Here is a 115,343-nt window from a genome sequence, read left to right as displayed (position 1 = left end):
CGCGTGCGGGAAGTCGGCGAGCCCGCCGGCGTGGTCGAAGTCGAGGTGCGTCAGGACGATGTGGCGGACGTCGCGGGGCGACAGGCCCAGGCGCTCGACCTGGCGCACTGCGGTCTCGTCCACGTCGAAGCGCGGGCGCATCATGCCGACGAAGAAGCGGCTGAGGCGGGTGGTCGGGCTCTGGATGTCCTCGAGGCCGAGGCCGGTGTCGACCAGCACCAGGCCGCGATCCGTCTCGAGCAGCAGACAATGACAGGTCATCCGCGCCGGGCCGGGATCGTCCGCCGGCTTGCCCATCAGGCGCCCGCCGTACGGACACATGGTTCCACAGTTGAGGTGATGAATGCGCACGACGACCTCCGCGGCTCAGGCTTGAGCGCCAGGGGCGGGTGCGTCAAATGCCCGCGCGCCGGCCGAGGCGGCGCGCCCCTGCTGGCGCGCCGACGCGGATGCTCGATGGCCGGCGCAGCCGCCGATCTGCGTCGATCGGCGGTCGAGGCCGGTGTGGGCCTCTCGACCGCGTCGGAACCGCCAATCATGCGAACGGCGGCTCGCCGTCGAGGCGATGGCTCGGCCCGGCGGGCGCGGGAATCGCCAATGATCACGATTGCTCGCGGGCAAACGCGGAAATACCCGGGGCGGCGCGCCGGCTCCGCAATGGCCATTCCGGGAGGAAATGACGAATCCGCAGACGCTGCCCCCTCGCCCCCGACGGGACGTCGCCGAGCGGGACGACGTACCAGTCGGCCTCGACGCGCGCGAGCTGCGGGTGAAACGACGGTCGCCACAATCGGTCGAGCAGCCCCGCGGCGAACTCGGCCCGCGCGTCCACCAGCGGCGCCGCCGCGCGATTGACGACCGTGACGTGCATGCGGCCCCAGTCCTCGAGGTGGTCGCGCGGGGCGAACTCCACCGCCAGACGGACCCCGCCCAGATCGATCTCCTGGCGCACCCGCGGCCCGCCCAGCAGCCCCAGCAGGGCCAGGATCGGCACCGCGAACATCAGCGGCAGGAGCAGCCATTGCTCGCGGTGGAACTGCAGGCGCCGGACGATCTCCGGCGGCGACGGCGGATGGTCGGGCTCTCGCATGCACGCCCTGACTTGCACGCAACGGAAGTCGCGGCCAATCGAGCGCATGGTTTTTTATCCCCGCCCCACAGCGACGAATCCGCGCTCTGGGGGCCGACCCTCGCACGGACAACGACAGCCCGAACTCGGCCGGCGGCGGCTAGCCGCGGTCGTAGCGACGTCGCGCCCGCGCGGGTGCGCGTCGGGCGCTGCGGCGCGAGTCAGGGCTACACCTCGACGCGATCGTCGGCGGTCACGCTGCCCGCGCGCTCGAGGTCTTCCTCGTCGCGGATGCACTGCCCGTCCCGGTCTGGGTCGTAGTGCTAGACTCCGCAGAAGGTTGGCCGTCGAGCCGCAACGTTCCCAGCTTCGCGTCGGAGTGACGAGCATGAGCCATGAGGCGCTGCGAATTCTCTTGGTGGATGATCACCCGGTGGTTCGAGACGGATTGGCGTCGATCATCAAGACGGACGGCAGCCTGGAGGTCGTCGGTCAGGCGGCGGACGGCGCCTCCGCGGTGGCGGCTTACATCTCCCTGCGACCCGACGTTCTGATGCTGGATCTGCGGATGCCAGGCATGGATGGGTTCGAGGCCGCCACGCGCACCCTCGACGCAGATCCGGCCGCGCGGGTGCTGGTCATGACCACCTATGACGGTGATGAGGACATCTTTCGTTGCCTGCGGCTGGGGGCGAAGGGATATCTCCTGAAGGACGCGCCCCCTTCCGAGATCCTGACCGCGATCCGGGTGGTCGGCGGCGGCGGCCAATACACTTCGCACTTGGTGGCGGCCAAGGCCATGCGGCGCCTGTCCCATGCCGCCTTGACCCGACGCGAGCAGGATGTGCTCGTCCAAAACGCTGAGGGTCGCAGCAACAAGGACATTGCCAGCCGCCTCGACATGACGGAAGGCACGGTCAAGACGCATGTCAAAGCGATCCTGGCGAAGCTCGACGCCATGAGCCGAACCGAGGCCGTCGCAATCGCTGCACGGCGTGGGCTGCTCCACCTGTGACCAGCTCGGCAACCGATGACGAGCTGCTGGGTCTCCTGGCCGACTGCGGCGAGCTGCTGGCACGGCCGAGCGATCCGCTCACGGCAATGGTCGATGTCGTGCGCAAGATAGGCCAAGCACTCGACGCCGATCGGATGCAGTACTTCGTGCGCGACACTTCGGCCCGAGTCTCGCATTGCATCTCGGCCTGGGTGCGCGAGGGCATCGAGCCGATGCGACCCGGACCCTACCGCGACGAGGACTTCGACGAGGTCATCAGGCCGTTGTCGCGCGGAGAAATCTACAGCACGACCCTCGCGGGTAAGTCCGGCCGCAATCTGGAGGTCAACGCGGGCAGCGGAACCACGGCAGATCTGCTGGTGCCCGTGCTCGTGGACGGGGAAGTGCGCGGCATCCTCAGCATCGATCAGTGCCGAGGCCAGGCCGTGTTTCCTGCCCGGGAGGTCAGCATCTTGCGCTCGATGGCGGTGCTGATCGCCAGCACTCTCGGCCGTTCTGACGCCGAGGGCACGCGCTCTCGCGCCGTGCGGCGTCGCCATCTGGCGCGCGAGGCCGCCATGGAATCGGCGCTCGACGTCGTGGGCGACCTGCTGTTGCTCGGCGATCTCGAGTCCGCCCTGGATCAGGTGTTGCCGCACATCGGTGCGATGGCAGCTTGCCATCGGGTGGTCCTCCTGATGCGGGACGAGCTCGACGGGCGGCCTTGCCACCGACTGACCCAAGAGTGGCTTGCGCCCGGACAGCCGTCTCAGGCTACCGAATCCCTCTCGGTTCTCTTCGATGACGTGGCCCCGCCCGGAGCCGTCGCAGGGCTCGCGTCAGGCTCCCCCTTCTGGTGGCGCACGGCGGGACGCAGCGACCCGTTCAGCCTTCGACATCAAGCGCTGGGTGTGGCGGTGAGCGGCGCGCTACCGTTGCTGGTCGAGGGCGGCTACGCGGGGATGCTGGCCTTCGGCTGGTGCTTCGAGCCCAACTTGGGCGCGGACGGTGTCGAGTTTCGTGTGCTGCAGCTCGCTGCCAACTCCATCGCTGCGGCACTGCAGCGTCAGCGCGCGATCGAGCGCACGATCGAGCGGGAGCGGGAGCGGTTGGAGGCGGTCCAGTTCGAGCAGGCGCGCCATGCACGTCATCGCGCCGACCAGCTCGAGGCGGCGAATGCCGTGCTCCGTGCGATCAACCAGCGCATGGCCGATGGCGGTGATCCTGTCGCCGCACTGCAGGCCATCCTCGAGCAAGCGGTTCTTGCCGTGGGAGCGCGAGCCGGCGGCCTGACGCGGTTGCTGGGCGGCCAGCTCCACCTCGTGGCCTTCATGGCTCACGCGATGCAGCCGCCGGGTCCTCCGGCGCCCGATTCGCGAAGCGCCTCCAGAGGAACTCCGTCCAACTTGGCTTGGCGCCACGTGGAAGAGGACGATACCGACGGAGGCTTGCCGTGGCGCGACCGGAGCATCGAGCACGTGCTGGATGCCGAGATCTTCGACGGTGACCAGGTTGTCGGCGTGCTGCGTTTGGGGTTCTCCCCCGCTCCGGAGCACAAAGACGCCATCGAATGGCTGGTGGAGGCGATCTGCCAGCAAACCGCGCTGGCGATCCGCCTGTCTGCAATGTCGACCGAGCTGGAGCGCCGCACCCGCCGCGAGACGTTGCTCGCCGAGCGCTCGCGCATGGCGCGCGAGATTCACGACGGCGTGGCGCAGGGCTTTACCGGCATTCTCCTGCAGCTCGGCGCGCTTGCCGAAACCCAGAGTGACCTCGCCCACGCCAAGGAACTGGCGCGCCGCGCAGCCGGCCTGGCGCGCGAAGGGCTCGCCGATGCCCGCCGCGCCGTCATGGCGCTGCAGCCGGAGAGCGCCTCGCGCGAGGACCTGGCGTCGGCGCTGGCGTACCTGGTCGAGGGCGCCAGCGTGCCGGGCAAGGTCGCTTGCGACTTTCGTTCGCAGAGCTGGGATTTCGGCGCCGAGCTCGGGCCCGTTCGCTCACACGACCTCTACCGCGTGGTCCAGGAGGCGCTCAACAACGCCCTGCGACACGCGCAGGCAACTGCCATCGAGGTCACTCGCACGAACGTCGACGGGAATCCGGCTGCAAGTCGAGGACGACGGGGTCGGCTTCGTCGAGGGTGACAGCGACGGCTTCGGCATCCGCAACATGCGGGCCCGAGTCCAGGACATGGGCGGCTCGCTTCGGATCGACTCGATGCTCGGCGCGGGTACCCGGCTGGTCGTCGACATGCCGCTTACGACCTGAGTCCGCCGGCCGGGCGAGACGTTCGCTCTCTCCATGGAGCGCTGCCGTCTCTCTCCATCGAGAGAGGCATCCGCCGCGCCACTGTGCAACAGTGGGGGCACCGGCGCACCCGGCCTCAGCTCGATTGGGAGTCTCCTCATGACGAAAGCCGCTCAGACCCTCCGCCCGCGCTCTTCATGACGCAGGCGAAAGCCGTCGCCGATGTGATCGACGAGGCCGCCCGCGTCGCCGCGAGCGAGCCGCCCGGACCACCCGCGACGATGCGAGCCGATGCCAGGGACCCCTCGATCTCCCCATCCAGAAGTGAGAAGCACCATGAGCACCAGCACCAGTGAATCGAACAAGCAGATCGTGTTGAAGGGCTATGCCGCCCTGAAAGCAGGAGATGTCGCGAGCTACTTCGACAGCATGACCGAGGACGTGACCATCACTTACTTCGGCGATCATCTGTTCACCGGCACCTACCGCGGCAAAGCGGACATCATGTCGAACTACGTGCCTCTCCTGCTCGCGCGGCTCGACGGCCCGATCAAGATCACCGTGACGAACGCCATTGCCGAAGGTGATCAGGTCTTCGTCGAGGCCCAGGGTGAATCACGCACCAAGGACGGACTCAGCTACAACAACCTGTACGGCATCGTCCTCAGGCTCAGGGACGGCAAGATCGCGGAGATCCGCGAGTACATGGACACGGAGCTCGTCAAGCGCATCTTCGGCGGACCCACTGACAAGTCCCCGAGATGACGATACGCGCGCGATTGTGTCGGCAGCGCGGCGTTCCGCCGAAGACCGGGCTCGCACACCTGTGGCCATAGCCGTCCGCACTCGAGCGAGCTGCAGTACCCAGGCACCGACGCGCGTGCGCGGGCCAGTAGCTCTGGACGGCATCCGTCCTGGACTCGTCCGGTGGCTGCGAACGGCCCCCGCATCCGTCGCGCGACGGTGCGAACGCGAAAGAATGTCCGGGCTCGCCGCGCACGAAACACTGGATTCGCAAGTGTTCGCATGCTCGGGCCGGTGCGAGCGGAGAGAGCTCGTTTCGCCAAGAGCGCCGCCACCGGGTTCGTGAAAGGCTCCCCATGCGGAGCCGCCCAGAACGGCCGCGAAGAACGCTCTTCGAGGCCGTCTCTGCCCGCGACCCCACGCGGCTCAGGCCTGCACTGGGCCACCCGGGAGCCGCCGGCGAGCGACGCGTGCGAGCGGCAGTGCGCGGGGCCGTGACCGGCGCGCTTCGACGTGATCGGGAGCGCGGGGCTCGTGCTAGGTCGGCGCGCATGAGCTCCGCCGACTCGCCGCCGATCATCGACGCCTGGATGCAGCACCCGACGCCGCGGTTCATGGCCCAGCCGTGGCTCGACTCGCTCAAGCGCTGGACGGGCAACGACTTCGCCGGGCCGTGGCCGCTCGAGGCGACGCTCGCGGGCATGGACGAGGGCGGCGTCACGCGCGGGATCATCAGCGCGTGGGTGGGGCCGATGGGCGCGCTGGTGAGCAACGACGAGGTCGCCGCATGGGTCGCGCAGGCGCCCGATCGGCTGGTCGGCGTCGGCTCGGTCGACATCAGCCGGCCGATGGACGCGGTGCGCGAGCTCCGGCGCTGCGTGAAGCAGCTCGGGTTCCGCGGCGTGCGCGTGCTGCCGTGGCTGTGGGAGCTGCCGCCGACGCACCCGCGGTTTTATCCGCTGTTCGCCGAGTGCTGCGAGCTACAGGTCCCGTTCTGCACGCAGGTCGGCCACACCGGCCCGCTCAAGCCCTCCGAGGTCGGGCGACCGATCCCCTACGTCGACCAGATCGCCATCGACTTCCCCGAGCTCGTGATCGTCGGCGGCCACATCGGTTACCCGTGGACCGAGGAGATGGTCGCGGTCTGCACCAAGCACCCGAACGTGTATATCGACACCTCCGCGTACACGGTGAAGCGCTACCCGCCGACGTTGGTGCAGTACCTGGCGGCGCACGGGCGCAAGAAGGTGCTGTTCGGCAGCAACTGGCCGATGATCCCGCCGGCGCGGGCGCTCGCGGGGCTCGATGCGCTCGGCCTCGACGACGAGGCGCGCGCTGTTCCTCGCCGGCAACGCGCGGCGCGTGTTTGATCGGGGTGACGCTCGACGCCCGCGCGGCGGAGGACGATCCCTCGCTGGCGACGCGCGGTGCTTGTTCAATTCGAGGGGACGATCGGCGCATGCGCGGCGGAGGACGATCACCCGCGGTGCAGGCGTTCTCCATGGGCCAGGCTGATCCGGGAGCCCGGGCGACGCGACCGGACGGCGCGGTCCGGCCCGGGCGCGTCTCGCCGCGGACGTCCGATCGCCGTCCGACACACCGGGGCGTGTTGCGGCAGAGTGCCGCCTCCGGCGCGCCGCAGCGTCGCCGGACCGCGGATGCTTGCGGGCGGCGCGGCGCGAGTGTCACAATGAGGCATGAAGTCTCGCTTACTTTATTTCGCTTTGTATGCCCTCGTCGCCTGCGGTCCTGCGCCCGGCAGCGACACCGACACCGATACCGGCAGCGACAGCGGCTCGACCGGTGGGCCCGGCTCCGGTTCCTCCAGCACGGGCCCGACCGCCCCCGACGTCCCGGAGTCGGAGCTGTGCAGCTGCAACGGCAGTCCGGGCTGCGGGGTGGTGACGAGCTGCGAGACTTCGTCGTCGCTTGCGAGTGGGAGCCGTGCGATCCCGAGATGTGGTGGGCCGTGGACGACGAGCCCGCGCTCGAGTGCGCGATCCAGGCGCTGCGGGACCGCAGGCCGGGGAGAATCGCGTGGACGGTCATCTTCGGCTTCGACGCCGGGACCGCCGAAGAAGTGATCCTGGACCTCCGCGACGACGGCACGGCGGTGTATCGACCGACCTACCCGCGAAGGTGCCGGCGCGGGCCCGGCACCCACTTGACCCTCGCGGACGCCAGCTACTTCGAGGGCTGCCTCGCCGAACCCGACGCGCTAGCCCGCTTCACCTGCCTGAACGAAGGCTTCGTCGAGACGCTGGCCGTGTGCGGCGAGGAGGAGGCGATCGAGTGCGAGCCGGACCCGGAGGTGTTCCCCGAGTGAGGCGCCCGCGGCGTCCGCGGGCCCCGAAATACATGTCTCATGGGACATGTGGTTCGCCGCGTCGGATCACGCGCTCGCGCGCGGGCCCGTGCGGGCGACCTCGCCGAGGAACGCCAGCAGGTCGTCGGCGTGGCGGTCGAACGTGAACTCGTCGCGGACGCGCCACACCTGCTCGCGGATCGCCTGGGTGCGGGCGGTGTCTCGCAGCTGGGCGGCGAGGTCGGCCATGTCGCGGGCGAACACGCCGACGCCGAGCCGGCGGCTCAGGCTCCGGGTGGCCACGCGGGCGCCGTCGTCGGCGCGCCTGATCATCGGCAGACCGGCGGCGGCCAGGGTCGCCGCGCGGGCGGGGATGTTGAGGTCGTCCCAGTCGGCGCGGGCGATGTCGCCGTCGTTGCCGCTGGCGAAGAAGTGCAGCCAGCCGGCGTCGTAGCGCGAGAACTCCCGGGTCCAGCGCCGCTGGTCGACGTGGGCGTGCAGGTGCAGGTGCCGCGGCGTTCGGGTGGCGGCGCGCGAGGATGATTCATCGCACCACGCCGGGCCGCCGTCGTTCGCCCTCCGCGCATTGTCCGGGAAATAACCGCGCGGCGCGGAGATGCTGCGCGGTGCGTCGGCCGGTGATTGCGAGGCGTCGCGCCGCGCTTGCTCGACCTCGGCGCTTGCGCATGCTTGCGGGCCGACGCGCCCGTGACCTCGCGCGCGGTGTATCCCAGGGGAGTTCCTTGCGCATGCAACCTCATCCGCCGCAGCTCGTATGCCGACCCTCGACGTCCTGATCCCGACCTGCGATCGCCCGGCCGCGCTGGCCGTCACCCTGACCAGCCTGTGCGCGCAGACGCTGGCGGCACCCGGCGGGGCGCCGTTCCGCGTGGTGGTGTCCGACCAGGGCGACGCGCCGGCGGTCGACGCCGGCGAGCTGCGCGCCGTGGTGCGGGTGCTGCGGGCCCACGGGCACGAGGTCGAGCTGCACCGCCATCTGCCGCGCCGCGGCCTGGCCGAGCAGCGCCACTATCTGCTGGCGCAGGCGCGCGCCGAGCAGTTGTTGTGTCTCGACGACGACCTGCTGCTGGAGCCGTGGGTGGTCGCGCAGATGACCGAGGCGCTGGCGCGCGAGGGCTGCGGGTTCGTCGGCAGCGCGGTGATCGGCCTCAGCCGGCAGGACTCGGTGCGCCCGCACCAGCAGCGCGTCGAGCTGTGGCCGGGCCGCGTCGAGCCCGAGCGGGTCGAGCCCGGCGGTGCGGCCTGGCAGCGCCACGAGCTGCACAACGCCGCCAACCTGTGGCACGTCCAGCGCTCGCTCGGGCTCGGCCCGGGCGCCACGCGCTGCTACAAGATCGCGTGGGTCGGCGGCTGCGTGCTCTACGACGCGGCCAAGCTGCGCGCCGTCGGCGGCTTCGACTTCTGGACCGAGCTGCCGCGCGAGCACTGCGGCGAGGACGTGCTGGCCCAGCTGCGCGTGATGGCCCGCTTCGGCGGCTGCGGCCTGATGCCGAGCGGCGTCTACCACCTCGAGCTGCCGACGACCGTCCCCGACCGCGAGGTCGACGCCCCGCGGGTGCTGCCGGTCGAGCCCGCAGCGCCGTAGATTCCCGTCTTCGAGTGCGCCGCTCGCAGCGCCGGGCGGCGACTCGCGGGTGCGCCACCGCTCGCCCGCCCCGCTTGCGACGTCGGCGACCTCGGCCTAGCCTTGCTGCCTCATGGCCTCTCCGCCGCGAACTGCAGCCTCCGAGCGCCGTGACGCCCCGGGGACGCGCGCCGCCCCCTGCGCCGGAGCGGTCCGCGCGAGTCGATGATGCTGCGCGACGACGACGAGCTCGCAAGGGAGCGCGAGCGGCTGCAGATCACCCTCGCCAGCATCGGCGACGCCGTCATCAGCACCGACGTCGACGGCCGCGTCAACTACCTCAACCCGGTCGCCGAGACGCTGACCGGCTGGCCGATGAGCGAGGCCGTGGGCCTCCCGCTGACCGAGGTGTTCCGGATCGTCCACGAGCACACGCGCGCCGGCCGAGAACCCGGCGCTCCGGGCCCTGCGCGAGGGCGTGGTCGTCGGTCTGGCGAATCACACGTGCCTGCTCGCCCGCGACGGCGTCGAGCGCCCGATCGACGACAGTGCCGCGCCGATCCGCGACGGCGCGGGGAGGCCGGTCGGGGCCGTCCTCGTGTTCCGCGACGTCAGCGAGCGCCGCCGGGCCGAGGAGGCCCAGGCCCGCCTGGCGGCGATCGTCGCGTCCTCGGAGGACGCGATCGTCAGCAAGACCCTCGACAGCGTCATCCGCACGTGGAACGCCGGCGCCGAGCGGCTGTTCGGCTGGACCGCCGCCGAGGTCGTCGGCAAGTCGATCACGATCCTCATCCCGCCCGAGCGAATCGACGAGGAGGCGCTGATCCTCGGCCGCCTGGTCCGCGGCGAGCGCATCCAAGCGTTCGAGACCGTGCGCATGGCCAAGGACGGGCGGCGGCTCCACATCTCGCTCACGGTCTCGCCGCTGCGCGACAGCGACGGCCGCATCGTCGGGGCGTCGAAGATCGCCCGCGACATCACGCCGCAAAAAGAGGCCGAGGCGGCGCTGCGGGCCAGCGAGGGCCGCCACCGCTTCCTCGCCGACCTCGCGGCCGCGACCCAGCCGCTGAGCGAGCCCGAGGAGGTCCTGGCCGTCACGACGCGCATGCTCGCCGAGCACGTCGGCGCCGACCGCTGCGCCTACGCGGAGGTCGAGGACGAGGCGACGTTCGTCGTCAACGGCGACTACTCGCGCGGGATGCCGAGCATGGTCGGCCGCTGGCCGGTGGCCGCGTTCGGCCCGACGCTGCTGGGCACGATGCGGGCCCACGAGCCGTGGGTGATCGACGACGTCGAGCAGGACCCGCGCGTCGGCGCCGACCTGTCGGCCTATCGCGCGGCGCACATCGGCGCCGGGGTCTGCGTGCCCTTGCACAAGCAAGGAAAATTCACCGCCACGATGGCGGTCCACACCCGAGGCCCGCGGCGCTGGAGCGCCGACGAGGTGACGCTGCTGCGCACGGTGGCCGACCGCTGCTGGGAGGCGCTCGAGCGGACCCGGACGACGCGGCGCCTGCGGGACAGCGAGGCGCGCTACCGGGCGATCGTCGAGGCCACGCCGGAGTGCGTCAAGCTGATCGCGCCCGACGGCACGCTGCTGCAGATGAACTCGGCCGGGCTGGGCATGATCGAGGCCGGCGAGGCGGCGCTCGGCGGGAACATCCACGACGTGATCGCGCCCGAGGACCGGGCGGCCTTCCGCGCCTTCCACGAACGCGTGTGCCGCGGCGAGCCCGGCAACCTCGCGTTCGACATCGTCGGCCTGGGCGGCACCCGGCGGCACATGGAGAGCACCGCGGTCCCGCTTCCGGCGGCCGGCGGCGGCTATAACCACCTGGCGGTCAGCCGCGACGTCACCGCGCGGTCGCTGGCCGAGCGAGCGCTGGCCGACAGCCGCGCGCGCCTCGACTTCGCGGTGCGCCTGTCGGGCGTCGGCTTCTGGTACTGCGACCTGCCGTTCGACGAGCTGCAGTGGGACGCGCGGGTCAAGGAGCACTTCTGGCTGCCGCCGACGGCGCGCGTCACCATCGGCACGTTCTACGAGCGCATGCACCCGGAGGACCGCGAGCGCACGCGCACGACGATCGACGCGTCGATCCGCGACCTGGCGCCCTACGACATCGTCTACCGCACGGTCGAGCCCGAGTCCGGGGCGGTCAAGTGGATCCGCGCGCTCGGCGGGGCGATGTGCAACGCCGACGGCGTGCCCATCCGCTTCGACGGGGTGACCGTCGACATCACCGAGGACAAGCGCGACGAGCTGCGGCTGTCGCAGGCGCTCGAGCGCGAGCGCGAGCAGGCCCACATGCTGCGGCAGGTGGCCGACGCGTCGCTCGCCATCCACTCGGCGCAGTCGCTCGAGACCGTGCTGGCGACCGTCGCCGAGGAGGCGCGCCGGATCGTCGGGGCCGGCCACGCCTGCTCGAGCCTGAGCAGCGCCGACGACGCGAGCGGCCCGCTGGCGATGACGACCACGGGCGCAGGTCTGCGCCGCGAGTACGGGGCGCCCGGCGGCGTCGAGGCGCTGGCCGACCTGGTGCGCCGCAGCCAGCGCCCGCTGCGGCTGGCCGGCGAGGGCCCGGCGAACCGCAGCGACGGCCGCGGCGGCCCGCGACGCTGGCTGGCGGCGCCGTTCGTCGACCGCCAGGGCGAAAACCTCGGGCTGGTCCAGCTGTGGGACGACGAGGGCGGCGGGTTCAGCGATAGCGACGAGGTGGCGCTGGTCCAGCTGGCGCACATCACCTCGGTGGCGATCGAGAACGCCCGCCTGAACGCGGCGCTGCGCGAGCAGGACCGGCGCAAGGACGAGTTCCTGGCGCTGCTGGCCCACGAGCTGCGCAACCCGCTGGCGCCGATCCGCAACGGCCTGGAGGCGCTGCGCCTGTCCGACGACCCGGCGATCCAGGCGCACTCGCAGGCGGTGATGGACCGCCAGCTCGAGCACATGGTCCGGCTGATCGACGACCTGCTCGACGTGTCGCGGATCAGCCGCAACAAGATGGAGCTGCGCCGCGCACGGGTGAGCCTCGCCGACGTGGTGAACAACGCGGTCGAGACGGCGCGGCCGTTCATCGACGCGGCCCGGCACTCGCTCGAGATCTCGCTGCCGCCGCGGCCGGTGATCCTCGACGCCGACCTGACCCGCCTGGCGCAGGTGTTCAGCAACCTGCTGACCAACAGCGCCAAGTACACGCCGCCCGGCGGGCACATCCGCCTCAGCGCGGAGCGCTCGAGCGGGGAGGTGCGCGTGGAGGTCCGCGACGACGGGATCGGCATCCCGCGAGCGGCGCTGACCAGCATCTTCGACATGTTCTCGCAGATCGATCGCTCGATCGAGCGCTCGAACGGCGGCCTCGGGATCGGGCTGGCGCTGGTGAAGGGGCTGGTCGAGATGCACGGCGGGACGGTGACCTGCGAGAGCGCAGGGCCGGGCACGGGCAGCACGTTCACCGTGACGCTGCCGGTGCAGGAGCCGCAGGCGCCGTCGGCGAGCCCGGGCCGACCGGGCGGCGAGCGCGACAGCAGCGGCGGCCGCCGGGTCCTGGTGGTCGACGACAACGAGGACTCGGCGCTGACGATGGCGATGATGCTGCGGCTGCTCGGACACCAGGTCGAGGTGGCCCACGACGGACTGGCAGCGGTGGCGGGGGCAGAGTCGTTCCGCCCCGACCTGATCCTCATGGACATGGGCATGCCGCGGCTCAACGGCTACGACGCGACGCGACAGATCCGCCTGCAGCCGTGGGGCGCCGCGATTCGCATCATCGCCCTGACCGGCTGGGGGCAAGAGAGCGACCGGGCCCGCTCGAAGGAGGCGGGCTGCGACCTCCACATGGTCAAGCCGGTGCCGCTGGCCGAGCTCAAGAAGCTGCTGGCGACGGTGTGATCGAGCGTCCTGCGCGAGCTCCGCCGTGGTCCGCGGAGGTCGCTTCGGCGGGCTCCGCCGGGTGACGGACAGGCGAGGGCTGGCGCCCGGGCAGGTCTCGGCCACGAGAACTGAGGATGGCGCGGCGGGCCAGGAGCACCGACGATCCGGCGACGGCCGGGCTCGACGAGCTGTACGCGGCGCCGCTGGACGAGTTCACCGCGGTGCGCGACGCGCTGGCCAAGCAGCTGCGAGCGAAGGGCGACAGCGCGGCGGCGACGCGGGTGAAGGCGCTGCGCAAGCCGAGCACGGCGGTGTGGACGGTGAATCAGCTGGCGCGCCGCGAGCCGGCCCGCATGGAGGCGCTGCTGCGCGCGGGAGACCGCCTGCGCTCGGCTCACGGCGGCGCGGCGGTCCGCGAGGCGATGCGCGCCCAACACGACGTGGTGTGGGAGCTGCTGCAGCGCGCCACGAACGTGCTCGCGGAGGCCGGCATCCGCACGCCCGGCGACCACCTCGACAGCATCCGCGTGACGCTGCAGTCGGTGCCGACGGCGAGCGAGCACGAACGCGAGCTGCTGCGCAGCGGGACGCTGGCGACCGAGCTCGAGCCGGCCGACTTCGGCGACGTGATGGAGATGCTGGCAGCCCGCCCGGGCGGCGCGGCTGCAGAGGACGAAGAAGAGACGCGCGCGGCGAAGAAGAAGGCGAGCCGACGAGAGCGCGAGGAAGAAGAAGAGGTCGAGGAGGAGACGCGCGGAGCGAAGAAGAAGGCGAGCCGACGCGAAAGGAGCGTGAAGAAGAAGAAGAGGTCGAGGAAGAGGAAGAGACGCGCGGAGCGAAGAAGAAGGCGAGCCGACGCGAAGAGGAGCGCGAAGAGGAAGAAGAACCCGAGGAAGAAGAGGCCGAAGAAGAGGTCGAGGAAGAAGAGGCACGCGGGGCCAAGAAGAAGACGAGCCGACGTGAGCGCGGGTCCAAGAAGAAGCCGGGCCGGCGCGAGCGCGAGGAGCCCGAGCGCGAGAAGAAGACCAAGAAAGCGAAGCCCGTGCGCGAGAAGAAGGCGCCCCGCGACCGGGCGGCCGAGAAGGCGGCGCGGGCGGCCGAGAAGGCGGCGCGGGCGGCCGAGAAGGCCGAGCAGCGCCGCCAGCAGACGCACGAGCGAGCGGAGCAGCGACGCGCCGAGCAAGCCGAGCGCCGGCGACGGACCGACCTCCAGCGGGCCCACGAGAAGGCGCTTCGCGAGGCGCGACGAGTCGCGGAGCTGGTCAAGCGCGCGGAGGCGACGGCGCGAACGACCGAGCGCGAGGCGCAAGAGCCGAACGCGCGGCCGAGGCAGCCAGGCAGCGCGCCGACAAGGCGGCGAGCGCAGCCGAGGCGGCGCGCGAGCGGGCGGCGGAGGCCGAGGACGCTCGTGCTGTCGCGGAACGCGAGCTCGAAGAGGCGAAGCCGAAGAAGTCAGCACGCGCGCGGACGAAGCGTTGAGGTGCCCACATTCGCCGGGCCGAGCGCGCCGGCGCCTGCCCGACCGCGCCGCGGACGCGCCCGCTTGTCGGCCGAGCGGACGTCGCCCACGCTCTTATGAATCCAGAACAGGCGGATCGGAGCGATTCTCATGTCGACAGCGCAAGACCCTCCGCGACGAGAAGAGCAGGCACCGGCGTGGCCGTGTGACGAGCGCGCGCTGCGGTGGCTCCGCGACCGCCGCAACCAGGACGAATACGACGACCGCGAAGACCGTGAGCGCGAGGAGCAGCCGGGCGACAACCCGCCCGCGTGTCCGCGGATCCGCTGACGGACGAATCGATCGCACAATCTCTCGGGTCGCAGCAGCGGCGTCGCCGATCGAGGAGGCGCCCGAGGATAGCGAGCGTGAGGAGCAGCCGGGCGACAGCCCGCCCGCGTGTCCGCGGATGATCGGGTATTTAATAAAAGGCGCGGCGATGGTGGCATTGCCATCGGTCATCGCTGTGTCCGATCGGGGCCCGACCACGGGCGCGCCTTCGGGGCGCCCGTGGTCGTCTATGTGCGCAGCGCGAGGAATCAGCGCACCAGCAGGTCGGGCCGCGGCCGGCCGGCGACCGTGACGGTCGGCCAGGCCGGATCGACCGTGACCAGCTCGAGCGCGCCGCCGCGGAGCAGCGCGGTGTCTTCGATCTTCATCCCGGGCAGCGAAGGGTTCCAGGCGACCGCGCCGCCCTCGGCGAGGGACTCGGAGTTGCCCGGGCGGGCGATCGACTCGCGCGCCGCATAACCGCACGGGCCGCCCTGGTGGTGGCTCGCCTCGGCGCCGGGCTGGCCCGCGCGCGCGTAGGCGGCGACCATCGCCGAGAGCACCGCCGACAGCGCGGCGCCGGGCGTCGACGCGGCGAACGCCGCGGCCTCGACCTCGGCCACGATCGCGGCCGCCCGCCGCTCCTCCGGCGTGGGTGTCCGAAAGTACAGGTGACGGGTGAGGCAGGCGTAGAGCCCGTGGCGACGGGCGCAGAACACCATCATCGCCCGCGCGCCGAGCCGCTCGTCGCGCGGGGTCGGGTGGCGGTACAGCGGCAGGCGGCGCTCGCCCGCCACCAGGATCAGCGCCGGTTCGATGCCGCGCGACCCCAGCGCCTCGCTGCCGGCCCCGGCCAGCTGCAGCTCCGTCCATTCGGGTCGGGCCGCCTGCAGCGCCGCGGTCATCGCCTCGGCGGCTTCGCGCCCGAGCCGGCGGTAGCGCTCGTGCTCGGGCCCGGACAGCGACCAGCGGGCGCGCGCGAGCGGACGCGGCAGCGGCAGCTCGCCGTCCTGCGGGCGATCGGACGCGACGCGGCCCCCGGCCGTGCAGCGGGCCACGAACTGCTCGCGCGAGTCCGGCGTCGTCCACGGGTGCGACCAGATCGGCAGCCCCGCGATCTGCTCGGCCTGCAGGCGCTCGTGCTCGATCGCGTCGGTCAGCACCCACGCCTCGTCCGCGGTCACCAGGACCTCGGCGACCCCGGCCTCGCTCGTCATCAGCACGACGCTCGAGCCGCCGGCGGTCGCCCACGCGAACCAGTCGGAGCCACGCAGGCGCACGGCCGCTAGCTGCGACGCGTCCATGCAGCAGCGGACCTTCGCCAGCTTGTCGGCGATCTCCGTCATTGGCGGCACCTCCACGAGCGGAGCGTCCGCCGGGGAATGATTGGCGATCTCCGACGATCGGCAAGCGGGCTGCGGGGACAATGATTACGACCTCCACAGGCGGGGCGCTGCGCAGCTTGCGACGACCCCGCCGGCGGCGGGCGGCCGAGGCAGTGAAAGCGCCCTGGCGTCCGCTATGGCGCGACGTGGCCCTTGCCACGAGCGTCCGCGGCATTGCCGACTACATCGAGGCCATGCCGCATCCGCAGCCGCAGCCCGTCCACCACGAGATTCAGCCGCCCGGGGAGTATGTGACCGCCGTATTGCCGCGCGAGGATCTGGGGCGGCTGACCGTCCCGCTCGTCGGCGACGTCGACGTCGCTCTCGGGCTGGGTCAGCCGCTGCGCCTCGAGGTCGACGCCGACGCGATCGAACTGCAGTTCGGCAGCGGGCTCGAGGTGCGGCCGGTGGAGCTGCCGTCGGCGCGGCTGCGGCGGCTCTACGTCGACCTGGTCGACGGCGTGGTCGACACCGACAGCGACGGCGTCGGCGCCTTCTTGCCGCGCGCGCTCGCGGTCGCGCTGTGTAGCGTCCTGCGGCACACCCTCGGCTGGACCCCGGGCGGGAGCATGCTGCACGCGGCGGCGACCCGGCTGTTCCCCGACCAGGCGGAGGCGCATCAGCTCAAGTTCCGGCGCCGCTTCCCCGGCGTGGTCGCCTCGCTCGACCCGCTCGCCATCCTTTCTGTGGAGGTGCGGGGCGACGCGCTCGAGGTCGCCGTGTCGCGGCCGCTGGTGATCCGCGCCGTCGGGCTCAGCTTCTCGGTGCTGCGCGTCCGCTACGACTTCGCCACCGCCACGGTCGAGGTCGTCAGCGCACCGCTGGGCCCGGTGCGGCGGGCCCTCGTGCGCGCCGCCTCCAGGCAGGCCACCCGCTGGCTGCGCAAGCGCCTGCCCGACGCCATGCGCGAGCCCGGCTACGACTTGTTCGCCGATCCCGAGCGGCGCGAGCACCTCGTCGAGCTCATCCATCGCCTGCGCGCCGACGACCACGCGCTGAAGGAGGGCGAGTCGCAGCCCGCGGGCGCCGCGGGCGCCGAGGGCACCCCGGGGCACCCGCACGCGCGCGAGCGCGAGCGGCGCTGCGAGCCTGTTCTCGGGCTCCAAGGCCGCGATCGCGGCCGCCCTCGCGACGCTGCGGATCTCCGCCGACGAGCCCCCGCCGGCCACCCGTACGCTGAGCAAGATCCCCTCGGACCGTTCAGCTCGCTCGCCATCGCCACCGATCGCGGCGGCGACGTCGCTCTGATCAAGGCCGAGGACGGCGTGCGGCTCGACGCCCCGCGCGGGATCTACCTCTACTCCGATCAGTTCCCCGAGCTGGCCGAGCTCCGCCTGGTGCGCACGCGCGTCCACCTCGATCGTGAGGACATCCCGGTCATCGACGTGCAGACCGATCCGCCGCTCGGGCCGCTGCTCGAGGCGATCGTGCAGCGCGCGTCCGACCAGTACCTGGCGCCGCTGCTGCCGGCTCGCTGGCTGCGCGAGCACGGGGTGCTGCCGCCGCCGCACGGCAGCGAGCACCATGTGCTGTGGCGTCAGCCGGCCGGCGGCGAGCAGTTCGAGGTGCACACGCAGAGCGGCTTCGACATCGAGCTGCGCCACACCGAGGAGGCGCTGGTGCTGACCGCCCCGGGCGGGCTGTCGCTCGGGTTCCCCGCGGCCTGGCACGTGCCGCCGGCGCAGCTGCGGCGGATCGCCTATCGCTGGGAGGACGGCGCGCTCGAGGTCGACGGCGACCCGGGGCTCGGCGAGTTCGGGCAGGCGGTGCTGACCGCGGTCGCTCGCACCGAGGGCGCTCCGCGGGCGCCGAGCTGGATCGGCGTGCGCAAGCACGAGGCGCCGGTGCTCGACGAGGAGCGCCTGGCGCGGTTCTCGGGCGAGGTGTTCGGATTCTCCTTGCCGGTGCTCGGTCGGCTCGAGCTGCGCATGGACCCGCAGGACACGCTGGGCGGCTCGCTCGGGCCCGCCGAGCTGACGTTCCGCAGCGAGCGCGGGCTGTACCTGGTCGCCCGCGACCTCGGCCTGATGCTCGAGCTCCGCAGCGCCCGCTACGACCTGCCGCGCCACGAGCTGGTGCTCGACACCTCGCCGCCGGCGGGCGACTACCTGGTCGCGCTGGCGACCGCCAGCCTCGAGGCGATCGTCCTGCCGGCGCTGCGCAAGGTCATGCCGCTGTGGCCGGACGCCGACCCGAACAACACCTGGCTCTTGCGACAGGTCATGGCGGGCTTCCTCGGCGAGAAGCTCGGGCTCGCGTTCGACCTGACGCTGCCGCCCGGCGCGTCGCTGACCGTGGCCAAGGTCGCCGGCGCGCTGGCGATCGGCGCGACCGCGCCGCTGCAGGTGCGCCCGGTCGGCGAGTCGCTGATCGGCGAGTTCGCGGTCGAGGCGATCCGCTGGCGCCCCGACGGCGAGCAGATCGAGCTGGTCACGCAGCCGCCGGCGGGCCCGCTGCTGCACGCGCTGGTGCGCCGCCTGCACGCGCACTTCACCCCCAAGGTGGTGCTGCACGCGCTGGCCGAGCGGCTCGGCCTGCCGCAGCCGTGGCCGCCGCCGCCGCTGCCGCCCGCGCCCGCGTCGTCCCCGGTCTTCCTGCTCGAGCTGCCGGTCGTCGGCCCGCTGACGGTCCACGTCGACCGCCAGCGCCCGGCCACCGTCGCGCTGCGCCGCGACGGCGCGCACCTCGACTTCGGCGAGGGCTGCGTGGTCCGCATGCCCGATCTCGGCATCCACGTCGACGCGCTCGGCGCCAAGATCTCGCTGATGCCGTTCACCGTCGAGCTGACCTGTCGACCGGCCGCCGGCGAGCTCGACAACTGGCTCTTGGGACATGTCGTGAGGGGCCTGCTGGCGCGCGTCCTGCCGTGGTTCTGGCCGGCGCACGTCACCGCGGCGCCCGGCGAGGAGGTCCTGGTGGTGTTCGGCGCCAACTCCGAGTGGGGCCCGATCGAGGTCTGCACGTCCACCGGCGGCGCGCTCGAGCTGAGCGTCGACGCCGAGGGCGTGGCGGTCCGCTCGGTCGCGGGGGTGCGCCTGAGCGGCCCGGCGCTGGCCGACATGCCGTCCTTCACCTTCCACGAGGCGTCCTATCGGTTCGCCGACGGGGCGGTGCGCCTCGGGGTGGCGGGGATCGAGGAGCGGTTCTACCACGAGCCGTCGCCGGTCAGCCCGCGCACCGAGCAGGTGCTGTCCGACCTGCTGCGGGTGCTGGTGATCCCGCGTATGCCGGCGTTCATGCAGCGGCTGGGCCTGCGGATCTTACCGCAGCCGCCGATGCCCGAGCCCGACCCGGGCCGGATCACCGTGCTGCACGCGCAGCTGCCGCTCGGCCTGGCCAACGCGCTGGTCCACGTGCAGCCCGGCGACGTGCTGACGGTGAGCGCGAACCGCCGCGAGGTGGCGGTCGCCAGCCAGCACGGGCTGCAGTTCGACGTGCCGGGCCTGCGCATGCGCGTCGACTTCCACGGCGCGCGCTACCACCTCGAGTCGGGCGAGGTCCAGTTCGGCGAGTTCGGCCAGCTGGAGAACGCGCTGCTCGAGGCGGCCGTGCGCAAGGCCCTGAGCGGCTACGAGCCGGCCGCGGCGGAGTCCGACTTCTCGGCGGTGGCGGCGGTGCTCGACCGCTTCCCGCTCGACGACGAGGGCCGCCGGATCCTCTACGACTCGAAGCTCGCGCGCGTCCTGCTGCCCCCGGACACGATGCTGGTGGTCCGGATCGGCGAGCACGGTCTCATCGTCACCGCCGACCCGCCGATCGAGATCGACGGGGCCACGGTGCTCGACTACAAGTTCGCCGGGGTGTCCTACAGCTTCGACGACGCGAAGTTCCACCTCGACATCGAGCGCGACGGGGTGCTCGCCGGGCTGCTCCGCGGCAAGATCGTCGAGGAGGGCGAACAGCAGCTCGACAGCCTGCTGCGCCCGCTGCTGCCGGCCGCCATGCGCACCCCCGGCTACCGCCTGTCCCGCGACCCCGACCCGAAGGGCACGATCGCCGCGCTCGTCCGCACGGTCGTCGGCTCCAGCTGGTTCCTCGCCAAGGATTGAGTCCAATCCCGTGAAGCATCCCCGGCCGGCGCCGCAGCGCCGCGCCGGGGTTCTTGTTTCAAGCAACAAGTGTCCCACGGGACATGTCGCCGGCGAGCGACCCGTCGCAGGCGAGCGACCCGTCGCAGGCGCAATCATGATGGCCCGAGAGACAGGTCGAGACGCGCCGCGTGACGCGTCTCGGACATGACCGTTCGGGCAGGTCGATCAGAAGGTGCAGACGCCGATGAAGGCGCCGACCTGCGGGACCGGGGCGCCCTCGCGGTGGGCGAAGTCGTAGCCGAGGCGGACCTGGCCGCCGACGATGCCGCGGCGGGACGAGCCGAAGCGGAAGCCGACCCGGCCCTCGACCTCGACCATCGGCGAGAGGAGGCGGACCGCGAAGCCGCCGCCGACGCTGGCGAAGCCGCGGCCCCTGGCGCCGAAGCTGGTCAGGGCGGTGATGTGATAGCGGTGGGTGGCGAGCCCCGAGACGTAGCGCTCGGCGAGCCCGAACGACCCCGTGAACTGAAAGCCCAGCGCCCACGGGCTGTGCCTGAGCCGGGCGCCGAAGAAGAACGGCAGGTTGAGGGACGGGAGGTAGCTGAGGCCGAAGGTCGGGCCCGGCAGGAAGGCGAACACGAACCGTGACTTGCTCGCGGGCGCGGGCGAGGGGGCTGGCGGAGGGGACATGTCCTGATGGACATAGACAGGCCCCGGCTGCGGCGCGGCGTACGGGTCGGCGGGGGCAGCGTTCGGGTCCGCGGCCGCGGGGGCCGGGGCGGGCGGCACGTCGGTCGCGGCAGGAGCGGCGGGCGCGGGCGCCGGGGCGGCGGGCGCGGGCGCAGCGGGGGCGCTCGTGGCGGCCGCGGGGGCGCTCGCGGCGGGCGCGGGCGGGACGGCCACGCCGGCGTCGGTGGCGGGCGCCTGCAGCTGTCCGAACAGACCTGTCACGAAGAACATGCCCTTGAAGACCGCGATATGGGAGATCACGACGCACCTCCGACGGCGGCGCGGCGACGGCGGCCGTACGTGCCGATCCACAGCAGCGGGGCGAGCAGCCACAGCGCCAGCGGCGAGGCGTTGCCGCTCACTGCGCAGGGCATGTAGACGAGCTCGCGGTCGTACTCGCCGCGGTCGAGGCGGAGCGTCTCGCCGCGCTTGCCGTTGGCGGCGACCGGCGTGAACTCGAGGCCGCCGCGGGTCGGCGGCATCTCGATCGTGCCCCACGAGTTGTTGGGCCCGGTGACCGTGAACACCTGACCGTCGTCGTAGAGCACCTCGACGTAGCCGCCCTCGCTCAGCCACGTCTGCTCGTGGTCGAGCTGCAGCTCGAGGTAATCGCCGGTGGAGCAGCAGCCGTCGTCGCCGCGCTTGTACGCGAGCTCGAGGTCGTCCAGCGAGCCCGGGGCGGCGGCCGGCGCAGGGTCGAGGCGCGAGCGCACGACCGTGTTCTGGCCCTGCCCGTCGTTGGCCTCGGGGCCGCCGACGTCGCACGCGAGGACGTAGGTCCGGTTGGGCATGAGCGAACGCGCGGGCACGTAGCGGACGATCGCGTCGGGGTAGTTGTCGCGGGTGACGTACGAGTCGTCGACGTTGCAGTGCTCGGCGCCGTCGACCTCGACCGCGACCGGGATGACGTCGTCGCCGCGCTCCAGCCGACAGCCCGAGGGCGCCACGAAGTCGTACGCGCAGCTGCGCAGCTCCCAGAACTGCGCGTCGATCGGGTGCTCGGCGGTCGCGTCGCCGAGCGAGCCCAGCATCGACCCGTCGGACTCCCACGCGGCCCCGCCGCACGAGAGCGCCGCCGCGGGCCGCTCGGGGAGGACAAGCAGCGCGGCGCAGGTCAGTCCGGCCAGGAGCCTGGCGCGCGCGGTCGAAGAGAGGTTCGCAGGGCTGTACATGAGGGGCGTCACCGTCCGGAGGTGGAGTCGCCGCCGTCGCGGGAAAAATTGCGGCGGGCGAATTTCGCGGCAAAAAGGGGTCGTAGCGGCTGTCGCCGCCGGTCCGCCGGGCGGGCGAATCGGCGCGGCCGGACCCAGCATAGCGTGAGTCGAGGCGCAGCGGCGGGCTCACGCGCGACGAACGGCGAAAAACGGTCCGGAAGAGCCGTTGACCGCGAGACCCGGCGCGGCTCCGCCACCACGACGCCATGAAGCCGCGACCGACTCGCGGCGGCCCGCCGCGAGGCCGGGCCCGGGCGGGCCGCGATGGGTCTGCGCTTCATGGCATGTCGCCCACCCGGCATCGCTCGCGCCGGCGCGAGCGCGGCCGGTCGAGACTGGCAGCGATGGGTCGGCCGACCGACCGCATTCAAAAAGTTGTCGCAGGGGACAATGGATGCATTGCCCCCTGCGACGACTCGCGGCAGCGCCGGGCCGGCGGCGCCAATTGCCTGGATTTGTTGAAGCACGATCGCGGCACGCCGGGTGCTTCGTCGAGAGCGTCGCGGTTGGGCCGGGCGCGGTGTCCGGCGACGAGGGCCGCGGTGTTTTTGTGATCCACCGAGAGAACCAGCGCTCCCGAGAGGCGCGAGAGGACGAACCATGAAAAAGATGACCCTGATGGCGTTCATGATCGGCGTGTGCTTCGCGGCTTTCGGCGCCCCGCGAGCCTCGGCAGTGACCTGCGAGCAGAAGTGCGCCAACGCGTATGCGGCCTGCCTGGCCGCCGGGCAGTCGCACGCGATCTGCCAGAACGACCGGGGCGAGTGCCTGCACGACTGCCTCTAGTCGCGACAATGGGGACACCGCGCGCCCGCGTCGAGCGGCCCGCGGGAGTTCTGCCTGGCCGGCGATCCGGGTAGGATCGCCGGCCCGTGACGTCGTCGTACCAGCCCACGCTTCACCGTTTGCCCGCCGACACCTCCGGTCGCTTCGCGGTGCTCCGCGAATTTCTCCTGCGCTGGCACGGGCTCGACACCGGCGCGGTGGGGCGGACCGTCGCGGCCGTCGACGAGGCCGAGGCGCGGGTCGAAGCAGCTCCCGCTGGCGGTGCGCGAGTGGATCGTGCTGCTCGACGACATCCGGCGGCTCGGCGCCTGGACCGATGTGCTGCGCGACGCCTGGGCCCTCAGGCAGGTGCCGGGGCGCCAGGCGTTCTCGCTGCTGGTGTCCGGCGAGAGCGATCGCCACTGGGGGCCGCAGTTCCGCGACCTCGGCCGCGAGGATCCGCCCACTTATGATTTCGTCGCCGACTGGAGCGGTGACGGCCGCGAGTTCCGTCGCGGTCGTGTGGTCGCGCCGCGGGTGTCGACGTGGGCGATCGAGTTCCTCGTCCGCTACCTCTTCCTCAGCCGTTCGCTGCAGCTCGAGCTCCCGGCCTCGGAGCCCGAGCTGGCGCGGCTGCGGTCGCTGGGCCCGGAGGTCGTGGCCTCGCGGATCGGCGACAGCGAGCTGTTCGAGTTCGACGGCGGACTCGTCCACGTCGAGCTCGGCTCCGCCCCGGGCCCCACGCTCCGCTGCTACGCGCCGTTCCGGGAAGCCGACCGTTCGGGGTACTACCCGGCGGCCGGGGCGTTCCGACAGCGCATCCTCGCGATGCTCGGGCGAGTGTGACGGGGTTCGACGCGAGGACCGGAGCGTCGACGCGCCGGCGCTGATGGCCCGTGCGCGGGGCGAGGAATGGAAACCCGAACCGCGGATCGCCGCGCCGCTGCTTTTCAACCGGCGCACCAGCGACACGTGACGAGCCCACGCGTCCCTCGGCGCCGCGCCGTTCGAGGCGAACGAGCCGCGTAGGCCGAGCCTGTCCAGGCCGCGAGCGATCGGGCGACCGCTCGCGGCGCTCGTCTCACGGGATGTCGCAGAGGGTCTCGCCGTTGCTCAGGCCCTCGCAGCTGAAGCAGGGCGAGCCGAGGAAGTCGTAGCAACCGTCGACGGGAGCCAGGGCGGTGCAGTCCGCCTTGCTGGTGATCGGGACGCCGAGGGTGTCGAACCAGATCTCCTCGATCGTGTACGTCGGCGCGGCGACGCCGATGTAGCCGCGGCCGACGTCGCTGTCGATGCCTTGCAGCCAGACGACCAGCTGGAACTGCTGCTCGGCGGCGATGGCCGCCGAGGCGCAGTCGTGGGCGGTCTGCCACTCCTGGGCGGTGCTGTTCCACGGATCGACGATGCCGCAGTCGAGCACGTCGCCGCCGTGCGCGTGGGCCCGCTCGGTGGTGATCTCGACGAGGTCGCAGACGAGGCCGCCGGTGGTCGTGTCGCCGGTGGTGGCGTCGGTCGTCGTGGCGTCGGTCGTCGTGGTGGTGGCGTCGGTGGTGGTGGCGTCGGTGGTGGTGGCGTCGGTGGTGGTCGGGGCGGTCGTGCCGGTGGTCGGGTCGGTCGCCGTGCTCGCGGCGTCGGTGGTCGTCGACGCGTCCGTGGCGGCGGCGGTGGTGTCGCCGCCGGTCTCGGTGCCGGGGGTCGTGTCGGTGGTGGTGGCGTCGCCCGATCCGCTGCTGCAGGCAGCCAGGAGGAGGACGAGCGCGAGAGGACGAGAAGGACAAGCGAGGAACATGGGCGCAGCCTAGCAAGGCGGCGGCGCGGCCCAGAAACTTTGTTCTGCTGCGGCTTCTGGCTCCAACTGCCACGGGACGCGGTCGCACCGGGCTTTCAGGGCGGGCCGGAGACGGGTCGTCGGTGTCGCGCTGAAGGAAGACTGAGCTGACCGAAAAAACATGCTCTTAAAGACATGTCCGTCGGGTCATTGAGCGCGCGCTGCGCTGCGGGGCCTGGACATGCGGTCAGCGTGGCGGGAATTTTCGGCGAGCGCCGTTCGAGGGGTTGTTAACCTCGGGGGCGGGGCCGGCGTCTTGGGGGGCAACACGAAAGGCGCCCATGGACGTCGAGCTCGAAGCCATCCTGATCCCGCTCACTTTCTTCTTCCTCGTCGGGTTCATCGTCCGCCAGACCCGCCTGCGCGCCGAGCACGAGACGCAGCGGCGGTTCGAGCTCGGGGTGCGGACCCTCGAGCGCTTCAACGACCCCGAGGCGCTGGAAAAATTCCTCGGCGGCGCGGCCGGCCAGGAGTTCTTGCGCCTGCTCGACCAGGGCGAGCCGCCGCTGCAGCGCCGATTGCTGCGCAGCGTGCAGGGCGGCCTCGGGCTGTCGGGGCTCGGGATCGCGTTCCTGGTGCTGGCGGCGGCGCTCGACGGCTACGGCGACATGGTCATCCCCGGCACGCTGCTGCTGTGCCTCGGCGGGGCGCTTCTCCTCGGCGCCGCGGTGGCGTACAAGCTGGCGCAGCGGTGGGAGATCCTCGGCGGCCCCGGCCGCGTCCGCGGCAGCTCACCGTACCGCGACCTGGCGAGCTCCTGAGCTTCAAGGCTTCATGGACGAGGACCGTTTCCAGGCTCTCTACGCCGCCACGCACGCCAGGCTGTGGGCCTACGTCTACCGCCTGACGGGCGAGCGCGCCGCGGCCGACGATCTGGTCCAGGACAGCTATTGTCGGCTGTTCCAGCGCCGCCCGGCCGCGTCCGCGCCGGCGCCGAGCGGGCCTATCTCTACCGGATCGCCACCAACCTGGTCACCGATCACCACCGCCGTCGCACCCGCCTCGGGGCCCGTCTGCGCGAGCTGCTGCTGGCCCACGAGGCCGCGCCGCCGCGGGCGCCCGAGCCCGGCGAGGGCAGCGAGCTGCAGGCGATCTTCGACCGCCTGCCGCGACGCGACGCGGCGCTGTTGTGGCTCGCGTACGTCGACGGCCACGATCACGCCGAGATGGCGGAGATCCTCGACGTCCGGCCGGCGAGCGTCCGCGTGCTGCTGAGCCGCGCGCGCGCGGCTGGCCGACCTCCTGCAAACCGAAAGCAAGGACCACCATGCGTTCCCACCCGCCCTCGCGCCCTTCCGCGGCCCCGGCTCCCGCGACTGAGCCGGCCCTCTCGCCCGCCGACCCGCGCGAGCGCGCGGTGGCTGTCTTCATGGACAGCCTGGCCCGCAGCCCGTCGCCGCGGCCGCGCGTGGTCGACCCCGTGGCGCTGATGCGCCGGGCGCCCCTGGTCGACGCGCTGGCCCGCCTGCGAGCGCGCGAGCGCCGGGTGCTGGCGCCGGCGATCGCGCTCGAGGTGCTGGCGTTCTCGGCAGCGGCGGTGGTGGGCCTGCAGGTGGTCGGTCAAGCCGCGCCGGGCGGCCTGCTGCGCACTCTGGTCGAGGCCGCGACCCGCTTCGCCTGGGCGCCCACGGGGCTGGCGCTGCTGGTGGCCGCGCTGCCGCTGCTGTGGTGGATCGCCGAGGCCGGGCGACCGGGCGGGGGGCCTGTCTCGAAGAACATGGCCTGAAGTTTTCGCCGGCCTTGGTATGACCCATGGGACATGTCCTCCGGGACTGTCCCGCGCCGGGCGGCCTCCTGGCCCTTCGTGACGGCTCCGTCTCGGAATGACCCCGGCATTGGCATGACCCATGGGACATGTCCTTCGGGACTCTCCCGCGCTCGCTGGCCCCTTCGTACGGATCGGTCCCTCCGCGGCGAGCGCGGCCCTCTCCGCCCTCTCGATTCGCGCAACCGGGTTCGCCCGCTGCTCCTGTCCTCGTGCAGCGAGTTCAAGTACATTCGAGCGCGTGCAGGTCCGGTCGGAGCCCCACGTTCTCGAGCGCCACGGTTGTCCGCTGCACTACTGGCTCGGCGGCGCTCCTGACGGCCCGCTCCTCTTCCTGACCCACGGCGCCGGCCTCGACCACGAGCTCTGGCGTGACAACCTCACCGCGATCGGCGAGCGTCACCGCCTCCTCACCTGGGACGTGCGCGGGCACGGCCTCTCGCGGCCGATGGGCGCCCCCTTCACCATCGACACCGTCGTCGACGACATGGAGGCCCTGCTCGACGCCGTCGGGGCGGTCGACGCGGTGCTCGTCGGCCAGAGCATGGGCGGCAACCTCGCCCAGGAGTTCGTGCGTCGGCGACCCGACCGCGTGCGTGCCCTCGTCCTCGCCGAGTGCGCCTGCAACACCGCCCGCCTCGGCTGGACCGAGCGCCTCGGCGTGCGCCTCACCCCCGCCATCCTCAGGCTGTACCCCTACCGCGCCCTCCTCAGGACCAGCGCGCGGACCATCTCCGCCCACGACCACGTGCGCGCCTACTGTCACGCCGCCATGTCGCGCCTCGACAAGCCCGAGCTGGAGGCCGTCATGCTCGCCACGCTCGCCTGCATGCGCGACGACCCCGACTACCGGCTCTCCCGCCCCTTCATCCTCGTCCGCGGCGCCCTCGGCCGCGCCGGCTCGATCGCCGAGCAGGGCCCCGAGTGGGCCCGCCGCGAGCCCCAGTGCCGCGCCGATGTCGTCATCCCCGCGGCTGGCCACTGCGTCAACATCGACGCTCCCGCCGAATTCGACGCTGCAGTCCTGCGATTCCTCGCCACCCTCGCCTGACCGTCCCGCCGTGAGCGGGGCGTGCTCCACGAGATGCTCGCGCGGGCTATAGTCGCCTGGTGCGCACCCTAGCGATGCACTCGCTCCTGCCCTCGGGGCGCGACGATTCGAGACCCGCCGGTGCGGCGCGGCAGACGGAGGCGTCCTTGCCGTCGCCGAACGGCCGCGCGCTGATCGTGCTCGCGGACGGCCGATGTCTCGACGCGCAGGGGGACGATCGCCAGGGCGTCCTGTACGTCCGGGCCGCCGACACGCTCGAGACCCTGCGCGCCTACCCCGACGTCGCGCCGCCGATCGCGGTACACCCTTCGCGGCCGCTCGTGCTCACGGGCCGCGATTCGGCGTGGAGCCTGCCCGGGGATGGATCGCCGCAGACCTGGCGCGGCTCCGAGGTGCGGATGATCGATCACGAGAGCGGGCAGCAGCTCGATCGCTTCCCGTTGCAGCCGCCCTTCGTGTGGCTCGACGACCGGCGCTTTCTGTCGCGCTCCATGGGCTTCTACCATGGCCGGCGAGCGCTCGATCCGGGCTTCGCCGGGCGCCACCTCCCGATCTCGGGCCTGTTCACCGACAGCGAGGCCGACGGCGTCGCGGAGGTCGACGCTTTCACGGGCGGCGCCGAGCTCCGCGTGCGGTGCGGCGTCTACGAGCGCTGGAGTCGCTTGAAGCACCTGGCGGTGCGCGGCGACGTGGCGCTGTACGGCGGGTTCCTCGAGGTCGGTGCCGCGCGGTTGCCCACCTGGGAATTGCTCTGGTCGCACCCGATGGGCACGGGCGGCCTCGGCTACCAGATGCGTGCGCTCGCGGTGAGCCCCGACGGCGGTCACGTCGCGGTGGGCGCGGGCGGCAGGGACGGTCTGCGCGATCTGTCCGTGTTCGAGGTGGACGGCGGCCGCGAGGTGCTCTGCCTCCCGCTCGGGCGCATGCTCGCGGGCGCCGGGGCGCTGACGACCAAGACCACCGAGGTCACCTGCCTGGCCTGGCACCCGCGAGGCTGGCTCGCGGTGGGGACGCGCGCGGGCCTGGTGGCGCACGTGCACCTGTCCGGCGCGATCCAGTTCTATCGCGGCGCGACCCGGGCGATCGAGGCCCTCGCGTTCGCCCGCGACGGCGCCAGCCTGCTCGTCGCCAGCAAGGCTGCGATCGCCCGCTTTCCGCTGCTCGACGCCGAGCGCTGACGGCTCGTCGTCATGAGCGACTGCGACGGCGGAGGGCGACGTCGAGACTTTTCATGAGGTCGTTGCCGTGGAGCTCGCGCAGCGGACGCGAGCAGCTCGCTGCGCGTCATGCCGAGGTGGCCGAAGCCCGAGCGCAGCTCACCGTGGAGCTCGCGCAGCGGGACGGCGAGCGACGGCTCCATCGCGCACGCGAGCAGCTCGCTGCGCGTCATGCCGAGGTGGCCGAAGCGCGAGCGCAGCTCACGGAGCGCGCGATCCTCCGCAGCTGTCTCCGAGGACATGTCATTACGGATCGGGCACCGGGGCGGGCGTCTGGGTCGGGGCAGTCTCGGGCGCCTTGGCGTCGCCTGCGGGCGGATCGACGGCGGGCGGGGCGTCGGCGAGGCAGGTGCGCATGCCGTTGGCGTGGGCCTTGTCGCGGTACGTCTGCATCGAGATCGGGTCGTGGAACGGGCCGTCCTCGGCGTACAGCTCGGCCAGGCGGCAGCAGGCGTCGGCGATGTTGCGCCGGTCGCACGGGTTCATCAGATAGTGAATGGCGGTGGCGGGGGCGGACTCGAGGTAGAGCATGCCGATGCCGTAGCAGGACCAGGCGTTGCCGCGCTCGCACTGGGCCAGGGCGCTCGGGCTCGGCGCCTCCGGGCGCGAGCGACGGACCCGCTTCGGCGCGGGTCGCTCGGGCGCCGGGGCGGCCACCTCGGCAGCCGGCGGCGGAGCGGCCGGTGTCGCGACGACCGTCGTCGGGGCGACCTCGGCCTGCTGCGCGAACATCCAGCCCGGAAATACCGAGGCCTCGCACTTGTCGGAGGTGAAGACTTCCTGGGCGACCGGAAGCGGATACGACGAGCGGATGATCAGCGGGATCGCCCCGAGCGTGGCGACCCATAGCGAGAAGAACACGAGGTACGGGGCCCAGCGGTCGCGCAGGCGCCGGCGCTCGGGCGGGCGCAGCAGGCCGGCCAGCTCCCGCGTGGCCCGCGGGTGGCCGGGGTCGAGCTGCAGCACCTGGCACAGCCGCTCGATCGCCGTCTCGCGGTCGTGGTTGTGCAGCGCCACCACGGCGGTCTCGAGCGTGTCCTCGGCGGCCTGGCGGCGAGTCAGACGCTCGCGCATGGCCACGCACTCGGGGCGCTCGGCGAGCTGGGGGAAGCGCCCATGAGCCGCGCGAGCGCCTCGGCGGGCCGTCCAGCGTGCTCGAGCTCCTGCACGTCGCCGAGCAGCTGCTCGAGCTGGCGCCGCTCGAGCTCGGCGTCGAGCTGCAGCACCTGCTCGGTGTCGCCGGCGCGGACGAAGCAGTCGCGGGCCTCGCGGAGCTGGCCGGCCCCGAGGTGCCGCTGGCCGCGCTCGCGCAGGATCGCCGCGCGCCCGACCACCGCCTCGTGGGTGCGCGGGGCGGCCTCGAGGATCTTTTCAAAGATCGCCAGGCGCTCGTCCTCGGTCTGCGGGGCCGTCGGCTTCTCGACGCTCTGCAGCAGCAATTGCACGTAGCGCGGGCCGATCGCGATCGGCTGGATCGGGTACAGGCTGGCGAGCAGGTGGATCGCGTCGTCGCGCCGGCCCTGGTGGACGTAGACGTCGGCCAGCAGCAGGGCGGCGCCGACGTGGTTGGGGTTCATGCGCGGGTCGTTGAAGATCGACTCGAGCAGGGCGGCGATCGCCGCGACCCGCTTGGGGTCGAGGTCGCCGGCGCCCTGCCACATCTCGCTGGCGCGGCGGAAGAAGTCGTTGGCGCGCGGCACCAGCTCGTCGAGGCACTCGCGCACGGCCGAGAACGGCTGGCACTTGCGCACCCACAGGCGCAGCAGCTCGACCTTGAAGCTGTACTTGCCGTCTGTCTCTTCGAGCAGGTCCCACTCGCGCAGCAGCTGCGGCGCGGCCGACAGCTGGCTGATGATGATGCGCACCCCGCTGTCGCGCAGGACCGTGGCCATCTCGTCGACGGTGACCGCGCGGCTCTTGTGCTCGGCGATGGCGGCGGCGACGACCCGGCAGGCCGGGGTGATGCCGTCCACAGCCAGCTGAGCATGCCGTGCGACTCCTTGAGCGCGCCGGGCACCAGCTCGTGGACCATCGCCGCCGAGACGACCGGGTTGTGGGAGCGCTGGACCGCCTGCCAGGCGCGGGAGCCGAGCAGCTGGGTCAGCAGCGGGTGGCCGCAGGTGAGGTCCCACAGGACGTCGCGGGCCCCGTCGCCCCACACCAGCGAGCCGTCGCGCTCGCCGAGGTCGAGCAGCTGATCGAACTCGAGCCGGCCCAGGGTGGACACGTGAATGACCGGGACGCCGCGCAGCAGCGGGCGCGCCGCGCTGTCGAGGTCGTTCATGGTCCTGCCAGCCGCGTAGACCGCCGCGAGCTGGCCCCCGGCCTCGCCCTGGAGGATGTCGGTGAGCACCGAGTAGAGCTCGTGCGAGCGCCGCTCGCCGTCGGGGGCCGACAGCACGTCGAACTCGTCGAACAGGAACACCAGGCGGTGGCCCTCGGGCAGCGAGCGCAGGCCCTCGCGCAGCCACCCGCGGAACTCGCCGATCGACGCCTCGCGGCCGGTGAAGGCCGGGAACTTGGCGGTGCGGGCGATGACCTCGGCGAGGTCGCCGAGCAGCTGCGCGGCGGTCATCGTCGCCCGGCCGTGGAGGTCGAAGTAGATCGGCCGCCACGGCCCCATCGCCGGCAGGCGCGAGTGCAGCTGGTGGAGCAGCGAGCTCTTGCCGATCCGCCGCTGGCCGAACAGGAGGATCCCGACCTCCGTCGGGCTGCCCAACAACAAATCGACGCGGGCGAACATGTCCTCGCGGCCGACGAAGGCCGGGGTGTTGCCGACCGAATTACCGACGATAAATGGATTAGCTCGGCGAGACATCACAATAGAGGTCCTTGAAATATTCGCCCGCGCCGCCCGCGAACCGCTCGCGGTGGGCGTGGACGAAGGTGTAGAGCGGCGCGAGCGAATAACCGTCGGCGCCGTGGATCATGAGTCGGGACAGGAGGTCGGGGGCGCGCAGGTGGTCGCGCAACCAGCCGGTCAGCGCGCACGGGCGGATCTCCCAGCCCGGCGGCGACACGCTCGGGAGAAGGAGCCCGCTGTCGGCCAGCCGCTCGAGCGCGCTCTCCATCGCCGCTGTCGACGGCGGCGCGAGCGAGTCGCCAGGGCCCTGCAGCGCGCGCAGCTCGTCGTCGCCGACTGCTCCCTGCCGGCGCAGGCTGGCGAGCACGGCGGCGACGCACAGCCGCCGCCGCAAAAGCTCTCGGTCTCGACCGCGAACACGGCGTCGGTCTGCATGTCGCTCGGCAATTGCGGGACCGCGTCCTCGCCGAGCACCTCGGCGACCGCCCGCTTGAGGACGATCCGCGGCAGGCTCTGAAAGCAGCGGCTGACGGCGGCGGCGCGCTGGTGGTCGAAGGCGAGGGCGGGGTCGCCTGGCCGATCGAGCAGCTCGCTGCCGGGGACGGTGGAGCGGCAGGCGTGGCCGGCGCAGACCTGCAGGAGGCACCAGCGCTCGTCGCTGGCGAGCCGGGCCCAGAAGCCGCGGAACAGGTGGCCGAGCTCGTTGCGCAGGAGGTGCAAGGTCTGCTGGTGGCGGACGGTGGCAGGGGTGCCGGGCAGGGCGGCGCGGTTGACCCGCAGGTGGCCGGAGGCGAGCAGGTTGAGCAGCTTGGGCTGGCCGCCGGCGCAGCGGGCGATGAAGGCCCGGTCGCAGTCCGACAGCTGGTCGCCGGCCAGCGCGAGCACGTACTCGACGTCGCGGCTGCCCAGGGGCCCGAGCCGCTGCTCGCGATACGTATTGAGGAAGGGCGAGCCCCAGGCCTCGCCGAGCTGCCGGCCGAGCGTGACCAGGTCGGCGGCGCTGGTGCTGACGAACTTCAGCACGCGCATGCTGGCCAGCGAGCGCAACATGCCGAGGAACTCGGGGGTGCGCATCTGCTGGCGGCTGAGCAGCTCGTGAAAGTCGTCGAGCAGGAACACCGGCGCGGGGCGGGCCAGGCCGTCGCTGTAGCTGCGCGACAGGTCGAGGTCGAGCCGGCCCTCGAGCTTGTGCCACAGCGCCGCGGGGGTGATGTCCTGCGGCAGCCGCAGCGCGTCCATGAACGCGACCCGCCGGCCCCGCTCGCGCAGCATCGCCTCGATCCGCCGCAGCAGCGAGGTGCGACCATTCGGCAATTCGCTGACGATGACCAGACTGTCGCCCACGTTCTCGATGCACGACCAGGCGTCGGCGAGCTCGGCGTCACGACCGACGAACTCGCCCGACAGACGCGGTCCGATGCTGAACGGATCGTTCACGCCGCGACTTCACCACGGCTCTTTGCGCCTGACAAGGTTGCCAATGCAAGGAACACCGCGGACTGTGACGCGCTGCTCGGACATTCGTACGCCTGTGCGGCGCGTCAAAGCGTGGCGGGAATAATGGTGGCGATACAACGTTCCACTGGCGAGCGCGTGGCGGCGAGGACCGGGGCGCGAGGCGGCGGCGGCGGACAGGTGGTTCGCGGCGAGGGCCGGCGAAAGACGAGGGCCGCCCGGGGATCCGCGCGGCCTGCCGTGTCGTCATTCGCCGCGGCCGGCGACGCGACGCCGGCGAGCAGGGCATCGCCGCGCCCGTCACCGACCGACGCCCGGCGCCGCCGCGCGGCGAGCGGCGACGGATCGGGCGCTCGTGGAGGTCGGCGATCGTGACACCAGACGGTGCGCGCATTCTCCCGTCGAAAGGCGAGGGCCGTGTGTTAGGCTGCAACGTGGCGCGCCTTCTGCGGTGCGCGCCCGAAAACACGAACTGTAGCGAAAGGGCTCGGGGATGTCTCAGAGCGAAGCCGACACGATCCTGACTTTGGTCCACCTCTACGCGCTGGCGATCGACACCCAGCAGTGGGACCTGTTCGACGAGGTGTTCACGCCCGACGTGATCGCCGACTACGGCGAGGGCGCGGTGTGGACCGGCCTCGACACTTTCAAGCAGATCTTCGCGGTCATCCACGCGGTCTACAGCGGCACCCAGCACACGATGTCGAACACGCTGTGGGACTTCCAGGGCAACGAGGGCTGGGCGATGACCTACGGGCACTTCCGCCTGATCAAGCCCGGGACGCCCGGCGGCGACTTCTGGGAGGGCCAGGGCTACTACGACGACCGCCTGGTCAAGGTGAAGGGGAAGTGGCGGATCCAGCACCGCATCAACCGCATCACCTGGTCGGGCGGGAACCCGAAGGTGCTGGAGACGACGCCCGGAGTGCCGGTGGTGGTGCCGATCACGTCGCTTCACGACATCGGCGGCGACCTGCGCTTTCTGAAGGAGCGCAAGCCGAACAAGTGAGCGGTGCCCACATTGCCGGCGCCGGTCGCCCCGAGCGACCGGCGCCGGCCGACGCCGCTCAATAGAGCGACGAATAATTGGTCGGGTGGTGGAACACGGTGATCTCGCCGTCGCCGTCCAGCGCGAGGGCGGCCAGCCGCTGCGCGCCGGAGCGACCGTCGACCGCCAGCGCCGAGACCGCGCCGGCGTCGACCGTGCCGGCGCGACCGAGGCCGCCGTCCGAGTCGACCTGGAACGAGATCAGCGACATCACGCCGGCGCCGGTGCGCAGGCCGAGAGCGGCGTCCTGCGCCCCGGCCCGGGCCGAGGACAGCTCGCTGGCGGCGCCGGCGTCCCACTGGTCGACGCGGCCGAGCAGGCCGGCGCTCGAGATCTGCCAGGTCTGGACGCGCAGGCCGGACGGGGTGGCGACGGAGACGACGGCGAACTCGCGGCTGCCGAGGTTGCCGGTGACGGTGACGTCGACGTCGGCGGCGGTGAACGCGGTGTTGGTGGCGAGGTCCTTGACCTGCTGGGTGTCGACGAGGGTGACGCTGGTGCCCGCAGTGTCGATCTGCCAGGTGCGCAGCCACACCGTGTCGCCCGAGCTGCGCTGCTCGACGGTGACCACGCCCTTCCACGCGCCCGAGGACTCGCTGACGCCGCGGCCCATGACCACGGTGGCGACGTCGACGTCGCCTACCGCGGCGCTGTGCGAGGCGCTGGACCGGCGGTCGACGGTGAGCTCCTCGGTGGCGGTGAGGGTGACGCCGTAGTTGATCACCGAGAGCGCGCCGGTGCTGTTCTGGAAGGCGACGACGGCGCCGTCGTGGGTCGGCGAATAGGTGGCTTCGATCTGCCCGACCCCGGCGGTCGACTCGGTGCGACCGACGCCGCGGATCGCGTCGGCGAGGGAGTTCACGTAGTAGGGGATCAGCTGCAGCTTGTCGGCGCCGTTGCGCACGGCGACGAGGGCGTGGCCGGTGGTGCCGCTGATCCGCGACACCGCGACCTCGCCGACGGCGCCCTCCTCCTCGCCGACGCCGAGCAGGACGTCGGTCGAGGTGAACTGCATGGCGTTGACCGCGAGGTTGCCGGCGCTGTTGCGATAGGCCGCCACGCCGCCGAGCTCCGTCAGCGCCAGCGCCGGCACCGTGCCCGGCTCGATCTGCAGCTTGTCGACCCGCTCGCCGACCGGGTCCGGCCACAGCAGGAAATCGGTGGTGCCGTCGATCGGCAGCTCCGTGCCCTGCAGCCGATCCCAGTCGCCCGGGTCGGGCGCGACCCCGGGGTGCGGACCTGCGACCAGCCCTCGCGGAACTCGGAGGCCGACTTGCGCGAGCAGTAGTTGCCGGACGGGTCGGTGGTGAACTCGGACGTGCCCATGTGCAGATGGACCCCGTTGGTATTGCCCGACAGGCCGACGCGGCCGACGAACTCGCCCTTGCGCACGGGGATCGGGGCGATGCTGCGATTGTCGAGCCGCGCGCCCTCCCGCAGGGCGGCGTTCCAGCCCGACAGGGTGCAAACCTTGGGGTCGTCGTCGAACAGCATGGTGTCGGTGATCGGGCACAGCGCGGAGGGGATCGAGTCCTGCCGCAGGTGATTGAGGGAGATCAGGTGGCCGTCGGTGGTGCGAATGACGACGTGGTTGCCGCCGGCGACGCAGCGGTTGGACGCGCCCGAGGTGCCCGGGCACGCGGCCGGCTCGCTGCCGTCCTCGTCGTCGTCGGGCAGGCGGCGGAAGCAGGCGACGATGTCGCCGTCGACCGGCGAATAAAGCGGGAGGTCCCAGCCGACGGCGTCGCTGCGGCCGTACGGGAGGGTGGCGTCGGCGCGGTACCACGAATAGTTGCTGGTGGCGGCGTCCCACCGCATCGCCGAGATGTCGAGGTCGCACACCCCCGTGCCGGCGCAGTCGTAGTCGGCGTGGCCGGCCGTGCGCATGTACGAGTGGGCCGGCAAGGAGTCGCCGCGCCACGGCACCTTGAGCTCGTAGGCTTGGCCGGCCAATGGCGCCAGCGCGCCGATTGTCAACAGGATGGAGGGAAGAATCAGACGGGATGCGAAGGTCATGCGATCGGTCGCTCGCAGATCTCGTTCCATCGCAATTGTTCAAGGATCTTCAGAGCGCGGGGAGACACGAGGCCGACTTCCGGCGGAGGTCCCATGCGACGAGTTCGAAGATGTCCCCGGGGACATTCGTGCGGGGCGAGTCGGACGCGCTCCCGTCGATCGGGCCGAGCGCGCGACCGGGGCATGATCGAGGGCGGGCCCCGTCATGCCCCGATCGCGGCCGCTAGTTGCGGATGACGCTCATCGCCATCTCGCCGCCGGCGCGGATGCCGGACTTGATCGCGACCGGCTTCGATTTTTGCTTGGGTGCTCTCATCGGGTTCCTCCTCCGCGGATCACGGTAGCGCGAGGACGCCGGGCCGGCTGCAGGCGCCGGCGGAGGCGCGAAACACCGCCGGGCGGGGGCGCGCGGCGTTTCTGTATCGTGGGACATGTCGATGAGGACATGTCCTTTCAGGCTAGAGCTCGCCGAGCTGGCGGGCGCGGGCCTGCAGCCAGGTGGTCAGGGCGGCGGCGTCGCGGGGGACGGACTCGGCCGGCTGGACGGTGAGGGTGAAGTTCGGCTCCTGGAAGGCCAGGAGCGTGCCGCCAGCGTCGGCCGCGAGGGCGGCGCGGGTCTGGGCGTCGAAGCCGTCGAGCGGCGGGGTCCAGGCGCGGCAGACGACCGCGGCCTCGCCGATGCGGGTGTCGACGCGGAGCAGCGCGCCGGTGGCCCCGAGCACCGCGAGCTCGTCTTCGCCGACGAACGCGAGGCCGCGGGCCTCGTCGGGCAGGGCGAGCTCGCGCCCGGGCTCGCCGTCCCGGAGGAGCGCGACGCGGCGACCGGCGACCGCGACGGCCAGGGTCGCGCCGCTCGGGCTGTAGGCCGCCGACGGCACGGCCGGGAGGGTCAGCGCGTGGCGGGCGGTGGCGCCGGTGGCGAAGTCGTGGACCGCGATCGCGTCCTGGCCGGGCAGCGGGATCGCTGCGACGGCGGCCTTCGGGTGCATGAAGGTCTGCGACGGGCGGTAGAAGTGGGCTCGCGGGCCGGGATCGACGACGGCGATCTCGAGCGGTGCGTCGGCAGTGTCGGTCAAGGCGAAGACCTTGCCGGTGCGCGAGTGCGCGACCACGCCGGCGCCGGCGCGGGTGACCGCGAGCGCGACGACCTCGGCCCCGAGCTCCCACTTGCGCGGGACGGCGTCGACGTCGCGCCAGGTGAGGACGGTGCCGTCGCCGAAGCCGGCAGTCAGCGCGGTGCCGGCGTCGGCCAGAGCGGCGCTGGTGATCGCCGGGGCGACTGCGAACTCGTGGCGGCCGGCGCCGTCGCTCAGGCACGCCTTGCCGGCCTTGTCGACGAACAGGACCCGGCCGCTGCCGCCCACGGCCACCTGGGTCTCGCGGTCGAGGAGTTGGTCGCTGTCGAGGCCGTCGACGCAGGAATCGGCATATGTCCCCGAGAACATGTCCCGAAGGCGGGGTGGGCTGTGCTCGGAGTAGGCGACGCCGCGGCGGCCGTCGGCGGAGAGCTTGCCGACCTTCAGCGGGGCGAGGCCCTGCGCGCTCGGGCTGGCCGGGGCCGCGTCCCACACGTGGATGGCCTCGTGGTGGGCGAGCGCGAAGCGGCCGTCGGAGGCGTAGGCGCCGAGTCGGCGGTCGCCTGTGTCGAGGCGGCGCGCGAAGCCGCCATCGAGCTGCGAGCCGAGCAGCCAGGCGTCGGGGGTGCGCAGCGCGAGGCCGTCGCCGCGCGGGTCGACGACGACGTCGTACTCCTGGGTCGGGCTCCACTCGACGAGGTTGCCCGACTCGACCGGCGTCTCGGTCCACAGCGTCTCGCCGGTGGCGAGCGAGCGCATCGCCAGCGAGATCATGCCGGTGAAGTCGTCGACGTCGAGCACCAGCGCGCGGTCGTTCGGCGCGATCGCCAGGGTCCAGCGCCCGAGCGGGCGGACCTCCCCGGTGGCCGGCGTGTAGCTGACGTGCCGCGGCGGCTTGTTCGTCGCCCAGGCGACGAGGTGCGCGCCGCTGCTCGAGAACTCGAGCGGGCCGGAGATCGCGGGCGCCGGGGTCGACTCGCCGCCGGCGCGAAGGAACGCGGCGTAGTTCGGGTCGTCCCAGGCGACGGTGCGCCCGTCGGGGCTGAGGGCGGCGGTGCGGCCGCGCGTGCCCGGGACGACGTCGAGCGTGGCTGGCTTTTGGGTCAGGTCCCAGAGGTAGGCCGGCGGGCCCAGGGTGGCGTCGTAGCTCGATACCGGCTCGCCGAGGGCGGCCAGGGTCTCGCCGCCGGCCGACATCTGCCAGCGGTAGTGCAGCGCGCGGTAAATGCCGCGGTCGACCATGGCGATGTCGATGTCCTGCGACTCGCCGCCGCGCACGACGCGGGCGCTGCGGGCCCCGACGGCGGCGAAGGCCGGGACGTCGCGGGCGGCGACGAGGAGCACCTCATGCTCGTGAAGGTCGAACAGGCGCGCGCCGGTGCCCTGCTGCGGGTCCCACCGCCACACCTCGCCGGCGAGGTCGACGCTGACGAGGCTGCCGTCGGCCAGGCCGACGACCTGGGCGACCGGGCGCGTGTGGCCGTGCAAGATCCGCGTCGGCGCTCCCCGCGTCTCGGCGGCGAGGGCGAGCAGGCGGGCCCGGCGAGCGACTGTCTCTTCGGACAGGTCGAGCCGCGCCAGCGCGCCCAGGCTGCCGGCGAGGTCGCTGTCCAGAGCGGCGCGCGCCTGGGCCAGCAGCGCCGCGTCGGTCTGCTTGCGGGCGGTGGCCAGGGCGGCCTCGGCCTCGCCGCGGGCGGACTCGGCGTGGAGTTGGGCGGTCTCGGCGGTGTCGCGCTGGTGGCGGATGTTCTGCACCGCATAGGCGCCGAAGCCGGCCAGGGCGGCCAGGGAGGCCGCGGCGACGCCGACGACGGCCCGGTGCCGGCGCAGCCACAGGCGCGCGACCTCGCCGGCGGAGTAGCGGTGGGCGTCGACGAGGCGGCCGGTGAGGAAGCGGCGCAGATCTTCGGCCAGCGCCTCGGCGCTGGCATAGCGGTCCTCGGGGCGCAGGGCCATGGCCCGCTGGGCGATCGCCACCAGCTCGCGCGGGGCCTCGGGGGCGCGCTTGCGCAGGTCGCCGACCTCGCCCGCGACCACGCGCGAGGCGAGGACGTGGCTGTCGACGTCGGCGTAGGGCGGGACGCCGGCGAGCACGTGGTAGAGCACCGCGCCGAGCGAGAACACGTCGCCGCGGGCGTCGACGGCCTCGCCGCGGGCCTGCTCCGGCGGCATGTAGCGCAGGGTGCCGAGGATCGTGCCCTGCTCGGTCATGGTCGAGATGACGCCGCTGGTGTGGACGGGCGAGCCCGGGCCGGCGGGCGGCTCGGGGCCGGGGTTCGTGGTGTCCTTGGCCAGGCCCCAGTCGATCACGACCGCCTCGCCGAGCTCGCCGACGAGGATGTTGGCCGGCTTGAGGTCGCGGTGGAGGACGCCGTGGCGGTGCGCGTAGGCGACGGCGTCGGCGGCGGCGATGACGTGCTCGATCAGGGCCAGGCGATCGATGAGGCGCGGGCGCTGGCGGATCTGGTGCTCGAGCGTCTGGCCCTCGACCAGCTTCATGCAGTAGTACGGCTCGCCCGTCGAGTGGCGGCCGATGTCGTAGAGCGGGACGATGCCGGGGTGCTGCAGGCGGGCCGTGATCGCGGCCTCGATGGCGAAGCGGTGCTCGGCGGCGGGGTCGGTGCGCAGCAGCTCCTTGACGGCGACCTCGCGGCCGAGGCGGCGGTCGCGGGCCCGGCGGACCACGCCGAGGCCGCCGATCGCGAAGGCCTCGCCGAACTCGTAGCGCTCGTCGCTCTCGGGCCGGCCGGGCGCGCGAGGGGCCGGGCCAGGAGGTCGGGTCGGCCAGCACCGAAGGAGGGTTGGCTCCGGACAGGGTCGGCGCGATCGAGTCGCCCGGGTCGGACTCGCCGATGTGGGCGAGGAGGCGGGCCTGGGCGGCGCGGACGACGTGGGAGGCGGGGACTTCGGGGCGAGTAGTGATAGACGGCATGACGAGCTCCGGGGTACGGCCGCCAAGTGCGGCGACCGTGGGGGCTGATCCCCGGGGCTCGCGAATTTTTCGTCGTCGGTCACGCCGAGTCGTCCTGGCCGCGCGGCGCCGGGCCGAAGCGGCGGTCGACCTCGAGGCGGATGCTCTCCATGCAGCTCTCGAGGCCGCGCAGGGTGCGGTCGCGCAGGGCCGGGTCGTCGACGAGCCGCTCGACCGCGGCGCGCAGGCGCGCGCGCGCGCTGGAGGCGACGGGCGACGGTCGCCTGCGGGACCTCGAACAGCGCCGCGAGCTCGGCCTGGGTGAGGTGCTCCCAGTCCTTGAGCTCGATGAGCAGCTGGTCGTCGAGCGCCAGGCCGCGCAGCGCGGTGGCGACGATCTTGACCAGCTCGCGGTCGGCGAGCAGCCCGGGCAGCGGGTCGGCGTCGGCGGGCAGGCTGTCCTCGGTCGGCTCGAACCGCCGCTGCCGCCGCGCCCAGCCGATCAGGACGAAGCGGGCGACCCCGAACAGGTAGGCGCGGAAGCTGCCGTCGCCGCGGAAGGCGTCGCGCCGGCGGCACACGACCTCGAATGTCTGTTGGGACAGGTCCTCGCACACCGAGTCGCGGACCTTGCCGAAGAAGAAGCGGTAGACCGCCGAGTAGTGCTGCTCGACCAGCTCCTGCCCGGCCTTGCGGTCGCCGGCGCGCCAGGCCTCGAGGAGGCGTCGATCGTGCTCGTCCACGTCGCCGAGGATAGCGCGAGGCGGCGCGGATCGGCCAGACGGCTCACGCGCGGGCGTCGGCGTCGCCCTCGCGGATCATCCGCAGGAAGGCCTTGATGCCGGAGATGAGCTCGCGGTTGTCGGTCAGGCGGTCGAGGCTGTCCTCGAACTTGCGCGCGAGGGCGCCGATCTTCTGCTCGAGCTCGACCCGCTGACGATCGGCGCGGACCGCCAGCGCGTCGTGCTCCTCGCGCAGCTTCTTGAGCGCCTCCTCGAGCTGCTCGACGACGGTCTCGTGGCGCCCGACCTGGCCGCGCAGCTTCATCACGTCGTCGCGCGGGAAGCGAGTGTCCTCGGCGAGCGCCTCGAGGCGGCGGCGGACCTGCTGCATCGAGGCGATGGCGGGGCGCACCAGGCACGACAGCAGATAGAAGCCGGCGAACGGATAGCCGAGGTCGGAGCCGGTGAGCAGGGCGACGGCGAGGGCGACGCCGGCGGAGACGAAGTGGATCGTCAAGCTGGTGATCAGGGTCCAGCGCTTGACCCGCTCGGCGAAGGCGATCTGATCGTCGCTGACCTTGATGCCGGCCTCCCGCGAGCGCCGCATCTCCGCCAGCACCTCGCGCGCCCGGAAGTGCAGGTTCCACGGCAAGGTGACCAGGACGACCAGCCAGATCAGCGCGGCCCCGCCGGCCCCCCAGGTCAGCAGCGTGCCGGCGGAGACGTCGCTCCACACCGCGACGCCGAGCGCGGCGAGGTAAGCGAGGATGAGCAGCGCGATCGCGGAGCCTTGCATGCCCCGCAGCATAGCCCGCGCGGCCGGCCGCCGCCGCGTGGGCACGATTGCTCGCAGGACCCCGCATCAGCGGAGGTGGCAGGGGCACGCGGAGGCGCGGCCCGGCGCGCTCGCGCGCGTCGGTCGCGTGAATGCGAGGGCCGCCGCGCGCGGCCGGAGCGGTAATTGTCACGACGTGCTCCAAAGAGCATGCTCTGAAGAACATGTCCGTGATCGAATAACTTAAAGGACATGTGTCAGAGGACATGTCCATCAGGGCATGCTCTCCGCTCTCACAACAAGCCGAGCGCGTGGAGCAGGAGCACGACCGCGAGGATGCCGGCCGCGATGGCCAGGCCGAGCACCACCGCGAGGCCGATCGGGTCGCGCGAGGGGGAGCGCTGCGACCCGGCGGGGCGTTCGGTGGGCAGGCCGAGCTCGGCCAGGAAGGCGCGGGCCTCGCTCAGGCGCACGCTCTGCGGCCAGCGCTCGACGTAGGCGCTGATGCCCTGGCCGTCGGGGTCGCGGACGTCGCGGTCGGCGCCGAGGGCGATCAGCCGGCGCATGTGCTGGATGTGATGGCGGTCGGCGGCCATCAGCAGGGCGGTCATGCCTCTGGCGTCGCGGGCCTCGAGGTCGCCGCGGCACTCGCGGGCGAGGGACAGCAGGGCCTCGGAGCGGTCGGAGACGTCGAGGCCGCAGGTGACTGCGAACGCGAACAGCTGGCTGGCGGCGGCGGGTCCGGCCTCGCGGGTGATCCGGCGCAGCAGGTCGTACTGCGCGGGGGTGCCGTTGCGCAGGAAGGCGAGCACGGCCGATTGCAGGGCGCGCGGGAGGTCGGGCTCGCCGAGCTGGCGCAGCCGGCCCCACATGCCCGACTGGCCGCTGTCGGCCGCAGCCTCGAAGGCCCACTGCAGCGAGCTCGCGGACATCTCGTCGCTGCGGGCGCGCACGCGCTCGAACAGGGCCGCGTCGCCGCGGCGGACGGCGGCCGCCAGCAAGGCGCCCTCGAGCGCCTCGAGGTCGTGGCTCGAGGCCGACTCGGCGGACAGCGCCGCGAGCAGACAATCGACGGCCCACAGATCGCCGGCCTGCGCCGCGGCCCACAGCGCGGCGTCGCTCGGGCGCGCGCCGTGGTCCAGGAGCAGCTCGATCAGCGGGTGCGACGCCTCGCCGAACTCCTCGATCGCCACGGTCAACGCGTCGGTGTCGTTGGCCGAGGCCGCGTTCGGGTCGGCGCCGGCGTCGAGCAGCAGCCGGGCCACGTCGACCCGGCCCAGCGCGAGCGCCAGCTCGAGCGCGGTGTATTCGTAGGCGTGGCTGCGCGTGTCGAGGTCGGTGGTCGCGGCGAGCCGCCGGCGGACGTCTTCGAGGCTGCCGACGCGCACGGCCTCGAGCAGCGGAGCGTCGACCATCGGTTCGAAATCGTCCGGCGCCGCCATGACCGGGTCGCAGTGTACGCCAGCGGCGACGCCGTCGACAGGCGCCGCGGCCCGTCGCCAGTGCGACCTCGTGTCGCCTGACGCGTGAGGTGTGTCGCCGGAAACCCTCAGACCGGGGGCGCGCAGGTCAGTGCATGTCTCACAGGACATGCCTCGAAGAGAATGTCCCGATGGACATGTCTCTTGGGTCAATCACCTGCGCGGCCGAAGGCCCGGCGGATCCGCTGCCACAATGACGGGGCCGGGCGCGGCTCGGCGGCCGCGAGCGGCGGCTCGGCAGCGGGCTCAGGCGACGGCGCGGGCGGCGGCGCGGGCGCGGCCGCGGACAGAACGTCATTCAGCGGCACGGTCTCGCCGAGCTGCAGCTTCAGGGTGCCGCGGACCAGGTGCTCGAGGGTGAGCTCGAGCAGCGGGCGGACGGCCTCGGGTGGATCGCCGCGGCGGTGCTCGTGGATGGTGATCGCGTGGCGGTGGAAGAACTCGGCCAGGCGGCCGACCTCGCGGGGACCGCCGGCCGTCAGGCGGGCCCGGGTGTCGGCCAGAGAGTCGGCGACGCAGTCGCCGCAGCGGAAAGTGGTGACGAAGTCGGCGAGGTCGTCGTTGAACCACGGGATCACGCGGACCTGCGAGGCGGGGACGGGGCGATAACAGCCCGAACACAGCGCCGAGGGCTCGACGATCGGCAGGCGCGTGTGCCTCAGCAGGTCGAGCAGCGCGAGGGCCTCGTTGCGCACCCGCTCCATGCCGACGCCGGGCGCGGGCGGGTCGAGCGTCTCGCTCATCAGGCCGCGCGCGCGCACCAGCGCGTGGAAGCTGACGAGCGGCATCATGTCGTCGCGCGTGTCGTCCTCGAAGTCGAGCGCGGCGAGGTGGGCCCGCGCGGCGTCGAGGGCGGCGCCGGCGTGGGCGCTGCAGTAGTAGCCGTCGACGTATGGCTCGCCGGCGAGGGTGGGGATGTTGCGCGACTCGCCCTCGGGGCGCAAAACCCCGCAGGTGCTGCATTGCACGTGACGCTCGGTCATGCGGCGCGGAGGATAGCGCGTCCGCGCGGCGGTGGCCTCAGCCGCGCCAGGCGAAGCCGGTGGCGCCCGAGAGGCAGGAATCGGCTGCCTGGACGATGACGCACCGTTGCGCGCCGATGCCCGCGGCGGCGGGTGGCAGGACTGGCGGAGCCCTGGCGCTCGTGGGAGATCCACGTGACCCGAGCCTCCGACCGCCGCGGCGCACGCGGACGGCGCGGACTGTCGTGGATGTCGGAAAGGCAATGCTCAAAGAACATGACCGATCGAGCATGTCGATCGGGGCATGACTCAAAGGCAGGCTCACTCGAGCTCGAGCGCGCGGCGGCTGGCCAGGATGTCGGCGATCGTGGCTTCGAGCTGCTCGCGGCCGGGGCCGGCGCCGACGCTGTCGAAGTTGTGGCGGGCGATGTCCTGGCTGAGCTCGGGGTCGGCCTTGATCGCGCGCTCGGCGAGGATCAGGAACTCGGGGCCGAGGCGGGCCATCTCCTCGCGGAAGCGGGCCTCCGCGGCGGCCTGGGCCTGGCGGCGGATCTGGTCGAGCAGATCGGCGCGGATGCACTGGATCACCGGGTCCGGGGTGCGCCGCAGCAGCGGGACCAGCGAGTCGGGGGTCAGCGGGCGGCGGGTGTCGACGCGCGTGTAGGCCGGGTGGAAGGCGACCATGTAGAAGCGCGCGGGGACGCGCGGCAGGCCGGCGTAGACGTCGCGGACCTCGCGGACGAATTCTTCGAAGAGCTCGGTGTCGGCGAAGGCGCGCTCCTCCGGGCTCGGGGCCGGCGGGGTGCCGGGCAGGGCGCCGCGCGTGACGAAGGTGAGCAGGACGACCTCGGCGTCGGGGTGCGCGGTCACGAGGTCGGCGAGCCGGCGCGCGGCCTGGTGCGGGCTCGGCGGGTCGTCGAAGGTCGGTCGGTGCAGGCGCCCGAGCTCGCGGCACTTGCGAGCGAACGGGCACAGGCTGAGCGCCTCGACGACCTCGACCACGTAGCGCGCGTGGAGGGCGTCGAGCTGGGGCCGGGGCGGCCACTGGCCGGGTTTCTCCATCGCCGGCGAGAGTGTATCCTGACCTCGCGCATGCCAGGCCCACGCTCTGCGATCGCCGCGACTCTCGGGTGCCTCACGCTGGTGGCCACGCTCGGCTGTGCGCGCCCGGTGCTCCGCGTCGAGACCGTGCCGGCCGGCGCCGAGGTCACGGTCGACGGCGAGACCAGCCGCGAGCAGCGCTGGTCGGTGTCCGACGACGACCCGATCGCGGTGCTGGCCAAGTGGCCCGACGGCAAGCAGGTCAGCGCGCAGGTCTACATCGAGCACGACGCGAAGATCACGCTGCGCCGCGACGGGGAGCCGGGCCAGGTGGTCGGGGCCCGCGTGGTCGGCATGGCTCCGAGCCCGCCGGGGACGCCGGGCGACCCGGCCGCGGCGCCGCCCGACGCCCAGCTCGGCGGGCCGCTGCCGCCGCCGCCGTCGACGGTCACGCCCGGCCCGGGCGACCCGATGGCCAAGGCGCGCAAGCTCTACGACGAGGGCCAGAAGGCCTACGAGCTGACCGACTTCGACGTGGCGATCGAGAAGTTCCGCGCGGCCTACGAGCTGATCCGCAGCAGCAACGACCCGGCCGCGCCGGAGGTGCTCGGGGCGGTGATCTTCAACCTCGCGGTGGTCTACGAGCGCAGCTACGAGGTCACGCCCGACCCGGAGCGGCTGCGGCGCGCGCGGGTGATGTACCGCCAGTACGACGAGCAGATGGCCTCGATCCAGGCCAATTGGGCCAAGTCGTCGGAGCACGCCGACGTGCTGGCCCGGATCCGTGCCCTCGAGGCCCGCCTCGGGCCGCAGAAGTGATTCGGCTCGCGGCGCGAGCGCGGCCCCGGCGTGGCGCTCGGCCCGGTTCGATCGCCGATTCGCGCCGGTGACTCGTCCACGGCAAGGATCGTTCGCGGCAGCGGTCCGGAGGTCGGTCCGGGGCGAAAGTCGCCGCGCGTGAGGTCGACGGTGCATGCACGTTCGCAGTGGCCGGCCGCGGCGCGGCGCATACGTCTGCGCGGCCGTTCGTCGGGCACGAACCGCGGGTCGCACGTCGTTCGCGGAGCCTGCGGGCGTGAGTCGGCGTGGGCGCTGCGGGCGGCGGGCGTGCTCTCGCGGCGAGGCCGCTGCGGGCGCGCCGCGACCGGCCGGCGGGCAACGGATTCGCACTTGTCGCGCGGGCTTGTGGGGCCCTATCGTTGGCCCCGATGTTCAAGAACCACCCGCGCGGTCTGCCGGTCCTGTTCTTCACCGAGATGTGGGAGCGCTTCGGCTTTTACCTCATGCTGGGGATCTTCACCCTGTACATGAAGGCGGGTGCGGACGCGGCGATGCCGGCGAAGTCGGGCCTGGGCCTGGCGCCGCAGCACGCCAGCGACATCTACGGGACCTACATCGCGCTGGTGTACCTGACGCCGTTCATCGGCGGGCTCCTGGCCGACCGGATCCTCGGCTATCGCCGCGCCATCGTGATCGGCGGCGTGCTGATGGGCCTCGGCTATTCGGGCCTGGCGATCCCGGGCTACGGCCCGTGGTTCTTCCTGTCGCTGCTGCTGATCATCGTCGGCAACGGCTTCTTCAAGCCCAACATCTCGACGCTGGTCGGCAACCTTTACAACAACGAGCAGTACAAAGAGCACAAGGACGCCGGCTTCAACATCTTTTACATGGGCATCAACATCGGTGCCTTCGTCTGCAACTTCGTCGCCGCGTACCTGCGCAACACCTACGGCTGGGGCTACGCCTTCCTGGCGGCCGGCATCGGCATGTTCTTCGGCGTCGGCTGGTTCCTCACCGGCATGAAGCACACGGCCGAGGCCGACGTGCTGAAGCCGACCAAGCCGGGCGACCAGCCGGTCGGGCAGATCCTCGCGGCCGTGTTCGGGCCGGCGGCGCTGTTCGCCGCGGTCGGGTGGTTCATCCCGTCGCTGGTCGGCGGCGAGGGCTGGACCGTGTTCGGCTCGAAGTCCAACGACGCGTTCCTGTTCGCCTGCTTGCCGGTGACCTGGTTCTACTACCGCCTGTGGAAGGGCTCCGACGGCGAGGACAAGGAGCGCATCGGCGCCCTGCTGCCGCTGTTCGCCGCGGTCATCGCGTTCTGGGCCATCTTCCACCAGAACGGCGACGCCCTCACCACCTGGGCCGACCGCTACACGCGGCGCGAGATCCCCGAGGCCGCCGCGCCGCTGCTCGAGGGCGTCGGCGGGGTCCAGCGCGTCGACACCAGCCTGCGCGAGATCACCGTCACCGACGACCACGGCAACCCCGTCCTGGGGCCCGACGGCAAGCCGGCCAAGGAGCTCGGCCCCGACCCGTACTTCAACAACGTGCCGAAGAGCGAGTGGCCGCCGCCGCCGGCCCCGGCCTGCAAGGCCGAGGTGCTCACGCCCGAGACCGAGGCCAGCGCAAGGCGGCCCAGACCAAGCTGGTGTCGACCGAGCTGTTCCAGTCGGTCAACGCGTTCTTCGTCGTGTTCCTGACCCCGTTCGTGGTCGGCTTCTTCGCGTGGATGCGGCGCAAGAACAAGGAGCCGTCGACGCCGGCGAAGATCTCGATCGGCCTCGGCATCACGGCGCTGTCGACCCTGGTGATGGTCGCCGCCACGTTCGTCACCCACAACGGCGCCGACAAGGGCTCGGCCATGTGGCTCATCGGCACGTACGGGGTGATCACCGTCGGCGAGCTGTGCCTGTCGCCGATGGGCCTGTCGCTGGTGTCGAAGCTCAGCCCGGCCCGCCTCACCGCGCTGATGATGGGCGGCTGGTTCCTGTCGACGTCGATCGGCAACAAGCTGTCCGGCATCCTCTCCGGCCTGTTCACCCTGTTCGAGCACAAGTCGGCGGTGTTCCTGATCAACTTCGGCGGGGCCCTGGTCGCGGCGCTGCTGATCGTGCTGATGCTCCCGCGCCTGCGCCGGGTCATGAACAAGTACCTCAAATGACGCGGCCGCCCCCCGACGCGGCCGCGATCGCCGGCGCGCTCGCGCAGTTCCCCGAGCTCGCCGGCGGCGCGACCAGCCCGCTGACCGGCGGGCTCATCAACGCGACCTTCGCCGTCAGCGCCCCCGCCGGCGAGTTCGTGCTGCAGCGCCTGAACCCGATCTTCGCCCCGCAGATCCACGACAACATCGCCGCGGTGACGGAGCACCTGCGCCGCCGCGGCGAGACGAGCCCGCGCCTGTTGTCGACGGCGAGGGGCGAGCGCTGGGCCGAGCTCGGCGATGCGGGGGTCTGGCGCGCGATGACGCGGGTGCCGGGGGTCAGCTTCGAGGCGGTGCAGAGCCCCGAGCAGGCCCGCTCGGCCGGGGCGCTGGTCGGCCGCTTCCACGCGACGCTGGCCGACCTCGAGCACCCGTTCACGATCCGCCGCACGCTCCACGACACGCCGGCCCACCTGCGCACGCTGGCCGAGGCGGTGGCGCAGCACCGCGAGCACCGGCTGTTCGCGGAGGTGGAGCCGCTGGCGGCGGCGGTGTTCGCCGCGATCGAGACGCTGCCGCCGCTCGCGCCGGCGCCGCTGCGCGTCGGCCACGGCGACCTGAAGTTCAACAATCTGCTGTTCGATGGGACAGGTCCCGAGGGACAGGCTCACTGTCTGATCGACCTCGACTCGGTGGCCCCGATGCCGCTCCACCACGAGCTCGGCGACGCGTGGCGCTCGTGGTGCAACCCGGCCGGCGAGGAGCGCGGCGCGCCGAGCTTCGACGCGGCGATCTTCGCGGCCGCGCTCGAGGGCTGGCTGGGGGCGCTGACGTTCCCGCTCGAGCCGGTCGAGCGCCGCAACCTGGTCCACGGGGTCGAGTGGATCGCCCTCGAGCTGACGGCCCGCTTCGCCGCCGACGCGCTCAACGAGCGCTACTTCGGCTGGGACCCGCAGCGCTTCCCGGCCGCAGGGGAACACCACCTGCACCGGGCGAAGGGGCAGTGGGCGCTGCACAAGGCGACGCTGGAAGCTCGCGAGCTGCGCGCCGAGTTGCTGGTGCGCTGAAATGGCGTGAGGCGGGGGTCGGCTGTGCCGTCGACGGCCCTTTCACGCGTCGTCGAGTACCTCGTCACTTGCGACCGGCCGCTTCGCCGCCAGCGAGCCCGTCGCACCGCACCCCGCCCGTTCCGCGAAGCATAGGAGCGGGTCAGGCGACAGAAAAGTACAATCCCATTTAACAATTTTGTCGGCGCCAAGCCCGCGATCCGGTTTTCTTGCAGAAAAGTTCAATGGCATTTAACTTTTCTGCGTGCGCAGGCGCGAAAACGGGCCCGACTGGGACCGGCTGTTCGAGATCGCGGCCGCGCAGGACGGCTATTTTTCGGTCGACCAGGCGCAGTCGGTCGGGATTTCGCGGCCGAACCTGCAGGCGCATCTCCACCGCGGTCATGTGTTGCGGCCGCGCCGGGGCGTGTATCGCCTCGTCCGCTATCCCGTGGGCGAACACGAGGAGCTGGCGGAGATCTGGTTGCAGTCGGATCGCGACGGCGTGTTCTCCCACGAGACCGCGCTGGCGCTCTACGACCTGTCCGACGTCCTGCCCGCGAAGATCCACATCACCCTGCCGACGAGCTGGCGTCGACGACGGCGACCGGAAGGAGCAGTCGTTCATTACGCCGAGGTGCCGCCCGAGGACCGCGATTGGTTCGGGGCCGTGCCCGTGACGTCGGTGCGCCGTACGCTGCGAGATTGTGCGGCGAGCTTCCTGTCGCCGGAGCTGCTAAAGCAGGCTGCGATGCAGGCACTCCAGCGAGGACGCGTCGGCCGCAGCGAGCTCCGCGAGGTCGAACAGGCATTGCTCCCCTACGGCGGGCTAGAGCCGTGATCGTCAAGCAGTACGACTCCCCCCTGGCGTTCAAGCAGGCGCTGGACATGCGGCTGCGGGCAGCGGCGACAACCAGGAATCCGCTGACGAGACGGCGACAGCGGCTGGTGTTCGAGCGCTTCCTCGCGCGAGTCTTCGCCGCGTTTCCGACCGCCGTGACGTTGAAGGGCGGCGTGTCGCTGGAGCTGCGAATCGCGCGAGCGCGGGCGACGAGGGACGTCGATCTGCGGTGGATGGGGAGCCCCGAAGACTTGCTGGCGAAGCTCCGTGCGGCGATGACCTCCGACTGCGGCGATTTCTTGCGGTTCGAGGTCGACGACGATCCCGAGCATCCGGAGATCGACAACGACGGCGCGATCCACGGCGGCCGACGGTTCAGGGTGGAGTGCAGCCTGGCGGGCAAACGGTTCGGAGATCCATTCGGACTCGATGTCGGCTTCGGCGAGCCGATCTTCGGCGAGCCCGAGATGATCGTCGGTTCCGACGCGCTCGACTTCATCGGCGTGCCGCCGGCGAGCGTCCGGGTCTATCCGCTCGAGACGCACATCGCCGAGAAGCTCCACGCTTATTCGTTGCCGCGAGCCCGCATGAACTCGCGGGTCAAGGACCTCCCCGATCTGGCGCTGCTGGCGAGCGTCCGAGCGCTCGACAGCGTTCGCGTGCGGGCGGCGCTGGCGCTGACGTTCTCGTTTCGGCGCACGCACCCGCTGCCGCCTGTGTTCCCGGATCCGCCGGCGGCGTGGAGGGGCCGTTCACCCGGATGGCACGAGAGCACGACCTGCCGTGGGCGTCGCTCGCCGAGGTGACCGTCGCCGCACGAGCGTTCCTCGAGCCCGTACTGAGGAGTGACGCATCAGCGGCCGAGTGGGACCCGGCCGCGTGGGCGTGGCGCGCCGCGGTTCGCTAGAACGCGAAGATGTGCACGCGCGAGCCGCCTTGCTGCGACTCGTTGAAGCGGCTGGTCTCGACGAAGTTCTCGGCGCAGTTGCCGAGCGGGGTGCCCTTGAACTTGTCCTGGGCGGCGGCCTTGACGTTGCCGTGGACGTCGACGGTGATCTTGACGGACACGCGGGCGCCGGCCGAGCCGGGGCTGCTCGCGCAGGCCTTGACCAGGCGCGGCTCCATCGCCGTGAAGTAGGACTTCAGGCGGATCGGTTCGATGCGCAGGGGCAGGTCGCTGTCGGGCGCCTTCGGCTTGGGTTTGGCCTTGGGCTCGGCCTTGACGGGCTCGGTCTTGGTCGGGGGCGGCGGCTCGACCTTGGCGGGCGGCGGCGGCTCGACCTTGGCGGGCGGGGGCTCGGGCACCGGCTCGACCTTGGCGGGCGGGGGCTCGGGCTCGGGCTGGGGAGCGACCACGCTCGGCTGAGGCGGCTGCGGGATGGCCTCGGGGACAGGTTGCGGCGGGATGGCCTCGGGGACAGGTTGAGGCGCCACGTCGTTGGCGCCGACGACGATCGGCTCGGGCTCGTCGGCGGTCTGCTTGCGGGTCTCTCGCGTCGGCTTCTTCGGGCGCGGGGCGTCCTTCTCCTTGGCGCGCCGCGGGCTCTCGGCCACCGGGTCGTCCTTGCGCGCGGGCGCGGGGCCCTGACGCCGCGAGACGAGGATGACGAGGAACAACAGGGCGGCGCCGAGGATGACGGCGATGCTGACGTTGCGGACGAAGTTGGTGGCCGGCACGGCGGCCGTCGGCGGGGCGACGACGATGACCGGCAGGGGGGCCGTCTTGGGCCGCGGCAGCACCGGCTCGGGCGCGCGGATCGGCGGCGCCAGGTGCGAGAGGATCATGCTCGGCTCGGGTCGCGAGGACGAGCCGATGCTCCCGGTCGGGACGGCGTTGCGCACCTGCGGGGCGATCGGGATGGCGCGCGGCTCGGAGGGCGCGGAGACCCGCGGCTGCGGCACGGGGGTGCTGCGGACCGGCCGCGCTGGCGGCGGCGGCGGCGGCGTGTCGAGCACGGCGTGGGCGAGCGCCGGGTTGCGCTGGCGCAGGTCGGCGGTGAAGGTCGCCAGCGGCTGCGGCTCGACCTGGGCCTGCGGCTCGGCGTTGCGCGCGGCCTCCTCGTCCCAGAAGGTCGGGTCGAGCGCGAGGATCGCGGTGGCGCGCCGCAGCTCGCCCTCGCGGGCGCGCGCGGCCAGCACGGCCTCGTGCAGCTCGCGGACGGTGCCGTAGCGCTTCGACGGGTCCTTGGCCAGGGCCTGCAGGACCACCTCCTCGAACGGCTCGGCGATCTCCTGCTGCGGGACGAGCAGCCGCGGCGCGTTCGGCTCGTCGTACATCTGCTTCTTGATGATCGAGAGGAAGCTGTCGCCGCGGAACGGGGTCCGGCCGGTCAGCAGCTCGTACATCATCACGCCGAGGGCGTAGACCGAGGTGCTCTCGCCCGGGAAGCCGCCGCTGGCCAGCTCGGGGGCCATGTACTCGGCCTGGCCCGGCGGGGTGCCCTTGGACTCGACGAGGTTGCCGTCGAGCGAGCGGTAGATGCTGGCGACCGGGGCGATGCCGACGCCGAGCAGCTTGATCGGCTGGCGCCGGCGAGCCTCGTCGTCGCCGGCGTGCAGGCGGATCACGCTGCCGAGGTTGAGATCGGTGGCGACGATGCCGCGGTCGGCGGCGACGATCAGGGCCTCGCAGATCTGGGTGACCAGGATCGCCACCTGCTGCCACGGCAACGGGCCCTCGGCCCGCAGCACGGCGCCCAGCGAGTCGCCCTCGACCTGCTCCATCACGTAGTAGGTGAGGTGGTCGGTGGTGATGCCGGCGTCGATGACCTCGACCAATGATTCGTGGCGCAGCTTGATCAGCTGCTGCGCCTCGTAGAGGAACTGACGGCCGCGGCGACCGGCCGGCGAGTGGTCCGGGCCGAGCACGCGGATCGCCACGTGGCGGCCGCTCTGCTCGTCGACGGCCGCGTAGACGCGGGTGGTGATGCCGCGCGTCAGCGGCTTGATCAGGCGCCAGCGCTCGATGTCGCGGCCGATCAGCTCGTCGGGGTCGCTCCACAGGTCGAGCGGGAACGGCTCGCCGAGCGGCTCGCTGGGCGGCGGCGCCAGCTTGACCGGGGCGGCCAGCATGCTGTCGCCGGCGTCGCCCAGGTCGTCGTCGTCGTCGTCGAGGTCGCTGACGCGGATCGGCGTGGGGCGCGGCCTGTCCTGAGAGACAGCCAGGGCGGACAGCGGCTGGTCGACCTCGGTCTCCTCCGGCGGCGGGGCCGGCTCGTCGGAGAGGGCGGCGGCGACCTCGGAGCGGGCGAAGCCGACGCCGCTCTGCGCCGACCCGGTGGCGATCAGCGGCGGCAGGTCCCTGTCGCCCAGCGCGGCCATCGGCGGCGGCGGCAACGGCTCGTCGTCGACGTGGTGGAGGGTGACCTCGAGCACCGGCGCGAGCCCGGAGCGGTCGATCGCGGCGCCCACGGCCGCGGAGTCGACCCGGCGCTTGAGCGTCGGGGCGTCGGGCTCGACCGGCGGCGTGGGCTGCCTGTGCCGGGCCGGGAAGGCCCGCGAGGGCTCGTTGAGTTCGCCGAAGTCGTCCTCTTCTTCTTCGGCCGCGGACCGGCGCTGGGCCGCGACCATGCTGTCGACGACCCGCCGCGACGGGCCGTCGAAGTCGTCGTCGTCGTCGTCGTCATGCACGGGGCTGGCCTTCGGGCCAGGTGCTTGGGGCCAGCTGGTGCTCGCCGTGCCGCGCACCGGCATGGCGGTGGTCGGCGCGTCGTCGTCGTCGTCGTCGGCCCACGGCGGCGCGGGCTCGTCGTCGGCAGGGGTCAAGGCGGCCCCCAGCTCGGCGTCGTCGTCGTCGACGACGTCGCGGAACGGGAAGCGGCTGGCCTGGCTGCGCACGACCTGCGAGAGGCCCGGCGGGAGCGCGATCTCGCCGTCGTCGAGGAACGCGCCGCGGCGCTCGCGCATCGGCGAGGGCGGCGGCGGAGCGCGCCGCTCGTCCTCGATCAGGCCGGAATCGAGGCCCTCGTCGTCCTCGGGCGCGCCCTCGTCGACGAGGTCGGCCGCGAGCTCGGGGAGGCTCTCCCCCGGCTCTTGCGGAGGGGGCGGCGGCTCGTCGTCGTCGTCGGTGAACTGAAACGTCGCCGGTCGGCCCGGAGGCGGAGGCTGATGACCTCCGTTCCGCGGCGGCGGAGGAGGACCGGAACCGTTGCGCTTATTGTCCACGGGGGCGCTCAAGGGTCGCACATCGCGCGGTGACTGGTCAAACTAGGCGCCTTCCCGCGGGGCCGCTGCCGCGATTGGCGGCGATTACTTCGGGGCGCCTGGCTTCGCACTCTTGCCCTGCGCAGGCGCCGTACTCGCGGCGGGCTGGCCGGTCTCGGCGCGCACCTGCGCGATCCGCCGGTCCAGCGCCGGCAAGGCCTCGGGCTCGGTGGTGCGGATCGAGTCGCGGTAGCGCTGAAGGATGACGAGCGCTTCCGCACCTCGCCCGGGGACCTGCGACAGCAGCTCGCCGGCGTCGTGCAGGTACTTGAGCTGGCTCGGGTCGCGCTCGAAGGCCCGCTGCAGCGCCTCGGCGGCCTCGGCCTCGCGCCGCGGCACGCCCTGCAGCGCCTCCGCCAGCGCGACCCAGTCGGCGGCGGTCGGCTCGGGCAGGCGAGCGATCCGCCGCTGCAGCGCGACGGCCGCCTCGGGCAGCATCGGCGCGACCCGCAGGGCCTCGGCCAGCCGGCCGTAGAAGTCGGCGTCGGCGCCCGGGTCGTCGTCGGCGATCGCGTGCTTGAGGTAGTACTCGGACTCGGCCTTGTGCCCGGGCGACTTGGCGAGCACCAGCGCCAGCTCGCCCTCGCAGCGGGTGCTCTTGGGGATCTTGTTGGCGCAGGGGAGCAGGGCCTGGGTGACCTCGACGTCGTTGCCGGCGGCGCGGGCGGCGGCGGCGGCGGCGAGCGCCTGGTCGAGCTCGGCCTGCGGGAGCTGCGGCTCGGAGCGCGGCGGCGGCGGGTCGCGATCGGCGCGGCGGAACGGGTTGTGGGCGTCGCGGGCGGGCGGCTGGGGCTCCGCCGGGTGCGAGGAGACCTCGACCCGGGTCGGCGGCGGCGGGGTCGGCGTGCCGCCGCAAGCGGCGAACAGGGCGGCGGCGGCGACGAGGACGGCGGGGCGGAGCATGCGGCGGAGTATACTGCGCCGGTGTCTGCCACCGAACCCGGCTCGTCGACCGAACTCTCGCGCCCGCTCACGGCCGTGTACCCCGGCTCGTTCGACCCGATCACCAGCGGACACGTCGAGATCGTCGAGCGCGCGCTGCGGCTGTTCGACCAGGTGATCGTGGCGGTCGGGCGCCACCCGACCAAGACCGGCTACTTCAGCGTCGACGAGCGCGTGGCCCTGATCGGCGAGTGCATCGCCCACCTGCCGCGCGCCCGCGCCGCCAAGTTCGACGGCCTGATGATCGACTTCTGTATGCAGCAAGGCGCGCGCGTGATCGTCCGCGGCCTCCGCGCCCACGGCGACTTCGAGCCCGAGTTCCAGATCGCCTCCGCCAACCGCGACCTCCAGCCGGCCGTCGAGACCGTGTTCCTCATCCCCGGCCCGGCCCACCAGTTCGTCTCGAGCTCGCTGGTCCGCGAGATCGCCGGCCACGGCGGCGACTTCGCCCGCTACGTGCCCGGCCCGGTGGCCGCGGCGATGCAGCGGCGCATGCGAGGTGAATGAGAGGACATGTCCGATCATGACTGAATCGAACGACATGTCCGATGAGACAGGTTCCAAGGGCCAGCTCGCGCGGGCGGACCGGCCGTGGCGCGGCGACGAGCACGCGCTGCAGGTGGCGGCCGCGCGCGAGGCCGGGCTGCCGGCGGGGCAGACGGCGATCGACCTCTACACCGAGGGGTTCCGCCGCGGCCTGCAGGAGCGCGACCCGGCCGACGGGGCGATCGTGCTGCGCGGGCGCACGGTGCTGCGGGCCGAGGAGATGCTGCGCAGCCTCAAGCCGATGCTGCGGTTCCTGCGGATCGGGCCCGACTCGATCGGCCTGCGCGTGGTCGAGGGCGAGTTCGAACTGCGGGTCGCCGGCCAGGCGGCCGACGCCAGCGAGCCGGTGCAGGGCGCGGTCCGCATGGTGCTGCTGATCTGGATCGCCAGCGGGCTCATCGGCTTCGCCCTGCTCCAGGGCGGTTCGCAGATGGCGGCGCTGCTGACCTGGGGCGTGGGCCTGCTCGTCGGCGCGTCGGCGCTGCGGCGCGGGCAGGTCAGCGGGCGCACGATGCTGGCGGCCCGCCTCGCGGTGGGGCTCGGGATCCTCGCCCATGAAGAGCAGCTCATCCTGCCGCCCGCCGAGCGAGGCGGGTCGTGACCGTCGTCTCACCGCCGCCGGGGCTGTGCGCGCGCTGCGTGTCGGGGCGGCGCATCGATTCGGCCAAGGGGTCGATCTTCTGGCGCTGCGCCGAGCACGACCGCGATCCGAGCTGGCCGAAGTATCCGCGCCTGCCGGTGCTGCGCTGCAGCCGTTTCGTGGCCGGCGAGGTTCCGGCGGGCCCGGCGCAGGAGTAGATTGTCGGTGATGCGCCCGGTCCGTCTTTGCACCCCCGGCCTGCCGTCGCTCCTGTCGCCCGTGGTGGTGGCGGCGCTGCTCACGCCGGCGCTCGCCCGGGCGGGCAACGGGATCCACGAGCGCACCCCGGTGAAGTGGCCGGACGGCACCGCGTGCATGACGGTGATCGATCGCAGCCAGGGGCCGATCGTCCACTTCGACTACGAGATCCCGCTGGAAGACACGATGGTCACCGCCGACGAGGTGGCCGACAGCCGGCGCCACCAATTCGTCGCGTTCTGCCGCAATCACACGCCGCAGGAGCCGCTGCCGGTGTGGCTGTCGTGGAAGGACGTCGACATCGCCGACGCCGCGGGGATCTCCGACAAGGCGGACGCGACCGACCAGGACGTGCTCGAGACGCATTCCGTCTACAAGGATTGCTTCTTCCGCGTCACCGGCGACGACGAGCGGCGGCCGATCACCTTCGAAGAGGCGGCCAAGGGCTTCGACTGGGACACCACCGCGCTGGCGGCCGGGCCCTACGTCCTGCAGGGCTACACCTGGGAGCCGGCGTTCAACATTTGGAGCAAGCGGCCCGGCGTGATCCACGTGGTCGACGGGCCCGACCTGTCGGCGGTCGCGCCGGCGGCCGCGCTGACGAACACCGAGGACTTCCTGTTCGGCGAGGACACGCTGGTGCTGCAGGGCTGCGTGCGGGCGATGCCGGGCTCGACGATGAGCGGGTACTGGGCGGTGACCGGGGCCGACACGCTCGACTGGAAGCCGTTCGCCGAGGGCGTGCCGATCGACGGCGAGACGCTCGAGCTGCCGTTCAAGCCGCCGCCGGAGGCGTTGGTCGAGACCGTGGCGCTGCGCGTCGACGTGACCGACCCGATGCAGCGGACGTTCTCGGCCTATCCGCAGGCGCTGGTGGTCGTGCTCCCGGGCAGCGGCGAGACGACGACCACCGGCGACGACTGCAGCGACACCAACGCCTTCATCGGCAACGAGAGCTGCGGCGAGGCCAGCAGCGGCGGCGACGTCACCGGCGTGGGCACCACCACCGGCGCGGCGCCGACGAGCACGACGGGGCCGGACGCGACGTCGACGGGCGGCGAGACCGCGAGCGACGGCACCGGCGAGTCGGCGTCGACGACCTCGGAGGAGCTGCCGACGCGCGACTCGTGCGGCTGCCACAGCGGCGGGCTGGCGGGCTCGTGGGCGTGGACGGGGCTGGTGCTGCTGGGGCTGCGTCGGCGCCGACGCGGGGTTTCGCACCCGCGCGCGGGTGAGCGGGCCTGGCCGCGCGGGGCGCCGCGGGCGAGGTCGGAGTACACTCCCGGCGTGCGAGGTCTCGTCCGTGTCGCGCTCGTGTTCGCCGGCCTCGGCCTCCCGACACTCGCGCACGCGGGCAACGGCGGTCACCCGCGCACGCCGGTGGTCTGGCCCGACGGCGTGGCGTGCATGACCGTGATCGATCGCAGCCAGTCCAGCACGCTGCAATTCGAGTACGCGATCCCCTACGAAGACACCGAGCTGACCCCCGACGAATTGCCGACCAGCCGGCGCCACCAATTCGTCGCGTTCTGCCGCGACGACAGCCCGCAGACGCCGCCGCCGGTGTGGCTGTCGTGGACCGACGCCAATGTCTGGCTCGATTGGGCGGCCCAGAAGATGATCGACGCCGAGCTGATCGAGGACGACGACGTCCTCGAGACCCACCCGCTCTACGCGGATTGCTTCGTGCGGATCACCGCCGACGCCGAGCGGCGGCCGATCACCGAGGCCGAGGCGATGAAGCCGGTGGTGTGGGACACGACGGGGCTGCCCGCGGGCGCCTGGCGCATCGACGGCTATACGTGGGAGCCGGAGCTCAACCGCTGGTCGCGGCGACCCGGGGTGGTGCACGTGGTCGACGACGCCGACCCGGCCTCGGCCCCGCCCGCGGCGGCGCTGACCAACCCGGAGGGCGCGTTCGTGTTCGCCGGCGAATCGTACGTGCTCGAGGGCTGCGCGCGGGCGATGCCCGGCTCGACGCTCACCGGCTACTGGGCGCTGGCAGACACGCTCGAGTGGCAGCAGTTCGCCAGCGAGCCGCTCGAAGGCGAGACGATCTCGCTGGCATTTTCGCCGCCGCCGGAGATCGCGCCCGACTTCGTGGCGCTGCGCGTGGACATCACCGACCCGATGCAGCGCACCTATTCGACGTACCCGGTGTCGTTGTTGTCGGTGCTCGCGCCTTCCGACACGTCGACCGGTGGTTGCAGCGACAGCGGATCGTTCCTGCAGGGCGACGAGACCTGCGGGGACAGCGACAGCTCGAGCGGGGGCGCGCCGACGACCGACGCGAGCACCGGCAGCGACGCGAGCACCAGCAGCTCGGGCACCGGCGACGAGGCCACGACCTCGCCCGGGACCGGCCCCGAGCCCGCGGGTTGCGGCTGTCGCAGCGAAGGGCCGGGCGGCGCGGCGGCGCTGCTGCTGCTCTCGCCGCTGCTGCTGCTGCTGCGGCGGGTGACGCGCGCGAACGCTTGACGGCCCGCGGGTGATGCAGGATGCGGGTCGATGCTGGCGACCCGTGCGTCGTCCTCCACTTCGATGTCATCACCGCGTGCGAGGTCGCCTGTGCTTCGCTGGTTTCGGACTGTCGGCCGCGGCGCGGCGATGACCGACGGCCCGTCGTCCGGTCATCGATGGGTCGCCGAGCGAGGATTCCGGACTCCGCTCACGGGGGTGTGGGTCGGAGCTCCCGGGAGCGGCGTTCGGACTGCGGGGACTCGTGAGTCGGGCGGCGATCCGCGAGCGACGTTTGCTGCGACCGGGGTGCCGGCAGCATCGTGGACCCGGACATCCTCGCAGGACGGCTGCTGCAATTGACCTGCGAGATCGGCCCTCGCGGTGATCTGTCTGCAACGCACATCACATTCACGGCTGCCGGGGCGCCACTTCGCGACAGCGACACCGGGCGGGCGAAGAAGCGGTGGCGATCGGAGGCGCCGCAGACCGCGGGCGGCCGGGCCTCCGCGGCGGCCGGGCGACCGCGCGCCGACCGCGGCGGCCGAACTCACGCCTGTCCGCGCCGATCCGGCGACGGCGGCGGCGCTGCGAAGATGGCCGCGGCGCTGCGATAAGATGTCCCGAGAGACAGCTCGTACGACCGCGCGGTGATCGATCTGCCAGTGGCGACGAATGGGCGGCCGGGCGCGAGCGCGGGCGGCCGGTCGGACGTCCGGGTCGCGCGGGCGTGACATTCGGCGCGGCCGGGCAATGGGCTGCGGCGGCGGGCGGGGCGTGATGGGCCGCGCGGCGGGCGGCGCGAGGGGTTCGCGGCGGACGGCGCGGGAAGCGAGGATCCACACTCGGCCGGCTGTGACGGGCCTGGGGACGCGGGGTAGACTCCGCGCGCCTCGATGTCCGCAGCGCCCCGCGACAACGCGCCATCCCAGCCGATTCCCGAGCTCATCTGCGAGCTCTGCCGCTTGTTTTATCAGCTCGGTTGGGTCAGCGGGACCGGCGGCGGCATCTCGATCCGCGGGCCCGAGGGCATTTATATGGCGCCTTCGGGGGTGCAGAAGGAGCGCCTGCGGCCGGAGGACATCTTCCTGCTCTCCGACCAGGCCACCGGCGAGCACGACTGCGAGGTCGTGCGCGGGCCGGCCACGGGGCTCAAGGTCAGCGAGTGTCGGCCGCTGTTCTTCAACGCCTATCGCCTGCGGGACGCCGGCGCGGTGATGCACTCGCACTCGGTGTGGGCGGTGCTGGCGGCGCGGCTGTTCGCGCCGCAGGGCGGGCCGGGCGAGTTCGTGTGCCAGGGCCTGGAGATGCAGAAGGGCCTGCGCGGCATGGGCTGCTTCGACACCCTGCGGGTGCCGATCATCGCCAACACCCCGCGCGAGTCGCAGCTGACGGCGAGCATGGGCGAGGCGATGCAGGCCTACCCCGACGTCGACGCGGTGCTGGTGGCGGGGCACGGGGTGTACGTGTGGGGCCGCGACTGGGTGCAGGCCAAGACGCAGGCCGAGAGCTACGACTATTTGTTCCGCGCGGTGGTCGAGTCGCATCGGCTCGGCCTGCCGGTCGGCGGGGCGTGACGCGGAGGAGACCATGCAGCTCGCTTGGCTCGAGGATTCGCCCCATGGCCCTTCGGCCGTGGGCTCACTGCGCGGCGAGGGGCCGACGCTGGCCGACCTCGCGGCGGTGGGGGTGCTCTACGAGCGCCTGCCCGACGACGATTTCCAGGGCGCGCTGGACCGCCTGAAGGCGGCCCGCGGCTACGTCGCGCAGGACGTGATCGAGCTGCGGCCGGACACGCCGAACCTCGACGGGCTGCTGGCCAAGTTCAAGGACGAGCACCTGCACCGCGACGACGAGGTCCGCTTCGTGCTCGATGGCGAGGGCATCTTCGACATCCGCGGCGCGGACGAGCGGTGGATCCGGGTCCAGGTCGAGCGAGGCGACCTGATCGTCGTCCCGGCCGACCTGTATCACCGCTTCTTTTTGACCGAGCGGCGGCAGATCCGCTGCGTGCGTCTGTTCAAGGACGCCGCGGGCTGGGTGCCGGAGTACCGCGCTTGATGACGCTGGATTCGCATTGTTCGCGAGAGGATCAAGGTAGACGATGACTGCAAGCACTGTGTCGAAGCAAAAGCCGCCCACCACGCCCGACTACAAGGTCGCCGACATGGGCCTGGCCGATTGGGGCCGCAAGGAGATCGCCCTGGCCGAGAAGGAGATGCCCGGGCTGATGGCGCTGCGCGCCAAGTACGGGGCGGAGAAGCCGCTGAAGGGGGCCAAGATCGCCGGCTGCCTCCACATGACGATTCAGACGGCGGTGTTGATCGAGACGCTGACGCACCTCGGGGCCGAGGTGCGGTGGTCGTCGTGCAATATCTTCTCGACGCAGGACCACGCGGCGGCCGCGATCGCGGCCACCGGCGTGCCGGTGTTCGCGTGGAAGGGCGAGACCGAGGAGGAGTACTGGTGGTGCGTCGAGCAGACGATCCGCTGGCCCGACGGCAGCCCGCCGAACATCCTGCTCGACGACGGCGGCGACCTGACGCTGGTGCTGCACCGTCCGGAGCACCTCGGCTCGCTCGAGCACTGCCTCGGCGTCAGCGAGGAGACCACCACCGGGGTCCACCGCCTGTATCAGATGGCCGAGCGCGGCGAGCTGAAGATCGCGGCGATCAACGTCAATGACTCGGTGACCAAGAGCAAGTTCGACAACCTGTACGGCTGCCGCGAGAGCCTGGCCGACGGCATCAAGCGCGCGACCGACATCATGGTCGCGGGCAAGGTCGTGGTCGTGGCCGGTTACGGCGACGTCGGCAAGGGCTGCGCCCAGTCGATGCGCGGCTTCGGGGCCCGGGTCCTCGTCACCGAGGTCGACCCGATCTGCGCGCTGCAGGCGGCGATGGAGGGCTTCCAGGTGACGACGATGGACGAGGCGGCCAGCATGGCCGACATCTTCGTCACTGCCACCGGGTGCTGCGATGTCATCACGCTCGAGCACATGCGGAAGATGAAGGACGAGGCGATCGTCTGCAACATCGGCCACTTCGACAGCGAGATCGACGTCGCCGGCCTCGTCGCCGACAAGGGCGTCCGCGAGATCAACATCAAGCCGCAGGTCGACCGCTTCGTGTTCCCCGACGGCCACGCGATCATCCTGCTGGCCCGCGGCCGCCTGGTGAACCTCGGCTGCGCCACCGGCCACCCCAGCTTCGTGATGAGCAATAGCTTCACGAATCAGGTCCTCGCCCGCTGTCGCTCTACACCGAGCGCAGCCGTTATGCGCGGGGCAAGGTGTACGTGCTGCCGAAGCGCCTCGATGAGGAGGTCGCCCGCCTGCACCTCGGAAAGCTCGGCGCCAAGCTCACCCGCCTCAGCGACAAGCAGGCCGAATACCTCGGCGTGTCGCAGGAGGGTCCGTTCAAGCCCGAGCACTACCGCTACTGACCCGGGCGGGCGCGCCGGGCTCGCCTGGTGCGCCGATGTCCCGACTGTAAGAGGGGGCGGCCGCGACCGTCCCCCTTCGCTTTTCTACGGCGCTTAAGGTAGTCAGCAGCGTGTCGGCATCAAGAGAATGTCTGCGCGCGCCCGCGCATACGCTGCGGCCCGGCGGACGAGCGTCCGCTGAAACGGAGTACCGGCGCACCTAACATCGGACTGACGCGCGTTCGCGGGATACTGCACAGGGGGCGCGCGGGTTGCCGCGCAGGTCGCCGCCCGATGCCGACGAGTCGGAAGTCGGCAGTTCCGCCGATATGAACAGTGTCGCGGGCGGACGGCCGCTACCGATTTCGCAGGCCGGGCGGACGAGCGCCCCAAAGCGCTCCCACGGCCGCGAAGCGCCCGCTGCGGGCGGGAGCGCAAAGACGCGGTTTTGAGGCGATGAGGCGGGCAAACGAAACGGCCGTGTAAACGCGGGACATCCAATAGCTCCGCATGGGCCGATCGGTTGCGGGCACCCGATGGGAGGACCCCGACGGTTGGGGGGACCCCAACGGTTGGGGGAACTGGGCGCGGGGGGAACTGAGGAGTGGGGGGAACTGAGGAGTGGGGGGAACTGAGGAGTGGGGGGAACTGATCCGACCGGGAGGACGCGGGGGACAGGGGGAAAGGGGGTCGGGACAGGGGGAAGCGGGGAAAGTGGGGGGACTGAAAGTGCGGGGACTGAAGATTTTTGGCGGCGCCCGCCGAATATGGATTGACCTTGGATCTCGGGTCATGCAAAAGCTAAGACGATGTCTAGGTTCGAGACGACCTTCCGCAATGCCGTCGCGAATGCCGAGCGCGACGTGATGATCGAACAGATCCGTTCTAATCCCCAGATGAGCCTCGCTGAGCTCGGCAAGCTCGCGACTGGCGAGCTCGGCTCGCTGCTCAAGGGGATCACGATCGGTGAGCTCCTGGGTCAGGGTGGCGGCGCAGCGGCCCCCAGCCCGCGCGGCGCGGCCGCCGGGAAGCCGGTCAAGGTCCCGCGAGCGCTGGCCAAGGCCCCCGAGAAGGCCGGCCGCAAGGGCCGTGGCGCCGCGGCGCCCGCCAAGGAGGCGCCCGCGCCGGCTGCGAAGCGTGGCGGCGGGTCCAAGGCGGTCGTCGACACCCGCACCCCCGCGGGCCGTGACGCCTACGACCAGGGCATGCTGAACGCCCTCAAGAACGCCCCGGGGCCGCAGGCCGCGCCGGACCTGTCGGCCGTGGTCGGCGGCACCCCGCTGCAGGTCCGCACCGCCCTCGCCCGCCTCATCGAGCGCGGCCTCGTGTCGTGGACCGGTCAGGCCCGCGGCACTCGTTACACTGCCGTCTGAAGAATGGCCGGCGCCAGCCCTCGCCTCGTCACCCGCGAGGCCGCCGGGGCTGCGCCGGGTCCGCCATTGCTGTTCCGTAAGTCGTCCGGGCCATCGGTCGTCCGGCGGGTCCCGCGTTCGTCCGCGCGAATCCAACTTCGCGGACCATGCGGTAGATTCGCCGGCGTCGTCTGACTGTCCCGCGTTCGGTCACGTCGCTGCCCCACGGCCCGGTCGGCCCTCGCCGTCACAATCGTGATAGGCACCCGGCCATGCCTGCCGTGCCGCCTCGCGAGTTCCCTGCGACCTCGAGCCCCGATCCCCGCGTCTCGGGCCTCCTCGTCGACACGATCAAGACCCTCGCCATCGACGCCGTGCAGAAGGCGAACTCGGGCCACCCGGGGATGCCGATGGGCGCGGCCGTGATGGCCTCGGTGCTATGGACGCGATTCCTCGTCCACGACCCCGAGCACCCGCGTTGGCCCGACCGCGATCGTTTCGTGCTGAGCGCCGGCCACGGGTCGATGCTGCTGTACGCGTTGCTGCACCTCACCGGCTATGATCTACCGCTCGACGAGCTGAAACAGTTTCGTCAGTGGGGCAGCAAGACCCCGGGCCATCCCGAGTACGGACATACCGTCGGGGTCGAGGTGACCACCGGCCCCCTCGGCACGGGATTCGCGGCGGCCGTCGGCATGGCGCTGGCGGAGCGCTTCCTCGCTGCGACGTACAACCGGCCGGGGCACGACATCGTCGATCACTTCACCTACGGCATCTGCAGCGACGGCGACCTGATGGAGGGGATCGCCTCGGAGGCCGCGAGCCTGGCCGGACACCTCGGTCTCGGCAAGCTCGTGTTCCTGTATGACGATAACAAGATCTCGATCGACGGCTCGACCGACCTCGCGTTCACCGAGGACGTCCCGGGCCGCTTCGCCGCGTACGGCTGGCACGTGCAGCGGGTCGACGGCGCCGACGCGGCCCAGGTCGAGGCGGCGCTGGTCCTCGCCCGCGCCGAGACCACGCGGCCGAGCCTGATCGCCTGCCGCACCGTCATCGCCGCCGGCAGCCCCAACAAGGCGGGCACCCACGGGGCCCACGGGGCGCCGCTCGGCGACGCCGAGATCGTGGCGACCAAGAAGGCGATGGGCTGGCCCGAAGACCAGTCGTTCCGCGTGCCCGACGAGGTCCGCGCGGCCTTGGCCGAGCAGCGGCGCGGGCTCGGCGAGCAGCGCAAGGCCTGGGAGGCCAAGTTCGCCGCCTATCGCGAGGCCCACCCCGAGCTCGCCAAGCAGTTCGAAGCGCTGCAGAGCGACGTGGTCCCCGAGGAGGTCTTGAGTGCGATCCCGAGCTTCGAGCCGGGCTCGGCCGTGGCCACCCGCAAGGCCGGCCAGAAGATCCTCGAGGCGCTGGTGAAGGCCCACCCGACCCTGATCGGCGGGTCCGCCGACCTCGCCGGCTCGAACGGCGTCGAGCTCAAGCTGCCGGCGCAGAGCCGGACCCGCCCCGACGGGCGCGTCATGCACTTCGGCGTGCGCGAGCACGGCATGGCCGGCGTCTGCAACGGCCTCGCGCTGCACGGCGGCGTGCGGGCCTACGGCGCGACCTTCCTGGTGTTCTCCGACTTCCTGCGCGGGGCGCTGCGGCTGTCGTCGCTGATGAAGGCGCCGGTGGTCTACATCTTCAGCCACGACAGCTTCTGGGTCGGCGAGGACGGCCCGACCCACCAGCCCATCGAGCAGCTGATGAGCCTGCGGCTGATCCCCGACCTCTACGTCGTGCGGCCGGCGGACGCGCGCGAGACGGCGGCGGCGTGGCGGCTGGCGCTGCAGCGCGGGCACGGCGAGGGCGCCACGGCGATCCTGCTGACGCGCCAGGACCTGCCGATCATGGCCGAGACGCGCGAGCAGATCGGCGAAGGCGCCTACGTGCTGTGGCAGCCCGAGGGCCCGCTCGACGGCATCCTGGTGGCGACCGGCTCCGAGGTCGCGACTGCGCTGGCCGCGGCCAAGACGCTCCACGCCGACCACGGGAAGCGCGTGCGGGTGGTCTCGATGCCGTGCTGGGAGGCCTTCCTCGCCCAGCCGAAGGCCTATCAGGACAGCGTCCTACCGCCCGAGATCTCACGCCGCCTGTCGGTGGAGGCGGGCACCACGTTCGGGTGGGACCGGTTCGCGGCCCACCAGCACGGCCTCGACCACTACGGCGCCAGCGCCCCCGGCAAGCTGCTCGCCGAGCGGTTCGGCTTCACGCCGGCGGCGGTGGTGAAGCACTGGCTGGAGCTCCCCTAGGCGCTCGCGGCGCGCGGGGCGGGTGCGGACGATCACGCCCCGCCGGGCAGCCTCAAGCGGCCAAGCGGGGCACCTTGTGGCATGCTCCGCGCGCTCAAAAGCACCCACAGGGGTTGTCTTTCGGGCTCCAGGGCAAAACTTCGACCCCCCGGCCGAGGGCCATCCAGGTCCGAGGATCGAGGGGTCGAGCAGCACAACAGGCTCGGAGGGCCGGCGGCGGACTCGCTCCGCATCCCATTTGCCGGGACGCCCGGACCCCCGACACCTGCACTCGTCATCGGCAAGGTCAGCAGAGCACTACCATGGAACTCGCAAAGGTCCGAAACATCGGGATCTCCGCGCACATCGACTCCGGCAAGACGACGCTCTCGGAGCGCATCCTGTTCTACTCGGGGAAGATCCACAAGATCGAGGAGGTCAAGGGCAAGTCAGGCGTCGGCGCGACGATGGACTCGATGGACCTCGAGCGCGAGAAGGGCATCACGATCCAGTCGGCTGCCACCTTCCTCGAGTGGAAGGACCACTTCCTCAACCTGATCGACACCCCCGGACACGTCGACTTCACGATCGAGGTCGAGCGCGCCCTCAGCGTCCTCGACGGCGCGATCCTCGTGCTGTGCTCGGTCGCCGGCGTGCAGTCGCAGTCGATCACCGTCGACCGGCAGATGAAGCGCTACAACGTGCCGCGGCTCGCGTTCATCAACAAGATGGACCGCTCCGGCGCCGACCCGTTCAAGGTCACCCGCCAGCTGCGCGAGAAGCTGCGTCACAACGCCCACCTCGTCACCTACCCGATCGGCGCCGAGGACCAGTTCGAGGGCGTCGTCGACCTGCTCACCCGTGACGCGCTCTACTTCGACGGCGACAACGGCGAGAACATCCGCCGCGAGCCGTGCCCCGAGCACCTCAAGGAGGCGGTCGAGGAGTACCGGCTCAAGCTGGTCGAGGCGCTGGGCGACTTCGACGACACCATCATGGAGCGCTTCCTCGAGGGCGACGGCGCCAACGTCACCGCCGAGGAGATCGTGCCGGTGCTGCGCAAGGCGACCCTGTCGCTCAACTTCACCGCGGTGTTCTGCGGCTCGGCCTACAAGAACAAGGCCGTGCAGCACCTGCTCGACGGCGTGGTCAAGTACCTGCCGGCGCCGGACGAGGTGAAGAACGTCGCCTACCAGATCGCGAACGACGGCAAGGAGACCGAGGTCATCCTCAAGAGCGACGAGGCCTCGCCGCTGTGCGCCCTCGCGTTCAAGCTCGAAGAGGGCAAGTACGGTCAGCTGACCTACATCCGCATCTACCAGGGCCACGTCAAGAAGGGCGACACGATCTTCAACACCCGCACGGGCAAGAAGAACAAGGTCGGCCGCCTCGTGCGCATGCACGCCGACGAGATGGTCGACATCGAGGAGGTCGGCGCGGGTCACATCGCGGCGTTCTTCGGCATCGACTGCGCGTCGGGCGACACCTTCACCGGCCCCGACGTCATCTACTCGATGCGCTCGATGTTCGTGCCGGCGCCGGTCATCAGCTACGCCGTCACCCCGACCAAGAAGGACGGCCTGGCCAACTTCTCGAAGGCGCTCAACCGCTTCTCGAAGGAGGACCCGACCTTCCGCGTCCACCGCGACGAGGAGTCGGGCGAGACCATCATCCAGGGCATGGGCGAGCTGCACCTCGACATCTACATCGAGCGCATGAAGCGCGAGTACCAGGTCGAGACCACCGTCGGCGAGCCGCAGGTGGCCTACCGCGAGACCATCACGTCCGAGGTGCCCTTCACGTACATCCACAAGAAGCAGACCGGCGGCTCCGGTCAGTACGCGAAGATCGGCGGGGTGATGCGCCCGCTGCCCGAGGACGCGCCGGACAAGACCTACCGCTTCGTCGACAACGTCGTCGGCGGCAAGATCCCGCGTGAGTACATCCCGTCGTGCGACAACGGCTTCCGCCAGTCGCTCGACCGCGGCGTGCTCATCGGCTTCCCCGTCGTCGGCGTCGAGATGGAGGTCAACGACGGTGCGGCCCACGCGGTCGACTCGAGCGACATGGCGTTCCAGATCGCCGCCCGCGCGGCCTTCAAGGAGACCATGCCCAAGGCCGGTCCGCAGGTGCTCGAGCCGATCATGAAGGTCGCCGTCGAGACGCCCGAGGAGTTCCAGGGCGGCATCCAGGGCGGCCTGGTCCGTCGCCGCGGCAACATCATCAACTCGGAGTCGAGCATGGGCATCAGCGTCATCGAGGCCCACGTCCCGCTGGCGACGATGTTCGGCTACTCGACCGAGCTCCGCAGCATGTCGCAGGGCAAGGCCGAGTACACGATGGAGTTCGAGCGCTACGAGGCGGTCCCCCGCCAGGTGCAGGACGACCTCATCAAGAAGTACGCCGGCAACAAGAAGGGCTGAGCCCGCGCGGACCCGAGTCCGCACATTCGAGGGCGGTGCGAGCGATCGCGCCGCCCTCGGCGTTTTTGGCGGTGGCATCAAAGGCTCGCGCCCCGGCGTGAGCCGCCGGTTCGGCGATGTCGCTCGGCGTCACCCGGGGCCCGCGATTCGACGCGTCGGTCCAGCGGTCGACATCACTCCGGACCGCGATTCACTGCTCCGGTGACCTGTCCTAACGGCCAGCCTGCGCCAGGGCTCGCTCGAGCGCGTGGCGGCGCTGGAGGGCGGCGCGGTCGCCGGGGCGGGCGAGGAGGCGGGGCAGCAGGTCGCGGGCGCGGGCGAGGGCGTCGGGCTGGCCGTCGCGGAGGTACGAGCCGAGCAGCTTCTCCTCGAGCAGGGCGATCTGGGCCGGCTCGGTGATGAGGCCCTGGGCCAGCGCCTCCTCGAGGTCGCCCTGCAGCTCGCGCTCCCGCGGGACCCGCTGGCTCTCGAGCGCGCGCGCCAGCAGCAGGTGGCTGTGGACCTCGTGCGGCGCGAGCACGCGGAGCAGGCGGGCGTAGTGGAGCGCCAGCGAGGGGTTGTCGAGCGCGAGGGCCAGGCGCACTTGCATGTGCAACACCGGCGGCTCGCGGCCGTCGACCTGGCTGCGCGCGGCCGCGAGGATCGCCGCGTAGGCCGGGGCCTCGGCGATCAACGACTCCATCACCACGGTCCACGGCGCCAGCTCCTTCGGCATCAGCGGCGCCAGCTCCTCGGCGTTGGGGTAGCGGCCCAGCAGGTAGCGCGTCAGGTCGAGGTCGGGCGGGTGACGCATCGTCGCCAGAGTCCGCGCCAGCGAGCTCGCCGACTCGGCCGCGTCGCCCAGCTCGCGCGCCGCGTGGGCCCGCCGCAGCCACGCGTCGGAGTTGGCCGGCTGCAGCTCGCTCGCCACCGTCGCCCGCGCCCGCGCCTGCGCCCAGTCCTCGATCTCGAGCGCGCGCTGGGCCAGCAGGATGTGCAGCGAGGCGTCGAGCGGGCGCATGCGCTGAGCTGCCTCGGGGGACATGTCCCCGGCGAGCACCGCGGCGTCGCCCGTGGTGCGGTTCTGCCAGGTGTAGGGCTGGGCCCACAGCGCCAGCGCGGCGGCGCCGGCCAGGCTGAGGCCGCCGACGAGGATGGCCGGGCGGGCCGGGGCGCGGAAGAAGCCGCGGCGCTCCGACAGCGCGCCGGCGAGGGCGCACAGCGGCGCGGCGACGCCGAGGAACTCGAGGTTGAAGTCGGCGAGGTTGTGGATCGCCAGGGCCAGGGGGCCGCACAGGGCGACGCGGCGGGCGCTGACGTGGCGGCCGCTGCCGGTGCTGTAGACGGCGGCGATCCACCACCACAAAAGGCCCAGCGCGACGAGGCCGCCGCCGAGCGGGCCCCACTCGATCAGCATCGCCGCGGGGGCCGACTCGAGGTGGGTGTGGACCACGCCGAGCGGGCGCGAGTCGACGGCGGGGAACAGGTCGAGGAAGGCGCCGCGGCCCACGCCGAGCACCGGCGACAGGTCGATCAGCGCGACCGCGTCGGAGGCGATGCGGAACTTGGTCTCGGCCTCGTTGACGCGCCACAGCGTCGACAGCTCGGCCCACGCGCCCTGGCGCGCGACCACCAGCGCGAGCAGCCCGAGCCCGGCCGCCAGGGCCGCGCGCTGCAGCCACAGCCGGCCCTGCGGGTCGCGCGACTTGGACCTGCCCGCAGGGACAGGTCCGTTTCGCCAGGCGAGCATCAGCGCCACCGGGGCGACCACCGCGAGGGCGACGATCGCCGCCCGCGACAGCGACAGCAGCAGCGCCGCGCCCTGGATCGCCAGGGCCCCGAGGGCCGCCAGCCGGCGCTCGCGCAGGCGGCCGACCAGCACCGCGTCGGTGGTCGTGCGGCCCTGCAGCCGCATGTGCACCGCCAGCGCGCCGGCGCTGAAGATCCCGAGCAGGAACAGGCCGGCCTGGTGGTTGGCGTTGACGAAGGTCGTCAGCAACGCCGGGGTGATCGTCGGGTCGACCTGCAGCGGCTGGTAGAGGCCGTAGATCGCCTCGACGCCGAAGGCCGCCTGGGTGAGGCCGATCAGCGCCACCAGCGAGCCGGCCAGCGCGACCAGGCCGGCGCTGACGCGCCACGACAGCTGCGCGGCGCCGACGAACAGGCCGGTCAGCGCGAGCAGGCGCGCGGCCTCCAGCGCGCTGTCCCCGGGGACAGGTGAGGCTCGGCCACGCCGTCGCGCCGCTGCCGGTCAGCGCCGCGGCGACGCGCGCGGTCAGGCCGGGCGCCACCAGCTCGCGCACGAACAGCGGCAGCGGCATCCACTGCAGCAGCGTCAGCCCGGCGGCGAACAGGCCGATGAACGCGCCCGAGGGCACGCGCAGCGGCTGCTCGCTGCGCGTACACAGGCGGATCCACAGCGCCAGCACCACCGCGCAGAAGCCGGGCACCACGACCGACGGCACTCCGCCGAGCCACAGGGCCGGGCCCGCGATCGCCAGGCCGAGCAAGATCCGCGACCACGGCGGCTGGGACGGCCGGTCGCGCGCGATCGAGCTGACCGCGGCCTCGGGCTCGAGGCCGCGAACCACCACGGACGGGATCTTGGGAGGGGACATCGGCGAAGGCCGCGACGGGGGAGCGGGCGCGATAGGGGGGTCGCAAGAACGCGCGTCAGGTCGAGTCGGCGGAGGTCCGGCGCACGTGACAAGGATACTAGCCCGAGCGGCACCCGGCCTGCCGGGCTGCTTCGGACCTGCTGCTGCGGGGCGAACGAACGGCTTCCGCGGGTCGGCGGCCGAGTCCTCGCCGCAGAGATCTACCCCTCAGTCCTCGCCGGCAGTTCGCCCGCGAGGGGCCCGCCCGCTCGGCTTCGGCCCCTGCGGCCCCGCCACCGGGAGCCAACGGGCGGTCCCGACCCTCGCCGTCTCCGTCGCACACCGACGTACCGTCGGCGAGGCGCAGTCGCGACGGATATAGATTAAAAGACATGTTCTGAAGGGCATGTTCGTAAGAGCATGTCCATTCGAGCAGAAGAGACATGGGCCGAGCGAGGAGCGCATCCCGAGCCGTCGCGCGGCGACCTCGGCAGACGCGTGCCCCCAGCTCGCAGCCGGTGCGGCCCCAGCTTGGGACGCCGCCACGGCGCGAGCAGGAGCGCGCCTTGTTCGCCGCGGACGCGGTTGATAGGTTGCCGGCATGACATCCTCGCCCGTGGTCGGCTCGCGTCGCGGCCTTGTGCTGTGTGGCCTCATCTTCGTCGGCGGCGCGGCCTGTCCCGCGAGCGGGACCACGACCACCGACGCGAGCAGCAGCGAGACCGCGGGCACCGGCGACCCGACCACCGGCGCGACGACGACGGGGACCACGGCGCTGCCGACCACGAGCGTCGATCCGACCGACGGCGTCGTCACCACCACCGCCCCGACGCCCGACCTCGGCGGTGGGACGTCCGAGACCGGCAGCACGGGCGACGAAAGCACCACCGGCGCGGCCCTGTGCCCGCCGCCGCTGGAGCAGCCGCCGGGGAGCTGGACGTCGCAGATCGTCCCGGTCGAGGGCGACGCGCTGACCTACGTCGCCGACGACCAGGGCAACCGGATCGCCGACTTCAGCTGGGCCGGCTATCACCGCGGCGAGGCGCCGATCCCCGACGTGCCGACGGTGCTCGGCGTCGGCCCCGTCGCCGGCGACAACACCGAGCATCTGCAGCAGGCGATCGACGAGCTCGGGGCGCTGCCGCTCGGGGTCGACGGGCTGCGCGGCGCCGTGCTGCTGGCGCCGGGGGAGTACGAGATCCACGGCACGGTGCGGCTGCAGCACAGCGGGGTGGTGCTGCGCGGCGCCGGCGACGGTGACGATCCGGCCACCAGCACGATCTTGCGGGCGCTCGGCGACGAGCCGCACCAGCGGACGGTGCTGGTGGTGGGCAGCGGGGCCAACGACAGGTGGCAGGCCGAGCTGCCGGGCACGCGCAGCGACATCGTCAGCGAGCGGGTGCCGGTCGGCGCGCGCACCTTCGAGGTCGCCGATCCGTCGCTCTACGCCGTCGGCGATCACGTGGTGATCGTGCACCCCTGCACCGACGCGTGGCTGGCGGCGGTCGACCACGGCGGGACCGGCGAGGACGGGCCGTGGACGGTCGATTCGCAGCCGCTGGTGTTCAAGCGGCAGATCCTGGCGATCGCGGGGGCGACGCTGACGATCGACGCGCCGGTGTTCAACCACCTCGACCGCGCGCTGTCGCAGTCCTACGTGTACAAGGCCGACCGCGAGGGGCTGGTGACCGAGGTCGGGGTCGAGGACCTGCGCATCGACATCGACACGCTCGGCGGCGACGACGAGGACCACGCGTGGTCGGCGATCGCCCTGCGCGGGGTCGAGGACGCGTGGGTGCGCCGGTTCACCGCGCTGCACTTCGGCTTCGCGGCGGTCACGGTGCAGACGGGCGTGCAGGTCACGGTGGCCGACGCGCGCGCGCTCGACCCGGTGGCGCAGATCACGGGCGAGCGCATGTACAACTTCGACGTCAGCAACGCCCAGCAGGTGCTGTTCACCGACTGTCACGCGACGAACGGGCGCCATCACTTCGTGTCCAACGGGACGTCGTACACCTCGGGGTGGTGTTCCACCGCTCGACGTCGACGGGGCCCAACGCGTCGAGCGAGGGCCACCGCCGGTGGAGCATGGGGCTGCTCTACGACAACGTGGTCGAGTCGGAACCGGCCAAGGACGGGCTCGTGGTGCTGGGCCTGTACAACCGCGGCGACTACGGCACCGGCCACGGCTGGTCGTCGGCGCACTCGGTCGCGTGGAACTACGCGAGCGGTGACGGCGTCGCGGTCATCCAGCGCCCGCCCACGGCCCAGAACTACGCGATCGGCGGCTCGGGCACGTTCTCGGGCGACAAGCCGCCGGCGCCGTTCGACCAGCCCGCCGGCTACATCGAGGGCAGCAATCAGGCGGGGCTGGTGCCCGAGTCGCTGTACGAGCGCCAGCTCGCCGAGCGCCTGTGCGGGCGGTGATTCCGGCCGCACAGGACATTCGCGGTCAGCAGGCTTCGCGGAGGTAGCCGGGCGAGCCCGGGGCGACCAGGTCGAGGTCGCGCAGGACGATCGACATCTGCGGGTACTGCTCGCAGCCGGTCGTGAAGTCGGCCTCGACGTACTCGATCATCAGCACCGCGTCGCCGTAGGCGGCGATGTAATCGCCGCACTCCTCGTAGGTGTTGCACTCCTCGGCGACCGCGAAGTCGGTGCCCATCTCGTCCCTGCGATCGAGCAGCTCGGTCGAGTTCTTCTGCGCGATCGCCAGATTCTCGGCGTGCGCAGCGGCCGACAGCAGCGCCATGTAGGCGACGGCGTCGTCCTGGGTCAGCAGCTTCTTCGAGCGCGAGTAGGAGTCGAGGTTGTCGATCTCGATCGCGTCGAAGCCGTCGGCCCCGCAGGCGGCGATCCACCCGCCGACGATCTCCGCCAGCGCGGCCCGCTTCTCCGGCGTGCTGGTATCGAGCAGCATCTCGTCCCAGTCCTGGTCGATCACCGGGTTGCCCATCCCGTCGCGCAGCACCAGGTCGGGGTGGTCGTCGAGCCAGAAGTCCTCCTCGTCGGGCTGGACCTGGAAGCCGTTGACGTAGCAGATGTTGTAGAGGCCCGGCGCCGGCGCGGCGTTGCGGTCGCGCGAGACGATCGTGACGCCCATCGGCGGGTCGTAGGATTCGCCGAGCTGGTAGTCGAACTCGCCGTCGGGCGGCGGCAGCTCGACCTGGGCGGCGCCCGTGGTGCCGTCGGTGGTCTCGCTGGTCGGACCCGTGCTGGTGCCGGGCTCGTCGGTCGTGCCGGTGACGGTCTGGCCGGTCGGGTCGGCGGTGGTGCTCGCGGTCGCCCCGGTCGGGTCGTCGGTGGCGCCGGAGGTCGGGACGCCGGTCGAGGGGTCGGTGGTGGTGGCGTCGGAGGCAGTGCCTGGCTCGGTGGTGGCCTCGGTGTCGGTGGCAGGAGCTCCGGAGCTGTCGTCGGAGCCCGAGCCGGTGCAGGCCCCGAAGAGCAGCGCCGACAATGACCACACCTGCGAACGTCTCGTCATGGCGCGACGGTAGCACGACAGCCGCCGACGAAAGCGCGCGCGGCTCGGCCCGCGCCCCGCGCAGACGCCCCCGCGCGACGCGGGCGACCGCGTGGATCTCCCGGCCTCCGCGTGGACGCGACATGTCCGAAGGGACATATGACTACAGCATGGAGGTCGCGCGACCCCGGCCGCCGACCGCGGGCGACGGCGCGCCGGCCGGCGTGAACTGCGAAGAACTCGACGCATGGCCAGGCCGCGCGCGGTCGCGGCGGCGGGCCTCGATGCCGCGATCGCGCTTGTGCGAGGTGGTTTTGCGGGTCACTCTGGGAGAGTGCGAGGCTCGACCGTCGTCGGCTTCTTCGGCCTGGTGCTCATGGTGGTCGGCCTCGTCGTCGCCGTGCTCGGCTCGCGCGCGCTGGCCACGACCGAGCAGGTCGAGGGGCAGGTCGTCTCGCTGCGCGCGGTCGACGAGATGCTGGCGCCGGACATCGCCTACGTGACCCGCGCAGGCGAGTCGCGGCTGTTCCAGTCGGGCACCGCGACGCAGCCGCCGTACGCGATCGGGGTCCAGGTGCCGATCGTGTACGACCTCGCCGACGCCGAGTGGGCCGAGATCGACACCTGGGGCGCGCGCTGGCTGCTGCCGCTGATCTTCATCGGCAGCGGCGCTCGCTGGTGTTCTCCGCGCTGGTGTGGTTTTTGATCGCGCGCCGGCACGAGCGGGCGATCGAGGCGCTGCTGCGCCACGGGGCGCGCGTCGACGGCACGATCGTCTCGGTCGAGCAGGACCGGTCCGACGACGAGGTCGAGAGCCACCCGTGGGTGATCCTGTGCCAGTTCGTAGTGCCCGGCGACCCCCGCCTGCGGATCGTCAAGAGCCAGCGGTTCTGGTACGACCCGCGGCCGCACCTCGGGGGGCCGACGCTGCCGATCTGCTACGACCCGCGCGACCCATAGCGCGTGGTCATCGACACCCGCGCGCTGCCGCCCGACCCGTGACCTCGGGCGGGGCGAGGCCCGCGCATCTTCAGGAGTTCGTTCGGACATGTCTGCTGAGTCATGTTCGAAGAGACATTCAAGCGTGCAATGGAGCGCTCCGCGAGGGCGCACTCGCTCGGGGATGATTTCGGACATGTCCTCGAGAACATGTCCGGAAGAGGCTGCTCGCGGGGCCGCTTTTCGCCGTGAGCCCGGCGATCACGCCGAGCCGTGCGGCGCGGCGGCGTTGGGGTCGGCGTGGTACGAATAATAGCCGGCGCCGTAGCCGGCCTCTTCGCGGCGGGCGTCGACCTCGTTGAGGATCACGCCGAGCAGGTTGGCCTCGCTGCGGCGGAGGGTGGAGAGGGCGCGCTGCAGGCCGGCGCGGGTGGTGGCCTGGCAGCGGGCGACGACGACCACGCCGTCGGCCATGCGGGCCAGGATCAGCGGGTCGCTGACCGGCAGGACCGGCGGGGTGTCGAGGACCACGAGGTCGAAGCGCTCGCCGAGCTCGGCCAGCAGCTTGCGCGTCTGCGGGCTCTCCAGCAGTTCTGACGGGTTTTGCGGGATCTCCCCGCACAGCAGCAGCGACATGCCCTCCGGCACGTCGCCGCCGGTGATCAGCGCCTCGTCGAGCGTGCACTTGCCGGCCAGCACGCGCGCGAGGCCGTCGGCTTCGCGGCCGATCGGCGGCTCGAACACCTGGTGCAGCCGCGGGCGGCGCATGTCGGCGTCGATGAGGACCACGCGCTTCTTGGCCTGGACGAAGCTCATCGCCAGGTTGACCGCGGTCGAGCTCTTGCCCTCGCCGGAGTTGGGCGAGGTGACGACGAGGGTGCGCAGGCCGTCCTTGCCGGCGGCGAAGCCGAGCGAGGTCCGCACGCCGCGGACGCGCTCGGCCATCAGCGACTGCGGGAACAGCAGGGTGTGGAGGTCGCGCTGGCGCCGTTGGGCCCGCAGGTTGCTGACGCCGATGCGCGCGTCGGCGGGCAGCAGCGGCAGCTGGCCGAGCACCGGCAGGCCGAGGCCGGCGAGGGCGCGCTCGAGGTCGAGGAGGCCGCGGATCCGGTTGTCGCGCACGTCGACGCCGAGGGCCAGCAGGGCGCCGAGCGTGAGGCCGCTGACCAGCGCCACCGCGACCAGCAGCGCCTTCGGCGGGAACACCGGCTTGCGGCCCTTGGTGGCGCGGTCGAGGATCTCGATGTCCTCCGACTGCACGCGGCCGAGCATCTCGATCTCGGTGTCGCGCTTCGACACCAGCTCGTAGGACTCGGCGGCGGACTTGGACTCGCGCTCGAGCTCGCGGTACTGCCGCTCGAGCAGGGTGAGGCCGAGGGCCTTGCCCTTCTCGTCGTCGAGCGAGCCGCGCAGGCGGCTCTCGGTGGTGCGGGCCGCGTTGGCGCGGGCCTTGAGGCCGGCGAGCAGCTCCTTCTCCTCGCTGGCGATCCGGCCCTGGATGACGCGCAGGCGCTTCCTGGCCTGCTGCAGCTCGGGCATCTTGTCGCCGTACTTGATCGCGAGCTGCTCGACCTCGCGTTCGGCCTCGAGCTCCTCGGCGCGCATGTCCTCGAAGACACGTCGCTCGAGCGGCGGGAGCAGGCTGGCGCCGGCGATGCTGCCGGCCTTGTGCAGGCGCTCGGCCTCTTCGTAAACGGCGCTGGCGGCGAACGACTCGGCCTCGGCGTCCTTGAGGTTGGCGTTGGTCTTGATGATCGCCTCGGTGATGACGTTCTGGCGGTCGGCGAGGGAGATCGAGCTGATGCCGTGCTCCTGCTTGAAGTCGGACAGGGCTTTTTCGGCCAGCTGGAGGGCGAGCAGGGCCTTGGCGCGCTCGGCCTCGACGCCCGCCTTGGCGGCGTCGCCGGTGCGCGCGCGCGAGGCGTCGACGTGGGCGAGGTAGGCCTCGGCGAGCGCGTTGGCGATGTCGGCGGCGATCTGCGGGTCGGGGTAGTCGGCGGAGATCTTCAGCACCCGCGAGCCCCGGACCTCCTCGACGAACACCATGCCGCGCAGGCGCTCGATCGGGTCGATCTCGGCGGCCTGGGCCACGCGCTCGGCCTCGGAGCCGATGTCGGCGATGCCGAGGAACACCGGGTCCTGCGCGAGCCCGAGGTGGCGAGCGCCCGCTCGGCGACGGTGCGGCTGCCGATGATCTCGCGCTGGGTCTGGTAGTACTCCTTGTAGGCCAAAAGCCGCGACTCGGAGTCCTCGGTGACGTTCTTGACCTTGTCGAGCACCTGCGGGCCGCCGAGGTGGAGCACGACGGTGGCGCTGGCCCGCCAGCGCGGCTGCAGGGCGGTGATGGCGATCGCGGCCCCGGCCAGGGCGAGCACGGTGATGACGGCGACGACCAGCCAGCGCCGGCGCAGGATGGCCAGGAAGCGCATGAGCTGCTCCATGGCCCGGTCGGCCTCGTCGGGGCCGGTCGGGTCGGGCGCGGGCGCGGTTCCGGGCGGGGGCGTCACGGTCGAGACAGCTTAGGCCGAGCGCGCCGCAGCGCCAAGAGAGCGACGCGGAGAGAACGACGCGCGCCGGCGGTGACGGATCGCCCGCGTGCCGGCGACCGCCCGCGGCGCGTGCGGCGGCGCGGACCGCCTCCAGGAGGCGGTGGCTCAGGCGACGGTCGGGCGCAGGGCGGCGATCAGCCGCTCGACCTCGGCGTGGCTGTTGTAGTGGACCAGCGAGACGCGGACGACCCCGCCGTGCGGGCGCAGGCCGAGCGCGTCGACCAGGGCCCGCGAGCAGAAGTCGCCGAAGCGGATGCCGACGCCGTGCGGGTCGACCTGCGCCGGGATGCTCGGCGAGGGCACGCCGTCGACCACGAAGCCGATGGTCGGCACGCGCACGGCCCGGCTCGGTCGGCTGTCCCCGACGACATGGACTTTAGGACATGACCCGAGGAACCCGAGCAAGTGCTCGGCGAGGTCGGCCTCGTGCGCGGCGATGGCCGCCCAGGCGCGGCCGCGCGGGTCGGGGCCGGGGCCGAGGCGCTCGCCGAGGTCGTCGAGGTAGGTCGCGATCGCCGCGCCGCCGGCGACGAGCTCGTAGTTGACGCCGCCGGGCTGCAGGCGGTAGGGGCCGCAGTCGTAGAAGTCGTGGTTGATGTTGGCGAGCTCGGCGAACAGCTCGGGCCCGAGGTAGGCGGCGGCGAGGTGCGGGCCGTAGACCTTGTAGATGCTGAAGACGTAGCCGTCGACGCCGAGCGCGGCGACGTCGACGGGCCCGTGCGGGGCGTAGGCGACGCCGTCGACGAACAACTTGGCGCCGGCGCGATGCACCAGCTCGGCGGCGGCCGCGACGTCGAAGATCGTGCCGAGCACGTTGGAGCAGTGGGTCATGCACACGAGGCGCGTGCGCGGGCCGAGCAGCGGGGCGAGGTCCGTCAGCTCGAGGCTCTGACGCGCGCGGTCGACTTTCCAGAGTCTGATTTCGGCGCCGCGCTGGGCGGCGACGCGACGCCAGGCGCCGACGTTGGCCTCGTGGTCGGCCTCGGTCACGACGATCTCGTCGCCCGGCCGCAGCGAGGGGCCGAGCGCGGCGGCGAGGTTGAAGACGATCTGGGTGGTCGAGGGGCCGAACACGACGGTGCCCGGACCGGCGCCGAACAGCGAGGCGAGCGCCTGCTTGCCGGCCGTCACTCGCTCGGCGGCGCGCTGCGAGGCGCCGTAGGTGGCGCCGTGCTGGACGTTGCAGTCGCGCAGGTAGGCGCCGATGCCGTCGATGACGCTGCCGAGGATCTGCGAGCCGCCGGCGTTGTCGAGGAAGACCTCGTCGCGGGCGAGGCCGGGGAAGCGCGAGCGGACGTAGTCGAGCGGGAAGGTCACGCGCCGAGGATAGCCGAGCGGCGCGGGCACGGGTCAAGTCGGCGGCGCGGGCAGGGGCGGGAACAGGCGGCCGACGGGCAGCTCGACCGCCTCGAACGGAGGGATGCGGGCGAGCGCGGTGTCGTCGTAGGTGCCGGCGATGCGCCACTGGGCGCCGTCGAGGACGTAGGCCTCGAGCACGCGCTCGATCGGATCGACGAGCCAGTAGTGCGGGACGCCGTGGCGGGCGTAGAGCTGTTGCTTGCGCACGCGGTCGACCCGCTCGGTGGAGGGCGAGAGGACCTCGCAGATCCAGTCGGGTACGAGGTCCATGGGGCGGATGTCCGGGAGCTCCGGCAGACGTGCGCGCCGCCAGCCGACCAGGTCAGGGCGGACGATGTCGTGCGCGCCGAAGCGGACGTCCATCTCGACCAAGATCCACCAACCCTCCGGACCCTGGACGTCGTCGTCGAAGGGGCCGCCGATGAAGTGACTGAGCGATCGTTGCGCCCGGCTGTGCCCGGGGAGGGCGCTGGGTTGCACGTGGATCTCGCCGGCGAAGATCTCGGCCTTGACCTCGCTCGGGTAGGCGAGCAGGTCGTCGTAGGTGGCGAGCTTGCGGGCGGTCGACACCTGGCCACCATAGCACGATCGCGCGCTCACGCCTCTGGGGCCGGGCGCAGGCCCAGCAGCACGAGCAGGGCGGCGAGCACCAGCAGCGCGCCCCCCACCGGGACCAGCAGCACGCCGAGGCCGGGGTCGCCCGCGTAGTGCCAAAGGCCGCCGAGGAAGAAGCCGAGCGGGAGCAGCAGGCTGGCAAGGTCGAGGCTGACCGATGCGACATGTCCTTGGGTGCATGTCGCAAGCGACGGGCTCGCGCGGACGGTGGCGGCGAGCCCGAGGTGGACCAGGCCGAGCAGGGCGCCGTGGGCGTGGGCGAGGGTCCACATGTGCCGCCGCACCGCCTGGTCGAGGTCGAGGTAGGCCGCGACCTTGAGGCCGTGCAGCGACTCGAGCGCGAGGCCGACGGCGATGAATACCAGCAGGCACGCCCAGCCGCGGCACAGATGGCGGGCGGCGTAGCGCTCGGCGGTCGCGTGGTCGGAGGGGGTCATCGGTGCATCCTCGGGATCGCTCGCGCGAGCGACGAGCCCTCGCCGCGAGGCGCGGCGGGCTTCGACGCGCGCAGAGCTCGCGAGCGGGCGTCGTGGTGAGCCGCGGGCGCGGCGAGAGCGGTCTGCATCGTGGCTACTCTTTCAAGTCGATGGGGCGGTCGTCGCGGCGGTCGGCCAGCGCCTGCAGGGCCGCGACGTCGTGGTCGCCGGTGGCGTCGACGAGCCGCGCGGGGTCGGGCCCGGGCCGCGGGACGGCGCGCCAGCGCGTCAGCACCTCGGTCGCTGCAGCGGCGCGCGCGTCGGCGGGGGCGAGCGGATCGATCTGCACGCCGGCGGCGCTCGGCAGTCGTCGCAGGCCGCGGGCGGCGATCTGGCGCACCGCATCATGGGTCCGCCAGGAGGTGGGCGAGGAGCGGCGCCCGCCAGTCGGGGCCGACGACCTCGCCGCGGCCGAGCGCGTCGGCGGCCAGGGCCCGCTGGCCGGCGTCGCCCGAGATGGCCCAAAGGACAGACGCGGCGACGGTCCGCTGATCGCCGTCGAGCTCGGGCTCGGGATGATCGTACCAGGTCCGCAAGTGGCCCGCGGTCCACGCCAGCGGGCGATCGACGTGGCACAGGCTGCAGGCGTCGGGGCGGCCGGTGGCGAGCGTGACCGCGAGGTCGGGGCTGTCGACCACGTGGCTGCGGATCGCCTTGAGCAGGCCGTAGGTGGTCCGCGGCATGTGGCAGTCGTAACACGAGACGCTGCCGGCCGGGTGGCGGGTGTGGGCCTGGATGTCCGGAAGGACATGGCACGAAGTACAGGCTGCGTCGCCGCGCGCCGGCTCGGCCAGCTGATCGTCGGGGTCGGCGCCGTGAGCTGGTGGCACGACAGGCACGACAGCTCGCCGCGCTGGAAGCACGGGGTCTCGAGCAGGGCGGTGTACTCGCGGCCGGTCACGCGCACGTGGCCGTCGGACCACATGCGACCGGCGAGGTACTCGGGGTCCTCGTCGAGGACCTCGTCGAGCCACGGCTGGGCCTCGCGCACGGGGTGGCGCACGAGCTGCCGGTGAGGCGCGAGCGGCTCGCCGGGGCGATAGGTGTCGCCGCGCGCGAGCCAGGTGTCCTCGTCGGGGAAGCGGGCGACGCCGTGGCACTGGCCGCACAGCTCGGCGCTGCGGCGGTGGTCGAGGCGGGCTGGGTGGACGATGGATGGATCTGGCTCGGAAGACAGGTGCAGGGCGTAGCGGGCGAGCGGGCTGCGGCGGGCGTCGACGTGGGCGCGACCGGGGCCGTGGCACGACTCGCAGGCGATCCCGAGCTCGGCGACGCGGGTGTCGACGCGCTCGTCGTCGATCCGCGGCTGGCCGGCGACGGCGTGGCAGGGGACGCAGGCGCGGTTCCAGGTGTAGACGACGTCGCCCTGCGGCGGCCGCAGCAGGGTGCTCTCGACCGGGACCCACTTCTGCTCGTCGGTCAGCCACGCCGAGGGGAAGGCGTGTAGCCGGCGGTCGCGCGGGCTCTCGACCCAGTAGACCTGCATGTGGTGGGCGCCGGTGGTCATGACGACGCGGCGGGTGACCTTCGGGACATGTTCCAAAGGCAAGCCCTCGGCGGCGCGGGCGAGCTTGTACTCGGGGTCGGGCAGCTCGGCCCAGAACTCGTCGCCGCGGCGCAGCGGGCGGTGCGGGCCGCCGGGGCCGCCCAGGTCGCGGCCGTCGAAGGGGGCGAGGACGCTGGCCGGACCGGCGCGCTGGGTCATGGTGCGGTGATAGGTCGCCGCCCAGCTGGCGTGCGCGGCCGGATGGCACGGGGCGCACGCGGCCGAGCCGACGTAGCCGGCGCGACCGATCGCGGGGGTGTGCCGCGCGAGGTCGTCGTGGCTGCGCCGCCGCTCGCCCTGGGCGCCGACGCGGCCGGCGATCGACGCGGCCGCGGCCGCGAGCGCGAACGCGGCCACGGCGAGCAGCGGGGCGCGGCTCCGGGCGGAGGACACGCCGGGCATGATGGCACAACGGCCGCCGCGACCGGTGAGGCGCGTCGGCGGCGCCGGACGAAGCGACCGAGCGATGGGCCCGGGGCCGCTCGCGGGGAGCCGTCCCAGTCCTCGGCGAGGCAGACGCACGCTCGAGCTCGCAGTCGCGCGGTTCGCCGGCCGTCACGACGGAGGCTCGGCGACCTCGCCCTCGACCTCATCGCCGCCTGCTGCGGCGGTGAGTCGGGTCGATACATGTCTTTTCAGACATGTACAATCAGGAGGGCGCGAGGGGAGAGCTCACCAGGGCAGGGGGCCATCCTCATTGGAGAAAGTGCCCGTGGGACCGTTCGCGTCGAGGAGCGCGAGGCGCACCGGCTCGCGCGCGGCCTGCTGCACGGTGCGCGTGCCCTCGAAGTTGTTGATATCCGTGGCGGTGAAGCCGGGGCACACCGCGTTGACCTTGATGGGCGTCGACTCGAGCTCCACCGCGAAGGCGAGGGTGATCGCGTTGAGCGCGGTCTTCGAGGGGCTGTAGACGGCGCTGATCGCTGCGCGGTACGGGAACGACGGGTCGGAATTGAGGGTGAGCGAGCCCAGACCGCTCGAGACGTTGACGATGCGCCCGGCCGGGGCCTCGCGCAGCAGCGGCAGCATCGCCTGTGTGACGGCGATGACGCCGAAGACGTTGGTCTCGAACACGGCCCGCACTTCGTCGAGCGAGGCGACGCTGGGGCGGCTCGCCGCGACGACCTCCGCGACCGAGCGGCCGGGCTTGCCCACGTGGGCGATGCCGGCGTTGTTCACCAGCACGTCGAGCCGGCCGAATTCGCCGCGGATCCGCGTCGCCGCGGCGTCGATCGAGGCGGCGCTGGTGACGTCGAGCTGGACGGCGTGGGCGTCGGGCCCGATGGTCTTCGCGGCGGCGATGCCCTGCTCGAGGTTGCGAGCGCCGACGAGCACGGTGAAGCCGTGTCCGACGAGGTCCTTCGCAGTTGAAGACCGATTCCCTTGTTGGCCCCGGTGATCAGGGCGACTCGTTTGTCGTGCATGCGCCCGTTGTAGGGATGGGCGGCAGGCAAAACTTGTCGATCCTTGGCGCGAACGGTCCGCCAAGAACGTACAAGCCGCGGCCGGCTCGGTGCCGTACACTGCGGCGATGCCGGTGATCGTCGAGCTCCCCGTCTCGCTGCCGGAGCTGCGCGCGGTCCGCTGGACGAGCGACGCGCTCCACGCGGGCATGAAGGACTATTACGCGGTCGGGCGCGTCGAGCGCGGTCGCTGCGAGTGGTGGGGTCGCGGCAAGGTCTGGCGGAGCGCGCCGGGGTGCATCCAGATCAAGCAGCCCGGCGACGTGCACCGCGATCTGGCGCGCGACGGGGCGACGACGTGGACGATGCTCGCGCTGCCGGCGGACGACGTCGCGCAGGTACGGACGGCGGGCAAGGCGGTGCAGTTCCCGCAGCTCGAGGCGAACGACGCGCGCGCGGAGCCGTTCCAGCGCCTTCTCGATGCGGTGTGCGCGGGGGCGGAGCCGCTGGTGCTCGAGGTCGTGCTGGCGGAGGCGATCAGCGCATTCGCAGAGATCGGTCGGGCCAAGCCCGATCACACGCGCCCGGTGCGGCGCGCGATGGAGTATCTGCGCGAGCGCATGGCCGAGCCGATCCGGCTCGACGATCTGGCCCGGCACGCAGAGCTCGACAAATTCCACCTGAGCCGGGCGTTCCGCGCCCAGGTCGGGATGCCGCCGCACACGTACCTGACTCAATTGCGCGTGGCGCGGGCCAAGGAGCTGCTGCTGCGCGGGGTCCGTGCCTCGGAGATCGCGCCGCAGGTCGGGTTCTATGATCAGGCGCAGCTGACCCGTCACTTCCGCCGCATCGTCGGCACGACGCCGGCCCGCTTCGGGCGAGGCGGAGGCGACAAATCGATGGCGCTCGCAGGCACGCGACGGGACGCCGAGCGTGACGTCCTGTTCGTGACCGCGATCGCTTCGGATTGCGGCGATGCCCGTCAAGGCGAGCGCCGCTGAATCCGGCGGAGGAGCGCCGGCAGGAGCCATGAGGCCGAGCCGCTCGTCGCGTGTGCCGATGGCGGCGTGCGGCGCGGAGATCCACGGCGAACGCGAACGATCGCGCGGCGAATGATGCGAGTCTTCGTCGTCGGCGAGGTGGACGGCCTTCTAGACGGGCCGGTGGTAGCCCAGAATGACGAGCGCGTCGGCGAGGCGCTGCAGCGCCTCCGGGCCCTGTGACACGAGCTCGCGCACGGGCATGCGAGTGCGGTGGACCATCTTGGTGTGGGCGGCGCCGCTGCGGGTGATCGGGGCGCTGATGCCTTCGTCGTCGGCGAGGCGGACGACCTGGGCGATCTGCTCTCGCGATAGTTTTAATAGGGCGTCCATCAGCTCGCCGGGCGTGGGCTTCCAGCGCGTGGCTGCTTTGACCAGCGGGCGCACGGGGAGGTACGGCCGGCAGAGCACTTCCACGCGATCGATCTCCGACTTGCGGCGCGGCCGTTCGGCGCGGAGCAGCGCGAAGAAATGCTCGTCGAGGAGGCCGAGGCGTTTCAGGGTGTTGATAAATTCAAGAGCGAAAGATTCAGGCGGCGCACGGTCAGGCAAGGAGTACAGGACCTCGCGCTCGAACCTGGAGGCGATCCATCGCCGCATCTCGTCGATGGAGAACAGCGACATCAGCAGCGAGAAGAGCGCATGCATCGCGTTGCCGTGCGATGTAGCGAATGATTCTTCGACGGAGACAGCCGGCGGCACCGCGAGCGATTGGCGCGCGTGCTCGCGGGCTTCGCTTTCGAGCCGAGGATCGGCTGCCAATCGCCGCAGCGCCGCCTCGCGCAGCAGCTCCGGGGCATAGCCCATGCCGCTCGTCAGGTGCGGCCGGTCGGGGTGTTTCGGTATTTGCCCCGCGTCGAGGCGGATCACGTCGCTGCGGATCGACGCCACGTCCGGAGCCTCCTCCAAAAACACGCGGACCAGCGCGGGTGGCAGCGCGAGCGCCAGCGTCCCGTGCAGGGTGCCGGCGATCGCGTTGCGCTGCTCGTTCATGTGATGAAACAGAAATTCCCAGCTGAGCAGCTCGCGACTGTCGATGTCGGTCTCGTCGAAGTCGGTGCCGTCGATCACCGCCACCACCGCGGCGTCCTCGGCGTTGGCCGCCGGCGCGCGCAGGATGGCCCCCAGGACGCCCTCGACCCACGCTTCGTCGCGCAGGCTGCCGGACTCGCGCGTGGTCACGTGCGGGTCGTAGACCAGCACCAGCGGCGGCACCCCGCGCAGCTCGGCGACGCGGGTCTGGACCGCGTCGAACAGGCGGTGCAGGTCCCACGCGGACAAATCGTGGCACTCGAGCACCAGCAGCTGGAAGCCGTCGGCGAGCGCGATGGCCTGGCTGAGGCGCTCCAGCTCGCCGTGCGTCATGTCGTCGCGGCCCTGGCCTCGCGCAGCGCGTCGAGGGCCGCGCGGACGTCGGGGTTTTCGTACACGGCCGGGTGCAGGTCGTGCCACTGCTCGCCGTTGGCGTAGTACAGGATCGCGTTGTTTTGAAGCATGCGGTCGGCGTCGAGGCGGTGCTGCTCGTTCTCCACCGTCATGAAGCGCTGGGCGGCCACCTGCGCCAGCCACGGGATCACGTCGCGGGTCACGAGCACGCGGAACGTCGACACCAATTGCGAGAACAGCCGCTGGAACTGCTCGTCGGACAGCGGGCCCGCCGAGGCGTCGCGGATCGCCGATTGCAGCAGGCGGACCAGCTCGCGCGGGTAGCCGCCCGACCATAAGATCATCTGCCGCAGCCGCGCCTCGGCGTCGGGGCCGAGCACTTCTCCCAGGACCTCGAGCGGGACGCGGCGGGTCACCAGCTCGCGCGCCGCGGCGATCCCGGGCGCGTGCGGGCTGCCGTCGCGGGCGTGCAGCTTGACCATCGGCAGCACGCGGATCCGCGTGATGCGGGTCAGCAGGGCCGTCGGCACCGTGAAGATCACGTGGACCGGCAGCTCGAGGTTGGGCACGTTGGTGCGGAAGAAGATCTCGGCGCTGTCGAGGACGTCGTACCAGGCGCTGGTGGTGCCGCGCAGCTTCTCCAGCGAATCGAAGATCACCAGCAGGCCGCCGTGTCCGGCCGCGGCGGCGCGCTCGTCGAGCCGCTTGAGCTCGGCGCGCGCGTCGGCCAGGAACTGGCTGAGGTGGTTGCTGACCACCGAGCGCACGCGCTGGCGCAGCGACGGGCGGGTCTTGAGCTCGACCGCCAGCGACACCCCGGGCGCGACGGTGAAGTTGCCCTTGCCGAGCTCGACGTCGGTGGTGGTGAGCCAGCGCCAGAACCGCTGCAGGTAGCCGTCGGCCGGCATCGCGGCGACGTCCTTGCCCTCGGCGGCGAGCACCGCCAGCTCGGCGTCGTGGAGGATCGCCGCGACCACGTCGGCGACGTCGATGCGGCTCGTCAGGTCGAGCAGGCGCTCAGCGTCGAGGTGGATCGGCAGCAGCCCCGCGCTCTCGTCGCTGGCCAGGCGGCGGGCCAGGCGGCGCAGCTCGGTCGACTTGCCCGAGCCCGGCAGGCCGGCGACCAGCAGGCACACCGGCGTGTTCGACAGCTCGATCTCCGCGGCCAGGGCGCCCGCCCAGCTGGCGCCGCGGACCTCCTGCGGCAGCGCGTCGAAGTCGATGTTGCGCGCGTCGTCCGGGGCCAGCGACTCGTCGGGCTGGCAGCGGTTGTAGTAGTGCTTGCGGTCTTTGAACGCGAGGGGCAAGGCGGCGGATCCCGGCGACCGCCACAGGTTAGCGCATCCGGGCGCGGACGTGCCAGAACCGCGCACCGCCGGTCCGGCGGCGGCGGACGGGCCGTGGCGCCCGCGGTCGCGAGCGCCGAGGTCCGACGAGCGCGGCGGGCGCGATGCGTGGGTGTCTCGAAGGGCATGTCGCAAGAGACATGTCGAAGCCGCCTCAGGCGACCGCGCACCGGCGCGGGCGCGGTCTCGCCCAAGCCGCGCGCGCGGAACAGCCCGCGCGGCCCTGGCTCGTTGCACCGGCGCTCGCGCGCGTGATAAGAGCGGGCTGGAGGGTCGGCGATGGAGTCGGAGCTGCTGCTGGTCGCACGTCAAGCAGATCGCTCGTGTACGTTCGAGATCGAGGGGCTCACCGACAACTTCTGGGTCGTGCGCTTCAGCGGCAGCGAGGGCATCTCGTCGCTGTACGAGTTCCACCTCGACGTCGTCGCCCGCCACATCGAGGTCGGCGAGCTGGTCGGTCGCAACGCGGTGCTCAAGGTGGTCGGCGTCGGCGAGCCGCGGCTGGTCCACGGGATGGTGCTGCGGGCCGAGTACACCGGCGAGATGCGGCCGCGGGCGATGTACCGCATCACCCTGGTGCCGCAGCACTACACGCTGCTGTTTCGCACGGATTCGCGGATCTTCCAGCAGATGTCGACGCCCGACATCATCCGCAAGGTGCTCGACGGGGCCGGCATCGCCCGCCGCCGCCAGCAGTTCGAGCTGACCGGGACGTACGCCGCGCGCGACTACTGCGTGCAGTACCGCGAGACCGACTTCCAGTTCATCAGCCGGCTGATGGAGGAGGAGGGCATCGTCTATTACTTCGACCACGCGGCCACGCGCCACGTGATGGTGATCAGCGATCGCGCCGCCGGAGCGCCGCTCATCGCCGGCGAGCCGACGCTGCCGTTCCGCGTCGACGACAACGTCCGCGACAAGGAGCACGTCGGGGTGTTCCGCATGAGCGAGGAGATCCGCCCCGACCACGTGACGCTGCGCGACTTCAACTTGAACCGGCCCGACCAGCTGATGGAGGGCGACCACGCGGCGGCCAAGCCCAGCTTCGAGCTCTACGACTACCCCGGCGAGTTCCAGGAGGTGGCCCTCGGCAAGCGGCTGGCGAAGGCGGAGCTCGAGGCGGCGCAGGCGCTGAAGCGGGTCGGCCGCGGCACCAGCGACTCGCCGCGGCTCACGCCCGGGTTCGGCTTCAAGCTGGCCGACCACCCGCGCGTCGAGCTCGACGGCGAGTACCGGGTGCTGCGCGTGCATCACTTCGGCGAGCAGCCCGGGACGATCGATCACACCGCCGAACAGGCGCTGGTGTACCGCTGCGAGTTCACGTGCATCCCCAGCGCCGTGCCCTACCGGGCCCCGCGCGCGACGCCGCGGCCGCAGGTGCGCGGCGTGCAGACGGCGACGGTGGTCGGCCCGGCCGGCGAGGAGGTGCACGTCGACGAGCAAGGCCGCGTGAAGGTGCAGTTCCACTGGGACCGCGAGGGCCGGTCCGACGACAAGTCTTCGTGCTGGGTCCGCGTCAGCCAGGCGTGGGCCGGCAACGGCTACGGGGCGATGTTCATCCCGCGCGTCGGTCACGAGGTGATCGTCGACTTCATCGAGGGCGACCCCGACCGACCGATCATCACCGGCCGCGTGTACCACGGCCTCAACGCCACGCCGTACACCCTGCCCGACGAGAAGACCAAGAGCACCATCAAGACCGAGACGTACACCGGCGGCGGCTTCAACGAGCTGCGCTTCGAGGACGCCAAGGGCGCCGAGCAGGTGTTCGTGCACGCCCAGCGCGACATGGACCTGACGGTGCGCAACGACCGGCGCGAGACCGTGGGCCACGACGAGCACCACAAGGTGATGAACGACCGCAAGGCGCAGGTCGTGAAGGACGAGCACCGCACCGTCGGCGGCAACGCGATGACGAAGATCGGCGGGGAGGCGCACACCGAGGTCGTGGGCGCGTCGCACACGAAGGTCAGCGGGCCGGCGAGCGCCAGCTTCGCGCGCACGGTCGACGTCGAGACGTCCGGCAAGGCGACGGTCGGCGTCACCGGCGGCCTCGACCTCAAGATCATCGGCGCCCAGCGGGTCTCGGTCGTCGGTTCGCACGACCTCACGACGACGGCCGACAGCAACGTCAGCGTCGGCGGCGGCGCCAGCTTGAAGGCCACCGGCAGCGTGGTGGTCGAGGGCATGACGCTGATCTTGAAGGCGTCCGCGGGCATCACTCTGCAGGGCCCGGGCGGGTTCGTCGCCATCGACGCCGGCGGGGTGAGCATCGAGGGCATCCTGCTCAAGCTCAACAACGGCGGCGTGGCGCTGGCCGGCGCGGCGAGCCCGGCGGCCTCGCCGAGCTCGCCGTCGGTCACCGCGCCCACCTCGCCGACGGCGCCCACACCCGCCGAACAGGCCCCCACCGGTTGAACGAGGAGTCACGCCATGCCCCCGGCAGCCCGCGTCACCGACCTTCATACCTGCCCGATCCCCCTCCACGTCGGCGGCCCGATCGCCGCCGGCGAGCCCAGGGTGCTGATCGGCTTCCTGCCGGCCGCGCGGGTCGGCGACCCCGCCGTCTGCGTGATCGGCCAGGACAGCATCGCCGCCGGTTCGATGACCGTGCTGATCGGCGGCAAGCCGGCGGCTCGCATGGGCGACCTCACCAGCCACGGCGGCACGATCACGGCCGGGTTCCCGCAGATCCTCATCGGCGGTTAGCCGGCGGGCCACCTGTCCGAGGGGTCATGTCACATGTCTCCGAGGACACGTGATCCGGCCTCGCGGGCGAGACGCCTGTCCTTGCGGACAGGCTGACAGAGACGGCCGCGACGCGGCGGGCGCCCGCCGAGCCCGCAGCTCGCTTCGCCTGTGGCTCGCGCCTCGGGTCACGGCCCCGATCGCTGAGGTCTGCGGTCCGCTTCCAACCGCGCGGCCGATCCGCTATTGCGGGGCCGGAGGCCTCATGCGACTCGCCGCGTCATCGTCCGTCCTCGCCGCCGCGCTCGCCGGCTGCGGCGCCGAGTCCCAGCCGCCGATCGACCTCGAAGCGGAGCGGCTGTGGGCCCACGAGCACTGCTCGCTCGCCAACCCCGCGCCATACCCGCCGACGGGCACGTACATGAGCAATCACGTCGGGCGCGAGAACAGCAACGCGATCCCGTGCGCTGGCCCGCGGGCGTTCGACCTCGAGTGGCACGTGCTGGAGACCCACGCCTCGGCGCAGCCCAACACCTTCTCGCCCGACGGCAAGACGGCGTACCTCACCACCACCCCGGGCGACGACGGCTGCAACGCGTTCGCGGTCGACACGGCGACCGGCGAGGTGGTGTGGAAGCGCTGCGACCTGCCGTTCGGGACGCTGGCGTCGACGATCGACGTCGACGAGGGCGGCGACCTGTTCCTCACCGCCGGCAACACCGCGCGCGCGCTCGACCCCGCCACCGGGGCCGACCGGTGGGTCACCGAGCTGCCCAACACCAGCGCCAGCGGGGCGACCTACGGCCTCAAGTTCACGCTCGACGGCGACCTCGTGACGCAGGTGTCCGACGGGACAGTTTATCTGGTCCGAAGGACAGACGGTAAGCTGCTCGCCGCGCTGTCCGTCGCCGACGAGACCGGGTTCGTGCCGGCCGAGCCGACGATGCTGCCGACCGAGATGACGCCGGCCTACGTGCTCGCGCGCCTGCGCCTGCTCGTGGGCGACAAGCACTACGACGAGGCGATCGCCGGCCTCGGAGGCCTGCTCGGGGCCTCGGGCGGGTTCGCCGACAACACGGTGTGTACGACCGCGCGGCGCCAGGTGCTGACGGTCGGCGGCGGGCCCGACAAGTTCACCGGGGCCGCGGTGGCGCTCGACATCGTCGGGACCGCGGATGCACCTGACCTTAAGTTCAGGTGGGCGATGCCGCTGGCGGCCGGCAGCGCGAGCTCGGTGGTGGCCAGCAGCGACGGCGAGCGGGCGGTGGTCGGCGACGGCGACGGCCATATCCACATGATCGACGTGCCTGCCTGCGACGCCAACACCGACGCCGACCCGGAGCCCGACCGCTGCGCGCCGGCGTGGGTGTTCCAGCATCCGGGCGGGCGGCTGCTCGGGACCGTCGCGCTCGACGGCGACGGGACGATCTACGCCTTCACGGCCGGGCCCGAGCGGGTCGAGGAGATCTACGCGCTGCGCGACCGCGGCGACACCTACGCGCTCAAGTGGTCCAGCGACTTCGGGCCGATCGCGCAGATGACCACGGTGCTGACGGTCACCGACGACGCGATCTACGGGGTGCTCAGCCAGGTCGATCCGCTCGTGACCGTCGGCGCGCTGACGCTGCCGAAGTCGGTGAGCAACGAGGCGGTGGTGATCGACAAGGAGACCGGGGTCATCCTCCACCGCGAGAGCACGCCCGACTCGTCGCTCACGGAGCTGGTGCTGTCGCCGCGCGGCGAGCTGTTTTTGACGGCGCTCGGGCTGTACGAGATCCTCACGCTCGACCCGGCGGGGCGCGATCCGGTCGGCGGCCTGCGCAAGTACGTCGCGCGCGACTGACCGCGATCAGCCGACGCGGCGCGGCGCGGCGAGCTGTTTCTCGTACGTACCGACGAGCTCGGCGCGGGCGAGGATGCGGCCGGCGACCGCGGCCTCGAGCTCGGCGCGGGTCGGCGCGTGCAAGGCGTCGAGCCGGGTGTCGAGGGCGTAGAGGGCGAAGAAGTAGCGGTGGCGGCCGATCGGCGGGCACGGGCCGCCCCAGGCGGCGCGGTTCCAGTCGTTCTTGCCGTGGCGCGCGCCGGGCGGCAGTCGGGTGGCGGCGCCGGCCGGCAGGGCGCGCAGGTCGGGCGGCAGGTCGACGACGATCCAGTGGACCCAAACGCGGCGCGGGGCGGCAGGGTCGGGCGCGTCGGGATCTTGCACGAGCAGGGCGAAGCTGAGGGTGCCCGCGGGGACGTCGACCCATTCGAGCGGGGGAGATGTCGTCGCCCTCGCAGGTGTGGGCGCGGGGGATCGACCCCATCGATTCGAAGGCGGGAGAACGGAGCTGCATGGCGGCGGAAATGTACGCAGATCGGCGAGCGCGCCGACTGCGAATCATCACAGGCCGCGCGCGAGCCGGGCGGGTCAAGCGCTGGTCGATCGGGCGCGGCCGTCGCCGTCGACGCCGTAACCGAGCAGCTCGAGGATCCGGTAGGTGCCGGTCTTCGGCAGGCGCATGAACCCCGACCACGCCCCGGCCGCGAGCGTGCCGTCGAGCAGCCATTCGTCGATCCACTGCGCCGTGTGCCGCGGGTCCCACTGCTTGAAGCCGGCCCCGGCCTCGAGCAAGAAGCGACGATTGAGCCGCTCGTGGTGGCCCACCGGCCGCGCGCAGACCAGAGGATCCCCAGCGCCGCGAAGAAGCTCAGCTCCGACGGTTTGTGTAGAGAATGTCGGTCTCCGCCAATAAAGCGTTGAAGGCGGTGAAGTAGGCCGGCACGGATTCGGCTTGCAAGATCTGCACGCCCTCGTGCGACTCCAGTCCCGCGCGGTGGAGCTGCCCTTCAAAATTCGGCGACCGACTTGCGCACGCCGGCGACCAGCGCGAGGCGCAGGCGGCCGGCCTCGATCGCCGGGCGCATGCGGGGGAGGAACAGCTCGACCATCTCGGCCTGGGCTCCGGCGCCGCCGACGGCGAAGGTGAGCAGCGGCGGGCTCGACCTGCCCTCGGGGACAGCTCCGAGGAACAGCCGCAATTCGTCGCGGTACATCGCGCGGAAGCTGCCGGTCGGGTCGAGGCGGACCAGGCGCTCGCGCAGGCGGGCGCGCAGGCCGGCGAGGTCGGGGCCGCCGAGCAGGCCGGGCGGCAGCGGGAAGCCGGTGACGACGATCTGCGCCGGGGGCACGCCGTAGACCCGCAGGCGCCGCATGGCCCGCTGGCTGGGGACGAGGTAGCGGATCTTGCTGCGCCGGGGAATGATGGGGGCCCAGATCCGGTGGATGTCGGTGTCGGTGACGACGCAGTCGATGCGGTCGAGTCCGGCGTGGTCGGCGATCAGGGCGGGGGCGTAGAATGTGGTCAGCAGCGGTTGCTTGCTGAGCCGCAATTCCTCGACGAGGCCGGCCCCGAGGCCGCGGTCGATCATGCGCCGCAGCGCGCGGATCGACAGGTCCGGGGCGCTGAGGTCGCGGTATGGATAGAGGTGCGGGATCGCGGTCAATGCGTCGAGCACCGCGCGCAGCGGCCGACCGACCACCGGGACCTGCGAGCCGCGCGAGATCAACTCATAAAAGGTGCGCGAGCGGGCCCAGCGCTCCTGCTCGCGCGGGTCGGCCAGCGGGGCGCGGTCGACGTGCAGCACCTGCACGCCGAGCGGCTCGGCGAGGGCGTGGGCGGCCCGCAGGTGGCCGTAGCCCATGTCGATGGCGACGACGGCGGGGCGGCGATCGTAGGTCACGGCGACCTCGCCTGGGTGGCGGCCGGAGCGGCCGGCAGGGGTGCGCGATCGGGCAGCGGCCCCAGCCGCGACTCGGCGCCGATCCGCATCCAGTGACCGCGCCACTCGACGCGCCTGCGCCACAGGCCGACCCACCACAGCGCGAAGATCAGCAGGTCCTTGATCGGCGCCAGCACGAAGGCGAAGAGCGGCAGCGCTTCGCCGCGCAGGCGCTGCCACAGCGCGGCGTCGGCGACGAACTTGAGCGCGAGCCCGGCCACGGCCAGGCGCGCCGGCGATTGGCCGTACACCGTGAGCTCGGGGCGGGCCAGCGCCAGGAGCAGCAGGAGCAGCAAGAGCGGGGTCGGCTGGCCGAGCAGCTCGAGCGCGTAATAGCCGAGGTGCTGCCGGCGCCGCATCTGCGCCCAGCGCAAATGACGGCTGAGGAATCGCCGCAGGTCCCAGCGGACGTTGACCGTGGTGAGCGGAAAGGTGGAGAGGCGGACGACTCTCCCTGCCGCGCAGATCCGGCGCGCCAATTGATAGTCCTCGGCGAGCAGGTCCTTGACCGCCGCGAGGCCGCCGGCGCGCGCGAGGTCGTCCCTGTGCATCAGCATCGACTTGCCGATCACCACCGGGATGCCGGCGATGGCCTCGGCGGTGCACACCGCGGCGACGACGAAGCTGGCCAGGTGCAGGTTCTCGAGCAGGGCGCCGACGCTGCGCTCGCCGGCGCCGACGAGGACGTTGTGGACCAGGCCGACGCGCGCGTCGGCCAGCTCGTCGGCGAGCGCGGCCAGGTAGCCCGGGTCGGGGCGCACGTTGGAGTCGCTGACGAGGACGTACGGGTGATTCGCCAGCGGCAGCAATTGCGCGAGGTTGTTGACCTTGGGGTTGTGGCCGATCGCGGGGCCGCCGGCGACGATGCGGATCGGCGTGCGCGGGAAGTCGCGCCGGACCTGCGCGGCGACCGACAGCGCCGGATCGTCGGGGTCCTCGGCGCCGACGAGGATCTCGAGTGCGGGTAGTCCTGGGCCGCGAGCGCGGCGAGGTTGTCGCGCAGGCCGTCGTCGAGGCCCCGCACCGGGCGCAGGATCGAGATCGGCGGGCGCGGACCGGGCGGGCGCGGGCGCCGGCCGAGCAGCGCGTGGGTGCTGACGTGGGCGACCGCGGTGAACACCAGCGCCGCGCCGCACGCCAGCGCCGAGGCGTGAAGGAGAGGTGAGAGATCCACGTGGACGCACGCTCGCGCACCGGCGTCACGCGCGATCGACAGCCGCGCGGCGAGGTCGTCGCGAGCCGTCGACATCTCGCGCACGTGGCCCGGACGTCACGCGGCGCGGCCGAAGATTTGCGGCGATGCGGCCCGGCGGTGACGCGCGGGTGGTCTCCTGCGCCGCCGATGCACCTGCGCGACCTGGCCTTTCAGCACATCTTCTCGCGGCTGTTCGTCTACAACATCTTGTGGGAGGACAGCGAGGTCGACGAGCAATTCCTCGAGCTCGACGAGACCAGCACGGTGCTCGGGATCTCCGGCGCCGGTTGCAGGATCGCCGGCCACCTCAGCGCCCACCCGCGCAGCATCGACGCGGTCGACATCAACCCGCACCACCTCGCGCTCGCGGCCCTCAAGACCGCCGCGGCCCAGCGGCTGCGCAGCTACGATCTCTTCTATGATTTGCTCGGCCGCGGCGCTCATCCCGAGCACGAGTCGGTGATCCGCTGGCTGACCGGGACGCTGCCCGAGTGGGTGCAGCGCTACTGGCAGAAGCGGCACGCGCTGTTCCGCCGGGCGTTCTACCGCGAGGGCCTGACGGCGCGGATGTTCACGACGCTGACGCGGCTGGCCGGGATCGACGGCGCGTGGCTGCGGCGGCTGAGCACGACGCCGGTCGAGCAGCGGGGGGCGATGATCGACGCCACGCTGACGCCGGTGCTGCGCCACCCGCTGGTCGCGCCGGTGCTGCAGAGCCCCCTCAACCTGGTGGCGATCGGCGTCAACTTCGCCCAGCGCGACCGGATCCTCGAGTCCTCGCGCTCCGGGATCGTCGACTTCCTGGTCGATCACGTGAAGCGCGTGGCGACCACCGACCTGGCCCGCAACTGGTTCGCCTGGACCGCGATCGCCGGTCACTACAATCACGACGAGCCCGACGCGGTGCCCCCGTACCTGCGCCGCGATCGCCACGCGCGCTCGTTCGGCGCGCCGACGCGGACGCGCTTCCACCGGCGCAACATCTTCGACGTGCTCCGCGACGCCGGGCCGCACACGTGGTCGCATTATACGCTGTGCGACGCGCCCGACTGGATGCCGGCGCCGGCGCAGCACAAGCTGTTCGCGGAGATCCTCCGCACCAGCCGCGACGGCGGGATCGTGATGTACCGCAGCGTCGAGCCCCACTCGCTGATCGCCCGCCACGGGCTCGAGCGCCGGCTGCAGCCGCTGTCGGCCCGCAGCTCCGCGGCCGCGCGGCTCGACCGCTCGCGCCAGTACCAGGGCGTCAACTACTACAGGATCGTCCATTGACCCCCGAACAGACCGAACACCGCGTGTTCCTCAACCGCTATTACACGGCGGCGCGGCCGATCTACGACGTCACGCGGAAGTACTACCTGTTCGGCCGCGACCGCGCGCTCGAGGAATTGCTGGCTTCGCCGTGGGCGTCGCTGGTGGAGGTGGGACCGGGGACGGGCCGCAACCTCGAGATCTTGCAACGCCGCCGGCCATGGGCGCTGTACGGCGGGATCGAGGCGGCCGACGCGATGCTCGAGCGAGCGGCGGCGCGCTGCCCGTGGGCCCGCTTCCAGCGCGCGTTCGCGGAGGACGCGGACTACGCCGCGGTGCTCGCGGCGCCGCCGCAGCGGATTCTTTTCTCGTATTGCCTGTCGATGGTGCAGCGGCGCGAGGAGGCGCTGCAGCGCGCGCTCTCGCAGGTGGCACCCGGCGGCGAGGTGCACGTGGTCGACTTCGCCGACCTGCGCGGCTTGCCGCGCCCGCTCGCCGCGGGGCTGCGCGCGTGGCTCGAGCTGTACCGCGTGACGCCGCTCGAGCCGGGCTGGCTGGCGGGGCTCGGGGCGGACATGGTCTTGGGGCCAGGTCGTTACTACGTGCTCGCGCGCCTGCGCCGGCCGCGGTGATTCATGACTGCGGCGCGGCGAGCAGGGCGGCCAGCTCGGTGCGCGTGGTCGGCAGTCGATCGTCGCGCAGGAGGAAGTGGCGGTCGGGGCGCGCCCTGCTCCGGTGAATGCGCGGCTTCAGCCGGGCGGGACGAACTCGTCGCAGGCGTAGTCGATCACGCCGACGGCCTCCTGGAAGAACGGGCTGTAGTCGGGGGCGCAGATGCTGTCGATGATGCCGCGCTCGCCGAAGTAGCCGACGAACTCGGTCATCTTGGCGGTGGGGATGCACTCCTGGCCGGCCGTCTCGGCGTCGCCGTTGAGCGAGAGCATGACGATCGCGGTCTCGTTGCCGCCCTTCAGCGCCAGCAAATCATTGTACCAGCTCTGCGGGGTGCCGGGCGAGCCGTTCTCCTGCTCGTCGGAGATCATCGTGACCACGAGGACCGCGTCGTCGCGCAGGAAGCCGGGGTGACAGCCGCCGGCCTGGGTCTGCGGGCCGAGGGCGGTCAGCAGGGCCTCGGCCGGGCGCTCGTTGGAGTTGCCGGTCGCGCCCATGTCGGCCACGCAGTCGAAGGTGCCGGGCAGGTCGCCCTGGTCCTGCGTCATGTAGCGCTCGCCGCCGTCGATCGGGCAGGCGACGGGCGGCCCGCCGGCGCCCTTGTTGCGGCCGGCGCCGAGCGTCTGATCGCAGGCCTCGGGCGCCGGCGGCTCCATGCCGCAGATGATGTCGGGGAAATAGACGGTCAGGCAGTTGTCGCCCGGATCGTCGGTCATGCATTTATTGTGGCACTTGTCCCACTTCTCGCCCCACTTGTCCTGGTCGTCGGTGTCGATCACCATGATGTGGTAATCCTGCGCCTGCACCTGCGACTGGATGGTGCTGATGAAGCCGGGGAAGCTGTTGGCGAGGTTCTGCTGCTCGTCGCCCATCGAGATCGAGTTGTCGAGCACGAACAGGAAGTCGACCTTGGTGCAGCCGTCGCCGGTCGGCGGGGCGCCGAAGTCGGCCATCGCCAGGTCGAGCTTGGGGGTCGAGGAGTCGTTGCTGGTGGCGCCGGCGGTCGGCTCGTCGCCGCTGTTGCCGCTCGTGCCGGTCGGGACGCCGGAGTCGGAGTCGGTGCCGGTCGATTCGCCGGTGACGCCGGTGGCGCCGGTGTTGCCCTGCGTGTTGGCCCCGGTGACGCCGGTGGCCCCGGTGACGCCGGTCGCCTGGCTCGCCCCGGAGGTGCCGTCCTCGGCTGGACCGCAGCCGACGCCGCAGGCGATCGCGCCGGCCATGGCGCTCATTCGTAGGCTCCGCTCGCGGATGATTCGCTTCATTTCAGGCCAGGATCGCCCGGCCGTCGGAGGAGTGTCAATATGTCTGGAGAGACAGGTCGCGGGGCCTTAAAGCCGCGGTCCGCGAGAGACAGAGGCTGCGCTCGCAGGCGTCCGGACCGCGGCTCGGTCCCGATCTCGCAGGCGCCCCGGCAAAGCGCACGCGCGCCGGCGAGAGGCGGGCAATTTCTTCGTCGGGGCCGGTTACTTCGCCGGCATCCGATGATGCGAACCCTTCTTCTCAGCACCCTGATTTGTGGCACGGTCGCCTGCTCCGGCGGCTCGGAGGCCGAGACCGGGAGCGCCACCCAGGCGGGCACGACGGCGGTGGAGGCCGAGGGCGCGTGCGAGTGCGACCCGGAGGCCGAGGACGCGTCCTGCGGCGAGCAGCTGTGTCCGGTGGCGTTCCTGCACTGCGAACGCGACTGCGCGGCGTTTTCACAGGGCGACGAGGAGATCGAGCACATGGATTGCGTGCTCTCGGCGATGCAGGCCCGCACGCCGGGCTTCGTCGCGTGGGTGTTCACGCAGGACGTGGCGCCGAGCTGGAGCTGGACGGGGCTGCAGATCTTCGCCGACGGCAGCGCGGCGATCCTCCGCCGCGCGACCGCGCCCTGCCAGGCCGAGGGCCCCCGCCTCGTCCGGACCCGACGAGACGGTGCTGCTCGCGGACGTGGCCTACTTCGACGCCTGCCTGGCCGAGCCGGACCCGATCGCGCGCTTCCGCTGCATGCAGGAGCCGGTGAAGACGGCGCTGTCGGAGTGCGCGCCGCGGGTCGTCACGTGCGAGTGACGCGCCGCGAGCGGCAGCGGGACGAAGGTGGATGCCCTCGCGCCTTCAGCGGAGCCGGTGGAGTCGCGCTGCCGGAGTGAGCGCCTCGGAACGACACCTGCGAGTGACGCGCTGCGATCGGCGGCGGCGCGAAGCGACATGTCCTCCTGGGCATGTCCGAATCAGCATGCTCGTGGGGACATGCTTTTAGAGCATGTCCCTGCGGGCAAGTGGCATCAATCGTCGCCGGCCGGCAGGGCGCGGGCGCTGCGCTGGGCCAGGGCCTTGTGCTCGCGCTTGCGGCGCTTTCGGGCGCCCCAGGCGTTCTCGCCGGGCAGGCGCTCGTGGATCGTCAGGCTGCTGAAGACGACGCGGCCGCGCACGCGCAGCAGCTGGCGCGGCTTGCCGGGCGGGGGCGGGCCGCTGAGCTGCTCGACGCTGCCGAGGATCGCGCCGCACTCGTTGTCGAGCTGCCAGCCGGGCGGGATGATGATGTCGAGGTTGCCGAACACGACGTTCACGTCGAGCTCGATCGGCCCGCCGGGCAGGACGGCCTGGCGCAGGTCGAGGGTGGCGTTGCCGAACACGACGCGGACGTGGGTGCGGGCGGCGACGTGCCAGGCGCCGGTGCGGTCGACCGAGCTGAACAGGACGCGGAGCCGGGTCGGGGCGGCGGGGACGGCGAGGGCGGCGGCGGTGGGCACCAGCGCGGTGGTCGCGGCCGGGCGCAGGTCGGCGGTGAGCGCGTCGATCTCGGCGACGCTGGCGGCGCGCTCGACCGCCTCGAGGCGCTCGTCGAGGGTGTCCTGGTCGATGAGGTCCAGCGCGTAGCCGTCGCCGAGGCGGGTCCGGGCCTGCTCGCGCGCGCGTTGCAGCTGTCCTGCCGGCGAGTCCACGAGGCGCCTTGTACCATGCCGGGGGCCGCGCCAGGGCCGCGGCGATCGGTTATGCTGCGGGGCGCGTGCGGTGGGCGTGGGCCATGGTGACAGCGGCGCTGACGGGTTGTGGGCCCGCCTGGTGGGGCCGCGTGCCGGTCGAGGTCGGCGACGAGCCGGGCCCGGCCGAGCTGGTGGTCGAGGAGCTGGCCGCGGGCTCGTTCCACACGTGCGCGCGCCTGCGCGGCGGGCAGGTCCGCTGCTGGGGCGCGGGCGCGAGCGGTCAGCTCGGCGACGGGGCGGCGGCGTGGCGCGAGCGGCCGGTGGCGGCGATGGGCATCGACGACGCGGTGCAGATCGCCGCGGAGGGCGACCGCACGTGCGCGGTGCGAGGCGACGGCAGCGTGTGGTGCTGGGGGCGCAGCCCGGCGGTGGAGATCGAGGCGGACGCGCCGATCGGGCGCGCGACGCCGCAGCCGGTGGCAGGCTGGCAGGATGTCCGGCAGCTGGCGCTCGGGTTCGATCACGACTGCGCGGTGGTCGGCAGCGGCAGGGTGATGTGCCGCGGCGAGGGCTCGCACGGGGCGCTCGGTGACGGCGGGCTGTTGTCGTCGACCGTCCCGCTCGCGGTGGTGCGGCTCGAGTCGGCGGCGGAGGTGGCGGTCGGCCATGGCTTCAGCTGCGCGCGCACGTCGGCCGGCGAGGTGCTGTGCTGGGGCTGGAACGAGTACGGCCAGTGCGGCGACGGGTCGGGGCGCGACCACCTGACGCCGAGGCCGGTCGAGGGCGTCGCCGGGGCGCGCGGGCTGACGGCCGGCTTCGACCACGCGTGCGCGTCCCTGTCCGATGGGACAGCCGTGTGCTGGGGCGGCAACACGTTCGGCCAGCGCGGCGACGGCGGCGAGACGACGGTCGGCCCGCCGGCGCCGGTGCTCGGCCTGGGCGGGGCCGAGCGGCTGTCGGCCGGGCAGTACCGGACGACGGCCCTGCTGGCCGATGGGACAGCCCGCGGCTGGGGCCGCGAGTGGGGCTCCGAGCGGCTGCTGTGGCCCGGCTGCGACGAGCCGCGCGAGTACGTGGTGGAGGTGGCCGAGTCGCCCCGGCGGGCGCCGCCCGAGCCGTACTGCGCGGCGCCGGCGACGCTGCCGGTGGCGGACGCGAACCAGGTGGTGCTCGGGCAGCTGCACGCGTGCGCCCTCACCGACGACGGGCAGGTGCTGTGTTGGGGCAGCAACACGTTCGGCGGGGTGGGCGAGGGCGGGGACGACGATCGCCTGCAACCGACGCCGGTCGCGTGGTGAGCGCTGCAGCGAGGCCGGCGGCGCGGACGCCGGGTCTGGACATGTCCCCGGAGTCAGATCGGGAGCGGCCGGGTGGGATATGTACATTCGCGGCGGGGCGCGTGAGCTGGCCGCAGCGACAGGTGCGATCGCCGGGGCCGCGGGGTCGCTGCAATTGCTGCTACGTTCCGCGCGTGTACGACGAACACGAGGCGGCGCGAGACAGCGGCGACGACGAGGCGGAGGCGGCGCTGCGACGCTCGCTGTCGCCGCGAGCGGTGAGCCCGGGGCGCAGCCGGCAGCTGCTCGAGGTCCGCGGGTCGGAGGTCCACGGCCGCGGCGTATACGCTCGCAGCGACATCGCGCCCGGCGAGCCGGTGCTGACGTTCGGCGGGATGCTGGTGGCGGCGGCGACGGTCGCCGAGGACCTGTACGCGATGCAGGTCGGCCCGGCGCTGTGGCTGGTCAGCCGGCCGGGCTCGGAGGACATCGAGGACTTCATGAACCACGGCTGCGAGCCGAACCTCGGGTTCGTCGACGGCTCGGTCACCCTCCACGCGCTGCGCCCGATCCGCGCCGGCGAGGAGGTGCTGTGGGACTACAGCACGTCGATGTGCGAGCCGGGCTGGAGCGTCCCCTGCGCCTGCGGCGCGCCCGGCTGCCGCGGCCGCATCGCCAGCTTCTGCGACCTGTCGCCCGGCGCCCAGGCCCGCCTGCGCCCGCACGCGCTGGCCTACCTGCGCGAGTGAGCGGTGGTCCTCGGGGACATGTTCTTTCGGGCATGCCTTGATAGGCATGTCCTCGAGAACATGACCTCGCGGACACTCAGAAATTGATCTGGACCGAGCCGGCGCCGAAGCTCAGGTTCGGGCCGGGGCGGTTGCGGTTGTGGCGGGCCAGGGCGACGCCGTTGATGATGCTGGAGACGAGGGAGATCTTGCCGAGGACGAGGGCGCCGAGGCCGAGGACGGGGCGGCCGAAGATGCCGCAATCGCGGCAGTCGGACGGGGGGAACGCGGCGATCATGCCGAGGGTGAGGACGCTGAGGCCGAGCACGACGCCCCAGCCGATCTGGCGCCCGCGCAGCTGATCGTGGCGCCGAGCCCACTTCTGCCAGGCGTCGTCGGCCAGAAGGGCGGGTTCGCCGGGGATCGGCAGCGGCGCGGGCAGGCCGGCGGGCGGGAGGTAATAGCCGGGCGGAGGGTCGTACCAGCCGGGCGGCGGATCGTAGTACCCGGCCGGCGGATCTTTATGAACAGGGGCGCCGCCGGGAGTGTCCGATTCGTAGTACGCGGGCGGCGGATCGTAGTAGCCGGGCGGCGGATCGTAGTACCCCGCGGGCGGGTCGACGTAGATCGGTTGCATGTAGCTCGGCGCGCTCGTGGCGTCGGCGGCGGCGGGGGCCGGCTCGCCGGCGGCGGCGACGAGGAGGCTGGACGCGACCACGAGCGAGGTAAGCGAAGCAAACATCGCCCCACGATATCGCGTCCCGCGTGGCCGCGCCCGCGGGCCCGTCGCCGGGGCTGCGGGGTCCGCAGGCCCGCGGGTAAATCGTCGTTCTCGCGGCGTCCACGAGCCCGGCGGTCACGCCTGGCGGGCGCCGGCGCGCCGGCAGGGGCGGGGCCGCGAGACCGCGCAGGAGGCGCGGGCGGTGGCAGACAGACGCTTGCGCCAGCCGGCCCGCGGGCGCCGCGAGGATGCGGAATGCGGCGAGCGGCCGGAGGGTTGTCCGACGTGGCGCCCGGGCGGCGCTCGTATGTCGAAGAAGCCGGTGTGTGTATTCGTGGCGCTCGCAGTGTGCGGCTGTGACATAAGGCCGCCGCAGGCGCCGGCCGAGGAGGTCCAGCGGCGCGCCGAGCTCGAGGTCGAGGCCCGAGCGGCGACGGAGCAGGAGGCGCAGGCAAAGGAGGCGCTGCGCGCCGCGGAGGCGGCCGAGTCGGCGGCGAAGCAGCGGCTCGCGGCGTTCATTGCCGCCAGCGAGCCGAGCAGAGACGAGCTGGCGCTGTATCTGGCGCGGACCGTCGAGGCGCGGGCGGTGAGCGCGAGCTGCGAGGTGCCGTTCGAGCGGCTGGTCGAGCTTCACGACGAGCTGCACCGGTTCGCGTCCGAGCCGCTGCGCGACGCGGCGATCGTCGCGCTCGAGCGCTGTCGCAAGCGCGCGCACGCGACGAGGAAGCAGGAGCACGCGGCGGCGCAGGTCGAGCTGCGGCAGGAGTTCGCGCTCGCGGTCGAGGCGGCGTTCGACGCCGAGAACCCGGCGCGCGCGGGCAGCTGGTGGCGACCGTGAAGGGCGAGACGCTGCAGCTGCAGCTGCGCGAGTTCTTCGCCTGGCGGCCGCACGACTGCGAGGCGAAGGTGCAGGAGCTGTGCGAGAGCTCGCAGCACTTCCGGTCGATCGCGCTGAGCGGACCTCACGGGAGGTTCACGTGTCGACCGCGGGCGAGGCCCGAAGACTACCTGGCAGAGCAGCTGCGCCTCGACGGGCTGGCGGGCCCGTGGAAGCCGACAGGGTCAGGCGTGAGCGCGACGCCGCGGACGAAGCCGCCGCCACCACCCATCGACCCCGTCGCGCTGGCGCGGCTGGAACGCGAAGCGGTCGGCGCCACGCACGGGCGCGAGGCGGCAGCGGCGGCGCTGAAGCACGTGAAGGGGACCGATTACGCCCTGCGCGAGCAGATCGACGCGCTCGACCGGGTGCAGATCGAGCGACGCGCGGCGTGGCAGGAGCACCGCGAGCGGCGCCACCGGAACTTCGGGTTCGCCAGCCTGGCCCCGATGACGGCCGGCCTGGGGATGTTCGTGTTCGGCAGCGTCCACCTGGCGGAGCTGTACGCGATCCGTCACGGCAAGCAGGAGTTCGCGTCGCGGGCCGAGTACGAGGCGGCGAAGCAGGACGCGGCCCGCAACACCGCGATCGGCCACCTGGTCGCGCTGCCGCTGCTCGCCGTCGGGATCACGATGTTCGTGCTCGGCGTCCGGGGAGCGCGCGTGGGCCGGCGGATCTCCGTCGGTAGCGACGGCCTGCGCGTGCGCTTCTGAGGTAGATGTCCCATAGGACATGTCTGAAAGAGCATGTCCTGAGAGACATTAGCGTTCACAGCAGGTTCTGCGGGCCCTTGGGGCTCAGCGTCAGCAGCGGCTGGATGAGGCCGTCGGGCAGCGAGTAGACCCACGCGTGCAGGTAGGGGTAGACGCCGGTGGCCCAGGCGTTGCGGATGACGTCGGTCTCGGCCAGGCGGTGGACCTGCTCGACGGTGTTGAGCTCGACCAGCTTGGCCCAGCGCTCGTCCTCGGTCAGCAGGTCGAGCTGCTGGCGGTGCTTCTGGTAGATCTCCGCGACGGGCGCCAGCCAGTGGCTGAGGCGCCCGGGCGGGGCGCCGTTCATGGCCGCCTTGACGCCGCCGCAGCCGTAGTGACCGCAGACGATCACGTGGTGCACCTTGAGCGCCTCGATCGCGTACTGGATCACGCACAGGACGTTGGTGTCGTCGGCGCGGACCAGGTTGGCGACGTTGCGGTGGACGAACAGCTCGCCGGCGTCGGTGACGGTCAGCTGGGTCTCGGGGACCCGGCTGTCGGAGCAGGAGATCCACAAGAACTCGGGCTGCTGGCCGGCGGCCAGGCGCTGGAAGAACTCGGGGTCGATGGCGCGTCGCTCCTGCGCCCACGACTTGTTGGCGAGGAGCAGGCGGCGGGCGGGGTTCATGCGGCGGCCTCTTGCTTGAAGTGGGTGTTGAGGCTGGTGGCGCTGCGGCGCAGCTCCACCGTGATGTTGCGGGCCTTGGCCGACAGCAGGAAGTCGTCGATCGCGTCGAGGATGTCGGGGTCGATGAACTGGGCCCGGGTGCCGTCGATCAGCACGGTGGAGCCGGCGGGGATCGTCGAGAAGGCGCGCAGCAGCGCCGGCTTGTTGAGGAACGAGACGTCCTTGGCGAACCGGATCAGGTACTCGTGGTCCTCGTGGTTGACCACGATCGCCGACTTGAAGTTGCTGCGGATGACGTAGAAGATGCCGACGCCGACGCCGATGGCCACGCCGACCAGCAGGTCGGTGAGCAAGATCGCCGCCAGGGTGACGACGAACGGCACGAACTGGCCCTTGCCGCGCTGGTACTGCTCGTGGAACACGCGCACGCTGGCCAGCCGCAGGCCCATGACGATCAGCACCGCGGCCAGCGCCGACAGCGGGATGTGGTTGAGGATCGGCGCCAGCACCAGCACGCTGAGCAGGAGCAGCACGCCGTGGAGGATCGCCGACATGCGCGTGCGCGCGCCGGCGTCGATGTTGGCCGACGAGCGGACGATGACGGCGGTGATCGGCAGGCCGCCGAGCAGGCCCGAGACGATGTTGCCGGCGCCCTGGGCCTTGAGCTCGCGGTCGGTCGGGGTGATGCGGTGGAACGGGTCGAGCTTGTCGGAGGCGCCGACCGACAGCAGCGACTCGACGCTGGCGATGACCGCGATGGTGGCGGCGACCCGCCACACCGCCGGGTCACCCAGGCGCGAGAAGTCGGGGAAGGGCAGCGCGAACAGGATGCCGTACAGGCCGCTGAGGTCGGGGATGGTGACCAGGTGGGTGCTCTCGCTCAGGTGCAGGCCCGGGGCGTAGTGGCGGAACAGCTCGTTGGTGGCCGCGCCGACGATCACCGCGACCAGCGCCGGCGGCATCCACGAGCCGGCCAGCTTCTTGCCGACCTTCTGCCACGCCAGCAGGGCGATCAGCGCCGCGGCGAAGATGATGAAGGCGCCGAGGTCGGCGTGCTGCACGGCGGCGATGATGTCGGTGAAGGTGTTGCCGCCGCTCTGGCCGACGAAGCTCTCGTCGCCCTCGAAGTCGAGGTCGTAGCCGAGCGCGTGCGGCACCTGCTTGAGCACGAGGATGCAGCCGATCGCCGCGAGCATGCCGTGGACCACCGCGACCGGGACGAAGTGGGCCACCGCGCCGGCCCGCAGCAGGCCGAAGCCGAGCTGCATCACCCCCGCGAGCACGACCGCAAGGACGAAGGCCGGGTAGGCGCCGAGCTCGGCGATGCCGGCGGCGACCACGACGGTGAGGCCGGCGGCCGGGCCGCTGACGCTGAGCGGGGAGCCGCTCAGGGCGCCGACGACGAGGCCGCCGACGAACCCCGCGAACAGCCCCGAGAGCAGTGGCGCTCCCGACGCCAGGGCGATACCCAGGCACAGCGGCAGAGCGACGAGGAAGACGACGAGCGAGGCCGGAATGTCGGCGGCCAGGTGCGCGTGCCAGGGCTGCTTGTCTGGAGTCAAGGGCGGCATCGAGGATGAAGCGGGCTTAATCGGCGGCGACGGCGATGTGATGGCAAGAATCAGGAGAAGCGTCCACCGATAATAAATACGCGAAGATAGGTTCAGATGAAGGATGCATCATACGGTGCTACAGATCCACTCGCAGCCATGGGTTTTATCGAACGGATCAAGCACGCGATCGTCAGCAACGGGGAGGGGATCGCCCTGCGTGACCTCCAGGCCGCTGTTCGCGCCGGCGAGGACCTCCACGGCACCCTCGAGCTGGTCGGCGGCGAGCATGACGTGAACCTCGAGGGGGTGCTCCTCCGCCTGGATGAGGAGCGCCTCATCTACGACAACCCCAGGCACGGGGATTTCGACTTCTGGCGCGAGGCCGCCGCCGTGACGATCCCCCTCGGCCGCTCCCTCGCCCCCGGCGAGCGCCTGCAAGTGCCGGTCGTCCTGCCCCTGCCCGCCGACCTCGAGCCGTCCGCCAATCACCGCCGCTACCGCGTCACCGCCAAGCTGCAGGCCTCCGGCCGCCACCCCAAGGCCAGCGCCCTGGTCGACGTGGTCGTCTGAGCCCGCCTCGCAGGGACGTGTAGGCTGCAATAGGTAGGTGGTCCCGTCGGGTCTTCGGCGCTCGTCGCCGACGAGCCGCGGCCCCATGGAGTCTCCGGCGCTCGTCACGGTCGAGCTCGCCGACCGGCTCGCTGCAAATCTGTCTCTTCGGACAGGATCGGGACGCGTCGGTCCGGATACACTCGTCCGGTCGTGTCCGCGCTCGCCCGCTTTCGTCGCCGCAATCTTCGGTCCCTGGTCCCGTTCGTGCTCGCGCTCGCGTGCGACCGCGGCCCCGCGGCGGGTCCTCCGCCGCCGAGGGCGGAGCCGACGACCGCCGCGCCGACGGCCGCCGCGCCGACGCCCGCGCCCGACGCGATCTCCCCGACCCCGGAGGACCCGCCGATGAGCCCGCCCGACCTCACGGGACTGACGACCGAGTTGTTGCGCCAGCACGGCGAGGGCCACCGCGCCCGCATCGAGCGCGGGCTGTCGCAGGTGGCCGCGCTGTGGCGCCCGGAGGACGGCGACCTGGCGGCCTTCGTGCGCGAGCACTTCATCAGCGACCCGGTCGCCCTGGCGGCCACGTTCGCCCGCCTCGAGTCGGTGTTCGAGCAGATCGACGGCCACACCCACGAGGTCGGCCGCGAGGTCCGGCGCGCGTCCGACGTCGACACGGGCCCGATGCTGGGGGTCGACCCGCTGCTCGCCACCTACGACCCGTTCGCCCACGTCACCGAGGACCTGTTCCAGGCCAAGGTCGGCTTCGTGGTCCTGCTCAACTTCCCGCTGACGACGCTGGCCGAGCGCAGCGAACATGGCCCGAAGTACAGCCGCCAGGAGTGGGCCGAGGTCCGCCTGGGCGCCCGCTTCGGCCGCCGCGTGCCCGCCGAGGTGCGCCAGGCGGTGACCCGCGCGACCGCCGACGCCGACCTGTACATCGCGCAGTACAACATCTGGATGCACCACCTGGTCGATGAGACAGGTGCGCGTCCGTTCCCGTCCGGCCTGCGCCTCATCAGCCACTGGAACCTGCGCGACGAGCTCAAGGGCCGCTACGCCGACCCCGACGGGCTGAAGAAGCAGCAGATGATCGTCAAGGTGATGGAGCGGATCGTGACCCAGACGATCCCCGCGGCCGTGATCGACAACCCGCACGTCGACTGGCACCCGTTCACCAACGCGGTGAGCGCGGCGCCGGCGAGCGAGGTCGAGGCCGACGCGCCGCCGCGCCCGGTGGCTCTCGATGGCGCGCGCGAGGACGATGTCCGCTACCGCAAGTTGCTGGCCAACTTCCACGCGGCGCGGCAGGAGGACAAGTACGTGCCGATCGCCCCGAACGCGATCGCCCGCAGCTTCGAACTCGGCCGCGAGCTGCCGGAGGCCCGCGTCAAGGCGCTGCTCGAGCAGGTGCTGACGTCGCCGCTGGTGGCCCGCACCGCGGCGCTGATGAAGCAGCGCCTGGGCCGCGAGCTCGGGCCGCAGGACCTGTGGTACGCCGGCTTCCGCGGCAACGCGGCCCACGCCGAGGCCGAGCTCGACAAGCGCACGAAGGCCCGCTACCCGACGCCCGAGGCGTTCGCCCGCGACATGCCGCGGCTGCTCGGGGGCCTCGGCTTCGCGCCGGCGAAGGCCAAGTTCCTCGCCGAGCACATCCTCGTCGACCCGTCGCGCGGAGCCGGGCACGCGCTGCAGTCGCTGCGCCGCGGCGACTTCCCCCACCTGCGCACGCGCGTCGGCGCGGGCGGCATGGACTACAAGGGCTACAACATCGCCGTCCACGAGCTCGGCCACAACGTCGAGCAGGTGTTCTCGCTGTACTCGGTCGACCACACGCTGCTCGCCGGCGTGCCCAACAACGCGTTCACCGAGGCGCTCGCGTTCGTGTTCCAGGCCCGCGACCTCGAGCTGCTCGGCGTCGGCAAGCCCGACCCGGCGAGCGAGCGCGAGCGCGTGCTGGCCGACTTCTGGGCGACGTTCGAGATCGCCGGCGTCGCCCTGGTCGACGTCGCCGCGTGGCACTGGATGTACGACCACCCCGAGGCGACCCCGGCCGAGCTGCGCGAGGCGGTGGTGAAGATCGCCCAGGACATCTGGGACCGCTATTACGCGCCGGTGCTCGGCAGCGCGGGCACGCCGCTGCTCGGCATCTACAGCCACATGATCTCGTATCCGCTGTACCTGTCCGACTACCCGCTCGGGCACCTGATCGCGTTCCAGATCGAGGAGCACATCGCCAAGGCCGGCAAGCTCGGCCCGGAGTTCGAGCGCATGGCCTCGCTCGGGGCGCTGACGCCGGATCTGTGGATGACGCAAGCCACCGGTGCTCCGGTCGCCGCCGAGCCGCTGCTGCGGGCCACCGAGGCGGCGCTCCAGGGCGCCGGCGCGCCCGCACCTTGACGCGCCCGCATGGCGGTGCTTCGCTATGCGCCATGCTTGGATTGATTTTTTTGGCGCTTGAAGTCACGGGCCAGGTCGAGGCCGACCGGGCGCGGATTCGAAGACACCTCGAATCGGTCGAGACGGAGCTGCGGGCGCGCGACACGTCGCACCTGCCGCCCGCGCTGCAGGCCGAGCGCGCGCGCAACCTCGACCGCCTGCACGCCTATCGCCTGGGCGGGCTGTTCCCGCACAACCCCGAGTTCATCGGCGAGCGCGTGCCGTTCTTCATCGACGCCGACGGTGTCGCGTGCGCCGTCGGTCACCTCGTCATCGAGTCGGGCTTCGCCGACGTGGCCGGCGAGATCGCCCGGCGCGAGAACAACGCCCGCCTGCTCGACATGACCCACCCCGCGCTGTCGGGGTGGATCGCCCAGAGCGGCCTGACCGCGGAGGAGTGCGCGCGCATCCAGCCGGCCTACTGCGGCTGCAGCGAGAAGTACGAGCCGGTGTGCGGCGTGGACGGCAACAGCTACGGCAACGCCTGCTACGCCGAGACCTGCGCGGGCGTGGCGATCGCCCACGAAGGCGTGTGCGAGCCGCAGGAGAGCACCAGCGACTGGCCCGACGCGGGCACCAGCACCGGGCAGGATGATTCGACGAGCGGCGATTCGAGCGGCAGCGAGACCACCGGCGAGTCCACCTCGGACTCGGAGGGCCACGACGGCGAGCACCCGCGCAAGTCGGGCTGTTCTTTGGGACAGGACGCCGCGGGCGCGCCGGCGCTGGCGCTGCTCCTCGTGCTGGCCGCGCGGCGGCGGAGGGCCCGGGCATGACGGCGGCGAAGATCGCGGTCATCCCGTTGCTGTCCGTCCTGGTCGCCTGCGGCGGCGAGGGCGGCGAGTCCGAGACCGACGACGGCAGCGGCACGAGCGGCAGCAGCTCCGGCAGCAGCTCCGCGCCCACGAGCTCGAGCGGCGAGGTCGAGACCGGCGACGCGCCGGCGCCCGCGTGCGAGCCCGGCGAGGGCGGCGGCGCGCTGGAGTGGTCGCAGTCGGCGGCGATGCTCCCGGGCTTCGTGCCGGGGCTGGCGGCCGGGCCCGACGACTCGGTGGCGATCGCCGGCGGCACGGCCACGGGCGACGCGGTGGTCGAGCTGCGCGACGCCGCGGGCGCGGTGGTGTGGAGCGACGTCTACGCCGGCGCCCACGGCCTCGACGACGCGGCGGTCGACGTCGCGGTCGACCCGGCGGGGTTCGTCCACGTGCTGGTGCGCGAGGCGATCCTCGCGGTCGAGGCCGAGACGATGGGCACCTACGACGCGCGCCTGGTGGTGCTGCGCTACGCGCCCGACGGCGCGAAGGTGTGGCGCTGGGAGCACGAGCGCCCGCCGGTCGAGCCGTGGGGTTCGTACGACCCGCAGGGCAAGCTGGCGGCCGACGGCGAGACGATCACGGTGCTCGAGTGGGCGTTCGACCAGCCGTTGGCCCACGTGCGCCTCGATCGGTTCGGCAACGTGAAGGCCGAGACGGCGCTCGCGGTGCCGGAGACCCTCGGTTATCAGGTCCGCCTCGACGTCGGCGCCGACGGCTCGACGGCGATCGCCGCCCGCGCCGAGCTCCCCGACCGCCTGTGGGTCGGCCGCTTCGACGCCGGCGGGGCGCCGCTCTGGTCGCACGACCTCGAGGGCAAGGACAAGCCAGAGTCGGTGTTCGTCGCCGACGACGGCGCCGCGTTCCTGAGCGCCGCGTTCGACGCCGACCCGGGCCTGGGCTTCTCGGCGCGCAAGTTCGACGGCGACGGGACGCTCGCGTGGACAGTGCCGCTGGGGCTCGAGAGCCAGGACGACATCGCCTTCGGCGGCGCGGTCCGCTGCGACGGCGCGCTGGTGCTGGCCGGCGGCGCCGACAAGCCGCCGCAGCCCGACAACGAGTGGGGCCGGCGGCGCGACCTGTGGGTGGGGCTCCTCGGTCCCGACGGGGCGCTGCTGTGGAGCTTCGAGCACGAGTTCGGCCCGCCGTTCAGCTGGGGCGACGGCAACACCGCGGCGTTCACCAGCAGCGGCGCGGTGGTCGTCAGCGGCAGCTTCCTCGGCGAGGACGGCGCCAGCTACCAGCCGTGGCTGGGCCGCCTGTCCGGAGGATGATCGCAAGGACATGTACGAAAGGGCATGCCCACATGGGCATGCCCTTCAGGACATGTCTATTCTTGAAGAGGATCACATCGGCGTCGGGTTGACGATCTTGGTGCCGGTGCCGCCGAGGTACGAGTAGCTGTCGTGCTGGTCCCAGCCGACGACGATGACGCTGAACGGGACCTCGCCGCCCTCGAGGACGTGGACGCCGTCGCCGAGCGGGACGCGGGCGACCTCGTAGTCGCTGTCGGCGACCGGGTTCCACTGGGAGTCGGGGATCGGGACGCCGTCGATGGTGACGGTGGCGCCGGCCTGGCGGGTGAACACGCCGACGTCGTTGATCCACGTCGCGGGCACGAGGATGACGTAGCGCGGCAAGAACTGCTCGACCGAGGGGATCTGCACGGCCGCGGGGTCGCCGATGCTGAAGAACTGGTCCGGCAGGTTCTCGGCGCCGGTCATGTAGTTCATCACGCCGATCGGCTTGTCGGCGGTGATCTCGAAGTCGCCCGGCTCGCCCATGGGACCGCCGGCGTAGAACTCGACCACCTCGCCCTTGTCGAGGATGATCGGGTTGGCCGGCAGGCCGGTGACCTGGGCGTCGGCGTTGAGGGTGACGGTGGTGCCGTCCTCGGCGCCGTAGATCTGCCACAGCGACGGCTCGGGGGCGTTGACGCTGCGCACGGCCGTGCGCGCGCCGATGAAGTGCTTGCCCCACAGGCGCACGCCGCTGATCTGCTCCTCCATGTGGTCGCAGCAGCAGACGTCGGCCGGGATGAGGGCGCACTCCTGCCCCGCGAACAGCATGAACGGGGTCTCCTTGGCGCTCTCGAAGATCGTGCCGGTCATCGAGGTGCCGAGGCTCTGCACCGCGACGCTGAGCACGTCGCCCTCGTTGAGGGTGATCTCGAACGGCACGCCCGGCTGACCGGCGGGCACGCCCGAGCCCGCGGCGGTGGTGGTGCTCGGCGTGACCTTGATCTTGGTGTTGTCCATCACCGCGACCGCGCTGGCGTAGCTGTGCTGGAAGGTGTTGGTGTTGTCCATCATCGACGTCCACGCGATCACGTGGTTGATCGAGTCGAGGCCGGTGACGGGGTAGAGCATCGAGGCGTCCGACAGGTACGAGGCGGAGCCGTCGACGGGGTTGAACTGGTAGGCGATCACCGGCACCGTCGACTTGACGCGGTACGCGAAGCCGGGCGCGAGCTGGCTGTCGTCGGTGTGCTGATCCGGCAGGTTGAAGGTCTGCAGCCCGAGCGCGTTGATCGGGGTGGGGCCGGCGATCATGTTCCACACGCCGCCCTGCTTGCGCTCGATGGTGACCGTGGCCTGCTGGTCCTTCTGCACGTTGGCGACCGCGACCGCGAACTGGCCGGTCTCCGCGGAGTCGTGCGAGTCCATGTCGAGGGCGTAGAAAGCACAACCGACGGTGCTCTTCGACAGCTCGGCCTGCTCACAGGTCTCGGGGATCTCGCCGAAGAAGGGGTCCTCGCCGGTGGTCGAGTCGCCGGTGGTCGTGGTGGTGTCGACGGTGGTGGTGCCCTGCGTGGTCGTGGTGTCGACGGTGGTGGTGCCCGGGGTGGTCGTGGTGGTGGTGTCGGGGCCGGTCGTGCTCGTCACCGGGTTGTCGGTGGTGCCAGGACCGGTCGACGTCGGACCCTGCGTGGTGCCCGTCTCCGTCATGCCCTGCGTCCCGGTCCCCTCGGTCGGCGGGTTCGTCGTCGGAGTGTCGGTGTTGCTGGCAGCGGTGGTCCCCGGGTCGGTCGCCGCCGTGGTCGTCCCCGCAGACATCGTCGCGACGTTGGTCGCGGAGCTCCCTCCGTTGTCGCCGCACGCAGCGAGGAGCGAGGCCGCGAGGGCAGCCGAGGTACACGCGTTCATACACAGGCGATGCGTCATGGCGGCAGCGTAGGGGCTCCCCCTCGCGCTCGTAAAGCAGATATCGCCGTTCGTGCGGCGAATCTCGGGGCGCTGCGGCGCACGTCGAAGTCGCGCGCGCTCGGGAGCGCTTCATGTGGGGATGTTCTAGGGACATGTCCAAAAGACATGGAGGTTTCGCTGGTTTGCGCGGCCCCGGCGCGCGCAGCCGGCCGGCGCAGACGAGGTGTTCCCCTCGATCGCCGGCCGCCGGGAATGTCGGGGCGCGCCGGCGCGTGGTAGGGGGTGACGATGCGCTCCGACGCCCAGGACGGTCCCCGCGCTCGCGTCCGCGCGTGGCTGCCGGACGTCGCGCTGGCGCTGGGGGTGTTCGTGGCCCTCAACGTGCTCGGGTCCGTGCTCGCGGGGCCGCGCTTCGACGTCACGGGGGCGTGGATCAGCCTGCCCGGAGGGACAGGTTCATCTGTCTTCAAGGCCATGTTGGCGGCGACGCTGATCGCCCGCGGGCTCGGGCCGCTGCGGCGGGGTGGGTGCGGTGGGCGGCGGTGGTGTGCCTGCTGGCGGTCGCGGCGGCGGCGGCGTGGGACACTGCGGTGTACTTCGCGCTGCTGCTGGGCGGGCGGATAGCGACGCCGCTGCCGTTCCCGAGCTCGGTGCTGGTGCTGGCGCTGTCGCTGGCGCTGGCGCTCACGGCGGCGCGGCCGGGGCCGGCGAGGGTATGGTCTTCGGGACAGGTGGCACGCAGCCTGGCGACGGCGGCGGGGGTGGCGTGCGCGCTGCCGCTGCTGCTGATGCTGACGTTCGGCCCGACCCGCTACGCCCGCGAGGCCGACGCGATCGTGGTGTTCGGGGCGCGGGTCTACAGCGACGGTCGGCCGTCGCACGCGCTGGCCGACCGCGTCGACGAGGGCATCCGGCTGTACCACCGGGGACTGGCGCCGGTGCTGATCATGAGCGGGGCGATCGACGAGGACCACGGGGTGTCGGAGCCGGAGGCGATGAAGGCCCGGGCGATCGCGGCGGGCGTGCCGGCCTCGGCGATCGTGCTCGACGAGCTGGGGGTCGACACCGCGGCGACGGTCGAGCAGACTGCCGAATGGCTGCAGCAGCGCGGGGTGCGGCGGGTGCTGGCGGTCAGCCATTATTATCACCAGCCGCGGGTCAAGCTGCTGTTCGAGCGCGCGGGCGTGCTGGCCTATACGGTGCCGGCGACGATGAGCCGGCGATTGCTCAAGGAGCCATGGTTCGTCGGACGCGAGGTGCTGGCGTACTATGCGGCGTGGCTGTCGCCGTTCCTGCCGGAGCGATAACGGAGGGCGCGAGGCCGGTGCGGGGATCCGCGGGCCGCCCGCGATCGCGCGCGGAGCGGTCGGGGGTGCATCGAGGCGCCACGGGCCTGCGTGGCGTGACTGCAGCGCAGGGCCGCCGGGGCCGCTCGTGGCTGCGCGATCGCTGCGAGCGGACTCGGCGAGCGCTTCCGGGGCGAGGTGACGGCCGCCGCGGGTTCGGGCATTCTGCCGTGAATGCGGTCCTCTTCTCGCCTGGCGGCGGTCTTGCTGGTCGCCGCTTGCACGGCGCGGGACGAGCCCGTCATCCTCGGCGGGGACGTGTCCCGCACGGTGGACTGCGACGTCGGGGCGTACCTGCAACAGCGGCGAGCGGCGAACTTCTGCGACGAGGACGACGATTGCGTCGAGATCGTCCCCGAGCAGTGCCTCGCGCCCTATTATGCGAATGCAGCCTCGGCGGCCGCGTCACTCCGGGGCGTCGAACGCGAGCTCGCGGACCGCTGCGGCGTCATCACCTCGCCGGCGTGTATGCGTCTCCCGCTCGGCGTTCCGCGCTGCCGTCGGCACCGGTGCGTCGCCGGCGAGCTCGACCGCGAGGCGCGCAAGCGGTGCTGGCCGAGCCGGGTCCCCTTGCTCGAGCTCGGCCAGAGCGCGGTGATCTACAGCCGCCCGGAGGCGCCGCCGGTCTGGAACGTGTCGCGGAGCGCACACGTGCGCCTCGACGAACCCGCGATCCTGACCTTGCACATCGAACCCCACGGCTGCGTGCTGTCGCGGATCGATCTGCGGCTCGATCCGTCGTGGCTGCGCGAGTTCGCGGCGACCGATGGGGCGATGACGCTCACCCAGGAGCTCGAGGCGGGCGAATATCTGGTGTTGGCCCGCAACGCGGGGCCGTCGTGCCCGGTCGAGCTCACCGCCGAATTACACCGCACCGACGGTACGGCGGTGCCCCCAAAATATCACGGGCTGAAATACTTGATCGTCTGTGACTGAGCAATCCGGCCGGTCGGTTTGCTCGGGGCGCGCGACTCCGCCGCTTTGACGACCGAGATCCTGCGTGGCACGATGATCCATCGTATGGCCTACGCGCCGTTGCGGCGACGTACGGGGCCGCGTGGGCGCCGGCGCGACGGGGCGGGACGCAGGGGGCCGCCTACGGTCGAGCCCTCGTCGCCCAGTGCGATGCGGCCCTGGCGGTGTTCAAGCACCCGTTCGTCATCGGCGGCGCGGCGCCGGGCCGGCGGGTAAGGGCGGTACGACAGCCGACGGCGTGCTCGAGCC

The 115,343-nt window shown here is 72.2% G+C and carries 96 protein-coding genes and 6 pseudogenes (1 of these 102 running past the window's edge); 57 read left to right on the top strand and 45 right to left on the bottom strand.

Annotated features, from left to right (window positions below; genetic code table 11):
- Positions 1 to 351: the beginning of an MBL fold metallo-hydrolase gene (locus OV079_RS31275; protein WP_420829437.1), read on the bottom strand. Its footprint begins 540 nt before the window's first position; the window shows 351 of its 891 coding nt (coding positions 1–351); its start codon is at positions 349 to 351; the stop codon falls past the left edge of the window.
- A gap of 250 nt (positions 352 to 601) precedes the next feature.
- Positions 602 to 1,090 (bottom strand): hypothetical protein, encoded by a 489-nt coding sequence (locus tag OV079_RS31270; RefSeq protein ID WP_267772734.1) that lies wholly within the window; start codon positions 1,088 to 1,090, stop codon positions 602 to 604.
- A gap of 319 nt (positions 1,091 to 1,409) precedes the next feature.
- Between OV079_RS31270 and OV079_RS31265 the strand changes: the two genes are divergently transcribed.
- The 5 genes and pseudogenes from OV079_RS31265 to OV079_RS31245 all read left to right on the top strand — a co-directional run bounded on the left by OV079_RS31265 (position 1,410) and on the right by OV079_RS31245 (position 7,380).
- Positions 1,410 to 2,084, top strand: a complete 675-nt coding sequence (locus OV079_RS31265) for a response regulator (protein WP_267772733.1) — start codon at positions 1,410 to 1,412, stop codon at positions 2,082 to 2,084.
- Positions 2,081 to 4,207, top strand: a complete 2,127-nt coding sequence (locus OV079_RS56365; RefSeq protein WP_267772730.1) for a histidine kinase — start codon at positions 2,081 to 2,083, stop codon at positions 4,205 to 4,207. Before OV079_RS31265 ends, OV079_RS56365 begins: the two co-directional genes overlap by 4 nt.
- A gap of 439 nt (positions 4,208 to 4,646) precedes the next feature.
- Positions 4,647 to 5,075 (top strand): nuclear transport factor 2 family protein, encoded by a 429-nt coding sequence (locus OV079_RS31255; RefSeq protein ID WP_267772729.1) that lies wholly within the window; start codon positions 4,647 to 4,649, stop codon positions 5,073 to 5,075.
- 530 nt (positions 5,076 to 5,605) lie between these two features.
- Positions 5,606 to 6,422 (top strand): annotated as a pseudogene (locus tag OV079_RS31250) (amidohydrolase family protein); the annotation flags it as partial.
- Between the two features lie 499 nt (positions 6,423 to 6,921).
- The gene (locus OV079_RS31245) at positions 6,922 to 7,380 is read left to right on the top strand and encodes a hypothetical protein (RefSeq protein ID WP_267772727.1); all 459 of its coding nucleotides are present in this window, start codon (positions 6,922 to 6,924) and stop codon (positions 7,378 to 7,380) included.
- Between the two features lie 66 nt (positions 7,381 to 7,446).
- On the opposite strand, the gene OV079_RS31240 is transcribed toward OV079_RS31245, so the two are convergent.
- Positions 7,447 to 8,193: a hypothetical protein gene (locus OV079_RS31240; protein WP_267772726.1), complete on the bottom strand. Its 747-nt coding sequence runs from the start codon at positions 8,191 to 8,193 to the stop codon at positions 7,447 to 7,449.
- Between OV079_RS31240 and OV079_RS31235 the strand changes: the two genes are divergently transcribed.
- The 3 genes and pseudogenes from OV079_RS31235 to OV079_RS31225 all read left to right on the top strand — a co-directional run bounded on the left by OV079_RS31235 (position 8,135) and on the right by OV079_RS31225 (position 12,830).
- A complete protein-coding gene (locus OV079_RS31235) occupies positions 8,135 to 8,965 on the top strand; it encodes a glycosyltransferase family 2 protein (protein ID WP_267772724.1) in 831 nt (276 codons plus the stop codon). The two genes, OV079_RS31240 and OV079_RS31235, sit on opposite strands and share 59 nt — an antisense overlap.
- A gap of 204 nt (positions 8,966 to 9,169) precedes the next feature.
- A pseudogene (locus OV079_RS58910) lies at positions 9,170 to 9,304 on the top strand (hypothetical protein); the annotation flags it as partial.
- A gap of 118 nt (positions 9,305 to 9,422) precedes the next feature.
- Positions 9,423 to 12,830 (top strand): PAS domain S-box protein, encoded by a 3,408-nt coding sequence (locus OV079_RS31225; RefSeq protein WP_267772723.1) that lies wholly within the window; start codon positions 9,423 to 9,425, stop codon positions 12,828 to 12,830.
- Positions 12,831 to 13,206: 376 nt separating this feature from the next.
- Here the strand turns inward: OV079_RS31225 and OV079_RS31220 are convergent, their stop codons facing one another.
- The gene (locus OV079_RS31220) at positions 13,207 to 14,034 is read right to left on the bottom strand and encodes a hypothetical protein (protein WP_267772722.1); all 828 of its coding nucleotides are present in this window, start codon (positions 14,032 to 14,034) and stop codon (positions 13,207 to 13,209) included.
- Positions 14,035 to 14,421: 387 nt separating this feature from the next.
- Here OV079_RS31220 and OV079_RS31215 point away from each other — a divergent pair, with 387 nt between their 5' ends.
- Positions 14,422 to 14,601, top strand: a complete 180-nt coding sequence (locus OV079_RS31215) for a hypothetical protein (protein ID WP_267772721.1) — start codon at positions 14,422 to 14,424, stop codon at positions 14,599 to 14,601.
- A 248-nt stretch (positions 14,602 to 14,849) separates the two neighbouring features.
- Here OV079_RS31215 and OV079_RS31210 read toward each other — a convergent pair whose 3' ends face one another.
- Complete coding sequence (locus tag OV079_RS31210; RefSeq protein ID WP_267772720.1) at positions 14,850 to 15,926, bottom strand: M24 family metallopeptidase; 1,077 nt, start codon at positions 15,924 to 15,926, stop codon at positions 14,850 to 14,852.
- Positions 15,927 to 16,159: 233 nt separating this feature from the next.
- On the opposite strand from OV079_RS31210, the gene OV079_RS31205 reads away from it, so the two are divergent.
- Positions 16,160 to 20,014 (top strand): hypothetical protein, encoded by a 3,855-nt coding sequence (locus OV079_RS31205; RefSeq protein WP_267772718.1) that lies wholly within the window; start codon positions 16,160 to 16,162, stop codon positions 20,012 to 20,014.
- Between the two features lie 207 nt (positions 20,015 to 20,221).
- On the opposite strand, the gene OV079_RS31200 is transcribed toward OV079_RS31205, so the two are convergent.
- Positions 20,222 to 20,986: a hypothetical protein gene (locus tag OV079_RS31200; RefSeq protein WP_267772717.1), complete on the bottom strand. Its 765-nt coding sequence runs from the start codon at positions 20,984 to 20,986 to the stop codon at positions 20,222 to 20,224.
- A complete protein-coding gene (locus tag OV079_RS31195) occupies positions 20,983 to 21,897 on the bottom strand; it encodes a hypothetical protein (RefSeq protein WP_267772715.1) in 915 nt (304 codons plus the stop codon). The genes OV079_RS31200 and OV079_RS31195 overlap by 4 nt, the downstream gene beginning before the upstream one ends.
- A 642-nt stretch (positions 21,898 to 22,539) precedes the next feature.
- Here OV079_RS31195 and OV079_RS31190 point away from each other — a divergent pair.
- Together OV079_RS31190 and OV079_RS31185 are read left to right on the top strand one after the other, a co-directional pair.
- Positions 22,540 to 22,725, top strand: a complete 186-nt coding sequence (locus tag OV079_RS31190; RefSeq protein ID WP_267772713.1) for a hypothetical protein — start codon at positions 22,540 to 22,542, stop codon at positions 22,723 to 22,725.
- Between the two features lie 261 nt (positions 22,726 to 22,986).
- Positions 22,987 to 23,550 carry a hypothetical protein gene (locus OV079_RS31185; protein ID WP_267772712.1) on the top strand — a complete coding sequence of 188 codons (564 nt, stop codon included), beginning with the start codon at positions 22,987 to 22,989 and terminating at the stop codon, positions 23,548 to 23,550.
- 235 nt (positions 23,551 to 23,785) lie between these two features.
- On the opposite strand, the gene OV079_RS31180 is transcribed toward OV079_RS31185, so the two are convergent.
- The gene (locus tag OV079_RS31180; protein ID WP_267772710.1) at positions 23,786 to 24,493 is read right to left on the bottom strand and encodes a hypothetical protein; all 708 of its coding nucleotides are present in this window, start codon (positions 24,491 to 24,493) and stop codon (positions 23,786 to 23,788) included.
- 320 nt (positions 24,494 to 24,813) lie between these two features.
- Here OV079_RS31180 and OV079_RS31175 point away from each other — a divergent pair, with 320 nt between their 5' ends.
- The 6 genes and pseudogenes from OV079_RS31175 to OV079_RS31155 all read left to right on the top strand — a co-directional run bounded on the left by OV079_RS31175 (position 24,814) and on the right by OV079_RS31155 (position 28,526).
- Positions 24,814 to 25,293, top strand: coding sequence for a hypothetical protein (locus OV079_RS31175; RefSeq protein WP_267772709.1), 480 nt, complete (start codon positions 24,814 to 24,816; stop codon positions 25,291 to 25,293).
- A gap of 13 nt (positions 25,294 to 25,306) precedes the next feature.
- Positions 25,307 to 25,393 (top strand): annotated as a pseudogene (locus OV079_RS58905) (hypothetical protein); the annotation flags it as partial.
- Between the two features lie 29 nt (positions 25,394 to 25,422).
- On the top strand, positions 25,423 to 25,962 hold the full coding sequence (locus tag OV079_RS31170) for an RNA polymerase sigma factor (protein ID WP_267772708.1): 540 nt from the start codon (positions 25,423 to 25,425) through the stop codon (positions 25,960 to 25,962).
- Positions 25,962 to 26,258, top strand: a complete 297-nt coding sequence (locus OV079_RS31165; protein ID WP_267772707.1) for a hypothetical protein — start codon at positions 25,962 to 25,964, stop codon at positions 26,256 to 26,258. Before OV079_RS31170 ends, OV079_RS31165 begins: the two co-directional genes overlap by 1 nt.
- Positions 26,259 to 26,538: 280 nt before the next feature.
- Positions 26,539 to 27,348 (top strand): alpha/beta fold hydrolase, encoded by an 810-nt coding sequence (locus OV079_RS31160; RefSeq protein WP_267772706.1) that lies wholly within the window; start codon positions 26,539 to 26,541, stop codon positions 27,346 to 27,348.
- 59 nt (positions 27,349 to 27,407) lie between these two features.
- The gene (locus OV079_RS31155; RefSeq protein WP_267772705.1) at positions 27,408 to 28,526 is read left to right on the top strand and encodes a hypothetical protein; all 1,119 of its coding nucleotides are present in this window, start codon (positions 27,408 to 27,410) and stop codon (positions 28,524 to 28,526) included.
- Positions 28,527 to 28,811: 285 nt separating this feature from the next.
- On the opposite strand, the gene OV079_RS31150 is transcribed toward OV079_RS31155, so the two are convergent.
- Both OV079_RS31150 and OV079_RS31145 read right to left on the bottom strand, forming a co-directional pair.
- Positions 28,812 to 29,639, bottom strand: coding sequence for a hypothetical protein (locus tag OV079_RS31150; protein ID WP_267772704.1), 828 nt, complete (start codon positions 29,637 to 29,639; stop codon positions 28,812 to 28,814).
- Complete coding sequence (locus OV079_RS31145; RefSeq protein ID WP_267772702.1) at positions 29,624 to 30,538, bottom strand: tetratricopeptide repeat protein; 915 nt, start codon at positions 30,536 to 30,538, stop codon at positions 29,624 to 29,626. The genes OV079_RS31150 and OV079_RS31145 overlap by 16 nt, the downstream gene beginning before the upstream one ends.
- Before the next feature lie 17 nt (positions 30,539 to 30,555).
- Between OV079_RS31145 and OV079_RS31140 the strand changes: the two genes are divergently transcribed.
- Positions 30,556 to 31,401: a hypothetical protein gene (locus OV079_RS31140; RefSeq protein ID WP_267772701.1), complete on the top strand. Its 846-nt coding sequence runs from the start codon at positions 30,556 to 30,558 to the stop codon at positions 31,399 to 31,401.
- On the opposite strand, the gene OV079_RS31135 is transcribed toward OV079_RS31140, so the two are convergent.
- Both OV079_RS31135 and OV079_RS31130 read right to left on the bottom strand, forming a co-directional pair.
- A complete protein-coding gene (locus OV079_RS31135; protein WP_267772700.1) occupies positions 31,367 to 31,585 on the bottom strand; it encodes a hypothetical protein in 219 nt (72 codons plus the stop codon). The genes OV079_RS31140 and OV079_RS31135 overlap by 35 nt on opposite strands.
- Positions 31,546 to 32,805, bottom strand: a complete 1,260-nt coding sequence (locus OV079_RS31130) for a hypothetical protein (RefSeq protein ID WP_267772698.1) — start codon at positions 32,803 to 32,805, stop codon at positions 31,546 to 31,548. The genes OV079_RS31135 and OV079_RS31130 overlap by 40 nt, the downstream gene beginning before the upstream one ends.
- A 511-nt stretch (positions 32,806 to 33,316) precedes the next feature.
- Here OV079_RS31130 and OV079_RS31125 point away from each other — a divergent pair.
- Positions 33,317 to 33,832: a nuclear transport factor 2 family protein gene (locus OV079_RS31125; protein ID WP_267772696.1), complete on the top strand. Its 516-nt coding sequence runs from the start codon at positions 33,317 to 33,319 to the stop codon at positions 33,830 to 33,832.
- A gap of 58 nt (positions 33,833 to 33,890) precedes the next feature.
- On the opposite strand, the gene OV079_RS31120 is transcribed toward OV079_RS31125, so the two are convergent.
- The 7 genes from OV079_RS31120 to OV079_RS31090 all read right to left on the bottom strand — a co-directional run bounded on the left by OV079_RS31120 (position 33,891) and on the right by OV079_RS31090 (position 44,876).
- A complete protein-coding gene (locus OV079_RS31120; RefSeq protein WP_267772694.1) occupies positions 33,891 to 34,964 on the bottom strand; it encodes a hypothetical protein in 1,074 nt (357 codons plus the stop codon).
- The gene (locus OV079_RS31115; protein WP_267772693.1) at positions 34,946 to 35,824 is read right to left on the bottom strand and encodes a M23 family metallopeptidase; all 879 of its coding nucleotides are present in this window, start codon (positions 35,822 to 35,824) and stop codon (positions 34,946 to 34,948) included. The genes OV079_RS31120 and OV079_RS31115 overlap by 19 nt, the downstream gene beginning before the upstream one ends.
- Positions 35,825 to 36,345: 521 nt before the next feature.
- A complete protein-coding gene (locus OV079_RS31110) occupies positions 36,346 to 40,617 on the bottom strand; it encodes a sigma-70 family RNA polymerase sigma factor (protein WP_267772691.1) in 4,272 nt (1,423 codons plus the stop codon).
- A gap of 43 nt (positions 40,618 to 40,660) precedes the next feature.
- Positions 40,661 to 41,392, bottom strand: coding sequence for a hypothetical protein (locus OV079_RS31105; RefSeq protein WP_267772689.1), 732 nt, complete (start codon positions 41,390 to 41,392; stop codon positions 40,661 to 40,663).
- A gap of 272 nt (positions 41,393 to 41,664) precedes the next feature.
- On the bottom strand, positions 41,665 to 42,786 hold the full coding sequence (locus OV079_RS31100; RefSeq protein ID WP_267772687.1) for an ankyrin repeat domain-containing protein: 1,122 nt from the start codon (positions 42,784 to 42,786) through the stop codon (positions 41,665 to 41,667).
- A 215-nt stretch (positions 42,787 to 43,001) separates the two neighbouring features.
- The gene (locus tag OV079_RS31095) at positions 43,002 to 43,835 is read right to left on the bottom strand and encodes a hypothetical protein (protein ID WP_267772685.1); all 834 of its coding nucleotides are present in this window, start codon (positions 43,833 to 43,835) and stop codon (positions 43,002 to 43,004) included.
- A gap of 300 nt (positions 43,836 to 44,135) precedes the next feature.
- The gene (locus OV079_RS31090) at positions 44,136 to 44,876 is read right to left on the bottom strand and encodes a hypothetical protein (protein ID WP_267772684.1); all 741 of its coding nucleotides are present in this window, start codon (positions 44,874 to 44,876) and stop codon (positions 44,136 to 44,138) included.
- 30 nt (positions 44,877 to 44,906) lie between these two features.
- On the opposite strand from OV079_RS31090, the gene OV079_RS31085 reads away from it, so the two are divergent.
- The 6 genes from OV079_RS31085 (at position 44,907) to OV079_RS31060 (ending at position 50,468) form a co-directional block, all read left to right on the top strand.
- Positions 44,907 to 45,674 (top strand): tetratricopeptide repeat protein, encoded by a 768-nt coding sequence (locus OV079_RS31085; RefSeq protein ID WP_267772682.1) that lies wholly within the window; start codon positions 44,907 to 44,909, stop codon positions 45,672 to 45,674.
- A 389-nt stretch (positions 45,675 to 46,063) separates the two neighbouring features.
- Positions 46,064 to 47,335, top strand: coding sequence for a peptide MFS transporter (locus OV079_RS31080; RefSeq protein ID WP_267772681.1), 1,272 nt, complete (start codon positions 46,064 to 46,066; stop codon positions 47,333 to 47,335).
- Complete coding sequence (locus OV079_RS31075) at positions 47,284 to 47,796, top strand: POT-type proton-dependent oligopeptide transporter (protein WP_267772680.1); 513 nt, start codon at positions 47,284 to 47,286, stop codon at positions 47,794 to 47,796. Before OV079_RS31080 ends, OV079_RS31075 begins: the two co-directional genes overlap by 52 nt.
- Entirely contained in the window at positions 47,793 to 48,842 is a 1,050-nt protein-coding gene (locus OV079_RS31070) for a phosphotransferase enzyme family protein (RefSeq protein WP_267772679.1), read from the top strand. Before OV079_RS31075 ends, OV079_RS31070 begins: the two co-directional genes overlap by 4 nt.
- Positions 48,843 to 49,086: 244 nt before the next feature.
- Positions 49,087 to 49,662, top strand: a complete 576-nt coding sequence (locus tag OV079_RS31065) for a type IV toxin-antitoxin system AbiEi family antitoxin domain-containing protein (RefSeq protein WP_267772677.1) — start codon at positions 49,087 to 49,089, stop codon at positions 49,660 to 49,662.
- Positions 49,659 to 50,468, top strand: coding sequence for a nucleotidyl transferase AbiEii/AbiGii toxin family protein (locus OV079_RS31060; protein WP_267772676.1), 810 nt, complete (start codon positions 49,659 to 49,661; stop codon positions 50,466 to 50,468). The genes OV079_RS31065 and OV079_RS31060 overlap by 4 nt, the downstream gene beginning before the upstream one ends.
- Before the next feature lie 97 nt (positions 50,469 to 50,565).
- Here the strand turns inward: OV079_RS31060 and OV079_RS31055 are convergent, their stop codons facing one another.
- Entirely contained in the window at positions 50,566 to 53,826 is a 3,261-nt protein-coding gene (locus tag OV079_RS31055) for a protein kinase domain-containing protein (RefSeq protein ID WP_267772674.1), read from the bottom strand.
- A gap of 84 nt (positions 53,827 to 53,910) precedes the next feature.
- Positions 53,911 to 54,768 carry a tetratricopeptide repeat protein gene (locus OV079_RS31050; RefSeq protein ID WP_267772672.1) on the bottom strand — a complete coding sequence of 286 codons (858 nt, stop codon included), beginning with the start codon at positions 54,766 to 54,768 and terminating at the stop codon, positions 53,911 to 53,913.
- Between the two features lie 21 nt (positions 54,769 to 54,789).
- Between OV079_RS31050 and coaD the strand changes: the two genes are divergently transcribed.
- The 10 genes and pseudogenes from coaD (at position 54,790) to fusA (ending at position 68,116) form a co-directional block, all read left to right on the top strand.
- A complete protein-coding gene (gene coaD, locus OV079_RS31045) occupies positions 54,790 to 55,314 on the top strand; it encodes a pantetheine-phosphate adenylyltransferase (RefSeq protein WP_267772669.1) in 525 nt (174 codons plus the stop codon).
- Between the two features lie 16 nt (positions 55,315 to 55,330).
- The gene (locus tag OV079_RS31040; RefSeq protein ID WP_267772668.1) at positions 55,331 to 55,954 is read left to right on the top strand and encodes a hypothetical protein; all 624 of its coding nucleotides are present in this window, start codon (positions 55,331 to 55,333) and stop codon (positions 55,952 to 55,954) included.
- Positions 55,951 to 56,151: a hypothetical protein gene (locus OV079_RS31035; protein WP_267772667.1), complete on the top strand. Its 201-nt coding sequence runs from the start codon at positions 55,951 to 55,953 to the stop codon at positions 56,149 to 56,151. Before OV079_RS31040 ends, OV079_RS31035 begins: the two co-directional genes overlap by 4 nt.
- A 10-nt stretch (positions 56,152 to 56,161) precedes the next feature.
- Complete coding sequence (locus tag OV079_RS31030; RefSeq protein ID WP_267772665.1) at positions 56,162 to 58,669, top strand: hypothetical protein; 2,508 nt, start codon at positions 56,162 to 56,164, stop codon at positions 58,667 to 58,669.
- Between the two features lie 875 nt (positions 58,670 to 59,544).
- Positions 59,545 to 60,225 (top strand): methylthioribulose 1-phosphate dehydratase, encoded by a 681-nt coding sequence (mtnB, locus tag OV079_RS31025; RefSeq protein ID WP_267772664.1) that lies wholly within the window; start codon positions 59,545 to 59,547, stop codon positions 60,223 to 60,225.
- Between the two features lie 58 nt (positions 60,226 to 60,283).
- Positions 60,284 to 60,709, top strand: coding sequence for a 1,2-dihydroxy-3-keto-5-methylthiopentene dioxygenase (locus OV079_RS31020; RefSeq protein ID WP_267772663.1), 426 nt, complete (start codon positions 60,284 to 60,286; stop codon positions 60,707 to 60,709).
- A gap of 43 nt (positions 60,710 to 60,752) precedes the next feature.
- A pseudogene (ahcY, locus tag OV079_RS31015) lies at positions 60,753 to 62,092 on the top strand (adenosylhomocysteinase).
- 788 nt (positions 62,093 to 62,880) lie between these two features.
- Positions 62,881 to 63,444, top strand: coding sequence for a hypothetical protein (locus OV079_RS31010; protein WP_267772661.1), 564 nt, complete (start codon positions 62,881 to 62,883; stop codon positions 63,442 to 63,444).
- Between the two features lie 251 nt (positions 63,445 to 63,695).
- Positions 63,696 to 65,714, top strand: a complete 2,019-nt coding sequence (gene tkt / locus OV079_RS31005; protein WP_267772659.1) for a transketolase — start codon at positions 63,696 to 63,698, stop codon at positions 65,712 to 65,714.
- Between the two features lie 302 nt (positions 65,715 to 66,016).
- Positions 66,017 to 68,116: an elongation factor G gene (fusA, locus tag OV079_RS31000; protein WP_267772657.1), complete on the top strand. Its 2,100-nt coding sequence runs from the start codon at positions 66,017 to 66,019 to the stop codon at positions 68,114 to 68,116.
- A gap of 211 nt (positions 68,117 to 68,327) precedes the next feature.
- Here the strand turns inward: fusA and OV079_RS30995 are convergent, their stop codons facing one another.
- From OV079_RS30995 to OV079_RS30980, 4 genes are all read right to left on the bottom strand, one after another.
- Entirely contained in the window at positions 68,328 to 70,190 is a 1,863-nt protein-coding gene (locus OV079_RS30995; protein ID WP_267772655.1) for a hypothetical protein, read from the bottom strand.
- Between the two features lie 1,531 nt (positions 70,191 to 71,721).
- Entirely contained in the window at positions 71,722 to 72,111 is a 390-nt protein-coding gene (locus OV079_RS30990) for a hypothetical protein (RefSeq protein ID WP_267772653.1), read from the bottom strand.
- 39 nt (positions 72,112 to 72,150) lie between these two features.
- Entirely contained in the window at positions 72,151 to 72,318 is a 168-nt protein-coding gene (locus OV079_RS30985; protein ID WP_267772651.1) for a hypothetical protein, read from the bottom strand.
- A 27-nt stretch (positions 72,319 to 72,345) separates the two neighbouring features.
- A complete protein-coding gene (locus OV079_RS30980) occupies positions 72,346 to 72,651 on the bottom strand; it encodes a hypothetical protein (RefSeq protein WP_267772648.1) in 306 nt (101 codons plus the stop codon).
- A 66-nt stretch (positions 72,652 to 72,717) separates the two neighbouring features.
- Between OV079_RS30980 and OV079_RS30975 the strand changes: the two genes are divergently transcribed.
- Complete coding sequence (locus OV079_RS30975; protein WP_267772646.1) at positions 72,718 to 73,119, top strand: hypothetical protein; 402 nt, start codon at positions 72,718 to 72,720, stop codon at positions 73,117 to 73,119.
- A gap of 25 nt (positions 73,120 to 73,144) precedes the next feature.
- Here the strand turns inward: OV079_RS30975 and OV079_RS30970 are convergent, their stop codons facing one another.
- Positions 73,145 to 74,176: an endo alpha-1,4 polygalactosaminidase gene (locus tag OV079_RS30970; protein WP_267772644.1), complete on the bottom strand. Its 1,032-nt coding sequence runs from the start codon at positions 74,174 to 74,176 to the stop codon at positions 73,145 to 73,147.
- 313 nt (positions 74,177 to 74,489) lie between these two features.
- On the opposite strand from OV079_RS30970, the gene OV079_RS30965 reads away from it, so the two are divergent.
- Together OV079_RS30965 and OV079_RS30960 are read left to right on the top strand one after the other, a co-directional pair.
- Positions 74,490 to 74,861: a DUF3592 domain-containing protein gene (locus OV079_RS30965; RefSeq protein WP_267772642.1), complete on the top strand. Its 372-nt coding sequence runs from the start codon at positions 74,490 to 74,492 to the stop codon at positions 74,859 to 74,861.
- Positions 74,849 to 75,115 (top strand): hypothetical protein, encoded by a 267-nt coding sequence (locus OV079_RS30960; protein ID WP_267772641.1) that lies wholly within the window; start codon positions 74,849 to 74,851, stop codon positions 75,113 to 75,115. Before OV079_RS30965 ends, OV079_RS30960 begins: the two co-directional genes overlap by 13 nt.
- A gap of 240 nt (positions 75,116 to 75,355) precedes the next feature.
- On the opposite strand, the gene OV079_RS30955 is transcribed toward OV079_RS30960, so the two are convergent.
- The 7 genes and pseudogenes from OV079_RS30955 to OV079_RS30925 form a co-directional block, all read right to left on the bottom strand.
- Positions 75,356 to 76,633: a polysaccharide biosynthesis tyrosine autokinase gene (locus tag OV079_RS30955; RefSeq protein ID WP_267778690.1), complete on the bottom strand. Its 1,278-nt coding sequence runs from the start codon at positions 76,631 to 76,633 to the stop codon at positions 75,356 to 75,358.
- Between the two features lie 467 nt (positions 76,634 to 77,100).
- Positions 77,101 to 77,601 (bottom strand): Wzz/FepE/Etk N-terminal domain-containing protein, encoded by a 501-nt coding sequence (locus tag OV079_RS30950; RefSeq protein WP_267772640.1) that lies wholly within the window; start codon positions 77,599 to 77,601, stop codon positions 77,101 to 77,103.
- A gap of 147 nt (positions 77,602 to 77,748) precedes the next feature.
- Complete coding sequence (locus tag OV079_RS30945; protein ID WP_267772639.1) at positions 77,749 to 78,960, bottom strand: cysteine desulfurase-like protein; 1,212 nt, start codon at positions 78,958 to 78,960, stop codon at positions 77,749 to 77,751.
- A gap of 33 nt (positions 78,961 to 78,993) precedes the next feature.
- Positions 78,994 to 79,572, bottom strand: coding sequence for a Uma2 family endonuclease (locus OV079_RS30940; RefSeq protein WP_267772637.1), 579 nt, complete (start codon positions 79,570 to 79,572; stop codon positions 78,994 to 78,996).
- Positions 79,573 to 79,598: 26 nt separating this feature from the next.
- A complete protein-coding gene (locus tag OV079_RS30935) occupies positions 79,599 to 80,054 on the bottom strand; it encodes a hypothetical protein (RefSeq protein ID WP_267772635.1) in 456 nt (151 codons plus the stop codon).
- Between the two features lie 133 nt (positions 80,055 to 80,187).
- Positions 80,188 to 82,032, bottom strand: a complete 1,845-nt coding sequence (locus tag OV079_RS30930) for a multiheme c-type cytochrome (RefSeq protein WP_267772634.1) — start codon at positions 82,030 to 82,032, stop codon at positions 80,188 to 80,190.
- A 279-nt stretch (positions 82,033 to 82,311) separates the two neighbouring features.
- Positions 82,312 to 83,063: pseudogene (locus OV079_RS30925) on the bottom strand (SDR family oxidoreductase).
- Positions 83,064 to 83,170: 107 nt separating this feature from the next.
- Between OV079_RS30925 and OV079_RS30920 the strand changes: the two are divergent.
- A complete protein-coding gene (locus tag OV079_RS30920) occupies positions 83,171 to 84,043 on the top strand; it encodes a helix-turn-helix domain-containing protein (RefSeq protein ID WP_338088951.1) in 873 nt (290 codons plus the stop codon).
- Between the two features lie 150 nt (positions 84,044 to 84,193).
- Here the strand turns inward: OV079_RS30920 and OV079_RS30915 are convergent, their stop codons facing one another.
- Positions 84,194 to 85,285, bottom strand: coding sequence for a hypothetical protein (locus OV079_RS30915; RefSeq protein ID WP_267772632.1), 1,092 nt, complete (start codon positions 85,283 to 85,285; stop codon positions 84,194 to 84,196).
- 158 nt (positions 85,286 to 85,443) lie between these two features.
- Positions 85,444 to 86,775, bottom strand: a complete 1,332-nt coding sequence (locus OV079_RS30910; protein WP_267772630.1) for an ATP-binding protein — start codon at positions 86,773 to 86,775, stop codon at positions 85,444 to 85,446.
- Positions 86,776 to 87,093: 318 nt separating this feature from the next.
- Here OV079_RS30910 and OV079_RS30905 point away from each other — a divergent pair, with 318 nt between their 5' ends.
- The 3 genes from OV079_RS30905 (at position 87,094) to OV079_RS30895 (ending at position 91,345) form a co-directional block, all read left to right on the top strand.
- Positions 87,094 to 89,232, top strand: coding sequence for a type VI secretion system Vgr family protein (locus OV079_RS30905; RefSeq protein WP_267772629.1), 2,139 nt, complete (start codon positions 87,094 to 87,096; stop codon positions 89,230 to 89,232).
- A 15-nt stretch (positions 89,233 to 89,247) separates the two neighbouring features.
- Complete coding sequence (locus tag OV079_RS30900; RefSeq protein ID WP_267772628.1) at positions 89,248 to 89,523, top strand: PAAR domain-containing protein; 276 nt, start codon at positions 89,248 to 89,250, stop codon at positions 89,521 to 89,523.
- Between the two features lie 244 nt (positions 89,524 to 89,767).
- Positions 89,768 to 91,345, top strand: coding sequence for an outer membrane protein assembly factor BamB family protein (locus OV079_RS30895; RefSeq protein WP_267772626.1), 1,578 nt, complete (start codon positions 89,768 to 89,770; stop codon positions 91,343 to 91,345).
- A 6-nt stretch (positions 91,346 to 91,351) separates the two neighbouring features.
- On the opposite strand, the pseudogene OV079_RS30890 reads toward OV079_RS30895, so the two are convergent.
- The 4 genes and pseudogenes from OV079_RS30890 to OV079_RS30875 form a co-directional block, all read right to left on the bottom strand.
- Positions 91,352 to 91,838, bottom strand: a pseudogene (locus tag OV079_RS30890) (YbhB/YbcL family Raf kinase inhibitor-like protein).
- 74 nt (positions 91,839 to 91,912) lie between these two features.
- Complete coding sequence (locus tag OV079_RS30885; protein ID WP_267772625.1) at positions 91,913 to 92,149, bottom strand: hypothetical protein; 237 nt, start codon at positions 92,147 to 92,149, stop codon at positions 91,913 to 91,915.
- A 182-nt stretch (positions 92,150 to 92,331) separates the two neighbouring features.
- Positions 92,332 to 93,225, bottom strand: a complete 894-nt coding sequence (locus OV079_RS30880; protein ID WP_267772623.1) for a glycosyltransferase family protein — start codon at positions 93,223 to 93,225, stop codon at positions 92,332 to 92,334.
- Positions 93,222 to 94,400 carry a glycosyltransferase gene (locus tag OV079_RS30875; RefSeq protein ID WP_267772622.1) on the bottom strand — a complete coding sequence of 393 codons (1,179 nt, stop codon included), beginning with the start codon at positions 94,398 to 94,400 and terminating at the stop codon, positions 93,222 to 93,224. Before OV079_RS30875 ends, OV079_RS30880 begins: the two co-directional genes overlap by 4 nt.
- Positions 94,401 to 94,606: 206 nt before the next feature.
- Between OV079_RS30875 and OV079_RS30870 the strand changes: the two genes are divergently transcribed.
- Positions 94,607 to 95,731 carry a DUF3419 family protein gene (locus tag OV079_RS30870; protein WP_267772620.1) on the top strand — a complete coding sequence of 375 codons (1,125 nt, stop codon included), beginning with the start codon at positions 94,607 to 94,609 and terminating at the stop codon, positions 95,729 to 95,731.
- Positions 95,728 to 96,342, top strand: coding sequence for a class I SAM-dependent methyltransferase (locus OV079_RS30865; RefSeq protein ID WP_267772619.1), 615 nt, complete (start codon positions 95,728 to 95,730; stop codon positions 96,340 to 96,342). The genes OV079_RS30870 and OV079_RS30865 overlap by 4 nt, the downstream gene beginning before the upstream one ends.
- 117 nt (positions 96,343 to 96,459) lie before the next feature.
- On the opposite strand, the gene OV079_RS30860 is transcribed toward OV079_RS30865, so the two are convergent.
- Positions 96,460 to 97,602 carry a hypothetical protein gene (locus tag OV079_RS30860; protein ID WP_267772618.1) on the bottom strand — a complete coding sequence of 381 codons (1,143 nt, stop codon included), beginning with the start codon at positions 97,600 to 97,602 and terminating at the stop codon, positions 96,460 to 96,462.
- Between the two features lie 697 nt (positions 97,603 to 98,299).
- Between OV079_RS30860 and OV079_RS30855 the strand changes: the two genes are divergently transcribed.
- Positions 98,300 to 98,434 (top strand): hypothetical protein, encoded by a 135-nt coding sequence (locus tag OV079_RS30855; RefSeq protein ID WP_267772617.1) that lies wholly within the window; start codon positions 98,300 to 98,302, stop codon positions 98,432 to 98,434.
- A 215-nt stretch (positions 98,435 to 98,649) separates the two neighbouring features.
- Here OV079_RS30855 and OV079_RS56360 read toward each other — a convergent pair whose 3' ends face one another.
- Complete coding sequence (locus tag OV079_RS56360) at positions 98,650 to 99,309, bottom strand: DUF1707 SHOCT-like domain-containing protein (RefSeq protein WP_267772616.1); 660 nt, start codon at positions 99,307 to 99,309, stop codon at positions 98,650 to 98,652.
- Between the two features lie 65 nt (positions 99,310 to 99,374).
- Here OV079_RS56360 and OV079_RS30845 point away from each other — a divergent pair, with 65 nt between their 5' ends.
- Positions 99,375 to 100,589, top strand: coding sequence for an RCC1 domain-containing protein (locus tag OV079_RS30845; RefSeq protein WP_267772615.1), 1,215 nt, complete (start codon positions 99,375 to 99,377; stop codon positions 100,587 to 100,589).
- 173 nt (positions 100,590 to 100,762) lie between these two features.
- Positions 100,763 to 101,317 (top strand): SET domain-containing protein, encoded by a 555-nt coding sequence (locus tag OV079_RS56355; RefSeq protein WP_267772614.1) that lies wholly within the window; start codon positions 100,763 to 100,765, stop codon positions 101,315 to 101,317.
- A 76-nt stretch (positions 101,318 to 101,393) separates the two neighbouring features.
- Here OV079_RS56355 and OV079_RS30835 read toward each other — a convergent pair whose 3' ends face one another.
- Positions 101,394 to 102,038: a hypothetical protein gene (locus tag OV079_RS30835; protein ID WP_267772612.1), complete on the bottom strand. Its 645-nt coding sequence runs from the start codon at positions 102,036 to 102,038 to the stop codon at positions 101,394 to 101,396.
- 286 nt (positions 102,039 to 102,324) lie between these two features.
- On the opposite strand from OV079_RS30835, the gene OV079_RS30830 reads away from it, so the two are divergent.
- Together OV079_RS30830 and OV079_RS30825 are read left to right on the top strand one after the other, a co-directional pair.
- Positions 102,325 to 102,855: a hypothetical protein gene (locus OV079_RS30830; RefSeq protein WP_267772611.1), complete on the top strand. Its 531-nt coding sequence runs from the start codon at positions 102,325 to 102,327 to the stop codon at positions 102,853 to 102,855.
- Positions 102,852 to 103,607: a hypothetical protein gene (locus tag OV079_RS30825; RefSeq protein WP_267772609.1), complete on the top strand. Its 756-nt coding sequence runs from the start codon at positions 102,852 to 102,854 to the stop codon at positions 103,605 to 103,607. Before OV079_RS30830 ends, OV079_RS30825 begins: the two co-directional genes overlap by 4 nt.
- A 55-nt stretch (positions 103,608 to 103,662) precedes the next feature.
- Here OV079_RS30825 and OV079_RS30820 read toward each other — a convergent pair whose 3' ends face one another.
- Positions 103,663 to 104,274: a carbonic anhydrase gene (locus OV079_RS30820; RefSeq protein WP_267772608.1), complete on the bottom strand. Its 612-nt coding sequence runs from the start codon at positions 104,272 to 104,274 to the stop codon at positions 103,663 to 103,665.
- Positions 104,271 to 105,836 carry a SulP family inorganic anion transporter gene (locus OV079_RS30815; RefSeq protein WP_267772606.1) on the bottom strand — a complete coding sequence of 522 codons (1,566 nt, stop codon included), beginning with the start codon at positions 105,834 to 105,836 and terminating at the stop codon, positions 104,271 to 104,273. Before OV079_RS30815 ends, OV079_RS30820 begins: the two co-directional genes overlap by 4 nt.
- Before the next feature lie 147 nt (positions 105,837 to 105,983).
- On the opposite strand from OV079_RS30815, the gene OV079_RS30810 reads away from it, so the two are divergent.
- The 4 genes from OV079_RS30810 (at position 105,984) to OV079_RS30795 (ending at position 110,901) form a co-directional block, all read left to right on the top strand.
- A complete protein-coding gene (locus tag OV079_RS30810; RefSeq protein ID WP_267772605.1) occupies positions 105,984 to 106,397 on the top strand; it encodes a sporulation protein in 414 nt (137 codons plus the stop codon).
- Between the two features lie 384 nt (positions 106,398 to 106,781).
- A complete protein-coding gene (locus tag OV079_RS30805; RefSeq protein WP_267778686.1) occupies positions 106,782 to 108,776 on the top strand; it encodes a hypothetical protein in 1,995 nt (664 codons plus the stop codon).
- 50 nt (positions 108,777 to 108,826) lie between these two features.
- A complete protein-coding gene (locus OV079_RS30800) occupies positions 108,827 to 109,591 on the top strand; it encodes a Kazal-type serine protease inhibitor family protein (RefSeq protein ID WP_267772603.1) in 765 nt (254 codons plus the stop codon).
- Positions 109,588 to 110,901: a hypothetical protein gene (locus OV079_RS30795; RefSeq protein ID WP_267772601.1), complete on the top strand. Its 1,314-nt coding sequence runs from the start codon at positions 109,588 to 109,590 to the stop codon at positions 110,899 to 110,901. The genes OV079_RS30800 and OV079_RS30795 overlap by 4 nt, the downstream gene beginning before the upstream one ends.
- A gap of 72 nt (positions 110,902 to 110,973) precedes the next feature.
- On the opposite strand, the gene OV079_RS30790 is transcribed toward OV079_RS30795, so the two are convergent.
- Positions 110,974 to 112,791, bottom strand: a complete 1,818-nt coding sequence (locus tag OV079_RS30790) for an IgGFc-binding protein (RefSeq protein ID WP_267772600.1) — start codon at positions 112,789 to 112,791, stop codon at positions 110,974 to 110,976.
- A 270-nt stretch (positions 112,792 to 113,061) separates the two neighbouring features.
- Here OV079_RS30790 and OV079_RS30785 point away from each other — a divergent pair, with 270 nt between their 5' ends.
- From OV079_RS30785 to OV079_RS30775, 3 genes are all read left to right on the top strand, one after another.
- On the top strand, positions 113,062 to 113,397 hold the full coding sequence (locus OV079_RS30785) for a hypothetical protein (RefSeq protein WP_267772599.1): 336 nt from the start codon (positions 113,062 to 113,064) through the stop codon (positions 113,395 to 113,397).
- A complete protein-coding gene (locus OV079_RS30780) occupies positions 113,316 to 114,080 on the top strand; it encodes a YdcF family protein (RefSeq protein WP_267772598.1) in 765 nt (254 codons plus the stop codon). The genes OV079_RS30785 and OV079_RS30780 overlap by 82 nt, the downstream gene beginning before the upstream one ends.
- Before the next feature lie 213 nt (positions 114,081 to 114,293).
- Positions 114,294 to 115,055 (top strand): hypothetical protein, encoded by a 762-nt coding sequence (locus OV079_RS30775; RefSeq protein WP_267772596.1) that lies wholly within the window; start codon positions 114,294 to 114,296, stop codon positions 115,053 to 115,055.
- Positions 115,056 to 115,343: the final 288 nt, after the last annotated feature.

Origin of the sequence: Nannocystis pusilla (assembly GCF_026626665.1) — a bacterium.
Classification (GTDB): Bacteria; Myxococcota_A; Polyangia; order Nannocystales; family Nannocystaceae; genus Nannocystis; species Nannocystis pusilla.
This window is presented reverse-complemented; position numbering and strand designations above follow the sequence as displayed.

Excerpts from the sequence above, each read along its gene's own strand:
- OV079_RS31270 (WP_267772734.1), bottom strand. The coding sequence starts at position 1,090 with ATGCGAGAGCCCGACCATCCGCCGTCGCCGCCGGAGATCGTCCGGCGC.
- OV079_RS31255 (WP_267772729.1), top strand. The coding sequence starts at position 4,647 with ATGAGCACCAGCACCAGTGAATCGAACAAGCAGATCGTGTTGAAGGGC.
- OV079_RS31235 (WP_267772724.1), top strand. The coding sequence starts at position 8,135 with ATGCCGACCCTCGACGTCCTGATCCCGACCTGCGATCGCCCGGCCGCG.
- OV079_RS31215 (WP_267772721.1), top strand. The coding sequence starts at position 14,422 with ATGTCGACAGCGCAAGACCCTCCGCGACGAGAAGAGCAGGCACCGGCG.
- OV079_RS31210 (WP_267772720.1), bottom strand. The coding sequence starts at position 15,926 with ATGACGGAGATCGCCGACAAGCTGGCGAAGGTCCGCTGCTGCATGGAC.
- OV079_RS31205 (WP_267772718.1), top strand. The coding sequence starts at position 16,160 with ATGCCGCATCCGCAGCCGCAGCCCGTCCACCACGAGATTCAGCCGCCC.
- OV079_RS31195 (WP_267772715.1), bottom strand. The coding sequence starts at position 21,897 with ATGTACAGCCCTGCGAACCTCTCTTCGACCGCGCGCGCCAGGCTCCTG.
- OV079_RS31190 (WP_267772713.1), top strand. The coding sequence starts at position 22,540 with ATGAAAAAGATGACCCTGATGGCGTTCATGATCGGCGTGTGCTTCGCG.
- OV079_RS31180 (WP_267772710.1), bottom strand. The coding sequence starts at position 24,493 with ATGTTCCTCGCTTGTCCTTCTCGTCCTCTCGCGCTCGTCCTCCTCCTG.
- OV079_RS31175 (WP_267772709.1), top strand. The coding sequence starts at position 24,814 with ATGGACGTCGAGCTCGAAGCCATCCTGATCCCGCTCACTTTCTTCTTC.
- OV079_RS31165 (WP_267772707.1), top strand. The coding sequence starts at position 25,962 with ATGCGCCGGGCGCCCCTGGTCGACGCGCTGGCCCGCCTGCGAGCGCGC.
- OV079_RS31150 (WP_267772704.1), bottom strand. The coding sequence starts at position 29,639 with ATGCGCGAGCGTCTGACTCGCCGCCAGGCCGCCGAGGACACGCTCGAG.
- OV079_RS31125 (WP_267772696.1), top strand. The coding sequence starts at position 33,317 with ATGTCTCAGAGCGAAGCCGACACGATCCTGACTTTGGTCCACCTCTAC.
- OV079_RS31105 (WP_267772689.1), bottom strand. The coding sequence starts at position 41,392 with ATGCAAGGCTCCGCGATCGCGCTGCTCATCCTCGCTTACCTCGCCGCG.
- OV079_RS31100 (WP_267772687.1), bottom strand. The coding sequence starts at position 42,786 with ATGGTCGACGCTCCGCTGCTCGAGGCCGTGCGCGTCGGCAGCCTCGAA.
- OV079_RS31095 (WP_267772685.1), bottom strand. The coding sequence starts at position 43,835 with ATGACCGAGCGTCACGTGCAATGCAGCACCTGCGGGGTTTTGCGCCCC.
- OV079_RS31090 (WP_267772684.1), bottom strand. The coding sequence starts at position 44,876 with ATGGAGAAACCCGGCCAGTGGCCGCCCCGGCCCCAGCTCGACGCCCTC.
- OV079_RS31085 (WP_267772682.1), top strand. The coding sequence starts at position 44,907 with ATGCCAGGCCCACGCTCTGCGATCGCCGCGACTCTCGGGTGCCTCACG.
- OV079_RS31080 (WP_267772681.1), top strand. The coding sequence starts at position 46,064 with ATGTTCAAGAACCACCCGCGCGGTCTGCCGGTCCTGTTCTTCACCGAG.
- OV079_RS31070 (WP_267772679.1), top strand. The coding sequence starts at position 47,793 with ATGACGCGGCCGCCCCCCGACGCGGCCGCGATCGCCGGCGCGCTCGCG.
- OV079_RS31050 (WP_267772672.1), bottom strand. The coding sequence starts at position 54,768 with ATGCTCCGCCCCGCCGTCCTCGTCGCCGCCGCCGCCCTGTTCGCCGCT.
- OV079_RS31040 (WP_267772668.1), top strand. The coding sequence starts at position 55,331 with ATGACTGAATCGAACGACATGTCCGATGAGACAGGTTCCAAGGGCCAG.
- OV079_RS31030 (WP_267772665.1), top strand. The coding sequence starts at position 56,162 with ATGCGCCCGGTCCGTCTTTGCACCCCCGGCCTGCCGTCGCTCCTGTCG.
- mtnB (WP_267772664.1), top strand. The coding sequence starts at position 59,545 with ATGTCCGCAGCGCCCCGCGACAACGCGCCATCCCAGCCGATTCCCGAG.
- OV079_RS31010 (WP_267772661.1), top strand. The coding sequence starts at position 62,881 with ATGTCTAGGTTCGAGACGACCTTCCGCAATGCCGTCGCGAATGCCGAG.
- tkt (WP_267772659.1), top strand. The coding sequence starts at position 63,696 with ATGCCTGCCGTGCCGCCTCGCGAGTTCCCTGCGACCTCGAGCCCCGAT.
- fusA (WP_267772657.1), top strand. The coding sequence starts at position 66,017 with ATGGAACTCGCAAAGGTCCGAAACATCGGGATCTCCGCGCACATCGAC.
- OV079_RS30970 (WP_267772644.1), bottom strand. The coding sequence starts at position 74,176 with ATGACGAGACGTTCGCAGGTGTGGTCATTGTCGGCGCTGCTCTTCGGG.
- OV079_RS30955 (WP_267778690.1), bottom strand. The coding sequence starts at position 76,633 with ATGCCCGAGCTGCAGCAGGCCAGGAAGCGCCTGCGCGTCATCCAGGGC.
- OV079_RS30935 (WP_267772635.1), bottom strand. The coding sequence starts at position 80,054 with ATGACCCCCTCCGACCACGCGACCGCCGAGCGCTACGCCGCCCGCCAT.
- OV079_RS30920 (WP_338088951.1), top strand. The coding sequence starts at position 83,171 with ATGCCGGTGATCGTCGAGCTCCCCGTCTCGCTGCCGGAGCTGCGCGCG.
- OV079_RS30905 (WP_267772629.1), top strand. The coding sequence starts at position 87,094 with ATGGAGTCGGAGCTGCTGCTGGTCGCACGTCAAGCAGATCGCTCGTGT.
- OV079_RS30900 (WP_267772628.1), top strand. The coding sequence starts at position 89,248 with ATGCCCCCGGCAGCCCGCGTCACCGACCTTCATACCTGCCCGATCCCC.
- OV079_RS30895 (WP_267772626.1), top strand. The coding sequence starts at position 89,768 with ATGCGACTCGCCGCGTCATCGTCCGTCCTCGCCGCCGCGCTCGCCGGC.
- OV079_RS30870 (WP_267772620.1), top strand. The coding sequence starts at position 94,607 with ATGCACCTGCGCGACCTGGCCTTTCAGCACATCTTCTCGCGGCTGTTC.
- OV079_RS30860 (WP_267772618.1), bottom strand. The coding sequence starts at position 97,602 with ATGGCCGGCGCGATCGCCTGCGGCGTCGGCTGCGGTCCAGCCGAGGAC.
- OV079_RS30835 (WP_267772612.1), bottom strand. The coding sequence starts at position 102,038 with ATGTTTGCTTCGCTTACCTCGCTCGTGGTCGCGTCCAGCCTCCTCGTC.
- OV079_RS30830 (WP_267772611.1), top strand. The coding sequence starts at position 102,325 with ATGTCGAAGAAGCCGGTGTGTGTATTCGTGGCGCTCGCAGTGTGCGGC.
- OV079_RS30820 (WP_267772608.1), bottom strand. The coding sequence starts at position 104,274 with ATGAACCCCGCCCGCCGCCTGCTCCTCGCCAACAAGTCGTGGGCGCAG.
- OV079_RS30810 (WP_267772605.1), top strand. The coding sequence starts at position 105,984 with ATGGGTTTTATCGAACGGATCAAGCACGCGATCGTCAGCAACGGGGAG.
- OV079_RS30805 (WP_267778686.1), top strand. The coding sequence starts at position 106,782 with ATGAGCCCGCCCGACCTCACGGGACTGACGACCGAGTTGTTGCGCCAG.
- OV079_RS30795 (WP_267772601.1), top strand. The coding sequence starts at position 109,588 with ATGACGGCGGCGAAGATCGCGGTCATCCCGTTGCTGTCCGTCCTGGTC.
- OV079_RS30790 (WP_267772600.1), bottom strand. The coding sequence starts at position 112,791 with ATGACGCATCGCCTGTGTATGAACGCGTGTACCTCGGCTGCCCTCGCG.
- OV079_RS30785 (WP_267772599.1), top strand. The coding sequence starts at position 113,062 with ATGCGCTCCGACGCCCAGGACGGTCCCCGCGCTCGCGTCCGCGCGTGG.
- OV079_RS30775 (WP_267772596.1), top strand. The coding sequence starts at position 114,294 with ATGCGGTCCTCTTCTCGCCTGGCGGCGGTCTTGCTGGTCGCCGCTTGC.